This window comes from Novosphingobium sp. G106 (assembly GCF_019075875.1).
Lineage (GTDB): Bacteria > Pseudomonadota > Alphaproteobacteria > Sphingomonadales > Sphingomonadaceae > Novosphingobium.
Genome location: NZ_JAHOOZ010000004.1, coordinates 165,621 through 271,060, shown reverse-complemented (window position 1 = coordinate 271,060; position 105,440 = coordinate 165,621). Strand labels below are relative to the sequence as shown.

Annotated in this window: 109 protein-coding genes and 2 pseudogenes (1 of these 111 only partly in view); 52 read left to right on the top strand and 59 right to left on the bottom strand. The window is 62.7% G+C overall.

The window, feature by feature from the left end; all coding sequences use genetic code 11:
- The 4 genes and pseudogenes from KRR38_RS35150 to KRR38_RS35135 form a co-directional block, all read left to right on the top strand.
- Positions 1-193 (top strand): annotated as a pseudogene (locus tag KRR38_RS35150) (hypothetical protein); the annotation flags it as partial.
- Positions 190-390, top strand: a complete 201-nt coding sequence (locus KRR38_RS35145) for a hypothetical protein (RefSeq protein ID WP_217408160.1) — start codon at positions 190-192, stop codon at positions 388-390. The pseudogene KRR38_RS35150 and the gene KRR38_RS35145, both read left to right, overlap by 4 nt.
- Positions 391-445: 55 nt before the next feature.
- Positions 446-700, top strand: a complete 255-nt coding sequence (locus tag KRR38_RS35140; protein WP_217408359.1) for an antitoxin — start codon at positions 446-448, stop codon at positions 698-700.
- On the top strand, positions 697-1,008 hold the full coding sequence (locus tag KRR38_RS35135; protein ID WP_217408159.1) for a type II toxin-antitoxin system RelE/ParE family toxin: 312 nt from the start codon (positions 697-699) through the stop codon (positions 1,006-1,008). Before KRR38_RS35140 ends, KRR38_RS35135 begins: the two co-directional genes overlap by 4 nt.
- 96 nt (positions 1,009-1,104) lie before the next feature.
- On the opposite strand, the gene KRR38_RS35130 is transcribed toward KRR38_RS35135, so the two are convergent.
- From KRR38_RS35130 to KRR38_RS35110, 5 genes are all read right to left on the bottom strand, one after another.
- Positions 1,105-2,319 carry a DUF1173 domain-containing protein gene (locus KRR38_RS35130; RefSeq protein WP_217408158.1) on the bottom strand — a complete coding sequence of 405 codons (1,215 nt, stop codon included), beginning with the start codon at positions 2,317-2,319 and terminating at the stop codon, positions 1,105-1,107.
- Between the two features lie 15 nt (positions 2,320-2,334).
- Entirely contained in the window at positions 2,335-2,817 is a 483-nt protein-coding gene (locus KRR38_RS35125) for a hypothetical protein (RefSeq protein ID WP_217408157.1), read from the bottom strand.
- Between the two features lie 99 nt (positions 2,818-2,916).
- Complete coding sequence (locus KRR38_RS35120) at positions 2,917-3,432, bottom strand: RES family NAD+ phosphorylase (protein WP_254515898.1); 516 nt, start codon at positions 3,430-3,432, stop codon at positions 2,917-2,919.
- Positions 3,429-3,890, bottom strand: a complete 462-nt coding sequence (locus KRR38_RS35115; protein WP_254515897.1) for an MbcA/ParS/Xre antitoxin family protein — start codon at positions 3,888-3,890, stop codon at positions 3,429-3,431. Before KRR38_RS35115 ends, KRR38_RS35120 begins: the two co-directional genes overlap by 4 nt.
- A 91-nt stretch (positions 3,891-3,981) precedes the next feature.
- Positions 3,982-4,131: a hypothetical protein gene (locus KRR38_RS35110; protein ID WP_217408156.1), complete on the bottom strand. Its 150-nt coding sequence runs from the start codon at positions 4,129-4,131 to the stop codon at positions 3,982-3,984.
- An 810-nt stretch (positions 4,132-4,941) separates the two neighbouring features.
- Here KRR38_RS35110 and KRR38_RS35105 point away from each other — a divergent pair.
- Both KRR38_RS35105 and KRR38_RS35100 read left to right on the top strand, forming a co-directional pair.
- Complete coding sequence (locus KRR38_RS35105) at positions 4,942-5,391, top strand: DUF736 family protein (protein WP_217408358.1); 450 nt, start codon at positions 4,942-4,944, stop codon at positions 5,389-5,391.
- Positions 5,392-5,636: 245 nt separating this feature from the next.
- Positions 5,637-6,467, top strand: coding sequence for a DUF2493 domain-containing protein (locus tag KRR38_RS35100; RefSeq protein WP_254515929.1), 831 nt, complete (start codon positions 5,637-5,639; stop codon positions 6,465-6,467).
- Positions 6,468-6,625: 158 nt separating this feature from the next.
- Here KRR38_RS35100 and KRR38_RS35095 read toward each other — a convergent pair whose 3' ends face one another.
- On the bottom strand, positions 6,626-6,958 hold the full coding sequence (locus KRR38_RS35095; protein ID WP_309141262.1) for a hypothetical protein: 333 nt from the start codon (positions 6,956-6,958) through the stop codon (positions 6,626-6,628).
- A 423-nt stretch (positions 6,959-7,381) separates the two neighbouring features.
- Between KRR38_RS35095 and KRR38_RS35090 the strand changes: the two genes are divergently transcribed.
- From KRR38_RS35090 to mobF, 4 genes are all read left to right on the top strand, one after another.
- A complete protein-coding gene (locus KRR38_RS35090; RefSeq protein ID WP_217408153.1) occupies positions 7,382-7,663 on the top strand; it encodes a CopG family transcriptional regulator in 282 nt (93 codons plus the stop codon).
- Entirely contained in the window at positions 7,653-9,803 is a 2,151-nt protein-coding gene (locus tag KRR38_RS35085; RefSeq protein ID WP_217408357.1) for a type IV secretion system DNA-binding domain-containing protein, read from the top strand. The genes KRR38_RS35090 and KRR38_RS35085 overlap by 11 nt, the downstream gene beginning before the upstream one ends.
- 142 nt (positions 9,804-9,945) lie before the next feature.
- Positions 9,946-10,110, top strand: coding sequence for a hypothetical protein (locus tag KRR38_RS35080; protein ID WP_217408356.1), 165 nt, complete (start codon positions 9,946-9,948; stop codon positions 10,108-10,110).
- On the top strand, positions 10,107-13,337 hold the full coding sequence (gene mobF, locus KRR38_RS35075; RefSeq protein ID WP_217408355.1) for a MobF family relaxase: 3,231 nt from the start codon (positions 10,107-10,109) through the stop codon (positions 13,335-13,337). The genes KRR38_RS35080 and mobF overlap by 4 nt, the downstream gene beginning before the upstream one ends.
- 16 nt (positions 13,338-13,353) lie before the next feature.
- Here the strand turns inward: mobF and KRR38_RS35070 are convergent, their stop codons facing one another.
- Positions 13,354-13,761, bottom strand: coding sequence for an HIRAN domain-containing protein (locus KRR38_RS35070; protein ID WP_217408354.1), 408 nt, complete (start codon positions 13,759-13,761; stop codon positions 13,354-13,356).
- A gap of 603 nt (positions 13,762-14,364) precedes the next feature.
- Here KRR38_RS35070 and KRR38_RS35065 point away from each other — a divergent pair.
- A complete protein-coding gene (locus KRR38_RS35065) occupies positions 14,365-14,931 on the top strand; it encodes a hypothetical protein (RefSeq protein WP_217408353.1) in 567 nt (188 codons plus the stop codon).
- Here KRR38_RS35065 and KRR38_RS35060 read toward each other — a convergent pair.
- The 4 genes from KRR38_RS35060 to KRR38_RS35045 all read right to left on the bottom strand — a co-directional run bounded on the left by KRR38_RS35060 (position 14,928) and on the right by KRR38_RS35045 (position 17,316).
- A complete protein-coding gene (locus KRR38_RS35060; RefSeq protein ID WP_254515928.1) occupies positions 14,928-15,482 on the bottom strand; it encodes a DUF2726 domain-containing protein in 555 nt (184 codons plus the stop codon). The two genes, KRR38_RS35065 and KRR38_RS35060, sit on opposite strands and share 4 nt — an antisense overlap.
- Positions 15,479-16,051 (bottom strand): lytic transglycosylase domain-containing protein, encoded by a 573-nt coding sequence (locus KRR38_RS36870; RefSeq protein WP_256449668.1) that lies wholly within the window; start codon positions 16,049-16,051, stop codon positions 15,479-15,481. Before KRR38_RS36870 ends, KRR38_RS35060 begins: the two co-directional genes overlap by 4 nt.
- Before the next feature lie 296 nt (positions 16,052-16,347).
- Positions 16,348-16,791 (bottom strand): helix-turn-helix transcriptional regulator, encoded by a 444-nt coding sequence (locus tag KRR38_RS35050; RefSeq protein WP_217408351.1) that lies wholly within the window; start codon positions 16,789-16,791, stop codon positions 16,348-16,350.
- Between the two features lie 147 nt (positions 16,792-16,938).
- Positions 16,939-17,316 (bottom strand): hypothetical protein, encoded by a 378-nt coding sequence (locus tag KRR38_RS35045; RefSeq protein ID WP_217408391.1) that lies wholly within the window; start codon positions 17,314-17,316, stop codon positions 16,939-16,941.
- Positions 17,317-17,594: 278 nt separating this feature from the next.
- Between KRR38_RS35045 and KRR38_RS35040 the strand changes: the two genes are divergently transcribed.
- The 20 genes from KRR38_RS35040 (at position 17,595) to KRR38_RS34945 (ending at position 37,138) form a co-directional block, all read left to right on the top strand.
- Entirely contained in the window at positions 17,595-17,915 is a 321-nt protein-coding gene (locus KRR38_RS35040; RefSeq protein ID WP_217407945.1) for a TrbC/VirB2 family protein, read from the top strand.
- An 81-nt stretch (positions 17,916-17,996) separates the two neighbouring features.
- Positions 17,997-18,281: a type IV conjugative transfer system protein TraL gene (gene traL / locus KRR38_RS35035; protein WP_217408121.1), complete on the top strand. Its 285-nt coding sequence runs from the start codon at positions 17,997-17,999 to the stop codon at positions 18,279-18,281.
- A 4-nt stretch (positions 18,282-18,285) separates the two neighbouring features.
- Positions 18,286-18,894, top strand: coding sequence for a type IV conjugative transfer system protein TraE (locus KRR38_RS35030; RefSeq protein WP_217408350.1), 609 nt, complete (start codon positions 18,286-18,288; stop codon positions 18,892-18,894).
- Entirely contained in the window at positions 18,891-19,715 is an 825-nt protein-coding gene (locus tag KRR38_RS35025) for a type-F conjugative transfer system secretin TraK (protein ID WP_254515926.1), read from the top strand. Before KRR38_RS35030 ends, KRR38_RS35025 begins: the two co-directional genes overlap by 4 nt.
- Complete coding sequence (locus KRR38_RS35020) at positions 19,715-21,052, top strand: TraB/VirB10 family protein (protein ID WP_217408349.1); 1,338 nt, start codon at positions 19,715-19,717, stop codon at positions 21,050-21,052. The genes KRR38_RS35025 and KRR38_RS35020 overlap by 1 nt, the downstream gene beginning before the upstream one ends.
- Before the next feature lie 20 nt (positions 21,053-21,072).
- Positions 21,073-21,900 (top strand): DsbC family protein, encoded by an 828-nt coding sequence (locus KRR38_RS35015; RefSeq protein WP_217408348.1) that lies wholly within the window; start codon positions 21,073-21,075, stop codon positions 21,898-21,900.
- Positions 21,900-22,187: a hypothetical protein gene (locus tag KRR38_RS35010; protein ID WP_217408347.1), complete on the top strand. Its 288-nt coding sequence runs from the start codon at positions 21,900-21,902 to the stop codon at positions 22,185-22,187. The genes KRR38_RS35015 and KRR38_RS35010 overlap by 1 nt, the downstream gene beginning before the upstream one ends.
- Positions 22,174-22,845: a hypothetical protein gene (locus KRR38_RS35005; RefSeq protein WP_217408346.1), complete on the top strand. Its 672-nt coding sequence runs from the start codon at positions 22,174-22,176 to the stop codon at positions 22,843-22,845. The genes KRR38_RS35010 and KRR38_RS35005 overlap by 14 nt, the downstream gene beginning before the upstream one ends.
- 3 nt (positions 22,846-22,848) lie before the next feature.
- Positions 22,849-25,434 carry a type IV secretion system protein TraC gene (gene traC, locus KRR38_RS35000; protein ID WP_217408345.1) on the top strand — a complete coding sequence of 862 codons (2,586 nt, stop codon included), beginning with the start codon at positions 22,849-22,851 and terminating at the stop codon, positions 25,432-25,434.
- Positions 25,434-25,796 (top strand): hypothetical protein, encoded by a 363-nt coding sequence (locus tag KRR38_RS34995; protein WP_217408344.1) that lies wholly within the window; start codon positions 25,434-25,436, stop codon positions 25,794-25,796. The genes traC and KRR38_RS34995 overlap by 1 nt, the downstream gene beginning before the upstream one ends.
- Positions 25,797-25,806: 10 nt before the next feature.
- Positions 25,807-26,355, top strand: coding sequence for a TrbI F-type domain-containing protein (locus tag KRR38_RS34990; RefSeq protein ID WP_217408343.1), 549 nt, complete (start codon positions 25,807-25,809; stop codon positions 26,353-26,355).
- A complete protein-coding gene (locus KRR38_RS34985; RefSeq protein WP_217408342.1) occupies positions 26,339-26,917 on the top strand; it encodes a S26 family signal peptidase in 579 nt (192 codons plus the stop codon). Before KRR38_RS34990 ends, KRR38_RS34985 begins: the two co-directional genes overlap by 17 nt.
- Positions 26,914-27,549 (top strand): type-F conjugative transfer system protein TraW, encoded by a 636-nt coding sequence (traW, locus tag KRR38_RS34980; protein WP_309141261.1) that lies wholly within the window; start codon positions 26,914-26,916, stop codon positions 27,547-27,549. Before KRR38_RS34985 ends, traW begins: the two co-directional genes overlap by 4 nt.
- Positions 27,549-28,625 (top strand): conjugal transfer pilus assembly protein TraU, encoded by a 1,077-nt coding sequence (gene traU, locus KRR38_RS34975; protein WP_375293507.1) that lies wholly within the window; start codon positions 27,549-27,551, stop codon positions 28,623-28,625. Before traW ends, traU begins: the two co-directional genes overlap by 1 nt.
- On the top strand, positions 28,625-29,365 hold the full coding sequence (trbC, locus tag KRR38_RS34970; protein WP_217408341.1) for a type-F conjugative transfer system pilin assembly protein TrbC: 741 nt from the start codon (positions 28,625-28,627) through the stop codon (positions 29,363-29,365). The genes traU and trbC overlap by 1 nt, the downstream gene beginning before the upstream one ends.
- Entirely contained in the window at positions 29,362-31,233 is a 1,872-nt protein-coding gene (locus KRR38_RS34965) for a conjugal transfer protein TraN (RefSeq protein WP_309141260.1), read from the top strand. The genes trbC and KRR38_RS34965 overlap by 4 nt, the downstream gene beginning before the upstream one ends.
- A 5-nt stretch (positions 31,234-31,238) precedes the next feature.
- Complete coding sequence (locus KRR38_RS34960; protein ID WP_217408340.1) at positions 31,239-31,667, top strand: hypothetical protein; 429 nt, start codon at positions 31,239-31,241, stop codon at positions 31,665-31,667.
- Between the two features lie 74 nt (positions 31,668-31,741).
- Positions 31,742-32,500, top strand: a complete 759-nt coding sequence (locus tag KRR38_RS34955) for a conjugal transfer protein TraF (protein ID WP_254515949.1) — start codon at positions 31,742-31,744, stop codon at positions 32,498-32,500.
- Entirely contained in the window at positions 32,500-33,948 is a 1,449-nt protein-coding gene (locus KRR38_RS34950; protein WP_254515925.1) for a conjugal transfer protein TraH, read from the top strand. The genes KRR38_RS34955 and KRR38_RS34950 overlap by 1 nt, the downstream gene beginning before the upstream one ends.
- A gap of 19 nt (positions 33,949-33,967) precedes the next feature.
- A complete protein-coding gene (locus KRR38_RS34945) occupies positions 33,968-37,138 on the top strand; it encodes a conjugal transfer protein TraG N-terminal domain-containing protein (protein ID WP_217408339.1) in 3,171 nt (1,056 codons plus the stop codon).
- Between the two features lie 59 nt (positions 37,139-37,197).
- On the opposite strand, the gene KRR38_RS34940 is transcribed toward KRR38_RS34945, so the two are convergent.
- From KRR38_RS34940 to KRR38_RS34930, 3 genes are read right to left on the bottom strand one after another with little or no spacing between them, the layout of a single operon-like run.
- Positions 37,198-37,500 carry a hypothetical protein gene (locus KRR38_RS34940; RefSeq protein WP_217408338.1) on the bottom strand — a complete coding sequence of 101 codons (303 nt, stop codon included), beginning with the start codon at positions 37,498-37,500 and terminating at the stop codon, positions 37,198-37,200.
- Positions 37,501-37,552: 52 nt separating this feature from the next.
- Positions 37,553-37,942: a type II toxin-antitoxin system VapC family toxin gene (locus KRR38_RS34935; protein WP_217408337.1), complete on the bottom strand. Its 390-nt coding sequence runs from the start codon at positions 37,940-37,942 to the stop codon at positions 37,553-37,555.
- A complete protein-coding gene (locus tag KRR38_RS34930) occupies positions 37,939-38,184 on the bottom strand; it encodes an AbrB/MazE/SpoVT family DNA-binding domain-containing protein (RefSeq protein WP_217408336.1) in 246 nt (81 codons plus the stop codon). The genes KRR38_RS34935 and KRR38_RS34930 overlap by 4 nt, the downstream gene beginning before the upstream one ends.
- 344 nt (positions 38,185-38,528) lie before the next feature.
- On the opposite strand from KRR38_RS34930, the gene KRR38_RS34925 reads away from it, so the two are divergent.
- A complete protein-coding gene (locus tag KRR38_RS34925) occupies positions 38,529-39,407 on the top strand; it encodes a hypothetical protein (RefSeq protein WP_217408335.1) in 879 nt (292 codons plus the stop codon).
- Between the two features lie 414 nt (positions 39,408-39,821).
- Here KRR38_RS34925 and KRR38_RS34920 read toward each other — a convergent pair whose 3' ends face one another.
- Together KRR38_RS34920 and KRR38_RS34915 are read right to left on the bottom strand one after the other, a co-directional pair.
- A complete protein-coding gene (locus KRR38_RS34920) occupies positions 39,822-40,298 on the bottom strand; it encodes a MucR family transcriptional regulator (RefSeq protein ID WP_217408334.1) in 477 nt (158 codons plus the stop codon).
- A gap of 533 nt (positions 40,299-40,831) precedes the next feature.
- Positions 40,832-41,068 (bottom strand): Lar family restriction alleviation protein, encoded by a 237-nt coding sequence (locus tag KRR38_RS34915; RefSeq protein ID WP_217408333.1) that lies wholly within the window; start codon positions 41,066-41,068, stop codon positions 40,832-40,834.
- Between the two features lie 193 nt (positions 41,069-41,261).
- Between KRR38_RS34915 and KRR38_RS34910 the strand changes: the two genes are divergently transcribed.
- Complete coding sequence (locus KRR38_RS34910) at positions 41,262-41,561, top strand: DUF1153 domain-containing protein (RefSeq protein WP_217408332.1); 300 nt, start codon at positions 41,262-41,264, stop codon at positions 41,559-41,561.
- 19 nt (positions 41,562-41,580) lie between these two features.
- Here KRR38_RS34910 and KRR38_RS34905 read toward each other — a convergent pair whose 3' ends face one another.
- Positions 41,581-42,012, bottom strand: coding sequence for a universal stress protein (locus KRR38_RS34905; protein WP_217408331.1), 432 nt, complete (start codon positions 42,010-42,012; stop codon positions 41,581-41,583).
- 274 nt (positions 42,013-42,286) lie between these two features.
- Here KRR38_RS34905 and KRR38_RS34900 point away from each other — a divergent pair, with 274 nt between their 5' ends.
- The 4 genes from KRR38_RS34900 to KRR38_RS34885 all read left to right on the top strand — a co-directional run bounded on the left by KRR38_RS34900 (position 42,287) and on the right by KRR38_RS34885 (position 44,088).
- Positions 42,287-42,721 (top strand): antitoxin Xre/MbcA/ParS toxin-binding domain-containing protein, encoded by a 435-nt coding sequence (locus KRR38_RS34900; RefSeq protein WP_254515924.1) that lies wholly within the window; start codon positions 42,287-42,289, stop codon positions 42,719-42,721.
- Entirely contained in the window at positions 42,718-43,155 is a 438-nt protein-coding gene (locus tag KRR38_RS34895) for an RES family NAD+ phosphorylase (RefSeq protein ID WP_217408330.1), read from the top strand. The genes KRR38_RS34900 and KRR38_RS34895 overlap by 4 nt, the downstream gene beginning before the upstream one ends.
- A gap of 60 nt (positions 43,156-43,215) precedes the next feature.
- Positions 43,216-43,380: a hypothetical protein gene (locus KRR38_RS34890; protein ID WP_217408329.1), complete on the top strand. Its 165-nt coding sequence runs from the start codon at positions 43,216-43,218 to the stop codon at positions 43,378-43,380.
- Positions 43,381-43,590: 210 nt separating this feature from the next.
- Positions 43,591-44,088 carry a helix-turn-helix domain-containing protein gene (locus KRR38_RS34885; RefSeq protein WP_217408328.1) on the top strand — a complete coding sequence of 166 codons (498 nt, stop codon included), beginning with the start codon at positions 43,591-43,593 and terminating at the stop codon, positions 44,086-44,088.
- Positions 44,089-44,176: 88 nt separating this feature from the next.
- Here KRR38_RS34885 and KRR38_RS34880 read toward each other — a convergent pair whose 3' ends face one another.
- Positions 44,177-45,154 (bottom strand): cation diffusion facilitator family transporter, encoded by a 978-nt coding sequence (locus KRR38_RS34880; RefSeq protein WP_217408327.1) that lies wholly within the window; start codon positions 45,152-45,154, stop codon positions 44,177-44,179.
- A gap of 56 nt (positions 45,155-45,210) precedes the next feature.
- Positions 45,211-45,441 (bottom strand): recombinase family protein, encoded by a 231-nt coding sequence (locus KRR38_RS34875; protein WP_217408380.1) that lies wholly within the window; start codon positions 45,439-45,441, stop codon positions 45,211-45,213.
- Between the two features lie 308 nt (positions 45,442-45,749).
- Between KRR38_RS34875 and KRR38_RS34870 the strand changes: the two genes are divergently transcribed.
- Positions 45,750-46,226, top strand: a complete 477-nt coding sequence (locus KRR38_RS34870; protein ID WP_217408326.1) for a hypothetical protein — start codon at positions 45,750-45,752, stop codon at positions 46,224-46,226.
- A 343-nt stretch (positions 46,227-46,569) separates the two neighbouring features.
- On the opposite strand, the gene KRR38_RS34865 is transcribed toward KRR38_RS34870, so the two are convergent.
- From KRR38_RS34865 to KRR38_RS34815, 11 genes and pseudogenes are all read right to left on the bottom strand, one after another.
- On the bottom strand, positions 46,570-47,253 hold the full coding sequence (locus KRR38_RS34865; protein ID WP_217408325.1) for a ZIP family metal transporter: 684 nt from the start codon (positions 47,251-47,253) through the stop codon (positions 46,570-46,572).
- A pseudogene (locus KRR38_RS34860) lies at positions 47,250-49,752 on the bottom strand (heavy metal translocating P-type ATPase). The gene KRR38_RS34865 and the pseudogene KRR38_RS34860 overlap by 4 nt, the downstream one beginning before the upstream one ends.
- A gap of 347 nt (positions 49,753-50,099) precedes the next feature.
- Positions 50,100-50,345 (bottom strand): zf-TFIIB domain-containing protein, encoded by a 246-nt coding sequence (locus KRR38_RS34855; RefSeq protein WP_375293509.1) that lies wholly within the window; start codon positions 50,343-50,345, stop codon positions 50,100-50,102.
- 763 nt (positions 50,346-51,108) lie between these two features.
- Positions 51,109-51,570 (bottom strand): SRPBCC family protein, encoded by a 462-nt coding sequence (locus KRR38_RS34850; RefSeq protein ID WP_217408323.1) that lies wholly within the window; start codon positions 51,568-51,570, stop codon positions 51,109-51,111.
- Between the two features lie 134 nt (positions 51,571-51,704).
- Positions 51,705-52,049 carry a DUF190 domain-containing protein gene (locus KRR38_RS34845; protein WP_217408322.1) on the bottom strand — a complete coding sequence of 115 codons (345 nt, stop codon included), beginning with the start codon at positions 52,047-52,049 and terminating at the stop codon, positions 51,705-51,707.
- Positions 52,050-52,063: 14 nt separating this feature from the next.
- Positions 52,064-55,321 (bottom strand): efflux RND transporter permease subunit, encoded by a 3,258-nt coding sequence (locus tag KRR38_RS34840; protein ID WP_217408321.1) that lies wholly within the window; start codon positions 55,319-55,321, stop codon positions 52,064-52,066.
- Between the two features lie 3 nt (positions 55,322-55,324).
- Positions 55,325-56,494, bottom strand: coding sequence for an efflux RND transporter periplasmic adaptor subunit (locus tag KRR38_RS34835; protein WP_217408320.1), 1,170 nt, complete (start codon positions 56,492-56,494; stop codon positions 55,325-55,327).
- Positions 56,495-56,616: 122 nt separating this feature from the next.
- Positions 56,617-57,885, bottom strand: a complete 1,269-nt coding sequence (locus tag KRR38_RS34830) for a TolC family protein (RefSeq protein WP_217408319.1) — start codon at positions 57,883-57,885, stop codon at positions 56,617-56,619.
- A gap of 63 nt (positions 57,886-57,948) precedes the next feature.
- Positions 57,949-58,287 carry a hypothetical protein gene (locus tag KRR38_RS34825; RefSeq protein ID WP_217408318.1) on the bottom strand — a complete coding sequence of 113 codons (339 nt, stop codon included), beginning with the start codon at positions 58,285-58,287 and terminating at the stop codon, positions 57,949-57,951.
- A gap of 179 nt (positions 58,288-58,466) precedes the next feature.
- On the bottom strand, positions 58,467-60,374 hold the full coding sequence (locus tag KRR38_RS34820; protein WP_217408317.1) for a cytochrome c/FTR1 family iron permease: 1,908 nt from the start codon (positions 60,372-60,374) through the stop codon (positions 58,467-58,469).
- A 185-nt stretch (positions 60,375-60,559) separates the two neighbouring features.
- The gene (locus KRR38_RS34815; protein ID WP_013833391.1) at positions 60,560-60,979 is read right to left on the bottom strand and encodes a helix-turn-helix domain-containing protein; all 420 of its coding nucleotides are present in this window, start codon (positions 60,977-60,979) and stop codon (positions 60,560-60,562) included.
- Between the two features lie 67 nt (positions 60,980-61,046).
- On the opposite strand from KRR38_RS34815, the gene KRR38_RS34810 reads away from it, so the two are divergent.
- Both KRR38_RS34810 and KRR38_RS34805 read left to right on the top strand, forming a co-directional pair.
- Positions 61,047-63,569 carry a cation-translocating P-type ATPase gene (locus KRR38_RS34810; protein WP_254515922.1) on the top strand — a complete coding sequence of 841 codons (2,523 nt, stop codon included), beginning with the start codon at positions 61,047-61,049 and terminating at the stop codon, positions 63,567-63,569.
- A 65-nt stretch (positions 63,570-63,634) separates the two neighbouring features.
- Positions 63,635-64,507: an undecaprenyl-diphosphate phosphatase gene (locus KRR38_RS34805; protein WP_217408316.1), complete on the top strand. Its 873-nt coding sequence runs from the start codon at positions 63,635-63,637 to the stop codon at positions 64,505-64,507.
- 73 nt (positions 64,508-64,580) lie between these two features.
- Here KRR38_RS34805 and KRR38_RS34800 read toward each other — a convergent pair whose 3' ends face one another.
- From KRR38_RS34800 to KRR38_RS34775, 6 genes are all read right to left on the bottom strand, one after another.
- The gene (locus tag KRR38_RS34800) at positions 64,581-64,784 is read right to left on the bottom strand and encodes a hypothetical protein (RefSeq protein WP_217408315.1); all 204 of its coding nucleotides are present in this window, start codon (positions 64,782-64,784) and stop codon (positions 64,581-64,583) included.
- Positions 64,785-64,879: 95 nt separating this feature from the next.
- Positions 64,880-68,116, bottom strand: coding sequence for an efflux RND transporter permease subunit (locus tag KRR38_RS34795; RefSeq protein WP_217408314.1), 3,237 nt, complete (start codon positions 68,114-68,116; stop codon positions 64,880-64,882).
- Positions 68,113-69,267, bottom strand: coding sequence for an efflux RND transporter periplasmic adaptor subunit (locus KRR38_RS34790; protein WP_217408313.1), 1,155 nt, complete (start codon positions 69,265-69,267; stop codon positions 68,113-68,115). The genes KRR38_RS34795 and KRR38_RS34790 overlap by 4 nt, the downstream gene beginning before the upstream one ends.
- The gene (locus KRR38_RS34785; RefSeq protein WP_217408312.1) at positions 69,264-70,532 is read right to left on the bottom strand and encodes a TolC family protein; all 1,269 of its coding nucleotides are present in this window, start codon (positions 70,530-70,532) and stop codon (positions 69,264-69,266) included. The genes KRR38_RS34790 and KRR38_RS34785 overlap by 4 nt, the downstream gene beginning before the upstream one ends.
- 51 nt (positions 70,533-70,583) lie before the next feature.
- Positions 70,584-71,084 (bottom strand): hypothetical protein, encoded by a 501-nt coding sequence (locus tag KRR38_RS34780; protein ID WP_217408311.1) that lies wholly within the window; start codon positions 71,082-71,084, stop codon positions 70,584-70,586.
- Positions 71,038-72,375, bottom strand: a complete 1,338-nt coding sequence (locus tag KRR38_RS34775) for an MFS transporter (protein WP_217408310.1) — start codon at positions 72,373-72,375, stop codon at positions 71,038-71,040. The genes KRR38_RS34780 and KRR38_RS34775 overlap by 47 nt, the downstream gene beginning before the upstream one ends.
- Before the next feature lie 117 nt (positions 72,376-72,492).
- Between KRR38_RS34775 and KRR38_RS34770 the strand changes: the two genes are divergently transcribed.
- Genes KRR38_RS34770 through KRR38_RS34760 form a run of 3 tightly spaced genes read left to right on the top strand, consistent with a single transcriptional unit; the run spans position 72,493 to position 73,851 of the window.
- Positions 72,493-72,762 carry a metal-sensing transcriptional repressor gene (locus KRR38_RS34770; protein WP_217408309.1) on the top strand — a complete coding sequence of 90 codons (270 nt, stop codon included), beginning with the start codon at positions 72,493-72,495 and terminating at the stop codon, positions 72,760-72,762.
- Positions 72,763-72,810: 48 nt separating this feature from the next.
- Complete coding sequence (locus tag KRR38_RS38170) at positions 72,811-72,912, top strand: hypothetical protein (RefSeq protein ID WP_217408378.1); 102 nt, start codon at positions 72,811-72,813, stop codon at positions 72,910-72,912.
- A 36-nt stretch (positions 72,913-72,948) separates the two neighbouring features.
- On the top strand, positions 72,949-73,851 hold the full coding sequence (locus tag KRR38_RS34760) for a YncE family protein (protein ID WP_217408308.1): 903 nt from the start codon (positions 72,949-72,951) through the stop codon (positions 73,849-73,851).
- A 188-nt stretch (positions 73,852-74,039) separates the two neighbouring features.
- On the opposite strand, the gene KRR38_RS34755 is transcribed toward KRR38_RS34760, so the two are convergent.
- From KRR38_RS34755 to KRR38_RS34685, 15 genes are all read right to left on the bottom strand, one after another.
- The gene (locus KRR38_RS34755; RefSeq protein WP_217408307.1) at positions 74,040-74,429 is read right to left on the bottom strand and encodes a copper-binding protein; all 390 of its coding nucleotides are present in this window, start codon (positions 74,427-74,429) and stop codon (positions 74,040-74,042) included.
- 68 nt (positions 74,430-74,497) lie between these two features.
- Entirely contained in the window at positions 74,498-74,854 is a 357-nt protein-coding gene (locus KRR38_RS34750; protein ID WP_254515920.1) for a copper-binding protein, read from the bottom strand.
- A gap of 2 nt (positions 74,855-74,856) precedes the next feature.
- On the bottom strand, positions 74,857-78,012 hold the full coding sequence (locus KRR38_RS34745; protein ID WP_217408306.1) for an efflux RND transporter permease subunit: 3,156 nt from the start codon (positions 78,010-78,012) through the stop codon (positions 74,857-74,859).
- Complete coding sequence (locus KRR38_RS34740) at positions 78,009-79,499, bottom strand: efflux RND transporter periplasmic adaptor subunit (protein WP_217408305.1); 1,491 nt, start codon at positions 79,497-79,499, stop codon at positions 78,009-78,011. Before KRR38_RS34740 ends, KRR38_RS34745 begins: the two co-directional genes overlap by 4 nt.
- Entirely contained in the window at positions 79,496-80,725 is a 1,230-nt protein-coding gene (locus KRR38_RS34735) for a TolC family protein (RefSeq protein ID WP_217408304.1), read from the bottom strand. The genes KRR38_RS34740 and KRR38_RS34735 overlap by 4 nt, the downstream gene beginning before the upstream one ends.
- A gap of 136 nt (positions 80,726-80,861) precedes the next feature.
- The gene (locus KRR38_RS34730; RefSeq protein ID WP_217408303.1) at positions 80,862-81,131 is read right to left on the bottom strand and encodes a hypothetical protein; all 270 of its coding nucleotides are present in this window, start codon (positions 81,129-81,131) and stop codon (positions 80,862-80,864) included.
- A 71-nt stretch (positions 81,132-81,202) separates the two neighbouring features.
- Entirely contained in the window at positions 81,203-81,577 is a 375-nt protein-coding gene (locus tag KRR38_RS34725; RefSeq protein ID WP_217408302.1) for a hypothetical protein, read from the bottom strand.
- Between the two features lie 46 nt (positions 81,578-81,623).
- Positions 81,624-82,070, bottom strand: coding sequence for a DUF411 domain-containing protein (locus KRR38_RS34720; protein ID WP_217408301.1), 447 nt, complete (start codon positions 82,068-82,070; stop codon positions 81,624-81,626).
- A gap of 137 nt (positions 82,071-82,207) precedes the next feature.
- Positions 82,208-82,654: a DUF305 domain-containing protein gene (locus tag KRR38_RS34715; protein ID WP_217408300.1), complete on the bottom strand. Its 447-nt coding sequence runs from the start codon at positions 82,652-82,654 to the stop codon at positions 82,208-82,210.
- Positions 82,655-82,871: 217 nt separating this feature from the next.
- The gene (locus tag KRR38_RS34710; protein WP_217408299.1) at positions 82,872-84,113 is read right to left on the bottom strand and encodes a copper resistance protein B; all 1,242 of its coding nucleotides are present in this window, start codon (positions 84,111-84,113) and stop codon (positions 82,872-82,874) included.
- Positions 84,110-86,005: a copper resistance system multicopper oxidase gene (locus tag KRR38_RS34705; protein ID WP_217408298.1), complete on the bottom strand. Its 1,896-nt coding sequence runs from the start codon at positions 86,003-86,005 to the stop codon at positions 84,110-84,112. The genes KRR38_RS34710 and KRR38_RS34705 overlap by 4 nt, the downstream gene beginning before the upstream one ends.
- Positions 86,006-86,098: 93 nt before the next feature.
- The gene (locus KRR38_RS34700; protein ID WP_217408297.1) at positions 86,099-86,671 is read right to left on the bottom strand and encodes an RNA polymerase sigma factor; all 573 of its coding nucleotides are present in this window, start codon (positions 86,669-86,671) and stop codon (positions 86,099-86,101) included.
- On the bottom strand, positions 86,668-87,105 hold the full coding sequence (locus KRR38_RS34695; protein WP_217408296.1) for a periplasmic heavy metal sensor: 438 nt from the start codon (positions 87,103-87,105) through the stop codon (positions 86,668-86,670). Before KRR38_RS34695 ends, KRR38_RS34700 begins: the two co-directional genes overlap by 4 nt.
- Complete coding sequence (locus KRR38_RS34690) at positions 87,102-87,383, bottom strand: hypothetical protein (RefSeq protein ID WP_217408295.1); 282 nt, start codon at positions 87,381-87,383, stop codon at positions 87,102-87,104. Before KRR38_RS34690 ends, KRR38_RS34695 begins: the two co-directional genes overlap by 4 nt.
- Positions 87,384-87,524: 141 nt before the next feature.
- Positions 87,525-88,121 carry a cytochrome c gene (locus KRR38_RS34685; protein ID WP_217408294.1) on the bottom strand — a complete coding sequence of 199 codons (597 nt, stop codon included), beginning with the start codon at positions 88,119-88,121 and terminating at the stop codon, positions 87,525-87,527.
- Positions 88,122-88,331: 210 nt separating this feature from the next.
- Between KRR38_RS34685 and copC the strand changes: the two genes are divergently transcribed.
- Both copC and copD read left to right on the top strand, forming a co-directional pair.
- Complete coding sequence (gene copC / locus KRR38_RS34680; protein WP_217408293.1) at positions 88,332-88,724, top strand: copper homeostasis periplasmic binding protein CopC; 393 nt, start codon at positions 88,332-88,334, stop codon at positions 88,722-88,724.
- Between the two features lie 4 nt (positions 88,725-88,728).
- Positions 88,729-89,664, top strand: coding sequence for a copper homeostasis membrane protein CopD (copD, locus tag KRR38_RS34675; protein WP_217408292.1), 936 nt, complete (start codon positions 88,729-88,731; stop codon positions 89,662-89,664).
- 7 nt (positions 89,665-89,671) lie between these two features.
- On the opposite strand, the gene KRR38_RS34670 is transcribed toward copD, so the two are convergent.
- The gene (locus KRR38_RS34670; RefSeq protein WP_217408291.1) at positions 89,672-89,893 is read right to left on the bottom strand and encodes a flagellar biosynthetic protein FliQ; all 222 of its coding nucleotides are present in this window, start codon (positions 89,891-89,893) and stop codon (positions 89,672-89,674) included.
- A 242-nt stretch (positions 89,894-90,135) separates the two neighbouring features.
- On the opposite strand from KRR38_RS34670, the gene KRR38_RS34665 reads away from it, so the two are divergent.
- The 3 genes from KRR38_RS34665 (at position 90,136) to cueR (ending at position 93,879) form a co-directional block, all read left to right on the top strand.
- Positions 90,136-91,023: an NAD(P)/FAD-dependent oxidoreductase gene (locus KRR38_RS34665; protein WP_217408290.1), complete on the top strand. Its 888-nt coding sequence runs from the start codon at positions 90,136-90,138 to the stop codon at positions 91,021-91,023.
- 208 nt (positions 91,024-91,231) lie between these two features.
- Positions 91,232-93,496 carry a heavy metal translocating P-type ATPase gene (locus KRR38_RS34660; RefSeq protein WP_254515941.1) on the top strand — a complete coding sequence of 755 codons (2,265 nt, stop codon included), beginning with the start codon at positions 91,232-91,234 and terminating at the stop codon, positions 93,494-93,496.
- Positions 93,493-93,879: a Cu(I)-responsive transcriptional regulator gene (gene cueR / locus KRR38_RS34655; protein WP_217408288.1), complete on the top strand. Its 387-nt coding sequence runs from the start codon at positions 93,493-93,495 to the stop codon at positions 93,877-93,879. The genes KRR38_RS34660 and cueR overlap by 4 nt, the downstream gene beginning before the upstream one ends.
- A 25-nt stretch (positions 93,880-93,904) precedes the next feature.
- On the opposite strand, the gene KRR38_RS36865 is transcribed toward cueR, so the two are convergent.
- Genes KRR38_RS36865 through KRR38_RS34640 form a run of 3 tightly spaced genes read right to left on the bottom strand, consistent with a single transcriptional unit; the run spans position 93,905 to position 95,310 of the window.
- Positions 93,905-94,087: a DUF1289 domain-containing protein gene (locus KRR38_RS36865; RefSeq protein ID WP_217408287.1), complete on the bottom strand. Its 183-nt coding sequence runs from the start codon at positions 94,085-94,087 to the stop codon at positions 93,905-93,907.
- 10 nt (positions 94,088-94,097) lie between these two features.
- Positions 94,098-95,024: a CDF family Co(II)/Ni(II) efflux transporter DmeF gene (gene dmeF, locus KRR38_RS34645; RefSeq protein WP_217408286.1), complete on the bottom strand. Its 927-nt coding sequence runs from the start codon at positions 95,022-95,024 to the stop codon at positions 94,098-94,100.
- 10 nt (positions 95,025-95,034) lie between these two features.
- Positions 95,035-95,310 carry a metal/formaldehyde-sensitive transcriptional repressor gene (locus tag KRR38_RS34640; protein ID WP_217408285.1) on the bottom strand — a complete coding sequence of 92 codons (276 nt, stop codon included), beginning with the start codon at positions 95,308-95,310 and terminating at the stop codon, positions 95,035-95,037.
- 197 nt (positions 95,311-95,507) lie between these two features.
- On the opposite strand from KRR38_RS34640, the gene KRR38_RS34635 reads away from it, so the two are divergent.
- The gene (locus KRR38_RS34635) at positions 95,508-96,119 is read left to right on the top strand and encodes a trans-aconitate 2-methyltransferase (RefSeq protein ID WP_217408284.1); all 612 of its coding nucleotides are present in this window, start codon (positions 95,508-95,510) and stop codon (positions 96,117-96,119) included.
- Positions 96,120-96,533: 414 nt separating this feature from the next.
- Here KRR38_RS34635 and KRR38_RS34630 read toward each other — a convergent pair whose 3' ends face one another.
- The 4 genes from KRR38_RS34630 to KRR38_RS34615 form a co-directional block, all read right to left on the bottom strand.
- A complete protein-coding gene (locus KRR38_RS34630; protein ID WP_217408283.1) occupies positions 96,534-96,800 on the bottom strand; it encodes a hypothetical protein in 267 nt (88 codons plus the stop codon).
- 789 nt (positions 96,801-97,589) lie between these two features.
- Entirely contained in the window at positions 97,590-100,334 is a 2,745-nt protein-coding gene (bamA, locus tag KRR38_RS34625; protein ID WP_254515919.1) for an outer membrane protein assembly factor BamA, read from the bottom strand.
- Positions 100,335-100,908: 574 nt separating this feature from the next.
- Positions 100,909-102,267 (bottom strand): HAMP domain-containing sensor histidine kinase, encoded by a 1,359-nt coding sequence (locus KRR38_RS34620; protein WP_254515918.1) that lies wholly within the window; start codon positions 102,265-102,267, stop codon positions 100,909-100,911.
- Positions 102,268-102,271: 4 nt separating this feature from the next.
- Complete coding sequence (locus tag KRR38_RS34615) at positions 102,272-102,946, bottom strand: response regulator transcription factor (RefSeq protein ID WP_217408280.1); 675 nt, start codon at positions 102,944-102,946, stop codon at positions 102,272-102,274.
- Between the two features lie 163 nt (positions 102,947-103,109).
- On the opposite strand from KRR38_RS34615, the gene KRR38_RS34610 reads away from it, so the two are divergent.
- The 3 genes from KRR38_RS34610 to KRR38_RS34600 all read left to right on the top strand — a co-directional run.
- Complete coding sequence (locus tag KRR38_RS34610) at positions 103,110-103,430, top strand: PepSY domain-containing protein (RefSeq protein WP_217408279.1); 321 nt, start codon at positions 103,110-103,112, stop codon at positions 103,428-103,430.
- Between the two features lie 69 nt (positions 103,431-103,499).
- Positions 103,500-104,828, top strand: a complete 1,329-nt coding sequence (locus KRR38_RS34605) for a TolC family protein (RefSeq protein ID WP_217408278.1) — start codon at positions 103,500-103,502, stop codon at positions 104,826-104,828.
- A protein-coding gene (locus KRR38_RS34600) for an efflux RND transporter periplasmic adaptor subunit (RefSeq protein WP_217408277.1) crosses the window boundary here: on the top strand, positions 104,825-105,440 show its 5' portion. 407 nt of this gene lie beyond the right edge of the window; 616 of the gene's 1,023 nt are visible here — the first part of the coding sequence; its start codon is at positions 104,825-104,827; its stop codon lies beyond the right edge, outside the window. The genes KRR38_RS34605 and KRR38_RS34600 overlap by 4 nt, the downstream gene beginning before the upstream one ends.

The following is a 105,440-nucleotide window of genomic DNA, read 5'->3' as shown; positions in this document are numbered from 1 at the left end:
CGGGGACACGCTGGTGCTCGCCGAGCCGATGCGGTTTTCGGATGGCTATGAGGGCCAGTCTTTCGCGGTGATCGAATACCGCAAAGGCATCGCGCTGAAGGGCCGCAACGGCGGCTATTACCGCATCTCGCGGCTGATGGAGCGGGCCTGGACACTGGTTCCGGCGAGCGCGGCAGTGGGAGGCGTCCCATGACAGACACGCGTGTTCATGCCACTTTCGAAAACGCATGGCGGCTCGCCGCGACGATGGCGGAGGTGCTGGGCCGAGATTTCGCCGTCGTGCGCACCGAGGATCCACAGAGGCCGTTCGTGCTTGAGGACGATATCGCGCATCTGGGCGTAGTTGCCGTGATTACTGCCCCGTGTGACGCTATCGGGAGCGTGACCTAGGAACAAACCTACATTTGTGGTAATGTGGGTTTGTAGTAGATTTATGAGGTTGCCAATGAGTCGCCTGACCATCGACATAACAGATCAGCAGCATCAGAGCCTGAAAGCGCTGGCCGCCCTGCAGGGCAAGACGATCAAGCAATATACTCTGGAACGCCTGTTCCCCGCAGATGCGTCCGGTGATGAGGCCTGGCAGCAGCTGAAAACGCTGCTGGGGGAACGGATTGCGCAAGGCCTTGCAGGAAGCGTTTCGACCAAGAGCATCGACGACATCGTTGACGAGGAACTGGGCCGGGATCGTCTGTCTTGACCGCTGCCTACGTGCTGACGGATGCGGCGGAAACCGACCTGCGGGAAATCGTCCGCTACACGCGCAAGCAATGGGGTGACGAACAGGTCCGCAGTTACATTGCCAAGCTGAAGCACGGTATCGAACGATTGGCGAAAGGTTCGGGAGCGTCCAAGGAGATGAGCGATCTCTATCCAGGTTTACGGATGGTACACTGCGAACATCACTACATCTTTTGCCTACAGCGGGAGGACGCGCCCGCGCTTGTTGTGGCGATCTTGCACGAGCGCATGGACCTCGTGGCCAGACTGGCATCGCGGCTCCAATAAGCGGAAAAGCAATTGGCTTGAGATCCAGGCAGCCCTTGGCGCTGTCTGATCAGTTCAAACCCCACGACGGCGGGTAGTTTGGCGGAAAATCGATGTTCAGCGCTTCGGCGGCGGCAGATAAACGCGGCTCTGTGCATCGGGCAGGCGGTCGCCGGGCCGCCAGGTCACATGGGTCACGCCCGGCGTGCGCATCAGCGCGGCTAGCGCCTCGTCATAGGCGGGGTCCGGCATGTTGCGCGCGAGGTGTATCGCGGCGGCCTCGGCGCCTGTGTCCTTGAGCGCGATGCTGGCGATCGGCGCCTCGAGGCCAAGGTTGACGCGCAGGCCTTTGACGAAGCGGCGCTTCTCCTGGACGGCCTTGGCAACCAGCGCGCGTTCTTCATGGCTTTCATAGGGAAGCCAGTGCCGGTTCACTGGCATGACCGCGATTTCGAAAAGCTGCGGCAGGCCCGAAGCGCCGACCGCGAAGCTTGCCGCCATGACCAGATGGCCTTCGGCCTCTTCGGAACGCCAGAGCTCTTCTTCTACGGCGAAGCGCTTGTGGAAGCGCCGAGCCATGTCAGCATCCATCAGGAATGGCCAATCCGGCAGGTGCCGCACCAGGATCTTCTCGCCGTAGCGCGCGGGCTCGATCGCTTTGACCTCGCCGATCACCACCATGATCGCATCGGGCGAAGCATAGGCCAGTTCCAGCTCCGACAGACGCCGGCCGGCGATTTCGTCCTTGTGGTCGAGATTGAAGGTCTCGGGGATGAACACCGCGCGCGCCAGGCTGTCGCCGCGCACCTTGCAGCCGAGGCGCGCCTGGATCAGCGCGCGGCGCACGATGAACCAGTTTCGCTTGCCCGCCATCTTGGGATGCCAGTGGGTGAGTTCCGCCTTGTCCCAGAGAAAGTGCAGTAACCCCCGCATCGTCAGCTTCTGCCCGTTGGTCTTTACCGACGGCTTGTCATTCGTGAACGACGACGGCGCGGCGCGGGCCGGGCCTCGCGACAGCGGGAAGGCGAACTTGAGCGAGGTTTCGCCGCTCTCCTCATCCTCGACGATCGCCGAGCCCCGGACCTGGCCAAGCCCTGTCAGGAAGTCCGGCGCTTCGTAGTGATCGCAGGTCGGTGCATGGCGCGGGCCGGTGCCGGGCCAGCGCGCCAGGTGGTGGCTGTTCTGGCGCCGCGCGATGTAAAGCGGCAGCGGGATGTCCCGGCGGCACAGGCACTGCGGCTTTTGCTTAAGCGAATAGGCCCGCGCGAGGACGGTTTCGAAGCCGTCTTCGTCCGGCCCGATCTCGACATCGAGCATCTGGTATCGCTGCATTGGAAGAGCCCGGTTCTAGCGGCGGTCGGCGATGCCGTCCCAGTGCGCGCCGAGCCGGAAGGATGCCTGAAACTGGCCGACAGGTCCTTCGGGACCGTCGGTCACGTAAGGATCGGGCCGCTTGACGACATTTTGGTCCTGGCCCCGGCGGCGGAGCCACAGTTCTGCGCGCGTCGCGAGGATCCCCGTGAGCCAGTGCAGGTCAGCGGCGACGCAAAGCGCGCCGCGGCCTGCGACCGCATACCAGAGGCTGCGCTGATAGTCGTTGCCATCCCGCCCGAGGATACGGGCAAGGCCGGCTTTGCCTTCAAGGTTCCCGCCCACCATCAGGCGGACCGCTTCGACCAGCTCTTGCGCGCCTTCATAGGCGTCCATCGGATCTACGCCGACGCTGGTCCCAGCGAGCGCGCGCCGGGTCCATGGCTCGTCGGGATCGTCACGTGTTTCGAGCAAGGTTAGATCGACGTCGATGCCGTCGAGCCAGCGTTCCATCGTCATCGAAATCCCCCTGGTAGTAATCGCGGCGTCATACATAAATTGATTGGCTGGCGGCCCGCAAGGCGCTGAGTTGATATCAAAGTCCAAAATGACTTTTTACTACCAGGATAACTGGTCTTTTGGCAGGCGTCCGCCCGGATCGAACACGATAACGCGGGTCGGAAGGTCCGGTCCCCAGCTCCAAAGGATGAGGTTTTGGTTATCTGCGGTTGCGCCGGGCGCGAAACTGGGCGCTATCAGCCCAGCAAAGCCTTCGGCTTTGAGTCGATCGGCAACGAGCCACGAGGGCGCGTCGCGTCCGCTGCGCTGATAGCGCAGCCATGGGCAGGCGAGATCTTCGAGCGATACGCCGTGCGCTGATCGGCCATCATCGGTGCGCAGGTCCGCAACGGGCTCGCAGTCGACGTCGTATTCGCACATGGTCAGCGGGTGCAGGCGCTGGGTCAGCCCCTGCGTGCATTCGGCAAACGACGTCATGATGTCGAGCGAGAGGTAGAGTGTGGGCTCACCCCTGCGGTTGAAGCGGCCGCCGGTCTTGGCCGCGCCATCTCCCGACAGCGGCGAGAACGACCACATCGGATCGTGGCCGCGGTAGCACCTGTGAGCAAATCTCAAGCAAAGCCGCCCAGCGCCAGATGATCGAGATAGTCGCGGACCGCGCCCGCTTCCCCGGCCTTGACCAGCGCCTCCGGGGTTCGACCATCGAGCGCCGGGATCGGCTGCGCGCGGTACCAGGCCATCGCCTGGGTCTCGCCGCCAGCCCATTCGCGAATGCGCGAGAGGATCTCGAGCATCTCGCGAACGCGGGACTGCGTCCGGGGTGCGGTCCGCCGCTCGGCCTTGCTCATGGTGGCGACGCCGAGGCCAACTGTCTCGGCCAACTGGTTCTTCGTCATGCGGAACGTATCGGCGACCTGGTCGACATCGACGATGCCGCTCTTGTCGATGAAGTGGGTTACGAAAGCCGCACCGGCCGCCATTGCTTGAGGCGGCGCTTTCGCGGCGCGAGTGCGGGCCTTGGTCATGATGCCGGTCGCCTTACGCTTGGCAGTGGTTCCGGGGGCAGTTGGCATGTCCCATTGCTCGGACGATTTGTGGACATAATATGGGACAGTGTGCCCGGCTTGGCAAGGAGCCGCTTGACCGATGTCCACGTGCCTCCGGTTATTTGCGGGTCTGTGTCCAGAACGATGTGCGCGCTTGAGCCACTTCCTCATCGATGAGGCTTTGGAGCTCATCCAGATCGACATCCGCGTTGCGGGTTTGCACATGACGGATGGTCGCCCGCAGGGAAGCGCGGCCCTTCGTCGTCATGCCAGTGGCCTCACGCCTGGCAGGCGGTTCGTTTTGCGTTGGCATGGCCCGGTCTCCAACCATTCGAATACAACATGGTTCGCGGCATCTGGTCTGGCAAGCGCGGGTAAGGGAGAGGGATGGCCTCTCCCGCCCGGCTGCGCCGGCCGGGACCGCGCTCTATTCGCTAAGGCCGGCGCCGGCCATGCGGCCGACCCCGACCTAAGCTCACGAAGCCAGCCCTGCGGTCTGTCTTCGCCCATTCGGGTCACGAACGCATGAGGGAAGGGGGAAGGGGCTCCGCCGGACGAGGACGTCCGGCTCCGCGTGTGGGCGCGCGCAGGCTTATCCATCCCCTCCTACGCCGCCATCGCAGTCTCCCGGCGTCGCACGTGCGGGCGCAAAGTCAAAAGCTGCCTCAGCCCAAGGTCCGCTAGCCCATCCCCCGCCGGCCGGCTTTCGTCCGCTTTGGCGGACGGCCGGCGGGGGATGGGCTAGCTCCCCTAGGGCTCAGCGCGACGTCTTTTGACTTCGCTCATCCCGCACGTGCTCCTTGGGGACTGCGACGGCGGCTCCGGAGGTGATGGACAAGCGGGCAGGCGTTTCGCTTGTCCGCACCAGGGCGGAATGGCCTTGCGGCCATGCGTGGCTTGTTTGCGCGCTACCGCACGCATTTTGATGCTCCGGCTCACCAGAGATGATGGGCAAATCTGTCAAGAAATCAATGAGATAGACCCAATTTGAGGGCGGCGCTATTAAGTAATGGTCAAGACGGAAACGCCGCTTGGCAAGTCAAACGGGCACCGCCCTAGTATCTGGAAAGTGAATATCATGGCTAACATTGGTTATGTTCGTCCGAATGCAAATGGCGCTCTGATCGGCAAGATCGAATGCCTCGCCTTCAACAATGTGATTGGTCTCTCGCCCGTCGAGAGCAACAACCCCCGCGCGCCCAAGTACGAGATCATGGCGCGCAGCGGAAATAGCTGGGTTCGGGTCGGGGCTCTGTTCGAGCAGACGGCGCGCACCACGGGGGAGGTTTTCTATCAGGGCCGCATTGACGATCCCAAGATGGATAAGCCGCTCGATGTTGCCCTGTTCGGCAACTCCGGCCCCGAAGGCGGCTACAATGTATCGTGGACCCGTCGCCGTGCGCGGCAGGACTTCGGACAGGCCGCGCCGGTACATGGGGACGAGGGCGAAAGCGAGGGCGATGGCCTCGGGGAAAGCACTACCGGCCGCGAGATCGAAACCGATCCTTTCGCCGGTTTCCCGAACTGAATGGAGACGAGGCGGGGAGGGTCAATCTCCCCGCCTCTACCAAACTCGGCTAACGTTGGTCCGCCTCTTATAATCGGTGCGGACCTTGCCAGACAAGGGCAACCCCATGCGCAGCTTTTCGAATTTCCCCCGACTTCGCCGAACACTATGCGAGCCTTACCAGCGCCGACACTTTCGGCCAGGCATTCACCGCAGAAATCGAGGCGAGCCAGCTTTCCCACCACGAGGAACCGACCGCCGCCGATATGCCGGATAGCGAGGCCGCGCGCGGCTGCGTCGAGCAGATGGTCGGCGATCTGTTCGCCCTGTTTTGCGATACCCGCCTCGCCCCCATGGCGGCGCGCGTTGCTTGGGGAATGGTCAACTCCTTCCACAAGGTGGCGCAGCAAATCGCGCGCGAAGAGGACAGCGCCGCGCGCGAACTTGGCGAGCTGGCCCGGATCAATGACCCTTCAGAAATCCACGCGCTCGAAGTCGAGGAAAAGCAGCGTCATTGCCAATCGCTGCACGAAGCGCTCGCCGCCTTGGAATGCATGCGCGATCATGCCGCCGAGGTTTACCGCGTCGAAACCGGCCAGCCTTGGTCAGCCGTCTATGGCAGCCGCACCTCCAAATCGCTGATCGCCTCGCAGATCGAAGCGCGGGACTTTCTCGCCGCGCGCGCAGCATCGCGCCGCGAAGCCCATGCGCCCACCGGGCCCGTCGTCGTCGTATCGGGCGGGGCAGGCTGGCAGCATCATGAACCGATCTGGACCCGGCTCGATTGCATCCGGGCGCGCGTCCCATCGATGACGCTTGTCACCACCGCGCAGCGCAGCGGCACCGACGCAATCGCCGCCGCATGGGCCGCCGCGCGGGGCGTGCCCACCGTGAACTTTCGGCTCAATCGCAGCCTCGGCAACCGCGCCGGTTTCGATCGCAACAAGATGCTTGTTCGCCTCGCCCCCGTCGAGGCGATCATCTGTGAAGGCAGCGGCCTGCAGGTCAATTTGGCCGAGCGTTGCCGCGACGCCGGCGTGCCTGTCACCATCATGAGGGACAGGGATTTTGCGAGCTTAGCCCAAGCGGCCGGCTGAGAGCTAGCGCGGCGCCGGCCGGACACGTCCGGCCGGCGATTGCCCCCGCGATAAACGATCGTGATGCAGCGCAAAAATCGCGCGGCCCGGCACGCTAAAGCGCGCCGGGCCGCAGGTGTTTTCGCGTTCGGTGTCCGCGATCAATCGCGTTCGACCGGCTAGGCTTTGGCCGCCAGTAATTTCGCCGCCTGCGCGCCGCCCAGCTTGCCGATTGCGGCGGCAATCGCTTTCGCGTCCTGCCGGTTCATCTCGCCGATCTTGACCTTGCACAGCGCACCGAGCAGCACCGGGCGGCCCGCATCGCGCGCCGCCTCAAGCGCTTCCTTTTCCCGCGCCGCCAATTCCGCAAGCTGCGCTTCGAGCTTCTCGCGCTGCGCGCAAATCGAGGGCAGATCGTTTCCAACTTTTTTGGGCCTTGCCACGTCTTCACTCCAGTTTTCGTCTGACCGGCGCAGTGGTAGCCAAATAGAAACAGAGTTCCAGAGCCGCACTCTCCAGCCCGAAGCGGGCAAGGAGCCCTACCGGAGCCCGAGGAAGGGCCACGCCCGGTGATCTCGGCGCCAGATCGGTCAAGGGTCATCCATGGGGGAGTGACCCTATAAGGTCAGCACACCGTATGCACCGGTGGCGCGGAGCCAGGATAGCCCTTTGCCAAGCAATATCGGGGATTTGGTCGGTCCTAATATCGCAAACATGGGGTTTGCGATCCAATGAGCGTCCTAGATATATTATCGCAAACCAGTTTATGGCCTGTATTACGGCGCTATGCGGCGACAAAAGCCGTCGTAAGATCGCAAACGCCAGTCTTTGGGCGATCGCTCCGGCTTGACAATTGGAGCCCTTTGGCTAGGTAGTTCGAACTCGCTTTTGCCTTGCGAAGTACCCGCCTCGACCCGCCCCCAGCGGTGAGGCAAATGGCTGTACTTTATTCACTGAAATTTCCCGAGGACGTTCTCGAACGCCTGACGGAATTCTCCGCCGGGACCGGCGTCACCAAGGCCGAGCACATTCGTGCGGCCGTCGTGCAATACCTCGATTTCCATGCGGGCAAGGCGGCGAACCTGCAGCGGCTCGCCGAACTCAGCGAGTTCAACCAGCTCGTGCTCGACCAGCTGGTGCGCCTGCAGTTTCCCGATCTGCGCGACAAGATCCTCGATGCCGTCGACGAGCGCATGGAGAAGTTCCATGGCAAATGAACGGACCAGTAATCCGAGGCCGCGCAATCCCAGGCCCTGGTCGGGGCACGGCGATGCCAAACGCAATGCAGGCCACTTCACCCGCGGCTCGCAGCTCATCGGTCATCAGTGGTCGATGTGGCTGCGCGGTGCGCGCGTACCGTTCTTCGTCTGGGCCGGTCTATTCGCGCTGATCCTGTGGGCGCGCCTCACTGTCGTGCTCGACAATTACGAGTTCCAGATGATCAGCATGAAGGCGCTCGCCGGCGCCTGGGACTATATCGGGCTCTCGGATATGAAGCCCGTAAACGTGACGCTGAAAAGCGGCGCCGTGCTCCACACCTATATGGGATACGTGCCCTATATTGCCGACGTCGAGATTGCCTGGGCCAAGCTCATCCGCTCGCTGATCGGCAGCTTCCTGTTCGCCTCTGCGCTGACCGGACCCTTCACATTGTGGTTCGTCAAATGGGCACGCCACCGCGGCGAGGCGATCCTCGCCGATCATCACGAACGCGGCGTCGAGCTCGTCGAGAGCGATGATCTCAGGCGCATGATCGAGCGCCACAATGCGGCGCGGCTGCGCGAGCGCGCGCATGACAATTGCCCTGATCTGAGCGTCGCTGAAGCCATGGCGCTGCCGTGGATCGACCGGAAGAAATATGGCCTCGTGCCGTCCTATTCGTTCGGCACGCTGCCCTTTCCTCTCGGGCACGAACAGAGCCATGCGATGGTCATCGGCACGACGGGTTCGGGCAAGACCACGGCGCTTCGCGGGCTCGTTAAACAGGCGATCGAGCGCGGCGACAGCTGCGTCATTTTCGATCTAACCGGCCACTACATGGAGGCGTTCTACGAGCCCGAGCGCGACCACGTTCTCAACCTAAATGACGCCCGCTGCGAAACCTGGTCGGTGTTCAACGACTGCGACACCCAGAGCGAATTCGTATCGGCCGCCTCCGCCCTGATCCCGCCCGAGCATGGCAGCGATGGCGGCTTCTGGGAGAAGGCGGGGCGCATGCTTTTCGTCGAGATGTGCGTCAAATTGAAGGCGCAGGGCCTCGGGACCAACAAGGCGCTGTCGGACGAATTATTGAAAGCCAGCCTCAAGCGGATCTACGCACGGCTCAAGGGTACCGTCGCCGATCCGCTGACTTCTCCCGACGCGGCGCGCATGGCGCAGTCGATCCGCGCCGTGCTCAATGCCCACGGCGAAGCGCTGCGCTTCCTGCCCGAGAACGGCTCGCCGTTTTCGATCCGCGACTGGATCCGGCGTGAGGAAAAGGCGGGCTCAATCCTCTTCATCACGGCGCAGTACGTGCATCTCGACATGACCCGTCCGCTGCTCACGCTGTGGATGAACATCGCCATCAATACGATGATGACGCTGAAGCACACGCGGACCTTGCGGACTTGGTTCGTGTTCGACGAACTCGGCGCGCTCCATCAGCTCCCAGCGCTCACTCGGGGCTTGCAAACCGCGCGCAGCTACGGCGGCGCTTTCGTGCTCGGCGTGCACAGTTTCGCGGGGCTTCGCGAAGTCTACGGCGAGAACGGCGCGCGCAACATCATCAGCCTGACGGGTTCGAAATTGATCCTCAGGACCAGCGACCGCGACACTGCCGAGGAGTGCTCGAAGCTCATCGGATTCCAGAAGGTGCGCACGATGGATGAGGCCTATTCCTACGGCGCGCACCAGACCCGCGATGCTTCGACGATCTCGCCGACGACCAAGGAGGAGGCACTGGTCATCGCCGACGACTTCACCAGCCTGATGAACCTTCACGGGTATGTCCGCTTCCCTGAGCGCTTCCCGTCGGCGCACATCAAGATGGATTACGTCCATTACCCGTCGATCGCCGAGGGGTTCGAACCGGCTCCACTGCCGTCGGTCATCGCGCCTTCACCCGATGACGGCGATGAGGATGACGATGAGCCGGCCGAAGAGGGCGGAGGCCGTGACGGCGCCGAGGCCAAACTGCGCGATGGCGAAATGCGCCTGGTCGACCTGGAGCAGGAGGGCATCCTCTGGCGGCCGCGGGAGGAGGGAGCATCCGAAGCCGAGCCCCGTATTGAGGAAGCGCTAGCCCGGCTCCCTTCCGTGAACGAGCGAACCGCTTCGCGATCTCCCCCGGCAGGATCAGCCAGGGAACTCCGATGATGCCCGGTCAGCCGATCGGCCGGGACGCGCCCGCACGTCGCTGCGCGATAGCGGCGGCCTCGAAAACCAGCGCTGGCCCGGTTCCGACGCGGACCGGGAGCTGGCGAGGCAGAGCGAGCGTCCCGCAGAAACCCGGTCCAAGGTGACCGGCAAGGACGACCGGTCGGGCGAGCCGAGTTCGGCGGCCAGGCAGGTTCGGCGCGAGTTGCAGATGGATTTTGGTGAAGATGAGCATCGCCGTGCGGGCGGAGCTGAACTCGAGGCCGAGGCCCCAGACATCGATGACGGCCTGGGACTTGAGCCATGACCGTGTCGATGGGCGCCGTCCGGTCGGCAGGCGGTGCTGCAAAATACTTTGCCTCCGACAATTACTACACGGCTGAGCAGGCTGAGGCGGCGTCTGAATGGTCGGGCGGCGGTGCGGCCGATCTGGGGCTTGCCGGGACTGTCGATCGCACCGATTTCGAAGGTGTGCTTGGCGGCAAGCTTCCGGGCGGCAAGCAGGTCGGCGAGGAGGAAAACCGGGCGCACGGCACCGACTTTACCTTCTCGATGTCGAAATCCGCCTCGCTGCTTGCCTATGTTTCTGGCGACAAGCGCCTGCTCGCGGCCAACATGGCCGCGGTCAAGGAGACCATGGCTTGGGCCGAGGCGAACCTCGCGGAGGCCCGGATCAAGAAAGATGGCAAAGCCGTCCCGATCCGCACGGGCAACCTCGTCTATGCGCTCTTCCCGCACGACACGAGCCGTTCGCTCGATCCCCAGGCGCATATTCACGCTGTCGTCGCCAACCTGACGCGCCTGCCCAAGCAGTTCCGCAATCCTGACCGATTGGGGGCAAATGGAGAGGTCATTCGCGATGATGGCTGGCGGGCCTGGCACAACGGTGAGATGTGGAAGGCCAACGCTGTGCTGGCCGCGATCTATCATTCCGCCCTGCGTGATAAGATCGAGCAGCTGGGCTACACCACGCGGCTCGCAGGCAAGCACGGCGCCTTCGAGATAGTCGGCGTGAACCGCGAGGCGATCGACGGTTTTTCCAAACGCCGCGAGGACATCAAGGCCAAGGCCGAAGCGCTCGGCATCAAATCGCGCGAGGGCCTGCTCGAGGTAACGCTGCGCACGCGAGATCCCAAGCTCGATGCCGGCGACCGCGCGGCGCTTGGTGCGCGCTGGCGCGAAGAGGCCAAGTCCTACGACTACAATGGTGACAAGGTCTTTGCAGCGGCGCTCGACCGTTCGCGCGAGCGGAGCGGCATGATGGAACGCGGCGCGATCGCTGTCGGCGCCGCGGTCGTCGATGCACGCTCGCGGCTTGCCGACTTCCTGCGCCGGCCGCACGATCCGCTCGTCGACCAGGGGCTCGCGCGCATCACCCTGCTGCCTTCGACCGCGCGCACCCAGTTTGCTGTCGCCAGCGCCATTCGCATCCTCGCCGAGCGCGAAGCGGCATTCCGCAGCAATGACGTATTGAAGACCGCGCTCAATCTTGGCCTGAAGGGTGTGACCCACGAAAAGGTCGAGCGGCGCATGGCGCAGCTTGCCGAGAAGGGCGAACTGATCCCCGAGAAATCCGAACGCTACGACGGCGCCATCGATCTCGTGACGACGCGCGAAGCATTGCGGCAGGAACGGCGGATCCTGCTCGCGATGGATGCCGGCGTGGGGCAGGCGCGGCCGCTGATGCAGGCCGATGCCGCCGCCGCCAAACTCCAGGAGCTAGCCGGCGAGCGGAAGCTCAATCCCGAGCAGTTATCCGCTGCGATCCAGATGGTCTCGTCTGAAAATCGGATCGTGCTGGTCCAGGGGCGTGCCGGAGCGGGCAAATCGACGATGCTCCAGCCGGTAGCGAAAGCCGAGGCGCTCGATGCCGCGGCGCGGCTGCTCGCGGCGCGTGGCAAGAAAGCCATGCTGCTCACCGCAGATACCAAAGGCGATGCGAAAGCGCTCGCCTTCCAGAACAAGATGGTCGCGGATCTGAAGGCTGACACGGGCCTTGAGGCGCTGACGGTGCACAGCTTCCTATTCCGCAACGAGAAGTTCCTGAGCGGCCAGGCTTCCGCCGGCGCGTTTGCCGCGCGTAAGACCGAACTCCAGGGCACCTATCTCATCTTGGACGAGGCCTCGATGATCTCGAACGAGCAGATGGACAAGCTCACTGCCCTTGCCAATCTCATGGAGGTCGGCCGCCTCGCCATCGTCGGCGACCGCAAGCAGCTTTCGGCGATCGAGGCCGGCAAATCCTTCGCGGTCATGCAGGCGCGGACTGTGCGTGACGAATTGCCGCTCACCACCGTCAACACCAACATGCGCCAGCAGACCCCGCTGATGCGCGCCGTCGCCGATCTCGCCGATCTGGGGCAGGTGCGCGCGGCGATCGAGTTGCTCGGCGAACGCGTGGTTCAGTCCGATGATCGGGTGCTCGATGCTGCCCAAGCCTGGCTGGCGCTTGTCCCAGAAGATCGGGCGACGACGACGCTATTGCCGTCGAGCCGGGAAGGGCGGGGCCGCGCCAACGAGATCATCCAGGATGGGCTAAGATCAGAAGGAACGCTCACCGGTGAGGGCCGCGTGCTTACGGTGCGTGAGCGCGTCAACGTTGCCCACGAGGAGCTGCGCTATGCGCATTTCTGGAAGGACGCGCGCATTCTTGAGGTAGGGGATTCCCGGAATAGCCTGGGCCTGGATCGTGGCGATTACCGGATCGAGCGGATCTACGCGAATGGCAGGATTGGCCTGCGTGATGAACGCGGCCGCCGGAACCGCATCGATCCTGCAAAAATCGATCCCATGAACCGGCGCGACGGCCTGCAGCTCAGCAATGACAAGACGATCCGCGTCCATGAGGGTGAGACAATCCGCTGGACCGCTAACGACAAAAGCCGCGAGATGTGGAACGCGACCATCGCGCGGGTAGAGAAGGTCGACCGGGACCAGATCGTGGTGCGACTGGCGAGCGGCGATCAGCAGACCCTTCGCGCAGGCGATCCCATGCTCAAACGGATCGATCTTGCCTATGCTATCAACACGCATATGGCGCAGGGCATCACCAACGAGACCGTATTCGCCGTCATGGGTTCGGCCGAGCGTAACCTGTCGAATGCGCGGTCCTTTTTGGTGAACCTTACGCGGCAGCGGTCCGACGTGCGGCTCTTCACCGACGACGCGCACAAGCTCGCGCGGCAGCTGGAGAGCAACCGCGGAAACAAGTCGTCCGCGCTCGAGACCGTCGGCGAACTGCGGGTTGAAGCTCTGTTGTCGGGGCGCGGCAAGGCCTTCGATCCCGGGCCGCTGCCTGACGATCTCGGCATGCCAGGTGAGAGGCGCGATGGCGATCCGTTGCGGGGCAGCGCGGCAGGCGAGTTTGCGGAGCTGGTCGCGGGCAAGAGCGCTGTAAGAGCCGGAACAGCCAAGCGTGATCATGGCCGTAACGATCTTGGTCTGGGTCCCGAAGGCGGCGGCCTGGCGCCCGGTACGAAGGCCCCGGTGCGGGATCAACCTGAACTTGATCGGTCGAAGGGTCTAGAACTCTAGCGCTGGCTCTGTCGGCCTAGAAATCGTCCGGCGGGATTTCGTCGGGATAGAAGGTGTCGTCTGGCTCGTCCTCGCAAATCGGCGCTTTTTCGGCCGGCTCGGGCAGGATCGGATCCTCGCCGGAAAAGCTCACCCGAATGAGTGCGCCACCTTTGACTTTCGACTGGAACACGGCGCGCAGGTCCTCGCCGTAACGAAGTTTGGCGCCGATCCATCCGCAGCGTTCCGCGCTCAGATAACCGATCTGGATGCCGCGTGCGCTCACCACCGCAACCGCAGAGGCGTCGTGCTTATTCTTCGGCTCGGGGAGCAGCTCAATCGCCTCGCCTGGAACGCAGAGGGCTATCTCGAACAGGCGGTTGCTGCCGTCACCGTTCGGATGCATCGCGCCTACCACGGACAAGGTCATGTCCGGCCGGCTCATTGGCTCCCGGACATGCAGCGGGGCTGGGCAGATCGCGGCGACATTTGCGGGTCAGGGGATGGGGACACGCAGCGCGATCTATGCCGAAATCGATCGACGATGAAGTCTAAACCCGCCGGACGGGTGCAACATCGACGTTCCACTTTGGCCCCATGTGGGCGTCGATGGACCGGGTGCCGGCGGTGCTGCAAAGGCTCTTCAAGTGGCTGCCAGTCCGAGTCTTTGCCGCGATATGATGCTGACACAAAAACGTTTCTTTCGCTACCGCGAGCTCTCGCGAACATTCGCCCGTTATGGCCCAGACAGAGACGATTTCGGGAAGGGTCGCCTGCCGGGGCCAGGGCAGAAGCTGTCTCAGTGACACTTTACCCGGAGCCCAACCGAGCCTTTTTCCCGTCGAGGGCCATAGATGCCTCCGTTTTGCGCAGGGCGGCAATGATAGAGCGGAGAGGATCCTCTGGCCTCAGCAGACCTGCTTCAATGACACTTTACCCCCGGGCAAAGTGTCACCCCCGACAAAGCGGAGAAAGGCGCAGAAATGCGGGAAAACATGACGATTTGGGATTCACATGATTCACTTTTCGTGCTCAATTTATCCCTGTTATGTTTGCCAGCAGGATCCAGCCCGCCCCCAGGCAAAACAGCGACCTTTCGCTGCTGCTCGATGAGCTCGCCAAAGTCAGCACGCGGCCGCGCTACGCCTTCATGTTGCTCAATCTGATCGCAGATGTCGCGCACGCTAATGGCAGTGCGGGCCCCTTCGTCCGTAGCGATAATGCCTTGGTTCCCTTGCGGGATTGGCTGAGCGACTCCCTGACGCCGATCGGAGCACGGGACGGCAAGCGCCAGGCGCTGGCTGTGAGGGTTCAGGCTGAGCTTGAATGCGAGGGCCGACTACCGGCCGATCCTGCAGAAGCGCTCGCAATGGTCGAAGATGAAGTGCGTGACCGGATCCGCGCCTCAGGAAAGACCAATCTCAGCCGCGCCGTGACCGAGCTGGTCAAAGCTGGCCTGCTGCGTCGGCACTATCAGGGCTTCGCCGTCGATCATCTTAACCGCGGTGCACAGCGCCATGCGGTTTATACGCTCATGGGGCGAGCCAAATGCCTGCTCGGCCGGCAGACGCCCAAATCTGCACGCGCGGCGCGGCAGGGTGAGCTGACTTTCTAGCCGGGGGCGTTGCGACTACCGGTAGATCCTGGCGAAGTCTCGTCATCGCGTAGTGTTCCGACCACCTTGAGCACTTCATCGAAAGTCGCCCGCGCGCTGGCGGGGATGCGCAGCGTCCGATAGCCCGCAGTGCCGGTCATGGCATCGCGCGCCCTGTCTTTGCTGGGATCATGGCTTCGGTCATCGACCTCTATCAGGGCTACAACCCGGCCCGTGGCAGGATCTTCAACCACAAAGTCGATGATCTTTTGAGCAAAGGCGTTGCGATCGGAATGGTGCGACCGTCGGCCCGGTCGTGCTGGCGCCTTCAGAAGTGCGCCCATCGCCACCTGGGCATGAATTCGATACGCCGGGAGAATGCGCTCGAGTTGAACGAGCACTGCTCGCTCGCGCTGTGTCATGAGCGGCCTGGCTACTGGCGCGAGAGGACCCGACCCCCCTGTGCTCCCCTTTAGCCAGGCCACAAGGATCGCTGTCACGCCGCCCAAAACAATCAAAGGAATTGCGCTGCCCAGGAAAGAGCTGAGCAGGTGCATCGCGTTCGAATTCATGGGAACCTCGCAACAAGCGACGATCGTTTTGCCGCAATTGGGCGTGGTCTGAGCGCCGGCGCAGCTTCGAGTTCAAGAGTTCGCCAGTTCACGAGGATCTGCCGCACGTAATTTTGCGTTTCAGTGATCCTCGGGATGCGCCAGGCCTTGCGAACCCGGGCTGGGCCCGCGTTGTAGGCTGCCAGCGCGAGGGGTACTTGACCAAATTCACCGATATGTTGGCGCAGGTAGCGCGCCGCGCCCGCGATATTGTCGCGCAGATCGTACCGATCGACGCCGAGCTGGGCCGCCGTCCCGGGCATCAACTGGCCGAGGCCGAACGCTCCCTTGGGACTCGTCGCCAGCGGGTTGTAGCGGCTTTCCTGGATCAGCAAGGCGTCCATCAGGCCAATCGGTAGGCCCGCCTCGCAGGCCACAGAGCGAACGACGGGATAGAGAATGCGGCGGCGCTCCTCCGCGCTCCGTCTCAGCAGGCTCGACGGGATGTAGGGACGAGGCGCACAGTCACCGTCTATTGCCAGCGCGCTTCCTGAAGCGCCCGAAACGCCCGCAGTTCGCGCGCCGCGCATCCAGGCGGGGATGCGAAGGCCGGGAACGCGAAGAAACGATCCGAGAGTGGGGTCGGTGCCATTAGAGCTGGCGTTCTTGTTGTCGCCCAAATCGGCGAATTGTTCTTCCAACTGCGACCCCAGTCCCGTCTCGCGCGCTGGTCGTGGATCAGGCACTGGCTCCGTACCAAACCGCGCCAGTAATATCCGCGGACGGGCAGGGAGATCTCCGGCACAGGCTGGCGACCCCGCCGCGATGCAGGCGGCGCCCACAGCAAGAACGATAGGACTGGTCGAACGAAGCATCGGGCTGCCCCTCACAGCCGCGGCAGATCAGTAAGCCGATCACGCCTGTCGTAAATCTGCTCCTGATTGCGAATGACGATGTCGGCTATCCAGCTTGCGAGTTGCTTCTGCGCCGCATTCGTCAGTGGTTCGATCGCCGCAGTGGCGCTTTCGTTGATCCGGTTCACCACGGGTTTGATCAGGCTCAGCGTAACCTGCAAGGTGATGTCATAGTAGAACTGCCAGTTGCCCATGCATTCGATGGCAAAGGTGGCGACCATTCGGTCGACACCGATCGCGGCGCAGATCGCAATGATGTCGCGCGCGCGCAGTTCCTGGGCACCCGTGATCATGCGCTTGAGGCTCCGGCGATTGTAGCCGGTCTCCTTGGCCAGCGCCGTGATAGTGAGTTTCCGGCGGTCGATCTCGTGAGCGATGAGCTGTCGATACGAACCAAGCAGGTGCCCTTCCATCATGCATACTTTTGTATGGAGTGAGCCAACAAGTTGACCAGCGTCGAGCATCTGTTTCCCCTCTGCAAAGATCCGGCGCGGCCTTTCAGGAGAGGGTGCATGTCCTTGTCAAGAAGGCGAAAAGCCCGGACTTGCACCGTTTTGGAGGCGTTACTCGCCAGTGACTATAAAGATGCATACTCGCATGGCTTCGGCCACGCTGACCGGACGGCCGAGCTGCGCTTCGGCATGCTCGCGAAATTCGCGGAGCAGGTCATTGTGACGAGATTCAATCCGAACGGTAAGATGGATACCACCGTTCACGTCATCGGGATTGCACAGGCGATCGAGAATCGCCGCGTCCGCGCGGTAAACCGGGGGTCCCGGGCTTGCTAATACATGGGTCAGCAGACGCCTGAAAGAATACAAATCGGACGTTCGTATCGACAGTTCAGAAATGGCACCGCACAAGGCGCGAAAGAACGCCTTGCTCACTCTTATATGGTGCGTCGCCGAGCGACTCTGGTCGCGTTCCTCTTCTGCACTCATCCCAAACAAGCCAACATCGCGAGGGCGTTTTGTTGCCGCACTTGGGCGGCGAGCAACCGCTTTGGGGCCGGGCACGCGCCGTCGTGGGCGGAATTCGCCCAAGCTTGGGCGCGATTGGCCCGCCTGTCATCATAATTGACAGTAATGTTCACATTTTCGGGCGCTGACCGCCCATTTTGCGCTTGGTTCGGAACCTTCAGCTTGAGCGCCGGAGCCCGATCCGCCGAATTCCCTCTCGGTGCTCGCCAGGAGCGCCGCCAAACGAAAGGGAACCACTCATGGCCACGACGATGGAAAGGGACGCGCGCCTCGCTGTGCTACTTCCCTACCTCCTGCTTGCTGCAGTCGCGCTGCTCGTCCTTGCTGGACCTGCCTTCGCCGGCACCGATACAACGTTCGATACCGCATTCCAGAAATTCAGCGGCTTCCTTGAAGGCTCGGGCGGCAAGATCATCACCCTGATCTCGCTCGCTGGCGGTCTCGTCGGCCTGGCATCGGGTCGCTTCAGCCTCGCGCAGATAGCGATCCCGGTTGGCGTGGGTGTCGGTGTCGGCACCGGCATTCCGATCGTCACCTCCGTGATCACTGCGGTGATCTGACCAAATTGATCTGAGCATCAGGCCGCCGCGCGCACCGTTCGTTGGGACCTTGCCGCGGCGATCAGAGGGGTTGGGGCGGTGATGGATCGCTACGTCATACCGGGCAAGTTGGATGAGCCCGAGAGGATCGGCCTTTGGACCATGGACGAGTTCATCGCCATGGCCGGGCCCTTCGTCATCGGCATTCTGACGCAGCATATCCTGTTTGGAATCGTGTTCGGAACCTTGGGTTGGTGGGTCCTTCGTAAGGCAAAAGCGGGGCGCGCCGGATCTTGGCTTCTTCACATGGCCTACTGGCATCTGCCGCCCGGCGTGACCGGCGTCCGCACCGTCCCGCCTTCGCATCTTCGACTGATGGCGGGGTAGGGCCATGGAAGTCGGTTATAGCCAGGCGCAGGCGCAGCGTGTCCTCAAGCAGCGCAACATGCTCGTGCTAGCCTGCGCGAGCCTCGGCGTCATCTCGCTTTTCGCGCTCGTCGGCGCTGCGTCGAAGGACCGCGAAGTCGTCCTGCAGCCGGTCCTGACGAACCCGCTCACAATCTCGAGCCAGGGCGTCAGCCGCCAGTATCTCGAGCTCGTCACGCGCGACGCGTCGGTGCTGATGTTCAACCGCACGCCGCAGAACCTCGAATACTGGATCGAGTCGGTTCTCAAGATCACGCACCCCTCTGCCTATGGCAAGCTCAAGGGCGAGTTGCTCAAGATCGCCAATGACCAGCGCGGGTCGAGCGTCGCCCAGTATTTTACGATCGAGGCGATGAAGGTCGATCCGGCAGGGCTGACCTCCGAGGTAACCGGCGTGCTCCACACACTGGTCGGCCGCCAGGAAGTTTCTGCGATCAAACGCACCTTCCGTTTCGACTGGACCTATTCGGGCGTCGAGCTGCGCCTCGTTGGCTTCGGCGCGGTCGTGCCGCCCGGCGAGGTGACCAAGTCAGCCGCTCCCACCCCCACAGAATCCACGGACGCAGTGCAATGATCATGGGCTTCACCACGCCGATGCCAGCAGCCGCGTGTCTTGCTGCGGCCTCAGCGCTCAACGCATCGGGCCTCCTCAATCTTCGCGGGAGAATGCTGACCGGTACTTTGTTCGCAGCTGTCGCCGCAGCGGCAGCAACTCCCGCCTATGCCGATCAGACCCTCATGGTCGAGGACAACGCGCGCGTCGATTGCACGGCCTCGGCCAAGGACCTGACCCGGATCAGCCTGGTCGGCGACGAATTCGCCAGCGTGTCCAAAGTCCAGGCGGCGAACGAGCTCGACGATTTCAACGTCGTCAACGAGCCGACGCGCGGCGACATCTATATCGCGGTGCCCGAGACCTTCCGGGCCAAGACACTCTCGTTCTTCGGCACGACCAAAAAGGGCTTCGTCTACAAGTTCGCCTGCCGGATCGAGGCCGTAGAAGCGCAGCAAGTGTTCCTGTCGAACCAGGCAGCGATCGCGAAGGCCGAGAGCGGGGCCGACGAGGAAGCGCCCGACGGCGACGAGACCGCGGTGCGGCTCGTCCAGGCCATGGCCTCGCAGAAGGTCGTGCCCGGCTATCACATGGCGCGCAGCGCGCTCGTGCCCGTGCGCGCAGGCGATCTCTCGGTCCAGCTCGTCTCCGAATACCAGGGCCTCGATTACGTTGGCCGGGTCATTCGCATCGAGAACCTTGGGTCCAAGCCGGCCCTGCTGTCCGAAAGTCAGATCGCGCCGACCGCTTCGGTCGCCGTCAGCATCGCCAACCCTGAGTTGCAGCCGCGACAGGTCACCGCGGCCTACATCGTGCTGCGCAAGCAAGGAGTGAGGCCCTGATGGCCGGCCTGAGCCAAATCTTCCGCCGCAAGCGGTCCGTCGATGCCGGTGAGGGAAGCACTGCGACGCCCAGCCTCGACCTCGGCGACAACGATGAGGTCCTGCGCAAACAGCGCCTGGCGCTCTACGCGGGCGGCTCGGTGCTGCTCGCCGGCGCAGTCTGGTGGATCTTCAGCGAGAGCCCGAAACCCGACAAGCTGGACGGCGCGGCGCCGACTTCTCAGGAGATCAAGGTTTCGACCGATGACCTGGGGTCCCGCAACCTCTCCGAAAAGGAGTGGATCGCGATGTCGGAGAACCGGCTCCAGTCGCAGGACAATCAGATCCGCCGCATGTCGGGGCAGGGCGATCAGATCCAGCAGCTCCAGTCGCAGATCGACGCGCTGCGCGCCGAGAACCAGTCGATGGCTTCGGACGGCTCGCGGGTGCTGTCGGCCTATGAGGACGAGAACCGCACGCTCAAGAACCAGCTCGCCGCCGCGCAATCCGCGCCAGCGACAGCCGCCGGTCCGCGCGCCCTTTACGGTGCTGGTGGGCCGGCAGCCTACCAAGGCGCGGGCGGCATCGCCGGCAAGCCGGTCGGACCACGCTCAGATCTCAAGGTCATCAATTTCACGACCGGCTCCGGCGCAGCTGGGCCCGGCGCTGGCGGCGGCCCCAAGCCTGCCGACCGCGGCAACACCGTCTTCACCGACAGCCCCAACTACCTGCCGGCGAACAGTTTTGCCACCGCGCGCGTGATCGTCGGCGTCGACGCATCATCGAACGTCCAGTCGCAGGCCGATCCGCTGCCCGTCGTACTGCGTATTACCGGCCCCGCCCGATCGGCCGCGGAGGGCGGCCGCGTGCTCACGACCAGGCTGCAAGGGTGCCTGGTCAACGGCGCGGCGCGCGGCGATCTCTCGTCCGAGAAGGTCTATGTCCGGCTCGCCAAGATGACCTGTCCGCAGCCGGGCGGTCGCTATGCCGAAAGCGAGGTCAAAGGCTTCATCGCATTCGGCGGCAAGACCGGGGTGCGCGGGCGCGTCGTCAGCCGCGAAGGCAGCCTTGCGACCCAGGCCTTCATGGCAGGGCTGGTCGGCGGCATCGGCCGCGGCTTCTCGGCCAATGCCAACAGCTACTTCACCGCGCCCACCACGGTGGTGAACGGCCAGCGCGAGAAGATTTCGACGAGCGACATCATGAAGGGCGGGCTTGGCGAAGGCGTGTCCGCGGCGGGCGACAAGGTCTCGCAATACCTCATCGAACGCGCCGAGCAGTATCAACCCGTCATCGAGATGCCGACCGGGATCGATGTCGAGATCGTGTTCCTCGAGGGCGCCTTCATCCGCAACTGACAGCCAAAAGGGTTCATTCGATGAATTGGAGAATTGCGGGACTTGCCGCGCTCATCGCCGCTACGGCCTCTGTCGCTGTCCTGGCCGCAAGTCCGGTCGATGGCGCGCGCGTCGGCCAGCTCCTCAAGGCCCGCCTGCCCAAGACCAAGGTCAGCGCGGTCGACTGCAGCAAGATCGAGGGGCTTTGCGAAGTGGTCGCCGGCAAGACGCTGTTCTACACCGACGCCGGCGCGCGCTACCTCTTCGTCGGCCGGCTCTACGACATGGAGACGCGCCAGGACCTGACCGCGGCCAAGCTCCTCGAGATCAATCCCGATATGCTGCTCGGCGGGGCGGCGGCGAGCGTCCAGGTTGGCGCTCAATCAGCCGGGCGCGAAGAAAGCGAGGCGCCGCAGCTGACCCGCGAAGCAAAGGCTCGGCCGACTGTGCCGGCGAAGGTCGATCTGGCCGGGCTGGGCAATTCGGGCGCGATCGTCTGGGGCAAGCCCGCCGGCCGTACCGTTACGATCTTCACCGACTTCCGCTGCGGATATTGCCGCGCGCTCGCGAGCACGCTCGAACAGATGGACGTGCGCGTGATCGAGCGGCCGATCTCGGTGCTCGGCAGCCGCGATCTCGCCAACCGGGTCTATTGCGCGCGCGACAAGGCCCGGGCCGTGCGCGCCGCCTATGCCGGCGAGACCCTGCCCGGCGCGAGCTGCGACACCTCGGGCCTCGATGCCAATGAGCGCTTCGCCCGCGAGAAGGGCTTTACCGGCACGCCGGTCATCGTTCGCGATGACGGCGCGGTGCTCGAAGGGTTCCGCCCGCGCGACTTTCTCGAGCAGTGGATCAAGGGAGGCAGCTGATGGCCACTTGGTCTCCGGCCACCGCGCGCAAATCATTCGCCGTCTTCGCCGCGCTCGACCTTGGCGCCCTTTTCGCGCTGTCGAGCAAGGCGCTGCACGAAGCGCGCCAGGCCGATCCTGCGGGACTACTCTCTCTATTCATCGCAATGCAGGCCGCGGCCGTCTGCGGCCTGTTGCTGCTCACGCTCTGGTTCCTCGCTGCCGCGGTCCGCGCGCCCATCCAATCTGGGATGCGCTGGTGTCGGCGCCACACGTCCATGCGGGAGAATTCCCATGTCCAAGGCTAGATGGGCGGTCGGGATCGGCGCGCTCGCTGCGCTCGCAGGATGCGCGACTTTCGGCGGTAACGTGAAAGGCAACTTTCGCTGCGAGGCGCCGGGCGGCATGTGCGCGCCGACGACCAAGATCGACGACCAGGCGCTGGCGCTGATTTCCGGCGACGCCGGACAGGGCGGTGAAGTTTCAAAGCCCGCTGCGGGGACCAAAGGCTTGTCGGCGTCGACGTCGGCGTTGGCCCAGCATTCGCCGCGCGCGCTGAAGATCGTCCTGCCCGCGCGCCAGGATCGCTTCGGTCGCTGGCGCGAGCCGACCATCGTTTATGCCGAGCTCGAAGACGAAGGCCCCGTCATGCTGACCGGCGGCGACCAGCCATCCGCTACGCAGACCAGGCTCAGCCTCGCCGATCTGGCGGCCGGCGCACCTGAATTGCCGACACTCGCCCCAGTCGGGGCAGCGCCTCCACCCGCGCAGGCTACAAAGCCGGCAAGCCGCGAGCAGATCGCCGATGCCGTGAAGCAGCGGCTGCAGCCGGGGAAAGCGGCTTCGCCAGCTACCGCGCCGCGTCCAGTGGACAAGCCGTCCGCTGAGAAGCCGGTGGCTGGGGCGAGCCCGTCCGTGTCGGCGCCGAGCTTTCCGGCGAGCGCCGATGCCGGGCGAGGAAAATAGCCGATGTCGCTGATCGATCGGATCGTTGCAGACATTTTCGGCGGACCGCGCCGGCTAGAAAAGGCGCCGCCCGAGGCCGCCGTGCCGATGCTATCGCACTGGCTGCCCTATCGCAGCTACGATCCCAAGAAGGGGCTCTACCACAACAGCGCCTCGCGCGGCTTCGTGATCGAGGTCGCGCCGCTGGTCGGCGCCGACGAGCGCACCAGCGAGATCATCGCGCAGTTTCTTTCGGAAGGTATCCCGCAGGGCACCTGCATCCAGATCATGCACTGGATGAGCCCGCGGCTCGCCGACAGGTTCGGCCAGTGGTTCATGCCGCGCTACGAGGTCGGCGGGGTTTACGAGTGCATGGCGCGCCATCGCGCCGATCATCTCGCCGGCGGAGTGTGGCAGAGCCTCTCGAAAGACGCGCCGTTTCATTTGCGTTCGCACCGCGTGATCATCTCGGTGGGCGTTCCCGAATATACGAAGGTCAGCGAGGACGAGCTCGTCACGCTGCGCGACAGCATGATCTCGATGCTGCGCTCGATCGAGGTCCACGCGCACGCGATCGACCCCATCGGACTGCTCGCGCTGATCGACGATCTGACCTCGCCGACCACGTCGTCGGACGAGGATCCCAAGGAGTACAACCCCTTCGATCCGATCGCCGACCAGGCGGTGCGCCGCGACATGGAAATGCAGGTCGAGGCCGATCGCATCCACTTCCGCACCGAGCGCTTCCGCGCGACCGGGGTATTCGTCGACGGTGCACCCGAGATCGGTGAGATCCGCCCCGATCAGTTCGACGTGCGCTCCTACGCCGTGCGCAACCTGCCGCCGCGGTGGGCGCCCTGGGATACCGCGCGGCTGATCGGAGATCCCTTTACCGACAAGCTGCGCATGCCGTGCCCCGTCGCGACCGTGCTTTGCATCGAATATCCCGACGAGCAGGCGGCCAACACCCGCGCCGGCTTCAAGTTCATGCGCACGACCAGCCTCGCCGATTCCCGCTCGGCCCGGTACATGCCGCAGCTGCGCGACCAGTCGCGCGAGTGGGAATATGTTCAGGAACAGCTGCGCCAGGGCCAGAAGCTGGTCCGCGTATTCTACGGCGTCACCAGCTTCTCGCCCCATGGGCAGGGTGACACCCACGAGCGCAGCCTCAAGGCGATCTACAAGGCCTCGGGCTGGGAGCTCCAGGACGAGCGCCACATGCAGATGTTCGGCTTCCTCTCGGTGATGCCGATGACGATGGCGAACGGGCTTGCCCGCGATTTCGAGCGCATGAAGCGGATGCGCACGATGCTCACCACCACGGTCGCCAACATCGCGCCGCTCCAGGGCGAATATCTCGGCAATAGTATCCCGCACCTGCTGCTCGTCGGCCGGCGCGGGCAGCCCTTCTTTTGGTCGCCGTTCGAAAACGCGGCGGGCAACCACAACGTCGCGGTCTTCGGCAAGTCCGGCTCGGGCAAGTCGGTGACCTTGCAGGAGATCACTGCGGCGCTGGTCGGGGCCGGCGCCAAGGTCATCGTTATCGATGACGGCCGCTCGTTCGAGCACAGCTGCAAGCTGCAGAACGGCGATTTTGTCGAGTTCACCATGAGCTCGGGCTTCTGCCTCAACCCGTTCTCGATGATCGACCCGGCCCAGGCCGCGGCCGACGACGATTACCGGCTCGACTGCATGGGCATGCTGAAATCCATCATCGGGCAGATGGGCCGGCATATGGACCGGCTCGATGATACCGAGCGCGGTCTGATCGACGGTGCGGTCAATGCGGAGTGGGAGCGCAACGGCAGCGAGGGCTCCATCGATGGCGTGATCGAGGAGCTCAAGGCCGCCGGGCACCCGCAAGGCATCGCGCTCTCGATCGCGATGCGGCCGTTCTCAAGCGCCGGTACTTACGGCCGCTTCTTCCAGGGGAAGGCCAGCCTTAGCATCCACGCCCGGCTGACGGTTTTTGAGCTCTCCGATCTTTCAGCGCGCGAGGAGCTTCGATCGGTGGTGCTCACCGCGATCATGTTCCTCTCGAGCCAGGCGATGCGCGCCGACCGCGCCACGCGAAAGGCGCTGCTGCTCGACGAGGCCTGGCAGCTTCTCAAGGGCGGCTCGATGGCCGACTTCGTCGAGACCTACGCGCGGACCTGCCGCAAGTATGGCGCCTCGCTCATCACCGCGACCCAGTCCTTGAACGACTACTACAAGTCGGAAGGCTCGATTGCCGCGCTCGAGAACAGCGACTGGTTCGTCATCCTCCAGCAGAAGCCCGAGACGATCTCGGACTTTTCGAAGCTCGGCCGCTTCGAGATGTCGCCGGGCACTGATGCCCTGATGCGCAGCCTCAAGCGCAACGGCACCGAATATTCCGACATCATGATCAAAGGCCCCGAGACGCTTGCGGTAGGCCGGCTCGTGCTCGATCCCTATTCGGGCACTGTCTTCTCCTCGAGCCCGCAGGTCTTTGCCGACGTCGACCGCCTGGTCGAGCGCGGCCTGCCGATGGACGCCGCCATCGAGCGCGTCGCCTTTCCGGGCGACCGGACCAAATGGACCAGCGTCGCCAACCGGCCGAGCGATGACGCGCCGGAGGCGGCCGAATAATGCGGCGCAGTACTCCATCGATACAGCCTACGCACGGGCGCGGCGCCGCGGCGGCCTATTGGATCGTCACGGTTTGGGCCTGGTGCGCGCTGAACGGCCTCGCTGCGCTGGGCCTACTCGCACTGTTCTTCATCCTCTTCGCCAACGCCAGTTACGAAGGGTTCTTCCGCGAGGGTGGCAACCTGGCGGCGCACTATCTCGCTGCGGCGCCCGCCGCGCGCGCCTCGTTCCAGCACATCATCGCATGGCTCTTTGCAGGCGCATTCGTGCTGATTGCGGCGATGCGCGCCCGCGCGCTGGCCGCGGATCTGCGCGCGAGTGCCGCGACCAGGCCGTCCAATCCCACCGTTACCGCCATCTGAGGGCTGACCAATGCAGGACCTGTTTGGACACGTTGAGGAACCGCCGGCATCAACCCTGCCGTCAAGGCGGCGATCCGGTTTCGCAGGCTATTCCTGGACCGGGATTGCGATCGGCGCAGTGCTCATCGGCACCTCGGTCTGGGGCGCCTGGATCACGCGCGAGGTGATCAAGCTCAAATCGCGGCGTATCGTTGCGGTCAGCCTCTCGGCGATGATCAACGATTTCGTCATGGCCGAGGCGCGCTCGGGCAACAGCCCCGAACAGGTCGAGCGTGATACCCGCCATTTCATGGCGCTGCTCCAGGATGTGCTGAAGAAGCGGGCGCAGGACGGCACGACGATCCTGGTGGGCGAGGCGGTCGTATCGGGCTCGGTGCCCGACGTGACCGCCGACGTGCGCGGGGAAGTCGGCCGGCTCATCACCGCGAACGCGCCGGCCGCGGCGCCAACGCTCGGTGCGGTGCCGCCGCGGATCGCGCCGATGCCAAGTTCCGAGGCCGCGCCCGCGCGGCGCGGTGTGGCGGCGCTGCTCGGACCGGCAAATGGCCAAGAACGATGAGCGCAGCGGTGAGAGCCCCGATGAGCCTGGCCCTCAGCGCGGCGGCGTCCTGCGGCATTGGGCCATCGCCGGCTTTGCCTTGCTGGGGCTCCTGGGCTGGAAAGCTCTGGACGATGCAGCCTCGCAGCGCCTGTTCTTCGTCAACCGTTCGCCGTCGCTGCCCAACTGGGCCTTTCTGGTGAAGCGCGGCACCTCTCCGGTCCGCGGCGACACGGTGTTCTTCGCGCCGCCCACAACGCCGCTGGTTACGCGGCACTTTGGCGTGCGTCCCGCGCCCTTCGGCAAGATTGTCTACGGCATGCCTGGCGACGTCGTTGAGCACGAGGGCGCCGACGTCTTTGTCCGGGCGGCGAACGGGCAGGGCGCCCGTCGCCGCGTTGCGACGATGAAGTCGCGCTCACAGCTCGGCGAGGCGCTCGAGGCTGGCCCGGTCGGGACCATTCCGGCCGGCTGCTACTATGTTGGCAGTCCACATAAGGACGGCTTCGACAGCCGCTACGCCGCGATAGGCTTCATCTGCCGCTCTCGCATCATCGGTACGGCCGAAGTGAGCGTGCTGTGAGGACGGCTCCTATCATCCTGGCCGCAGGGCTTGCCGCCTTGCCCGCGCCCGGCATGGCACGCGACTACGGCCAGCAGGGCACGGTCTTCGCGCTGCTCGAGCCCGACCTGCTGCGCACGATCGAGACCAAGCTCAAAACGCTGCAGGCAAACGGCGGGATCGACCGCATGAACCGCGAGCTTGCGGAGCGTACCGAGCGCAAGGTCCGCCGGCCCGATCCCGTCTTCGGCATGGCGCCGGCCTTGAAGCCGCGGAGCTGGACCTATGATCCCGCCGTCGCGATCGACCATGACGTGTCCGATACCAAGGGGAACGTGATCGCGCGCGCCGGCCAGCGCATCAATCCGCTCGATTTCGTGACGGTGCGCCAGGCGCTAGTCTTCATCGATGGCGACGACGCGGCCCAGCTGACCTGGGCGCTCGCGCGCTATACCGACCTCACCGCCAAGATCATCATGGTGAAGGGCGCGCCGCTCGAGGCGATGACGCGATATCAACGCCGGTTCTATTTCGACCAGGGCGGCTATCTTACCGATCGGTTCGGCATCCGCGCCGTGCCCGCGGTCGTCGAGCAGGCCGGCAAGACCATGCGCGTCAGCGAAATTCCCGTGTCGCTGCAGAGGGGCGGGTGATGGCGCCGCGAGCACGGCGATTGACACTTGGCGTCATGGCGTCAGCCGCGCTCGGCCTGTCGCTGTTCGCTTCGGTTCCGGCCGCCGCGCAAACGCCGGTGCAGGGCGCGACCTCTCAGGCGTCCGCCGGTGGCAGCATCCCGGGTAGCTGCACGGGTAAGTTCGTCAATCCGATCACTGATGTGTGCTGGTCGTGTCTGTTCCCGCTGTCAGTCGGCGGCCTCCACATCTTCCCTTCCCTCGCCGGGCGGCCCGACACGGGTAACCCGACCCTGCCGATATGCCTGTGCGGCTCGCCGATCCCGCGCATCGGCATCGCCATGGGCTTCTGGGAGCCGGTCCGCCTCGCCGACGTCTCGGTAAAGCCCTGGTGCTTCGTCAATCTCGGCGGCAAGCGCATCGCGCCGGGTTTCGACATCGGTTACGGCAAGGCGCGGCGCACACCCGACGGCCCGAACACCGGGTCGAAGTGGCACGTCCACTGGTACATGTACCCGCTTCTCTACTGGATGGAGGTGCTGACGGACATGGCCTGCCTCGAGCAGTCCTCGTTTGATATCGCCTATGTCACCGAGATCGACCCGCTTTGGCAGGACGATACGCTGACCGCGCTGATCAACCCCGAAGTCGCGATTTTCGCCAATCCTATTGCCCAGGCGGCCTGCGCCGCGGACTGCGCGAGCGCGACAGTCCATCTGCCGCTCGATCCGCTGTTCTGGTGCGCCGGCTGCCAGGGGCCGATGTACCCGATGAACGGCAATGTCTCGGCGCACATCGGCCACGTCCAGGCGAGCCGGCTCGCCCTCTCGCGCTTCTCCTACAAGATGCACCGGATGGGCATCGCCTGGGGGACTATGGGCGGCGAGGGCCTCTGCAAGAAGTACCTCATGCCGATCATGAAAAAGCAGCAGTACCGCTTCCAGGCGGTGAACCCGAGCCCCATGGTCAAGGGCCGCTGGGCCTGTCCGCCGATCGGATCTTCAGACCTCAAGCCAGGTTCAGGTAACACTTATCCCGCCGTCGGCGAGGACATGGGCTACCTCGTCTGGCGCAAACGCAACTGCTGCGTGCTGTGATGCGCCGGCGCCTTCTTATCCCGATCACAGCGCTCGCGCTGGCCGGCACGACCTACGCGATCGCCCAGACCGTCGACGGCCTCGACCTCCAGGCCGTCATGGGTCGCAAGGCCGAGAATGCCGAGGAGGCCGCCGCGCTTGCCAGCGAGGTCGCGCGCCGCGGCGATGCTTTGCGCGACGATGCGCTCGAGGCCGCGCGCGGCGGCGAAGCGAATTTGAACCACGCCGCGCGGACCTTGAAGGTAGGGTCGGATGGCCAGATTGACTTCGACGAGATCGTAAGTGCCGCCGGCGATAATCAGGGCGAGCGCGGTAAGGCGCCGCAGCTCATGGTCTTCGCCTCGCTGTCGATGCCGCCCGAAAGCCTGAAGCCGCTGATTCGCGATACCGCCAAGGCGGGCGGGGTCGTCGTGTTTAACGGCTTTCCCGGCAACTCGATGAAGGCGTTCCAGGAAGGCATCGTCCGGGTCGTCGACAACCAGGCGAGCTACAACAACATCGGCATCGATCCGCGGCTGTTCCGTGCGTTCCATGTGACCTCGGTGCCTGTGTTCGTCGTTGCGACGTCGGATTTCGATCCCTGCGACGGGTTCGACTGTACCACCGCCGTGCCGCCGCATGACCGCATGAGCGGCAACGTGACGCTGGGTCATGCGCTCGAGACTTTCGTCGACGGCAAGGGGCCGGGTGCAGCAATCGCCGCGGGCGCGCTGCGGCGGCTCCAGGGTTCCACGCCGTGAAGCCGCGCCGCGATCCCTTATCCGCGCTCCTGCTGCCGATCGCGGCTTTGCTGTTTGCGCCCGCCGCGTTCGGTCAGGCGGCCGGCGAAATGGACGCCGCGCACAAAGACGGGATCGATACGGGCAAGACGATGCGCAGCGAAGCGAGCTCGCTCCCCGATCAGCAGCCGACCAGCGATACGATTCCAGGCTTCCAAGGGACGCCAGACAATCTCGGCAATCTATTCGGCAGCGACGACAAGGCCCTGAGCGCGGCGGCGGGCGGCGCATCCTCGGTCGCGGAATATGGCGTCGTTCGGCAGGGCGACGCCAACAAGAGCCGGGTCCCAAGCGACCAACTAACAAGCATCCGAACCCGCGGCGACGAGATCAACGCCGAGCCCGGGGCCTTCGCGCTCGGTATCGATGCCAATGGCCAGACCGGGACCTGCCGCGAGATCACCACCGAGACCTCGCCGACCGAATTCTACGAGGCTACCTGCAACATCGGGGCCAAGGTCGAGGATGTCACCAGGACGTGCTCGATCACGATGGCGCCCGAGGTCAGCAGCACAGCGGCCTACAAGTACTATGTCGTTCCCGACAGCGCCTACGGCACACCCTTTGCGCGTTACGCCTCGATTCAACCCTACGTATCGTCGGGCGTCTGCAAGCCGACGGGCGTCAGCAAAATGGCCTGCGCGGCCCATGTCGACTACGGTTGGACGCCGGCGAACAACAAGTACTGCGACGACTACAGCGCCACCGAATACGAGTGCACCGCCGATCTCGACATCGCCGCCGCCCCGAGCCCGAAGACGGGCAAGTCATGGCATGTCCAAAGCAGCACGACCACGGTCACCACGAAACGGGTCGATGGCTGCGGCGCTCTCGCCGGCGACACGATGTGCACGCAGCAGTCCGCCGAGGATGTCTGCACCCAGGGCCCCGAAACCCGGATCATAAATGGCGTACCGGTGACGGAAGCCTGCTGGGCCTGGCAGCGCTCTTATACCTGCCACCAGATCACCCAGGCCACCGATTGCGGCGATTTCGAAGCCGATCCCAAATGCACCTTCTTGCGCGACGAATGCCTCGATGAGGATCCGTCAGGCGGCGCCTGCAAGACCACCGAGCAGATCTATAGCTGCCCGGTTCCCGTCAGCACCGCCCCGCAAAAGGAATATGTCTGCGGCGGCGACATCTACTGCGTGAACGGTGTTTGCCAGGAAATCGAGCGCGACGCCTCGGACGAGCTGAAAGATGCGCTCGTTGCCATGGGTGCGATGGATCAGGCGCAGAAGGAGTTTGACCCCGATAACCTGAGCCTGTTCAAGGGCGCGCGCGAGACCTGCCACCAGCCCATCTTCGGTCTCGTCAACTGCTGCGCGGGCAAGGTGTCGGGGCTCCTGACGACCGCCGCCGGCCTCAGCGCGCTCGCCGGCGGCCCCGCGGTGCTCGCGGGCGTTGCGACCCAGTTCCTCACGCTGTTCCTGTGCTCGACCCAGGAGAAGATGCTCGACGTCAAGGACCGGATGGGTTTGTGCCATTTCGTCGGCAGCTATTGTTCGTCGAGCTTCCTCGGCATCTGCAGCACGAAGCGGAAGACCTATTGCTGCTTCCAGTCGAAGCTGACGCGGATCCTGCAGGAGCAGGGCCGGCCGCAGATCGGCAAGCCCTGGGACAAGCCCAAGACCGAGCAGTGCCTCGGCTTCACCATCGACGAGTTCTCGCGGCTCGATCTCTCCAAGATGGATTTCACCGAGATCTACGCGGAATTCCTCGAGGCGGCGAAGCTCCCCGATGAAGCCCAGATGGCCGCCGACATCCAGACGAAAATCCGGGCCTATTACCAGGAGAACGCGGCCGCGAGCACGGGAGGACAATGATAAAGATGGCGCGCCAACCCTCTCATAACGGGGCAGCGATCAGGCGTCTGTTCCAGACGGACTGCTGCTCCGACCGCGATGAACTGACGCCTCAGCAGCTCGACGCGATCGCGGGCGCTCATTCGGGGCTCGCCGAGGTCGTCATCCAGGAATGGGCGATCCTGCTGCGCTGCAGGGGAGGGTGCCCGGTCGCGACGGTCGAGCTGGTGCATAGTCTGCTCCACTGGTTTTCCTATCCGCTCTCAGCGCCAGAGCTCACGGATTTTCTCGAGCGTCTCATCGCCCGCGATTGGCTGGTTTGCATCGACGACGGGCGCGCATTTCACACCACTGGGCTCGGCGAGGAGGTCCTCGCGCAAACCGAGCCGGCGCTCGTGCGCGGCACGCTCTGGAACTTGCTCAGTGGCCCTCATTCCAGCGGAGAATCCCGGTGAAGTTCATATTGGCCACCATGCTGCTCGCCGCTGGGCTGCCTACGACCACGTTCGGCCAGGACGGCGCGGAGCCCATGGAAGCAGGCCAATCGCAGGCTGCGCCATCGGCCGCCATATCTCCGGCCGGCGACGAGTTCTATTGCCGGCAGCGCAAGCTCGGCACCTGGTTCTACTGCGACCGCCCTAAGCCGTCCTCGCCGGACCGATCACCGTCATCACCAACCGCGCCCGCGGCCCAGCAACTCGCGGCGATCGGCCGAGAGCTCGATGAGCTCAAGGCGAGGGCGATCCTCGAGCCCAGCGAAGAGAACGTCACGGCCTACATCCGCTTCCAGCGCGAGCAGCTCGACCGCGCCTCGACCTTCTCAGACCAGTGGCAGCGCACGATCTGGCAGAACCCCGATCTCGACTACACGCTGCAGCGTCCGGTTTCGACGCTCGGCAAGCGCGCCTGGCTCGATAACCGCTCGGCTGAAGAGGATCAGGCGCTGGCCCGCCTGTCCGGGCGCTACGGTATCTTCTACTTCTACGCGCAGTCCTGCGGTGCCTGCGATATCTTCGCGCCGATCCTCAAAGCGCTGGCCGATAAGAGCGGGTTCAGCGTGGTCGCGGTATCGATGGACGGCGGCCCCAACAGGACCTTTCCGAACTACGTCGTCGACGTCGGCCAGCACGAGCGCATGGGCCTGAAAAACCGAGCCACGCCTGCGCTCGTCCTCTTCGACACCGCCACGAAACGCCCGATCCCGATCGGCACCGGCATCCTCACGGCCGACGAGATCCGCGAGCGGATATTCACCCTCACCAACACCAAGGTCGGGAGCGACTTCTGATGGCGCTGGAACCGTTCCGCTCGAAATCGGCGCGCGCAATCTTCGGAGGCGGGGCCGCGCTCGCCGTGCTCGCCGCCAGCCTGACGCCGGCATCGGCGAACGTTGGCAGCGATATGAATTCGTTCTTCTCCGACATGGGCGGCGCGGCCAACGCGAGCGGACCGACGGCCTATCAGGGCCAGTCGGCGGGCTATTACACTCTCGGCTCGGTTTGGACCCGCTTTCCGCAAAAGACAGTCTATCCCGCGAACCTGCAACTTCCCAAGGTCCGGGCCGGTTGCGGCGGCATCGACATCTTCGCCGGCTCGTTCTCGTTTATCAATGCGAGCGAATTCGTCGCTATGCTGAAAGCCGTCGCCAACAACGCGATCGGCTTCGCCTTCAAGCTCGCGATCGACTCCATCTCGCCGCAGATCGGCGGGGTCATCGATGAGATGCAGGACATCGCCAACAAGATAAATCAGTTCAACATGAACAGCTGCGAGCAGGCCGCCGCGCTCGTCGGCAATGTCTGGCCGCAGGAGGACCTGGCGTCGCAAAGCATTTGCGAGGCTATCGGTACTTCGCAGGGCATATTTTCCGATACCGCGCGCGCCCGGCATGGGTGCGGGCAGGGCGGACAGCGTACCTCGACGATCAACGGTGCGAGCGACCCGGCGCTCAAGGCGCTCGCGCCGGGCCCGAAAAACTATGCCTGGGACATGATCGAGCAGTCGCCGCTCGCATCGCAAAGCGAACCGACCCGCGAGCTGCTGATGACGCTGATTGGTACGATCATCGTACCCCAGCGCGCGAGCGACGACGATCAGCCCAACATCCAGTACATCGGCGGGCAGGTCGGGCCGATCCTCGATGCGCTGCTCGACGGCACCCAGTCTGTGACGATCCTCAATTGCAGCGACACCGACAAATGCCTCTCGACCGGAACGCAGACACTCAGTCCCCTGGGCAACGACGCGTTGACCCCGCATGTCCGCCGGCTGATCATCTCGATTTCGGACAAGATCCAGGCCGACCAGGCGCTGACCAACGAGGAGCAGCAGCTCCTCGGGCTCGCCAGCATCCCGCTCTACAAGGTGCTGGCAGTCCAGGCCGCCTCGGGCTTCCGCCTCAGCGCCGGCGAAATCGACTCCCTCGCCGAGATCACCTCGATCGATCTCCTGAACGCGATCATGAGCGAGCTGCTCGACCAGGTTGCGGCCGCCCGCGGCGGCCTCGTCAACCAGGGCGATGCGGCCAGGATCGAGCAGTTCATGGTCCAGCTGCGCGATGTTCGCCAGCGCGTCGGCGAGCGCGATGCCAAGGTCTCCGACCGGGTGGGCCGGACGCTCGAGATCGTGAACCGCGCGATGATGATCGAGTCCACCCTGCAGAACAAGATGGCGCCGGGCATGGCCGCATCGCTCAGCTTTTCGCGCGCGCTCTCCGCGCAGGGCATGCGCCCCTAGTTCCCAAGGAATTCTGCGCATGCTCGAGGTGTTCACGACCGGCGGCGGCGAGTTCGTCGTCAACACTTTCAATGCCGTCGCGGCCTGGTCGGGCGGGGGCGGCTACCGCTCGCTCCTGCGCGTCGTCATGGTCATCGGCTTCGCCTATGCCCTGCTTGCCATGGCCTGGAACATGGACCCCAAGGTCCTCTTCCGCTGGTTCATGCAATCGACGCTCATGTATCTAGTCATGATGGTGCCGACGGTGAGCGTGAAGGTCACCGACCGCGCCAACCCCGGGCTCGCGCCCGCGACCGTTGCGAACGTGCCGATGGGCCTGGGGCTCATGGCGAGCTTCACCAGCCAGGTCGGCGACTATCTGACCCGCTCGGCCGAGACGGTCTTCGTCATGCCAAATGCGCTGGGCTACTCGACAAACGGCATCATCTACGGCGCCAAGCTTATGGAGGCGACGCAGGGGCTGCGAATCTCCGACCCGCGGCTCGCGACCAATTTGAACGAGCATTTCAAGCAATGTGTGTTTTACGACGTGCTGCTGGGGCGAAAGACCTTCGACGACATTGCCCGCGCGAGCGACATCATGGCGTCAATCGGCCCGGGCTCGGTTTCGCTGTCGCAGACCTGGATCGCGGCCGACGGCAGTTCGAGCATTGTCACTTGCCGCGAGGCCTACACCAATCTCCAGAACGAGTGGCAGACCTACTACAATGCCGATGCCGTTCGCATTGCTCAGCAGTTCTTCCCGGGCCTCGATAGCGGCGCTGCCCAGGCCAAGTTCAATACCGACGTCGCTGGGGTCGGCAGCGCGGGGCTTGGGGGAGGGGGCACCGGTTCGGCCCAGCTCGTGCGCCAAGCCATGTTCATCAATGCCCTCATGCAGGCGCGCGACAGCTTCGGCAGCTCGAGCGCTCAGACCTCGATCGACGCCTTCGCGACGACCCGCGCGGACATCCAGACGCGCAACACCTATTCGACGATCGCCGCCGGCGCCATGAAATGGGTGCCCCTGCTCAACATCGTCCTCACCGTCGTCTTCTACGCGATGTTCCCGGTGCTGTTCCTGCTGATGCTGATGCCCAACACCGGCCCGGGCATCGCCAAAGGCTATCTGACCGGCTTCTTCTATCTCGCGAGCTGGGGCCCGCTGTTCGTGGTCCTCAATATGATCTTCATGAGCCGCTGGCAGGCGGCATTGGTACCCTGGCAGAGCGGCGGGCTCACAGCCTGGAATTTCTCAGGCGTGAGCGCGATCAACCAGGATGCCGGCGCTCTCGCCGGTTACATGATCATGTCGGTGCCGTTCATCGCCGCGGGCATGGCGCGGGGCGCCATGTCGATCGCGTCGCACTCGGCGAGCTTCTTGGCTCCCAGCCAGAACGCGGCCGAGCAGGCGGCGGCCGAGATGACGACGGGCAACTATTCCTACGGCAACGTCAGCCTGGCCAACCGCACGATCAACACGGCATCGAGCGACCAGTTCAATACAGCGGCGAACTACAACACCGGCTCGGGCTTCGTGTCGGTGCGCAATCCGGATGGCGGCTTGTCGCAGTACGCGGCTAACGGATCGACGATCTACAAATCGCCGCCGGGCATGTCCGAGCTTCCGTTCGGGCTCACCTATTCCGAAGGCTATCAGTCCGAGGTTCGCAAGGCGCTGTCCGAAGGCTTCGGCCATGTCGAGCAGACGCGCGAGGCTGCCAGCCAATCCTGGACAGCGGCGCGGTCGAACGCCACACAGCTTTTCGAGACCGCCCAGCGGTCGGCGAGTTCCGGGACCGAGGAGGGCAGGGCGCTCACCTCGTCGATTTCTCGGATGCAGGATCTCTCACAGTCGATGTCCGAGAACCTGCAGAACCGCTTTGGAATGGACAAACAGACGTCTGACACATTGGCCCGATCGGCGATCATGAGCGGCGATGTGTCTGCAGGCGTCGGCGAGAACATTGCCGTTGCTGCGCTCAGCGGAAACACAAAAGTTGGAAGTTCAGCTGACCGGCGGTCGAGCATGGAGACGAGATCATCCGATGGCTTCTCAGAAGTGTATGATTACGTTCGTAGAGAAGCTTCATCTGATGCCGCCCGCAGCGCTCGCGAGAGTTTTATGCGAGCGACAAGCTCGTCGTCGAACAGTGAGCTCCGCGGGGTTTCCGAGCGTTTCGATGCCAGTCTCAGCGAAGCTCGCGGTCTGTCCGTCGAGGCTTCGACCGCCGAAGAGACGTTCAATCGCTATAGTCGGGATTTTGCCCAAGCAGAATCGCATGGATTTCAGTTCTCGCAGAACGAGACCCAGGCGCTGGCCGACTTCATGCGCCACGAACTCGACCGGTCTGAGAATTGGCCGCTTCAAGCGACCGGCTATTACCCGGGTCTCGTCAGCCCGAACGCCCAGCAGGGCGCTGTCCGCGATACCCTGATCCGAAAGTTCGTCGACCAGAAGGTTGGCGACATGCGCGAGGAGCTTGGTGTCGTGCCCGACGCGCCCGGACGTTCAATAGCGGGCCCCGCATCCCGCAGCGTCGGCGAAGTTCAGACGTGGGGGCAGGGGAACCAAGTCGATCTGCAGAGCCGGGCTCCCGCGGTCCACGTCGCCGGCGCGGCTCGTGACCGCGAGGTAGAGGGCCTGGTATCCGCCCGAGTGGACGACAGCCGCGGTCGTCTCGAGCAGGAAGGGCGCGGAATGCACAATACGGGCGTGATGGCGCATGACGAGGCTGATCGCGTTCGCGGCGAGGTGGACCGCCGGCAGCACTCGAGCCTCGGTGGGACGCTACCCATTGTTGGGAACATCATCGACAAAGCCGGCATGAGGGGAACTCCTGGCAATCCATTCGAAGGTGGCTTCAACGCAAGGGTGGTCGCGCGTGAGGCTGGTGCGGAGCTCAAGCAAGGTGTGAATCTGTCCGGTACCGATCGATCCATGGCGCCGGTGTTCGGGGCAGTTACGCTGAGCGGCCGTGAATTAGGACTGCCGCGAGCGGTCGTCACGTCAGGGCAGGATGGGCACCACAAGCACGACAGTTTGCATCCCGAGGGGAAGGCTCTCGATTTTAGAGGCAACAACATCTCGGTTGCGCAAGGGCGCGCGTGGGCCGGCAGCGTGAAATCACGCCTGGGTGGCGATTATGACGTGATCTTCGAAACCTTCCCCCCGCGATCCGGACCGGAACCACCTTCATGTCGAGCATGATCCGAAAGGTCGGCGAGGACGTTGAGCGCGACCAGCGCGCCCGATCGCTGCCACCCAGGTCAGTTGAGGATGTAGGGCGAAACCAAAGCCGAGATCACGAAGATCGCGATAAACCATCCGGCAATGAGGAGACGTCGCTTAGTTGAAACGTGACGATAGATCGAGTTTGGCGCATTGCTATGGCGGAGCGCCGAAGGCACCGCATCGAAATTATCGCGCACAATATCTCCGTAGATACCGGCAGCGATTAAATCTCCCGTGGTCGCGTCAAAAGAAGTCCTGGAAGGGTGCTCGTGCGGATCCGCCATAGTGCGATCTTCATACTTGAAATCGGTCAAAATCTCAACCTGCGCGCGCGGCATTATGGTTGTGCCGCACGGGCCCGTTTCGTTCAGCCGCGAGCCGGGTGGTGGGTCAGCGAATGGTGACGACGTCGACCCCGACGTCCTTTTCCACGGTCTTCCATGCTTTGTTGGCGGTCCAGGCTGGCAGGCCATCGCGCAGAGCGAGCGCCAAACAAAATCGATCGCCAAGTGACAGGCCCGCCTGCGCCGTCACTCCCCGCAGACGGCCCGCCATCTTGCCGAGACCTTTGTCCGCTGGAACAACCTCCATAGGAAGCGGATCGAGCATAGCGTCGATGTCGCGCTCGGGCATGCCAAGCCGTACGAAATGACTGACGACTTCCCCGTAGTTGATCACGCCAATCCGTGCGGATGCGATATTGTCGGCAACCTTGGCCCCGCCCGGTTCGTCATTCAACATTGCAAGCAAGGCCGAGGCATCGAGAACGAATTCGGTCACTCGCCGCTGTCCTTGCGGCGCTGTGCGAGAAAGGCATCGACCGTTGCGTCATCGCGTTTGTCGGCAAACTTCTTGGCTAGCGTCCGCGCGTGCGCAACCGCCTGCGCAGCTGTGCGGAGCATTACGCCGTCGGTCGTTTCTTCGAGAAACACGGCTCCGCCATCGGCAAGGCCCAGCCTCTTACGGATATCGGCAGGAAGGCTCATGCGGCCATTAGGCGTGATGTTGACCTGAACTGTCATGGAGGACTCCTGGACGATGCCGGAAGTGTAACACCATTTGTCCCATCATGCAATGAAATCAAATTTGTGCCACATTCATCGTTTTATGCCACGTTTATGGCGAAATGGTACACATTACGATGTGGCCCGCGATGCGGCATAATCATAGGTGCTCGGGTTCCACCGCTGCGACACCAACGCTATGCAGGCTCGAGCATGGCGATTTGGTATTATGGGCCCGCGCTTCCTTCAAGCTACAGGTGTTGCCCGCGCAGGCGACAACATTCGCCGAAGGAGGCCGTGGGCGAGCGGTACCTTGATCATGCAACGGGCAGGTATCGTAATTAGATTTGAGAGCGCGGGTCATGGTTGGTTTTAAGAAATCGCCCAAATCAGGTGCTGATCTGGGATCGTTTCCCGACACTGCCGCCCTGCGGCACCTGGCTTCCCAGAAAGAGCAGGGGTTCGACCCCGGTCTATTGTCGCGAGCCCAGCAGCTGATCTACGACGCCTGGGAGCATCCGGATCGCCGTCAGCGCATCGCTCTCGCGCGCCAGGCACTTTCACTGTCGCCTTTTTGTGCGGATGCTTGGCTTCTTCTCGCGACGTTGCGCTCGCTTGCGGATGATGTGCGCCGCGAAATGCTCGAACGTGCAGTTCTCGCTGCTGAGCTTGCGATCGGCGAACGAGCCTTCAACGCCAATCGCGGCAGTTTCTGGGCGGTTCTCGAAACGCGCTCATACATGCGGGCAAGGTATGCGCTCGCAGAACACCTCTGGTATGCCGGCGACCAGCCTCATGCCATCGCGCATTTGCGCGACATGCTCATTCTCAATCCGAACGACAATCAAGGCCTGCGCTATCAGTTACTGGCGTGGCTGTTGTGGGTCGAAGATGACCGCGGAGCGGAGCAGCTACTTCGCGACCTTCGCGATGAATCCAGCACCTTCCTCGATTACACTCGGGCTTTGATGGTATTTCGTAAAGAGGGTGACAGCAACGCAGGGCGGATTGTTGTGAGGCGGGCGTTGGAGAGCAACGCGCACGTACCGAAGCTACTGGCATCCGGTAGAACCTCCCACGCAATGCCCGAGTTCTACCGGCCAGGCGGTGAAGACGAGGCGCGATACTACGCCAGCCAGTACGGCTTCGCCTGGGAACGGACCGTCGGCGCTACGCGCTGGCTTGTCGATGTAGCGACCAATCTTGAGTTGGGGCGCGAGGCCGGCTCGACGGTGCACTGAGGGAGCAGTATCCTCGGGAACCGCGCGAAAACTTGCGGCGTTAACCGGTCATCCGGAGCCAGTCCGGTTAGCGGGCAGCAGGAAGGAGCTAACGCAGCTGCCCTAGTTGGGAGTTGCGACAATGCCGACTTTCAGGCTCGTATCGACCGCTGCAAGAAATGCCCTCGCCGTCGAATTCCAGGACGCCAATTGCGCCTCAGCCCTCAATGTTGCCAGGGATGCCTGCCTTGAAGAGGCGGACCTTTGGCAGGAATCGACCTATCTCTTCACTTTGCGGAGGTCCGGCGATGCGGCGACTGACTTTTGGACCATATTCCGAAAAGCTGAATTGAGCGACCGCCCTTGCGCTGCTGCGTAAAAAAAGGGAGCGGAGCGGCCGTGCCAGGCATCACTCCTCTCATAACCGCGCCGCTCTCAGATCGCCGGCGTCGTTTCGCTCTCTTTCGGCGCTTGGGCCTTCATCGCGGATTTAGGCAGTACCTTGCTGCCAGGCTTCCGGCCCAGGCCGATCGACTTGGCGAGCGTTCGGCGCTTTTCGGCATAATCGGGCGCGACCATCGGATAATCCGCCGGCAGGCCCCATTTCGCGCGATAGTCCGCCGGCGTCATCTGATAGCGGGTCATAAGGTGCCGCTTGAGCATCTTGAGCTTCTTGCCGTCTTCCAGGCAAACGATGTGGTCGGGCTTGACCGAAGCGCGGATCGAGACGGCCGGGACGAGCGGTTCCGCGGCCGGTGTCGGCGCGGTGCCCAGACCGGCCAGGGCGCCATGTACGTTTTCGATCAGGCGAGGGAGATCGGCCACGGCGACGCTGTTGTTCTGGACATGCGCCGCGACGATGTCGGCGGTGAGCGTGATGAGTGTGTTTTCGGCTTCGATGGCGTCCGACATGCGACTTATCCTTGTTATACCTGCGCCCCAGGCTTGGCGCACTAGTTGCCACAAGGCCGCATGGGAATACCGGTTTTCTACGTGGCGGTAGCTGGACGCGACGAGACCACGATGGCACGCAGCGAAATGCGGTGAAAGTGACCTTCGCCCTTTAGCGGCGCAACCCGAACATCGGCCATGACATCGGCCAGTTTAGGCCAGGCAGAAGCAGCAATATGAGGAATTCAGCCATTTTCTGGCGAGCCGTGATCGGCCAAAGTGAATACCGGGCTAGCGCCCTAATACCCGTAGCGCCTTGGATTTGCGATGATCGTGTCGACGAACCAACTCGCCTCCGCCCATTCGACTTCGCCGAGCAGCCGAACCATCTCGCTGCGACTACGTGAATGGGCCGCGGCGTCAAAATCCGCTCGGAGGCCCGCTGCTTCCAGCCGCTCGAAGGCACTGACGCCAGCGTATCGACTCTCCGCGGTCATCCTCGGAATTCTAGCAGGTGGAGCTGCGCCCGCATAGCGCGGGCCGCTAGCCGACGTTCAGATCCTTGTCCGCCGGTTCCACAGTTTAACGGCCTCTTCGTGCGAGGCGCGGCGTGGCCCTTCGGCGCCGCATAGCTTGCACATCACGGCAAAGAGCTGGGCGTAGACGTGCTCGTAAAAGCCCACGTTGGTTGAGGCACAGAAGGGGCATGCTTCCAGCTCGGTGGCTGGGTCCACGTCCATCGGGCGGCGGGAGCCGTCTCCCGTAATGGTGATGTTCGGCTCGTCGGACATCCACTTTTCCCAAATAGCACCGCTTTAGCTGTCCGAAATATGTAGGCGGATTCCGGACACAATAGGAACCAGCATCACGACTGCGCTCCAGTCCTCTTTGGCCTGAACGGCGAGGGAGCGATGCCGACGCACCTCTCTAACCTCGCCTTAATACAGCATGGTCTAGCTGTCCGCTCCTGCCGGGGAGGACGCCATGCGCGAAAATCAGAAAATTCGTCCATCGGTCGTTATCGGTCCGCTCGGTGAACCGCTATCGCTAGCAACTCTTCCGCCGCCCAATACAGCTCGATGGGTGGTGCGTCGCAAAGCAGAAGTCGTCGCTGCGGTGGACGGCGGGCTTCTGACAATCGACGAAGCCTGCCAGTGGTATGACCTGACACTCGAGGAGTTCGCTTCGTGGCAACGCGGTGTAGAGCGCTCGGGCCTGGACGGCCTCAGAATCACCCGCTCGCAGCACTACCGCGATAAATACGAACGCCTGCAGCGATTCTAACGAGCGGTTCTGCCTTCCGCTATTCTGATCGGGGAATGAGCAGGCTGCATGGCAGGTGGGCTAGTAGGCGAATACCGGCTGCAGACTGGATCCATCTTGCCAGCGATCGTTTGTCCGCATGGGCCAATACGCACAGATCCGCCTCTATCTGGTAGGCGTAGGAAACGATCTCGGTGGCAGGGTCACCCTCGCGGTAAGCTGCCGTTACATTCAAGCCGCGGTCCGTCAGCACCTCGGCTGCCGCATCGACCGTTTGCGTGATCGTCTTGCGTTTCTCCTCGAGCAGATGGGTCGTGCCGCCGGCCTCAGCAAGTTGGATGGCTGTTTCCGTCGCGGTCAAGCCGAGGATATGGAGCTGGGCGTCGGTAAATCTAGCGAGCTCGGCCGCGTGACGAGCGGCGAAAGTGCTGTCGGCGAAGCCATTGTAGGCCAGCAGGATGCGATGATACACCTTGGCTACTCTCCCTTTGTTATCCCGCATTGGTTGCACAATCTTTGAAGCAGCCAAAGTGAATAATCTTCTCGAAAATTGCTTCTACCTGCCCATCTGAATAATGTTCATGCGTGAGATGGCGGTGCGACGCGGAATTCGAGGACGCAATTCTCTGCGGGATGGACCGACTGAGGGTGGAACCGAGGCCGATGCTGCCTCGGCCTTGCTGTGAGGGGCAGGCTACCCTATATGACATTATGCCGATCTTAATTCGGCATAATGTAGGAATTGAATGATGACGGCGGTAGCACGGATTCAAGAACTGCTCGGCGGTGAAATGTTCACAGGCCCGCTGCACAACGATCGCGATATCGTGAGGCTTATCCGCCGCGGTGTTCCCACACAGGCAGTCGATCATTTCCTCGCCTCGGCCAAGCTAACCTTCAACGCGCTGGATCCTAAGGTGCTAAATCTTCGCACTTTCAAGCGCCGCCAGAGGAATGAGCAGCGCTTGGAACAGGATGAATCCGACCGACTGCTCCGGCTCGTGGCTGTCGTGGCAGCCGCTGAAGACACGTTCGGTGATGCTGAGAAGGCCCATATCTGGCTGACTCGCGAAAGCCGAGCGCTCGATGGTGAAACACCCCTTGCCATGGCCGATACCGATCGCGGTGCACGCGCCGTTGAAGCTCTGCTGGGACGGATCGCGCACGGCATCGCTGCGTGATCGTATACCGATTATGCAAGAGTGCCCACGTCGCATTGGACGGCGAAGGCGCTAGGCTGTGGGGCGGGAGATGGAACTCCGTAGGGCTCCCCATGGTCTATACCGCTGCCACGCCCAGTCTCGCTGTGCTGGAGATCCTGGTCCACCTCGATCTGCCTCGCGAACTTTTGCCCGACGACCTCCGGCTGCTCACCATAGACATTCCCGAAGACGCGCCTATTCACCGGCTCGAGCCGAGCCCGACGGACCAGGCCGAGTGTCTGGTTGCTGGTGACACTTTTCTCAAGGCGAGTGACGCGCTAGTGATGCTGGTGCGCAGCGTGGTCGTGCCGCAGGAATGGAACGCGCTTATAAATGTCCGGCATCCGGACATGACGCGTGTTGTCGTTCGAAGCGACGAAGCATTCCAGCTCGATCCTCGATTGAGTTTCTAGCTCTGCGCCTGCCAAGGCTGGCTCGCAGACTATGCGCAAGCACCGCAAGGGAGATATGCCATGGATCAGTCTCAGATCAACACGCCGGAGGATGCGCGCAAATTCCTCGTATCGTTCTTTGAGTCGTTGGACGCACCGACCTTGATCAAACTAGCGACTTATCTCCAGGCCGATCCGGTGGGCTCAGCAGACCGACTGTTGGCGATTGGTGAGCAAAGCACGTGATCGCGCGGTCGCAGACGTCATTGCGATGAGCATGAAATGCCATTAGAATGCAACGATAACATATTGATTTAACATAATCTTTGTTATCATCCTAAGTCGATGTAAGCGCAATTTAGATATGTCACTCCCCGCAACTTAGAGATGTCACACCGCTGGGACGTCTCGCGGTCTCGGTGGCATGGTCCTCCTCCTGGCTGGGAGGAGGCGCATATGTCGGTGGTGGCGATGAGCCACGGCGAGCTTTCACGATACGATAGGCTGCGTCGTTTCGAGCGTGGCGAACTGAGGATCGAAGACGCAGCGATGTTGCTCGGCGTGTGTCGTCGCCAGGCTTACCGGCTACTTGATCGGCTGCGCGCCGACGGTCCCGAGGCGCTGATTTCCTGGAAGCGCGGACGGCGGAGCAACCGGGATTTCGGCGATGCGTTTTGGCTCCAGGTGCTCAACCTGGTGCGCGAGCACTATCACGATCTCGGCCCGACCCTGATCAGTGAGCATCTTGCCGAACGGCAAGGCATCAAACTTTCGCACGAGATCTTGCGCAAGTTGCCTTGTCTGTCCTTACCATCCGATACGGACATTGCGGTCATGGATGGCAGCGTGATCCAAGCAATCTGCGTCCAGCTCAACAGCACTCCGCACAGATGCCTCGGCTTTAGGACACTACTTGAAGTCTTTGCGGAGAAGGCATCGCGGCATAGAGCGTGATTTACAGCCCCGTGGGTGGAGCTCGCCCCATTCACAGGCAATGCTGAAACATCGGAACGGAAGTCGCGCTTCGAATTGAACTCGACGATTAAACCACATGGGCCGGCGCAAGGCCGCAGGCATGTGACATTTCCTCAATTTGGAATGTCGCATGCCCAATGGCGAACCTTTCTTGGAGCGCTTCGCAGACGCCCTGGGTAAAGTGATCGTCAGTGCCTGCGCCGGGCCGGACAAGGTGAGCCGTCAACGCCGTTTCCGTCGTGCTCAATGGCCAGATATGCAGATCATGAACTTCCGTTACACCTGTCAATCCCTTCAGATAGCCCAGCACCTCTTCGACATCGACGCGTTCGGGTACCTTATCGAGGGCCAGGTCAAGGCTACTCTGCAGCAAGCTCCAAGTAGAATAAAGGATCAGCGCCGCGATCAATAAGCTGACTACCGGATCGACCCAGGCCCACCCTGTAAGCAGGATCACAAAGCCCGAAGCGACGACCCCGACCGAGACCATGGCATCGGCAGCCATGTGCAGGAATGCGCCACGAACGTTCAAATCGCCCTTGCGCCCGCGGGCGAACAGCCAAGCGGTGACGCCATTCACGAGAATACCGACGGCAGCGACGATCATCACGGTCTTACCCGCAACATCCCCCGGAGGAACGCCTTCCCACAAACGACGAATAGCCTCAAAGGTTATCCCGCCGACGCCGACGAGCAACACGACTGCATTGGTTAAGGAGGCGAGGATGGAGCTGCGGCCAAAGCCATAAGTGCGGCTCTTCGTTGGCCGAAGTCGGCCCAGCCAAGTAGCCCACCATGCGAGCAACAGTCCCAGCACGTCGCCCATATTATGCGCCGCATCGGCCAGCAGGGCGACTGAATGCGCTATCAAACCAAAAACTATCTCGCCGGCAACGAAGACGGCGTTGAGCGCCGAGCCTATCGCGAAGGCGGCATCGAAGCCTTCAGGTGCGGCATGATGATGGTGCCCGCCCTTCCCGTGGTTATGGCCTGCGTGCTCATGGTCACTGTCTTTCTCGTGCGCGTGGTCGTGATTGGAAGGCATGGATTTTCCTCGTAATATTTCCGCATTCCTCCGGTCAGGGGCCGAAATTTAATTCCTCACTTGTGCATGTCGATCACGGTGTTCATGCCCGAAAGCATAGGGCGGCCGAAGCGATCGAGTTTCCACACCGCTAGCTCGGCGCCAGGCTCAACCAATTTGAGAGCCTGATCGATTTCGACGCGGCTAGTTTTTACTCCCGTGATCTTATCGGTGATGATGGGATCGCCCTCCGCCGCTTCTAAGGGGGAAAGCTGTAGGTCGAGATTTTGATCCCGATCCGCGCGCAGGCGTCTGACCCCGCGATCCTGAAACCGTCAAGGGATATGGCAGCTTGCTCGATGCGTCGAAGGGAGTGCACCTGACGATCTGGTGCGACTGCTCAGCAAGTTTTATTGGGGAGCAAGGGAGCTGAAGGCTGTGCAAAGGATAAGCAAACGCCAGCGGTCATGTCGCTTGTCCGGCATTAACGTCAAAGAATTGTAATACTACCTTGGGCGCGCCAATTTGCGTCGGCTGCATTTCTTCTAAAACATGTGAATGACGTTCTCCCTGATTACTCACAGATTCCAAAGATCGCGGATTGGTAATTTAAGACATGGAATGGTTCAAACAGAATATCATCGAGTATTCGCAAAATATATTGCTTCACCGAAAGCTGTTTGCATTTGGGAAGTCTGCTTTCCGCAAGATGGCTGAATCCGTTTGCGGCCTGCTGCGGAGTTACCTTTCAACCGCTGCCGCGAGTAAGGTCAATGCCGAACTCAACCCAACGTTAAGTTTCTGCGTTGCCATGGAGAATGGGACCCAGATTAGCTTCTCGAGACTGTCTCTCCGCGGCATTCTTGGTAAGACGGCTTATGCGGTGGACTCGGATTTTACGACGCAATCGGCCTCGCAGGCGAATCGTCGACAGGCGGGAAGTCAAAAGAGGTTCGAAGGGTTTAAACCCGCCGCTGTCGTTCATTTAGACAAGTTAATCAGCGTGAGAAGCGGAGCGCAGGTGGAAACATGTACGAGATGTCGTCGTTTCTATTCCGGCGAAATATATCGCGCATTCGAGGTATTAGCTTGATTGATGACGATTGGAACGATGGGTCACTGCCGCTAAATGGACTGCTCGATGCCAAAGGTGCGACATTGATTCGGTGCTGGGCGACGCTTCGGTGCTTGCAGCCGCACCGATCGCATTTGCGCTGATACACAGGTTAAGCATTCTCGTAACTCCAGGAACGCCGATGGCACGCCAATCGCCTCCGGGTGGACGAAAGACGTCCCAGCCCACCATGCGGCGCCCTGCCACGACACATAGGTGATCGCATTGCGCCAGGTATGGACACGGCAACCTTCGCCCAGTGCCGTCAAACACCGATCTTGGCGACGGAAGTCGCAAAAGGCGCGCGTCAACCGTCGACCGGTCAGATCAATTCTTCGAGCAACAGCAGCGCGAGGAAGCCGACGAAGAACATCGCGCTGATGAGTGGACTGTCCGGCTTCTCATGCGCTTCGACAAGCAACTCTTCGGTGACGAGATAGAGAAGCGCGATAAGTCCGAAGCTCAGAAAACCGGCAATGACTGCCGGTGGAAACCCGGCGACCGGTAGCGCGACCAGCGCTCCAAGTGGCATAAGCAGCGCGAGCGCGGTTGTGATCGCGACAATGCGCAGCTTCGACGTGACGGTCTCCCCGAGCTCTTCGGTAACGGTGACTCCGAGGAACAGGACTTCCAGCGTCAGGGCGATGGTCAGCAGCAGCCCGGCTTTCGCGCCGGCGATGAAGGCAAGCCCCAGCACCAGGCCGTCGATCAGCAAATCCGTGCCGATGGCGCCGATCATCGCGAGCGGGCCGCGGACGCGCTCTTCCAGCGATTTGAGGCCGAGCATGACTACAACGCCGGCCGCCCCGCCCACGAGCGTCGCCAGCGGCGCACGGCCGTGCATCACATCGGGGAGAATCTCGGTGGCGGCCGCTGCGAAGACGACGCCGGCTGCAAGGTGCTGGATCGCGCTGGTGAGCTTCGGCCCAGGCCGTCGCCATACGGCGATTATCGCGCCAAACAGCACTGCAAGGACAGGAATGATCGTATAGGCGAGCGCCGTCATGCGCGGGCCTCCCCGTTGTCCCGGTAGCCAAGCAATCGCAGCGCGTTGAATACGACGAGCAGGGTGGAGCCTTCATGCACTGCGACGGCCGGTCCGATGCCGAGCCCCAGAATTGTCGCCGGGACGAGAAGGGCAACCACGCCGAGGCTCACGAAAACATTCTGCCGAATGATCGATCGCGTGTGGCGGCTGAGATCGACTGCGAACGGCAGATGGGAGAGGTCGTCGGCCATCAGCGCCACATCCGCGGTCTCCAGCGCGACGTCGGAGCCGGCCGCCCCCATCGCGATGCCGACTGTCGCGCTGGCCATGGCTGGCGCGTCATTCACACCATCCCCGACCATCGCCACCCTGGTATCGGCGCGCAGTTTCTTGATCGCATCGACTTTGTCCTCAGGCATGAGATCGCCCCAGGCTTCATCGATACCGACCTGAGCTGCGATTGCCTCGGCCACCCGCTGATGATCGCCTGAAAGCATAATCATCCGCTCGATGCCGATCCGGCGCAACCGGGCAAGCGTCTCTTTGGCGCCTTGGCGAGGCCTGTCCATGAGACCGATGGCGCCGAGATCCTGCTGAGCCCGCCTGACGACCATGCTGGTCTGGCCCGCAGCTCTTAGCGTTTCGATCGCATCCTTCATTTCCCGCGACAGCGGTGCGATACCATCGGTGCCGAACATCTCGGCCTTGCCGATGAGAATTTCGTCCTCACCGACAAGGGCCGAGACGCCGCGACCCGTCAGGCTCTTCAAGCTCTCGGCCTGCGGGATGAGATGGACTCCGACATGATCGCGACCGTCGCGCGCGATCGCCTGCGCCAGAGGATGGTCGCTAAGACTCTCGACCGCGACAGCGATCGCCATCAGCTCTTCCTTCGCCACGCCGGCGGCGGGGATGACCTGCTGAATGCGCGGCTCGCCGATGGTGAGCGTGCCAGTCTTGTCGAAAGCGATTGCGTTGATCGACCCAAGCAATTCGAGCGGCGCGCCACCTTTGACCAGGACACCGCCCCGCGCAGCGCGCGCCACGCCCGAGAGGACGGCGCTAGGGGTAGCAATGGCGAGCGCGCAGGGGCTGGCTGCGACCAGCACCGCCATCGCGCGATAGAAGCTGTCGCGGAACGGCTCGTCGATCACGACCCAAGCGAAAAGGAGCACGAAGGCGAGCGCCAAGACCGCCGGCACAAAGAAACGTTCGAACCGATCGGTGAAGCGCTGCGTCGGCGACTTTTGCGTCTCGGCCTCGCTGACCAGCTTGACCACCTTGGCGAGCGTGCTTTCGGTCGAGAGCCGGGTCACTTCGATCTCGATAAGACCGCTGCCGTTGATGGTGCCGGCGAACACGCGATAGGCAGCTTCGAGTCTGTCGGGATTTGCCCGTGCCGCCTCGTCATCCTGGACTGCGCGCTTGTCGACCGGCATGCTTTCTCCGGTCACCGGGGCCTGGTTGATCGCCGTCGTGCCCTTGACGATGAAAGCGTCAGCGGGGACGCGCGCGTCCGGCTTGATAATGACGATCTCGCCGAGCTTGAGATCTTCGACCGGCACTTCGCTTGAGCCACCGTCCGGCCGACGGACGGTCGCGGTCTTGGGGGCCAGCTCGGCCAGCGCCTCGATCGCCCGTTTAGCGCGCCCCATCGCATAGTGTTCGAGCGCATGGCCCAGACTGAACAGGAACAGGAGCAGCGCGCCTTCGGCAAAGACACCGAGTGCGGCGGCGCCACCGGCCGCGACGAGCATCAGAGAGTCGATCTCGAACTTGCGGAGCTTCAGATTGTCGATTGCTTCGCGCAGCGTGGAAGAAGCCGCCGAAGAAATAGGCGGCCACGTAGAGTGCCGTCGGCAGCCATGCCGGGACTCCGGCGACCAACTTTGCGACCGCGAACCCGATTCCCAGCAACGCGCCGCAGGCGAGCGCAAAGATCAGCTCGGTATTGGGGCCGAGCATGCCGCCATGGCTGTGATCGTGATCGTGCTTCTCGCCGGCGGGATGGTCATGATCCTTCTCATGGTCATGCTCGGGTGCGGCCGAGGCGAGCTTGTCGGCCTTATCATCAACCACGCGCGCACCGGCATCGCGCAGCGCCTGCAAGATCGTCGTTTGCGACGTCGCCGATCGATCGAACTCGACCCGAACCAAGCCCGATACATTGGCCTCCGCCTCGATGACACCGGGCAGCGCGCGCAGGCGGTCGCCGAGCGTGCGGGCGCGGCGTTGATGGGTGATGCCGTCTAGCTGCCAGATCACATGTCCGAAGCGATCGGCGAGTTCCGCACCCGACGCATGGGCCAGCTCGCGGATTCGCGAAAGCGTCACCACTTGCGGATCGAAATGAACGCAGAGCATCGCAGGCGCGTCGGCCTCGGCGGCCACCACATGAGCCTCCTCGATTCCGGGCCGGCCTTTGAGCGACCCTACCAGCCTTGCGACACAGGTGTCGGCCGCATCGGTGACCTCGGGGAGAAGGACAGGAATATCGAGACGAAGCTTTTCGATCATGATGTTTTCCTTAGTGGGCGCGATGTGACGAGTGAGGTTGTGCGGCCGCGCTCAAGGCCGCGCGGCGATGGGCCCTTCCCGCGTGCAGGCGAGTGGTCGCGCCAGGGCGCATGAGTGTTATCCGGTCGCCGCCCGAGATCGGCACGTTGAAGGCCGAGCCCGAGAGCAAGCACGGCCAGCGGAAGATCCAATTGTCGAAGGCCGACCTCGATGCGCACGCGCCTGCGCTCTCCACCCTGTTCACAACCGTTCGCCATGGGCGTCAAAAGGGGCAGACGCCCATGGCGCGGGCCGTTCTCACACTTGCACCCGAAGGACTCATTGTGCGGCGGCCGATCCACAGCATTTCAGTCGAACAAGTCGCTCAGAAAGCTCTTGCGACGACCATGATGGCCGCGCTCGTAGCCTTGCCTCGTGTCATGATCGGCACGGCCGCGTTGATCATCGAACATGCCGCGCCGTCCACTGCTCGTCTGGCGAGCCGTCTCATCGATGGCACTCCGCTCTATGATCTTGTCGAGTTCGCCACGGTCGAGCCAAACGCCGCGACATTGTGGACAATAGTCGATCTCCATGCCCTGCCTCTCACTCATGATGAGATCAGTTCTGCAGGTGGGGCAAAGAAGCCCTTGTTTCTGGATATTATCCGTCATTGTGGATACCTCATTGTGGCGTGTCGGTTGTTTCGGTTGGAGGGGCCGGTAGGCGCCCGGGCTTTCGTTTCGATTGGTCGCTCCCTTCTCGATAGGAGACGCTAATCGCTTCAACACGATCGGGCATCGAAGTTCGGATAAGGGTCGAGAAGCTCGCGGAACGATAGCTACGTCCCGAGATGTTTCCGGACCACCGCGTGTCGACGGTGATCGGCGGACCATCCCGGACGCTGGCGACGATGTGTAGGTGGCCCCATAACGGGCCGAGACTCAGCCCGGGCCGTCGTACCCTCCCGCTCACCAGGATCCCGTGATCAGCGCTGTGAGCGCGAAGCAAAGAGATGGTGAGCTTTTCATTCGGGGCGTGGGTGACCGGAACCGCGAGCTCCGGACCATATGCGCAACCGGAGACCGCTCCGGTTGCGAGGAGTACGCCAGTCACAACGACTATCCTGATGCGGCCGCCCTTAGTCATTTGCAGCGTCGCGTTGCAGCAGGATCCTCACAGGCCGCTGGCGATGGCGTGGCGAGGGCCGCGGCAATCGGGATTGTGCACGAAGATGGGCTAGGGACGCAGCGTCCTGGTCCGCATGGAACAGTGCCAAGGCCCATTGGAGCATCATAGCGTTCGCACCGCCAGTGTGGTCGTGGGCGTTGCCGCCCTCTTGATAGGCATGCATTCCGGGCTCCAGTCCTATTGGGTTCACTTGTTCTGCAACGAGTATCGCGCGATCGTCGTGCCGCGTTTGAGGAAGCGGGCGAGCGATTGATTGGTTAAGATAACCGAATTTTCGAGGCCTCTTTTGAGGCGCTTGTTGGCCAAGGACGACAGGAGACCGTTGCAGGAGATGCTGAAGGTGACGGTCGTGCCTTTGTCGGATTTTTCGAGCCGAAAACCTTCATCGATCTCGAGCAGTCCACGAATGCCTAGCTTCCAGTTGATGGCTGCGTGTCGGTCGAGCCGCACCAATTGCGCCGTAGTAGAAATTTCTGGAATCGCTCGCATTCGCGTGCGGTATTTATAACCAATCTCGGTTCCGACGGCAGCCGGCCCCGTCAGTGATACAAAGGGGTGCCAGTCAGAATAATGCTCGAGATCGACGAGCAAACGCCAGACCCGAGCAAGCGGGGCTGCCAAGTGAACCTTGCTTTCGACGATGAACATAGGGAAGTGTCCAGCCAGCGTCTGTCCCCTCCCCCGCCGGCGAGGCGAGGGAGAGGTTTCAGAGCGCGTTGTCACTGACGCCGATCGCCAACCCTCACACCGGAGGCTTGAACCGGCTGGCATGAGGGCCGCTATCATGCGTCGACCTGCGCGATCGCTTCGCTCGCTTTGCCGCCGAGCACTTCCACCGCCTCCAGGGTCATCAGTCCGATGCCCGGAATTTCGGAAAGGCCATCGACAAAGGCGCGCAGATTTGAGTCGAGATCGACAATCTCGATTACGACCGCCCGATCACTTTCAAGAACGTGGCGTCGATGGACATGGGCCGATCGGCCAAAGCCCACCATCGCTTCCAGGATGGTGGCACCGGCCATCTTCATGTCCCGGGCGCGAGACGCAACAACTTCGAACACCTTGCGGTCACCGAAATAAGCGGCCTCGTCAGTGTAGATCCGCAGCAATTTTGCTTGTTCGCTCATGTTTATATCCTCTCTCAGACCGCGGCCGGTGCCGCTTCAGGTGCTTCGCTGTCCCGCTGCTTTGAGCCGCGCCGACCCATCCGTTCGCCCCAACCAAGCACCACTTTTGCAATTGCGGGGAGCACGAGCAGGGTCAGGATCGTTGCTGCGATCAGGCCGCCAATCACGACGGTGGCGAGGGGCTTTTGCACCTCCGCGCCCGTGCCGTGCGCGAGGGCCATGGGCACGAAACCGATTGCAGGCACGAAGCCGGTCATCACGACTGCACGCATCTTCTCACGGCAGCCATCGATAATCGCCGCACTCAGTTCCACTCCGGCTTCCAGCCGTTCGCGAATTGCCGTCATGACAACGAGGCCATTGAGCACGGCAACGCCCGCCAGGCAGATGAACCCGACCGCCGCCGAAACGGAGAAGGATATGCCTGTCAGCCACAGCGTATACACGCCGCCTGCGAGACCCAGAGGGACCGCCAGGAACACCGCAGTCGCACGGGCGAGCCCGCCCAGCGCCATGTACAGCAACCCGAAGATTGCCAGGAAGCACAGGGGAACGACGATCGACAATCTGTCCGAGGCGGCTTGCAGATTCTGGAATTGACCGCCCCACTCGAGATAAGATCCAGTTGGCAACGCCACCTTGTCGACCTTGGCTTGCGCCTCGGCGACGAAGGATCCGACGTCACGACCGCGAACGTTGGTCTGGATAACCACGCGCCGCTTGCCATTCTCGCGGCTGATCTGGTTCAGCCCTTCGCTGAACCGGAACTGTGCGACCTGCGATAGCGGGACTGAACCCCGAACCTTATCGCCATCCTGTGGCATGAGGATCGGCAGCGCTGCCAGTGCGTCGAGACTCACACGGGTTGTTTCAGGCACGCGCACGGTTACCTCAAACCGCCGATCACCCTCGAACAACAATCCAGCATCACGACCACCCATAGCGGCGGCCACCGTGTCAGCGACTTCCTCCAGCGTAAGGCCGTAGCGTGCGATCGCCGCACGATCGAACTTCACATCGAGCGTGGGTGAGCCGCTGGTCTGTTCGGCCTTGACGTCGGCGGCCCCAGGAACGGTCTGGAGCGCCCGGACGATTTCCTTTGCCGTAGCACCCATCTTATCGAGATCATCACCGTAGAGCTTGATCGCGACATCACCACGAACACCGGCGATCAGTTCGTTGAACCGGAGTTGGATGGGCTGGCTCACCTCATAGGTCTGCCCGATCTTCGCGCCGGACTTTTCTTCGATTCGCTTGAGCACATCAGCTTTGGTCGTCACGCCTGCAGGCCACTCCTCCTGCGGCTTCAAGATCACGAAGCCGTCCGAGACGTTCGGCGGCATCGGGTCCGTCGCGACTTCAGCGGTACCGGTCTTCGAGAACATCAGTTCAACCTCGGGAAGGCTGGTAACGGCCCTCTCGACGTCGCGCTGCATCTTGAGTGATTGTTCGAGCGATACCGACGGCACACGCGTCGACGCGAGGGCCACGTTCTTCTCATCAAGCTGCGGGATGAACTCCTGCCCGAGAAAACCGAATACGAGCGCCGAAGCCGCGAAGAACGCGAAACCGGCACCGATGAATGGCCATGGCCGCGCGACTGCCTTGTCGAGCAGAGGCAAATAGCGGGCCTTGGCCTTGGCGATGATCCAGACCTCTTTCTCCGAAACCTTGCCCCGGATCAGGAGGGCAACCATCGCCGGCACGAAGGTCAGTGCAAGGATGAACGCCGCGACCAATGCGAGCATGATCGTGATCGCCATCGGTGAGAACGTCTTGCCTTCGACCCCGGTGAACATGAGCAACGGCGCGAAGGCGAGCAGGATGATACCTTGTCCGAACACCGTCGGCTTGATCATCTCCTGGGACGCCCGCATCGTCTCCTCGAGCCGCTCGCGCAGGTTGAGCAGCCGGCCTTCATGCTCCTGTCGATGCGCAAGACGTGACAGACAGTTTTCGATGATGATGACAGCGCCATCGACAATCAGGCCGAAGTCGAGCGCGCCGAGGCTCATCAGATTGCCGGGCACGCGAAAGGCGTTCATGCCAATCGCCATCATCAGGAATGAGAACGGGATGATGAGGACGGCGATGAGTGCTGCGCGGACATTGCCGAGCAGCAGGAACAGAGCCGCCGCAACCAGAACAGCGCCTTCAATAAGGTTCTTCTGCACCGTGCCCACGGTTGCGTTGACCAGCTTCGAGCGGTCGAGCACCGTCGTCACCTTGATTCCCGCCGGCAGCGATTTTCCGATCCCGTCTAGCTTTTCGCCGACATTGCGGGCGACGACACGGCTGTTCTCGCCGATCAGCATCAACGCCGTGCCGATGACGGCTTCATGGCCATTCTGGCTCGCCGCGCCGGTCCGGAGCTCTCCGCCGATTTTCACATTGGCGATATCCTTGACCGTGATCGGCAAGCCACCGCGGGTCGCAACGATGGCGTCGGCGATCTCATCAATGTCGCGGATACGGGCATCCGCGCGGACGAGATATGCCTCGCCGCCCTTGTTGAAGTAATTAGCGCCGACAGCGAGGTTGGCCGCCTCGAGCGCCTTTGCGAGTTCGGAGTAGGAGATGCCGTAGGAAGACAGCTTCACTGGATCAGGCTCGACGACATATTGTTTGGCGTAGCCGCCGATCGAGTCGATGCCAGCAACGCCCTGCACCGTGCGGAGCTGCGGACGGATAATCCAATCCTGTACCGTCCGAAGATAGGCGGCGCGGCCAACTTCGTCGGTCAACCGGGCACCCTCGGGCGTTAGGAAACTGCCGTCCGACTGCCAGCCTGGTTGACCGTTGCGGATGGTCGCACCCTTGCCGCCGGGATTGGCGAAGTCGACCGAGTACATGAGCACTTCACCAAGACCGGTGGTCACCGGGCCGATTTGCGGCTGTACGCCCGCCGGCAATGTGTCGCGCGCCTGGGTAAGGCGCTCACTCACCTGCTGACGAGCAAAATAGAGGTCGGTGCCCTCGGTGAAGATCGCCGAGACCTGACTGAATCCATTTCGGGAAAGGGAACGAGTAGTCTCGAGGCCTGGGATACCGGCAAGGGCGGTTTCGATCGGAAAGGTAACCCGTTTCTCGATCTCAATCGGCGAGAGGCCGCGTTCGACCGTATTGATCTGGACTTGTTTATTGGTGATGTCGGGAACCGCGTCGATAGGCAGCTTGGAGAGCTGCCAACCGCCGAAACCGGCAACGACAAGGAAGAGAAGGACGACCGCCCAGCGCATGCGGACGGATAGCGCCATCAAATTTGCGATCATGGCTTATTCTTCCTCGCCTGCGCCCTTGCCGAGTTCGGCTTTGAGCAAGAAAGCATTGCGAATGGCGATGGCCTGTCCGGCCTGCAGGCCGGACGCGACCTCGATCCGACCTGCGCTGCGCTGGCCCGTCGTTATCGGCATCGCCTTGAAGCCATTGGCAGTCCGCACGAAGACGACATCACGGCCGTTGACCGATTGCACTGCTTCTTCAGGAACGACGATGGCATTCGACGTGGCGCCACGGCTCGGTATCATACGCACACGCACGGCGAGACCGGGCTGCAGTACACCGCCTGTTACATCGAGCACGGCCGTTGCAGCGCGCGTTTCCCCGCTCAGTGTCGGCGTCACTGCCCGCACGCGCGCTTCTACCGTGCGACCATCGGGAAGCTCGACGATTGCCTTGTCGCCCGCCACGAGGCGGGACGCGTCTGCGGAGCCGACAGCAGCGTCGATCTGAATCTGTCGGGGATCTGCAACGCGGAAAAGCTCAGTTTCCGGCTGGACGAAGGCGCCAAGGCTGACCTTCATCGACGTCACCCGGCCCGAAATCGGACTGGCGAGCACCACACCACGCCCATCCGACGTGACATTGGCAGCGCCGGCAGCGATGCGCGCGCGATGCGCCTCCGCAGCCGCGGCCGCCGCTTCCGCTTGCGCTTGCTCAAGATCAACCCTGGCAGATACCTTCTGGTCATAGAGATAGCGCTCTCGGGCTAGCGACTTTTGCGCTAGCACCGCCTTTGCGCCCGCCGCAGTACGGTCTGCGGCGATCTGCGCGGCATCACGGCTCTCGACCACCGCCAAGGCCTCCCCGGCGCGAACGGGATCGCCCAGCCGCTTGAGAATTCGCGTGACAGCGCCACCGGCCCGCGCGGTCACTATCGCCTCGCCTGTCGGTGAGGGAGTGACAATTGCCTGGCTCACGATCTCCGCGCCCAGTCCTCCGGCGGTGATCGTCTCTGTCACAACGCCTGCGTCCTTGATCGCCGCGGGTGTCATGGCGAGCGTGTCAGCGGCGCCAGCCTCCTTTGCTCCTTCGGACTTGGCAGGAGCCTCCGCTGTGGCGGGCGAGCTGTCACTGGTGCATCGCGCAACGCTAAAGCCGCCTAGGGCGGCAACGAGCACCGCAGCGGCAACACCGCCCATAAGGCGCTTGTCTTGCTGGATCATAGAAATTCTCCGGAATGGGGTGGAGCAGGGCATCGAAGCCCTACGGTCCAGCGCGTCGTCGCGACCGTCGCAATGGGAAGTGCCGTGCTGTCGCGCGGTGAAACTGCGATAATTGTCATGGTTCAGCGTTCCCCCAGTTCGGGGGCAGGTGCGGTCAGGCGTTCAAGCCGCGCTTCCGCGTCATGATAGGCTGCCAGTGCATCGGTATAAGCCGCCCGGGTCTCTGCCAGCGTCCGTTCTGCCTCGAGAAGATCGAGCTGGCTGAACTTTCCCTGAGAATAGCCAATGCGAGCAATGCGGGCTGCCTCGGAGGCTGCAGCAAGACCCGGCCCTCCTGCCGCCCGAGCTGTGGCGGCAGCATTGGCCAACTCCGCCTGGGCGCTTGCGATGGCCTGCTCGGCCTCGATGATGGCGACCCGGCGGTTCGCGTCGGCCCGGGTTTGCTCGGCCCGCGCCTGACTTACGGCGGCTGCTCCGTTGTTGAAAAGTGGGAACGGAATGGCGATTCCCACCACTGCAGCTTTGTCGTTCGTCTGCGACAGCCGCCGCGCGCCGACGCTAAGCGTAATATCCGGGATACGCTGGGATCTCGCCAGGCGGACCTGAGCATCGGCAGTGTTGAGATCGGCCTGTGCGGCGGCCAACGCCAATGTGCCGCTCGGGTCGACCGGCATCGTCGGACCATAGCCACCGATGCGATCGAACCAGCCAAGATCAAGCGAGCCCTCGATAGGCTGACCCACAAGCCGTTCGAGATTGCCTCGGGCGACCGCCGCCTCGCGAATCGCGCGCTCGAGACCGACCTCGGCATTCACGCGCAAAACGTCGGCGCGCTGCTGATCGATAGGCGCACCAGCGCCTGCCGTCACGCGCGTCCGCGCTGCCTTGAAAGCATTTCCTGCAATTTCAGCCTGCTGGCGTGCGACATCCACGCGCCGTTCAGCTGCAGCCGCTGCGATATAGGTTTGCGTGATCCGCAGGTTCAGATCCGCGAGCGCGATCGACGCATCGATCTGCGCTCGCGCACTCCGGGAGTCTGCGACGGCGATACGAGCGGAACGCTTGCCGCCAAGCTCAATCGGCAACGCAAGGGTCGCCGTCGTTTCCGCGCTTTGCGTGCCACGATAGATGCCAGACCCAGCGACATTCTCGGTCTGGACCTGAATTTCAGGATTGGGCCTGAGGCCCGCGATCGTACGTCCCGCAGCCGCAGAACGAACCCCCGCCGCCGCCGACTCGATACTAGGGGAACTTCCCCCAGCAATGGTTCGGGCGCGATCGAGTGTGAAGATGGGTTGACTGGCAGATGATGGTGGTGACGTCGCCGTCTGCGCCTGCGCGATCGACGCGCAAGACGTGACGGCCATTAAGGCCGCAATGATACGGTACATGAATGATGGACTCCTGACGAACCTGGAAAGCCCGTCGGCATCGCCGACAGGTGCTAGGGATCGTCAGGCTATCGGAGGGCGAAGAGCTGGATCGGCCGGAGCGCGCGCCACCCGGCTGTGATCAAACGGACGCGGCAGCGCCGGTGCGCTAAACGTCTGCGGGACCGAGGTCAGTTTGACGGGAACACCGACGTGATGACCATGACACCCGCCGTGGTGATGCGGATAGCCCTTTTCGGCATCGGCCGGGACTTGATCGCCATCCCCATCGACATGGGACAGGGCCTCATCCGTCGCCGAGACCTCGACGCACGCAATACCCTCGGCCGCATGCGCAACCGAGCCAAACCCCAGGGAAAGGGCTAGCGCAAGATGCAGCAGGAAGGCGGCCAGACGGGACATGCGATAAACCTGTAACAGCTACGTGCCGGTTTGTAACTTTGAATGCGCTGACATAATCAAATTATGAAGCAACTTGCTCCCCCCGCTCAATTTCCGACTTGCGTAAACATTGTGCGGCCTAATGCACCCTCTAGTTGCTATAGGGTCAAGAAGAATTTTTCCGGCTTGCTCGAAACCCATCAGGCGGCTGCAGCCCGGCGACGATTCAGGACAAATCCCCCGCCCACGGCCACAAGCATCAGCAACTGCGCGCCCATCGACTGGAGTGTTGGAAAGATGCCGAGCATCGAAACGCGAATGCCGCCGGCAAACGGTGCGATGTCGATGATGCCTGCTTCCTGTAGCGCCGCCACGCCCTTGCCAGCGAGCACGACTGTGAGGATAGCCATCAGCCACGCGCTGTAGGCGAAGAATTTCGCGATCGGCAGGTCGCGGCTGTACCGCAGCATAGCCCAGGCGATGAGGCCGAGCAGCAGGATCGCCGTGCCCGCGCCCGCCAGCATCATGCCTCCATTGCCTTGGGTCCAGAGCGCCGCGTAGAACAGGATCGTCTCGAACACCTCGCGATAGACGACGACAAAGGCGAGACCGAACAGGAACCAAGCCGACTGCCGCGACAGCGCGCGCGACATCTTCTCGCGGATGTAGCGTTGCCATTGATCCGCCTGCGCCTTGCCATGCATCCAGATCCCCACCGACAGAAGAACGACGGCTGCAAACAGCGACCCGAACCCTTCGGTCAATTCACGGCTCGCGCCGCTGATCCCGATTGCGTAGGTAGCGACCGCCCAGGTCAGGGCGCCCGCCGCCAGCGCGCCGATCCAGCCGGCATGGACATAAGGCAGCACTTCGGGCCGCTCGGCTTTGCGCAGGAAGGCGATCATCGCAACGACGATCAGCAGCGCTTCAAGGCCCTCGCGCAGCAGGATGGTGAGAGCGCCGACGAAGGTCGATGCACTGCTCGCCGCGTCCGGAGACATCGCAGCTTCCGCGTCATCGAACAGACCACCGAGCACCTGGACGCGGGTCGCCACCTCGTCGGCCGGGCGGCCTTGCTGGAGCGATGCGCGGAATTCGCCCATGGCGCTCTCGATATGCCCCATAAGCGTTGCGTCACGCGCGGTCAGCATGGGTTCGAGCGGCTCGAACCCGTCGAGATAGGCCGACAGCGCTAATTCCTGCGCCGCATGGCGATTGCCCGCGCGATAGGCCGCGAGGCTCTGCGCCAGTTTGCCCCGCGCCACGTCGAGCGAGCCCGGTGCCTGCTGAACCACGGCTTCAGGGTGGCGGCGCAGATAGGCTATGATCGCATCGGCCTGCTCGGGCCCCATGCTCTTGGCGAGCGTTTCCGGGGTCAGCCCGGCCAGTGCCGTCAGATCGGGAATCCGTTGGCGAAGGCTGGGATCGGCTTTCCATAGCCGTTCGCCTTCCTTAGCGGCCGCATCGGAAAAGGCGAAATGCCCCGCATAGAAGGCAAGCGCCCAGCGATCGTCTGACGGCAGCGACGAGAAGCTCTGCATCGCGGTGCCGTCGATACCCTGGTCGATCACCTGATAGAGCGCGAAGGGGCTGCGCTGGCGAGCGCGGGTGAGATCGGTGAACGCGATCGGCGGGGTGGCGAGCTTGGCGGCGTTCGGGCCATGACCATCGCCGGCCGCACCGTGGCAGCTCGCGCAATTCTGGGCGAAGAGCGTCGCACCACGGGCGAAATCGGGTGCCTTGGCCGGAGCAAGCGGGACCGGATAGGCTTTGAGCAAATCGGCGGCGAGACCATGGGCAAGATCGGCAACCTGGCTCGGCGAGCCCTTGGCGGCAACGACCGCCTGAAGCCGTGTCGCGCCCTCGAGAAGCCGGGCGCGTTCAGGCGTTGGCGGCAGCGTTGCGAGGCGCGCGGAGACCGACGCCGCGAACTCGGTCATTTCAGCATATTCGGAGGCATTCTTGATCCTGCCTCCGGAGACCGCACCACCATAGTCGACCGCCATATAGTCGAGAAGCCGCCATGCGGTCTGGACATCCGCCGTTTCGGCCTGGGCGATGGCGCTTGCACCCAGTGTACAGAACACGGCACCAAGTATCGCCAACATGCGGAGCGCCCATCGGTGGCGTGAGGGCACTTGCACGCGAATCGGCAAAAGGCGGAGGCGGGACGGGGACGTAAACATCCGCCTCCTTTAGACCCTCTAGCAGCTAGAGGGTCAAGCTGTTTTGCGACTTGTTTGCATTAGCGCGACTGACCGCAAAAAATGATCCCGAGTCTACCCCGCCCCTCCTAACCGCCCGCCACGGAATCCGGCGCCAGGGTCTCGATGATCCGGCACTCGGAAATGGTGCCCTGCCCGCACTGGACGATAACGCTGCTCAGTTCGGATCTGAGGGTATTCAGATCCCGAAGCTTCCGGTCGATCTCGGCGAGATGTTCGCGGGCGATCGTGTCGACGGCCTTGCACGAAATGTCTTTCTGGTCCGCGAGCTTGAGAAGCTCCTGGACCTGGTCGATCGAGAAACCCAGCGCGCGTGCCCGGCGGATGAAGCTGAGCCGTGCGAGATGCTGCGCGGAATAGGCCCGATAATTGCCCTTCGTTCGCCCCGGCGGGGCAAGCAAGCCTACACTCTCATAGTAGCGAATTGTCTCGACCTTCGTCCCTGTCGCTTTCGCGAGCTTTCCAATGCTGAGTAGCTCGACGGACATATCGGTTGACCCTCTAGTAACTTCAGACTTTATAGAGGGTGTCATGTCGAAGAGTCGAGGTGACGATATGGTCGAGCAAACCGACGCGCACGCTATCGCGATGGGCCGCTGGTGGCGTTTCAAGGTCCACGGGCTCGACTGCCAGAATGAGGTCCGGCTTCTCAAGGCAGTCCTCGTCCCGCTTGTCGGGGACGAGCAGCTGTTGTCGTTCCAGCCGAAGCGCGGTCTCCTCGATGTCGATGTCGAGTCCGGCATCGTGGTGGAGGCGCTGATCGCGGCCGTATCGACCACCGGAATGACAGCCGAATTGCAAACCGCGGATGCATTCGCGGAGGATAAAGTAGAGGCCGGCGGTTGCAGCAGCTGCTCGGGCGAACCGACGCCTGTCGAACAGATGCTTCCTGACCGTCCGAATAGCGTCATCTTCAAAATCCACGGCATGGACTGCGGTGACGAAGTCGCGGTGCTCAAGCGCGAAGTCGGGCCGGTCGTCGGGTTGGAGAAGCTATCGTTCGATCTCATCAATGGCCGCATGTCGGTCGCGGGTGCTACCGACGCCCTACATCACATCGAAATATTGAAGGCGGTCGAGCGCACCGGCATGCGCGCCGAGCTCTGGAAAGAAGGCGTGAACAGTGCCGGCGCGCAAGCCGATCAGCGTCGGCGCCGCATCCAGGCGGCGCTGACGATCGCGAGCGGCGTGTTGGTCGTGGCGGGCTTTGCGATCCATGTCCGCGCGAGCGGCCTCGCCGCGGTGTTGCACGAGAGTCTGGCGCGGGAGGCTCATCCTCCCTTCCTCGCCATGATCGCCTATTCCCTGGCGATCCTCTCGGCGGTTCGGTACGTCGCCCCCAAGGCGGTCCTCGCGGCACGGCGGCTCCGGCCGGACATGAACCTGCTCATGATCGTCGCGGTGGCGGGCGCCCTCGGCATCGGGCAATGGTTCGAAGCGGCGACCGTGGCGTTCTTCTTCGCGCTTGCTCTCGCCCTCGAGGCATGGAGCCTTGGACGTGCCCGCCGCGCCGTCGCGGCGCTCATGGACATCGCGCCTGACTCTGCCCGAATACGGGATGCCGCAGGCGTCGAGAAGGATGTGCCGGTCGCCGACGTCGCGGTCGGAACGCAAGTGATCGTTCCGCCCGGCGGAAAAATTCCGCTCGATGGGCGTGTGGTTGCGGGGACGAGCGCGGTCGATCAGGCGCCGATTACAGGCGAGAGCGTACCCGTTACAGTCGCGCAAGGCGCAATGGTCTTTGCAGGAACCATCAACGGCATGGGCGCGATCGAGATCGCAACGACCCGGCCCGCTTCGGACACGACGCTCGCCCGTATCGTGCGCATGGTTGGTGAAGCGCAGAGCAAGCGTGCGCCGACCGAACAATGGGTGGAACGCTTCGCACGGATCTACACACCGGTGGTGATGGCGCTTGCGCTGGCGGTGTTCCTCGTGCCGCCGTTTCTGCTCGGGGGCAGTTGGGCCGCTTGGTTTTATCAGGCGCTGGTACTGCTTGTCATCGCCTGCCCCTGCGCCCTCGTCATCTCGACCCCCGTCAGCATCGTTGCGGGACTGACCGGTGCAGCCAGGCAGGGTATCCTGGTCAAAGGTGGCGTCCATCTCGAAACGCCTGCCCGCATCACCGCGATCGCCATGGACAAGACAGGGACGCTCACGCTTGGACGTCCCAAGGTGATCGAACTGATACCGCTCGGCGACCGGGACGAACTTGAGCTGCTGGCGGTTGCTGCCGCCATCGAAGCTCGAAGCGAACATCCTATTGCGCGTGCGATTCTCGATGCCGCAGCGGAACGCGGTGTTGACGTGGTCCCCGCAAAGGCCGTGACGGCGGTGCCCGGCAAAGGCGTCGTTGGCACGATCGATGGTCGGGAGGCCTGGGTCGGATCCCCGGGTTATCTTGAAGAGCGACTTGGGGCAGCCGGCAATGCTGCGCTTGCCGCCCAATTGCATCGTATCGCCGCCGCGGGATTGACCGGGATTATTGTCGGTGAGGCAAAGTCGGTCATCGGATTAATCGCGGTCGGTGACGCGATGCGTCCCGAGGCCCGACAGATCGTCGCGCAACTGCATGAACTTGGCATCGCGCAGATCGTCATGCTGACCGGTGACAGTCGCGCGCCTGCCCAGGCCATCGCGCGCGCGACCGGCGTGGATGAGGTTCACGCCGAGCTCCTTCCCGAACAAAAGGTCGCGGCGATAGAAAGGCTGGTAGCGCAGCACGGCCTCGTCGCCATGGTCGGTGACGGCGTCAATGATGCGCCGGCGATGGCGCGCTCGGGCCTAGGCATCGCCATGGGCGCGATTGGCAGCGATGCGGCGATCGAGACAGCGGATATCGCGCTGATGCAGGACGATCTCTCTCGCCTGCCGTGGCTCATCCGGCATTCGAGGGCGACGCTCGCCGTCATCCGGCAGAACATCGGCTTCTCGCTGGCCATAAAACTCGTTTTCGCAGGTTTGACGCTGCTTGGCATGGCGTCGCTCTGGGGCGCGATCGCTGCGGATGTCGGCGCATCCCTCCTGGTCGTGCTCAATGGTATGCGTCTTGTGGGTCGCGACCAGCGAGTTCGATAATCCGGTCACCCAGGCAGCGAAGCAACGATCTACGCTCATCCACCACCCAATAGGACCGCACTGCTATGACCGGACAATGTGCCGCAGGCGTCGACACTGGCTTCGTGACACTGGGTTATGCCAAGGTTGCCATATTGGGCGTGGTGCAAGGTATCACCGAACTCCTGCCGATTTCATCGACCGCCCATATGCGCGTCGTGCCGGCCCTCTTGGGCTGGCGAGATCCCGGCTCGGCTTTTTCGGCCGCGATGCAACTCGCCGCGCTCGCCGCCGTGGTCAGTTATTTCTGGCAGGATGTCCGCCGCCTGGCGGTCGGTTCCGTGTCGGCGATCGGCCGTCGGCAGTTCGCCAATCCCGATCTCCGTCTGGCGATCTGGATCGCGCTCGCCACGGTTCCGATCGTACTGGCGGGTGCTCTGCTGTCCAACAGCCTCAATACATGCAACTCTCCCTTTCGCGCCCTCCCCGTGATTGGCTGGGCTTGCATGGCGATGGCGGGGCTGATGGGGCTCAGCGAGCTTCTGGCGCGCCACAGCCGCAGTGTTGAGAAGGCATCGCTGATTGATGCGCTGCTCGTCGGGCTCGCGCAGGTTGGTGCCCTTATTCCAGGCGTATCGCGCTCAGGATCGACGCTCACTGCCGCGCTCGCGCTCGGATTCAAGCGCGAGGAAGCGGCCCGCTTCTCGTTTCTGCTGGGCATTCCGGCTATCGCTCTGGCGGGATCGAAGGAACTATGGGAGTTGCACAAAACCCATCTCGACATGCATGGCTGGTCCGTTCTGGCGGTCGGCCTGGTTGTCGCGTCCGTTTCGGCATTCGCCGCGATCTGGGCGCTGATGCGCGTCCTTGAGCGGTTCTCCGCCTGGCCGTTCGTGATCTATCGGGGAATGCTGGGCGTTCTTCTGCTCGTTGCGACCGCCAAGACCTGGCTCGTTTGAATCGGGCGCTCAGGTAATCGAATCCACAGGTGCAGCTAACGATCATGCAGCGAAATCACTCTCCTGTCCCGTATCAACGGCCGGATGGCGGCACCGTGGTCAAGTCGACCTCCTGTCCGGTTCGGAGCGTTTCGAGCAGCATCAGGCTTTGATGGCCGAGCTGTGGCGTGGTGCGCAGCAGCTCCATCAACTCGGCCTCCGTCTCCACGATGATCGGATAGTGACGGCCGAGCGGAAGAGTCGGACCGGCGAAGCGATATGGAATGTCCAGCACCATGATATCCGGAAATGTCGCGATCGGAGGGTGACTTCTCAAACGACATGCTTCCCGCGACAAGCCGCCCTGACGATATTCGCAAGGGCGGCCTACCTTCACACCTTCACCAGTTGCGCAGGCGGCTCTGTGGTAGTTCTCCGTTTTGCCAATATTCGGAACATCAGCGCGGAGATCGCCGGAAGAACGAGCAGCGTCAGAGCCGTCGAGGTGATGAGGCCGCCGATCACGACGGTCGCAAGTGGTCGTTGCACCTCGGCTCCCGTACCGGTGGCGAGCGCCATCGGGATGAAGCCGAGGCTCGCGACCAGAGCAGTCATCAGCACCGGCCGTACACGTTCCATCGCGCCACCAATGATGGCGCCGTCAATCCCTTCGCCATCGTCAAGCCGCTTACGGATAGCGCTCATCATGACAAGGCCGTTGAGGACTGCCACACCTGAGAGCGCGATGAATCCAACAGATGCCGTGATGGAGAAGGGTATCCCCCGCATGGCCAGAGCGAACACACCGCCGGCCAGGGCCATGGGAACGGCTGTGAATACGACGAGGGCCGGCCAGGCACCGCCCAACGCCATATAGAGCAATGCGAAGATCAGGACGAAGCAAAGTGGCACGACGATTGCCAACCGCTCGGAGGCCGACTGAAGGCTCTCGAACTGGCCGCCCCACTCGGTGAAGGTGCCAGCGGGCAGTTTCACATCGGCGATCTTCGCCTGGGCTTCGGTAACGAACCCGCCGAGATCGCGGCCGCGCACATTGGCCTGGATGACGACCATCCGCTTACCGTTCTCCCGGCTGATCTGGTTGAGCCCCTCGGTGTAGGTGAAGCGCGCCACTTCGCTGAGCGGGATGGAACGCGCGTTCCCGGCACCGTTGGATGGTAGCATGACCGGGATCGAGCCCAGCGTCTCGATATCGTCGCGCTGTGCGTCGGGCAGACGCACCACGACATCGAACCGCCGGTCGCCTTCGAACAACAAACCTGCCTCGCGGCCGCCAAGTGCGGCCGCGACCGTACTGGCGACCTCTTCGACCGACAGGCCGTAACGGCCCGCCGCCTGGCGATCGACCTTGATGTCGAAAGTCGGTGCGCCCGATGTCTGTTCCGCCTGCACGTCCGCCGCGCCTGGAATGGTTCGCAGCGCGGTCGCGATTCGGCCTCCCGCCTCGCTCATCGCGTCCAGGTCGTCGCCATAGAGCTTGACCGCGACGTCCGAGCGGACGCCCGCGATCAGCTCGTTGAACCGCATCTGGATCGGCTGCTGGATCTCCGTACGGTTGCCGATCAGCGGCTTCATCCGCTCCTCGATCCGCCGAAGGATATCCTCCTTGGACTTGACCTCGGCCGGCCACTCCTTTTCAGGCTTGGGAATGACATAGGTGTCCGAAGCGTTCGGGGGCATGGGATCGGTGCCGAGATCGGCATTGCCGTTCTTGGAAAAGACCAGCGCTACCTCCGGCAACGTCTTCAATGCATTTTCGATCTGAAGCTGCATCGCTGTCGACTGGTCGATCGAGGCGGACGGAATACGGAAGTTGGTGACCGTGATGTCCTTCTCATCGAGCTGCGGCATGAACTCCTGTCCGAGCGTGCCGAACAGCAGCACCGCGGCGGCAAAAACGCCCACGCCGCCGAGGATGAACGGCATTGGCCGCGCTACGGCGCGGGTGAGCGCCGGCTGATATTTCTCCTTGAACCAGCGGATCGGTTTGACCTCGGTCTCGCTGACCTTGCCGGTCACCAGCAACGCGACCATCGCCGGTACGAAGGTGATCGAGAGGATGAACGCGCTGGCCAGTGCCAACATCAGAGTGATCGCCATCGGGGCGAACGTCTTGCCCTCGACGCCCTGAAAGGTGAGCAGCGGTATGAACACGAGGAAGATGATGGCCTGGCCATAGACGGTCGGCCGAACCATCTCCTGCGCGGCATGGGTGGTTTCGGTCAAGCGTTCGAGCCGGGTTAAGAGCCTTCCTTCCTTGTGCTGCCTCTCGGCGAGGCGCCGGAGCGCGTTTTCGACGATGATGACGGCGCCATCGACGATCAGGCCGAAGTCGAGCGCGCCCAGACTCATAAGATTGCCCGAGACACCAAGCTCATTCATACCCGCAGCGGTCATCAGCATGGTGATCGGGATCACCGCCGCCGTGATGAGCGCCGCGCGGATATTGCCGAGCAGCAAGAACAGCACCACGATGACAAGGAGCGCGCCTTCCACAAGGTTCTTTTCGACCGTAGCGATGGTCGCATTGACCAGTTTCGAACGGTTATAGGCCTGGCTTGCGACAACATCCGGCGGCAGGGTCTTGTTGATCTCGACCAGCTTGTCGGCGACGCGGTTGGCAACGATGCGGCTGTTCTCGCCAGTGAGCATCAAAATCGTCGAGATGACCGCCTCCGATCCACCGACGCTGCCCGATCCGGTACGCACCGCGCCGCCGATGACGACCTGGCCGACATCCTTCACGCGCACCGGAACGCCAGCGCGTGTGGCGATGACCGCCTCTTCTATGTCGGAGACCGAACGCAACCGCGCGTCGGCCCGGACGAGGAAGGATTCACCGGCACGGCGGATATAGTTGGAGCCCGCCGACAGATTCGATCGTTCAAGTGCGTCGGCCAACTCGGTGACCGAGATGCCAAAGGATGCCAGCGCGGTCAGATTGGGTTCGACGACATATTGCTTCACATAGCCGCCGTTGGAATCGACCCCGGCGACACCCTGGACAGTCCGCATCTGCGGGCGGATGATCCAATCCTGGACCGTGCGCAGATAAGCCGCCTTGGCGACCACTGTCGTCAGTTTCTCGCCCTCGGGCGTCAGATAGGAACCGTCGGACTGCCAGCCAGGCTGACCGTCGATGACCTTCACGCCCTTGCCGTCCGGATGTACGAACGCAACGCTGAACATGAATATCTCGCCGAGGCCCGTGGTCAGCGGCGCGAGTTGGGGCTGCACCCCGGCAGGAAGGCTGTCCTTGGCCTGCGCGAGCCGTTCAGTCACCTGTTGCCGAGCGAAATAGATGTTGGTGCTATCCTTGAAGACGGCGGTGACCTGGCTGAACCCATTACGCGTGAGCGAGCGGGTCATCTGGAGGCCGGGAATACCGGCAAGCGCGGTTTCGACCGGGAAGGTGACCTGCTTCTCCATATCGACCGGACCAAGGGTGGGCACGAAGCTGTTGATCTGGACCTGCCGATTGGTGACGTCGGGCACCGCATCGATTGGTAGCAATGTGATCTGCCAGGCGCCGAACAGGACGACGAGGAAGGTAACGAACGCAACAGCCCATCGCGCTCTGACCGAAAGCCCTAATATCCGCGCGATCATTCCGCCGACTCCTTGCCAAGCTCGGCCTTGAGCAGGAAGGCGTTGGTGGTGGCGATCATCGTGTTTGCAGGGACGCCTGAGACGATCTCGACCATACCGCTGCTGCGCGTGCCAATGCGCACAGTCTGCGCCTTGAACCCCTGGCGGGTTCGCACGAACACCACCGTGCGATCGCCGATCGTCTGGACCGCGTCCTGCGGCACGCTCACGCCCAACGCCGCACCGCCGCCGCTGGCGAAGATACGTGCCTGGACGAGCTGGCCTGGCGCGATCAGACCACCACCGCCGCTTGGCGTTACGACCACCGTTGCTTGCCGCGTCTGCGGGTCGATCACGCCCGTCGCTGAGCGAACCCGGCCTTCGACCTTCTGGCCGTCGTTGGTCGTCAGCTCGACCCTGTCGCCAGCCTTCGCAAGCGATGCATCCGCTGCTGGCACGCTCGCCTCGATCTGGAGGCGACGCGGATCGGCGACACGGAACAACTCGGTCTCGGCCTGGACAGACGCGCCGAGATTGACGGGTGCGGATATTATGCGGCCGGAGATCGAGCTGATCACGGCAACCGACCGGCCATCGCCTGATACCTTTGCCGCACTGGCAGCAGCGCTCGCCTGCCGGGCTTCGGCCTGCGCGACCGCAAGGTTCGCCTCGGCCGTCTCATAGTCGGCCCGCGGCGACACGCCCTGGGCCAGCAAAGTGCGTTCGCGCGCCAATTGCCGGCTTGCGAGCGTAACCCGCGCGGCGGCCGCACTGCGATCCGCGGCGATAGCCGACGCCTCGCGGCTCTCAACAAGGGCAATCGTTTCGCCCGCCGAGACTGGATCGCCGATCCGCTTGAAAATCCGGGTGACGGTTCCTGCTGCCCGGGCAGTGAGCACCGCTTCGGCATCGGGTGTTGCCTCGACGGTGGCGCTCGCGAGGATTATGCCGGCAACGCCACCGGCTGCCGCTGGTGCGACGCCTATGCCTGAGGTCTTGATGCCGTCTTCGCTGATCGCGACGGTGTCGGTTGGAACGGTCGAGACCGCGGCCGCCGTCTCGGCTTTCGGTGCGGACGGACCCGTCACACGGGCGATTCCGAAACCGGCAAGAGCGGCGAGGACGAGACCGATCGCGGCCCCTGCGTAGAGCTTGTTGCGTTCGGGGTTCATTGGATCTCATCTCCGGAAAAGGTGCGGCCCTGAAGGCGGGCGAGCTGCGCGCGCGCCTCGAAACTGGCGCCTTTGGCGTCGAGGACGATGCCCCGCGCCTCTCCGAGGCCGTGACGGGCGTTCAGCAGCTCGACGAGCGGGGACTTGCCGGCTTCATAGGCAATGCGAGCAAGGCGATAGGTTTCTTCCGCAGTTCTTTGCGATGCCTCCGCAGCGGCAACCCGCGACTGTGCGGCCGTAATCTGCGCGCCGGCCGCGCGGGCTTCGGCAATCGCATCGTTGCGGGCCATGGCCAGCCTTGCGGCGGCTGCCTGCGCCTCCGCTTGCGAGGCGGCGATATTGCCGCGGTTGCGATCGAAGATGTTGAGCGGGATTGAGACGCCCGCCGTCAGAGCGGTCGCATCCTCGTAGTCGAGACGTCGAACCCCGACGATCGCCGTCACATCGGGGATCGCCCGCTTCTGTTCGACGGTCAGCCGACGTTCGGCGGCCTCTCGCTCTGCCTGAGCAGCGAGATAGGACGAACTCGTCATCGGATCGACGGGGCCGTAAGTTGGTGCTGCGACGGGCGTGGCCAAGAGCGATTCCGATAAGCCGGTAAAGGTCTCCTCGACGCCGGCGAGTGCGGAGAGGCGGGCATAGGCCGCAATGCGATCCGCTTTCGCCCCCTCGAGATCGGCGCTGACCGCGTACAGCGCGGCCTCTGCTTGCAGGGCGCGCAGCCGCGCTTCCTTGCCGGCATCGACCAGAGCGCGAGCGGCACGCAGGACCTCCTGCGCTTGCTCGACCTCGCCTTCGACCAGCAGGATCCTCTGGTCCGCGACGTCCGCTGCTGCATAAGTGCGTGCAAGATCATAAGCGTAGCGGATCTTCGCATCGCGATCGCGGGCGCGGGACGCGGCGACGCCCGCCTCTCCGGCTGCGATCCTCGCCGAACGCTTGCCGCCGATTTCCAACGGCTGGCTATATTGCAGCGTCGTCTCGGCGCGATCGACCCCACGATAAGGAGACGATCCCGCGACATTCTCGGTGAGAATGCTTACGCTCGGATTGGGCCGGGCGCGGGCCTGGCGCGCAAGACCTTCGGACCGACGGACATCGGCTTCGCTTTCGGCGCGCCGGGGTGCGTCGGCGGTCTGGCGCAGAAGTGTAGCGAACGGCGGCGCCACTTGCGCCTGTGCGGGTCCGCACAGCGCCGCGACACACGTCGCGACCATCATGCCGGACACCACGCGACGTGGCAGCCGGCCCATAAAGGCTCTCATATTCTTATCCCCAAAAAGGCTGAAACGACGGCACGCGCTATGCGCGTGAATTCAGCCTCGCGGCGGGCGCAGGATCGCCAGGGGAGCGAGGGAACGTGCCGCTTTTGCTGACGCAAGCGTCCAGATTTCGGCGACAGGCTTCATCAGCACCGCAACCACGGGCGGCGCAGGCACGACGATCGTCTGCAGCACCGCATGGGCCGCCAGATGCATCAGGTCGGCCGTGTCCGGCTGCTCGGCCGGGGCGTGATCATGATGATCCCGATCTACACTGACGACATGGCCGGCATCGTGGACATGCGGCTTCGCGTCGTGCCAGGTGGCGAGCGCAAGCATCCCGAACAGCGCCAGAATCGCCGATAGCGCAAAAAGGCGTATGCGAACGCAGGCCCCAACCGGAGTGCGCAATCTGATCGACGATGCCGTCATCTCGCTGGAGGTATCGCGAACACGGTCGGTCCACAAGCGCGCCGCATGGCAGCAATCGTAACAGCCCAGACGAAAATCATTGGCGTGGCCAACGCTGATGAAGATCGTCGATGACGAACGCATGCTCCCTCGCCTCCCCGTGATCGCCGCGCAGATGGGGATGATTTGGGGCGAGGTCCGCATGATCATGGGCCACCGTATCGGGATCGGCGCTGGGCCAGAGCCACATGGCGGCCAGGGTTCCGGCAGCCGCGATCGCCGCCATTGCGGAAAAAGCCGCCGTCTGCCCAATGCTGGCGCCCAATTGACCCACCAGGGGATAGCAGATCAGCCAGCAGCAATGGCTGAGCGCGAATTGCGCGGCAAACAAGGCAGGCCGATCGTCGGCATTGGCCGACCGTCGAAGCAACCGGCCCGATGGCGTCACGCTCATCGAATAGGCGATACCGAGTATGAACCAGCCGATCAGGATCATGCGCCAATAGTCAGGCGCTGCCCCAAAGCTTGCGGTCAGCACTGCCAATATGGCCAGACCGATCGTCATTGCTGCCGCAGCACCAATCATGATCGTACGATCGGCAACCCGATCGAGGATTCGCGGCAAAGTCAGCGCGGCCAGGATCGAACCTCCGCCGAAAGCAGCAAGCGTGAAGGCAACATCGCGCTGTGTGAGGCCGAGATTGCCACGCACGATAACCACCGTGTTGACGATGACCATCGAGCTGGCCGCGGCTGACGCGAGTGTCAGCGCCAGCAGCCCGCGCAGGCGCGGCGTCTTCAGATAGATGCGCGTACCGCGCGTGGTCTTTGCGTAGATGCCGCCACTTCTTGGTTCGGATTTCGCAGCACGCGGCAGGACTGTCGTCACGACGAGCAGCGCGGAGCACAAAAATCCAATCGCCGTACCTGAGAAGAGCCAGTGGAAGTTGATGACAGTCAACAGCCCAGCAGCGAGGATCGGGCTGGTCAGGCTTTCCATGTCATAGGCGAGACGCGACAGCGACAGCGCGCGGGTATAGTCGCGCTCTTCCGGCAGGATATCCGGGATGGTTGCCTGGAAGGTCGGCGTGAACGCCGCGGAGGCCGATTGCAGCACGAAGATGAGAATATAGACCTGCCAGACCTGACTCACGAACGGCAGGCAGATCGCCACCGCCATCCGTACGAGATCCATGCTGACAAGAAAGGCGCGGCGCGGCAGGCGGTCGGCAAAAGCACCAACGACCGGTGCGACGCCGATATAGGCGACCATCTTGATCGCGAGCGCCGTGCCGAGCACCGCGCCCGCGCTGCCACCGGCGATGTCGTAGGCAAGCAGGCCCAGCGCCACCGTTGCGAGCCCCGTACCGATGAGCGCGATGACCTGGGCTAGGAACAGGTGGCGGTATGTACGGTTCGCTAGGACGGAGAGCACGTTGCATTGTCCAGTCTGAGTCGGGCCCATCCCCCATGGGGGATATAGGCAGCGCTTGAGCTATCCCCCCAGGGAGGATATGTAAAGCCATGCAGCGTGTTGCACGGAGTTTTGCGGATGACGGAACACAGGCACGAAAGTCACCCCGCGATCGTCAAGCGCCTCAACCGAGCGGGCGGTCATCTGCGGAGCATCGTCGAAATGATCGAGGCGGGGCGGTCGTGTGTCGATGTTGCCCAGCAGCTCCATGCCGTCGAAAAGGCTGTCTCCAGCGCGAAAAGAGCGCTGATTAACGACCATATCGATCATTGCCTCGCCCATGCCGAAGTAAGCGATGGTGTCGGATCGGCGGTCGAGGAGTTCCGGACGATCTCCAAGTATCTCTAGGATCTTTCGCGCGAATTTGATCGGACTGTTGACGAGCACGCTTATGCGATCGACTATGGCGCCAAGGTAGCCGCCTATGTTGATGGGTTTAGGGGCAAGATGAACTGGACATCCGCCGATACCCGGTTCGCGAAAACGACGGCAGGCTAAGGAGCAAGCAGAAGGCAAGAGGGATCTGGTAAGCTGATGTGGCGAAAGGCTCTTCGGTTCGTCGGCATAGTGTCGGCGCTGTCGGTCGCTACCAGTTGTAGCGCCGCGCCGCGGGTGGTCGCGGCCACCGACCCGTCGTCACCGTTGAAGCTTGAGCGGATCATTCCGCTGCCCGGCGTCTCCGGGCGGATCGATCATCTTACGCTCGATACGGCACATGGGCGGCTTTTCGTGGCGGAATACGGTAACGGCACGGTCGACGAGATCGATCTGGCCGGCGGTCGCCCGATCGGCCGGATCGTCGGGCTGCACGAACCGCAAGGCGTTGCCTATCTCGATCGTCTGAATGAGATCGTCGTCGCCTGCGGCGATGGTTCGGTCCATTTCTATGCCGCTTCCGATCGCCGTGAAGTAGCGCAACTCGACCTTGGCGACGATGCCGACAATGTCCAGATCGACAGCCGCAACGGGCATGTGATCATCGGGTTCGGTGGAGGCGGACTGGCGATCATCGATCCTGCGGATGCCCAGATCCTGAGCCGGGTATCGCTCGCAGGTCACCCCGAGGGCTTCCGGCTGAAGGGTTCCCGAGCCTGGATCAACATCCCCGATCGTGGAGCGATCGTGGCCTATCGGGTGCCGGCCGCGCTTCAGCGCCGGGAGGCCGACACGGGGAATGTCATCGAGACGCTGCCCGCGTGCGGTGACGCCGACGATCTCTTCCTCGATGGCGATCGCCAGTATCTTATCTGCGGCGCGGGCCACATCGATGTCTCAACGCCCTCGCCCGCGCATGACGCCAGCGTTCGGGTCAGCACTGCGCCGGGCGCTCGCACCGGCCTGTTTTCACCCGAACTCGAAAAGCTTTTTATAGCGGTTCCGGCCCGAGGTCAGCCCGCCGCAATTTGGATTCTGGCCGCTGCCGTGGGCCATCGCTGAACCAATACGCCAGTGGCGGTAGTTTGTTCGATCAACCTTCCGGCCCCGGGCGAAGGCGATCAATCTTGGTAAGGTTGCCAATCTTGGTAGGGTTGCGCTGATGCCTGCCCGGAGATCAGGCATCAGCGCAAATGTTCACTGACTTGGCCGGCTGCGGCGCCATGCAAGTGGACGGCGCAGCGCATCCCCTATTGCTTGTGGATGGCGGTCACCTCACCCGCGCTGCCAGTCAGCGTGACATCGAAATCAACCTTCTCGCCGACCTTTGTCGCATCGGTGATCGCGGGCGCTGCCTTGAATGCCATCGTCATCGCCGGCCATTTGGCTTCGGGGATCGGACCATGATCAAGCGTGATGGTGCCCGCGGTCTTGTCAATCGCTGTGACCGTGCCATGACCCTTGGCCTTGATGGCCGAGGTCGCGGTGGGCGCCATCGCCATGTTGCCCATGTCGCCGCTCATGGTCGCGGCGGGCGCCGCCTGGTTGGTCTCGGCCGCAACGGGCGTTTCCGCCTTCTTGCCGCAGGCGGCGGTCAGGGCGGCAAGGCCGAGGGCAATAGTCAGTCGTACATAGTGCATGGTCATCTCCATCTTAAATCCGGTTACGGGGTGGCGGTTGGATTAAATTCGAGTGCTTTGGTGAACTTCTATTTCGTCCGAACCGCTGTCACTTCGGCTGCCATGCCATGGGTTCGGACGTCGAATCCAATCGTCTGCCCCACGCTAAGGCCACGAAGCAGTGTCGGGGGACTGGCCTTGAAGGTCATCGTCATGGCCGGCCAACTTACTGATGGGATCGCGCCGTGGCGGATCGTCAGCGTATTGGCCTTCGTGTCGATCGCGGTGATGACACCCGTGCCTTGTCCGGTCTTCGCAGCAGGCGCCGGGCGATCCATGCCGGCCATACCAGGCATGGCTTTCATATCGCCGCCCATCATTTGGGCAACTACGGGGGTAGCGCTGAAGCTACTAAGGGCGAGCATGACCGTCAGATACGTTCTCATGACTAACTCCTGTGCTGAGAGGTTGGTACAGCGTCGGAATGACGTTGTTTTGGGCGGCGCAGCAGCAAGTAGGCTGCGGGCAGAACGAACATGGAGAGCAGCGGCGCAGTGAGCATGCCGCCTATCATCGGCGCGGCGATCCGGCTCATGACCTCGGAGCCGGCGCCCGACCCGAGCAGGATCGGCAGCAGGCCGGCGAGGATGACCGCGACCGTCATCGCCTTGGGCCGGACGCGCAGCAGCGCGCCTTCGCGCACCGCCGCCTCGACCTGCGCGGCATCCGGATCGGCTTCGCGCTCCTCCAGGGCGTTCTTGAGGTAGATCAGCATCACGACGCCGAACTCGGCGGAAACACCGGCAAGCGCGATGAACCCAACCCCGGTGGCCACCGACTGGTTGAAGCCGAGCAGGTAGAGCGTCCAGATGCCGCCGGTGAGCGCGAACGGCAACGTGCCCATGATCAGCGCTGCCTCGTCGAACCGGCCGAAGATAATGTAGAGCAGCACGAAGATAATCAGCAGAGTCGCCGGCACGACCAGCTTCAGCTTGTCGACCGCGCGCTGGAGATATTCGAACTGACCGGAGTAGGCGATGCTCACACCCGGCGAGAGCTTCACCTGTTTCGCGACCGCGCGTTGCAGGTCGCCGACCACCGACGCGAGATCGCGCCCGCGCACGTCAACATAGACCCAGGTTGAAGGCCGGGCATTCTCGGTCTTGAGCATCGGTGGTCCTTCGGCGATCGAAACCTTCGCAACCGTACCGAGCGTGATCTGCTGGCCCGATGGGGTCAGGATCGGGAGCGTCCGCAGACCCTCCAGGCTGTCGCGCAGCTCGCGCGGATAGCGCACACTGATCGGGTAGCGGGCAAGCCCCTCGACCGTTTCGCCGATCGTCTCACCACCGACCGCGCCTGAGACGATCGCCTGCACGTCGGTGATGTTGAGCCCGAATCGGGCCGCCGCGGCACGGTCGATATCGACATCGACATAGCGCCCACCGGTGAGCCGCTCCGCGAGCGCGGAAGAGACGCCCGGCACGGTCTTGGCGACCGTCTCGACATCATGGGCGACGCGATCGAGCTGGGCGAGATCGGCGCCCGACACCTTGACCCCGATCGGGCTCTTGATGCCGGTCGCCAGCATGTCGATCCGATTGCGGATCGGTGGCACCCAGACATTGGCGAGGCCGGGCAGCTTCACCGTGCGGTCAAGCTCATCGACCAGCTTGTCCGGCGTCATGCCCGGCCGCCATTGGTCACGCGGCTTGAACTGGATGGTGGTCTCGAACATCTCGAGCGGCGCCGGATCGGTCGCGGTCTCGGCGCGTCCGGCCTTGCCGAACACGCTCTCGACCTCGGGCACGGTCTTGATCAGCCGGTCGGTCTGCTGGAGCAGTTGCGAGGCTTTCGCCGCCGACAGTCCCGGCAGTGCCGAGGGCATGTAGAGCAGATCGCCTTCGTCCATATTGGGCATGAACTCGCCGCCGAGGCGTGTGAGCGGCCAGGCCGTGGTCGCGAAGGCGAGCGCGGCGATCAGCAGCACCGTTTTCGGCTTTCGCATCGTCCAGTCGATCGCGGGCCGGTAAAGGTTGGTCAGCCAGCGATTGACCGGATTGGCCTGCTCTGCGGGGATGCGGCCCCGGATCAGCCAGCCCATCAGGATCGGCACCAAAGTCACCGACAGGATCGCCGCCGACGCCATCGCATAGGTCTTGGTGAAGGCGAGTGGCGCGAACAGCCGCCCTTCCTGTCCTTCGAGTGTAAACACCGGAATGAAGGACAGCGTGATGATCAGCAGGCTGAAGAACAACGCCGGTCCGACCTCGGCCGCGGCCTCGGTGACGACGATCCAGCGCATTTCACCCTCGAGATGTTTGCCTTCATGCTTCTCTTCCCAACGCTCGATCTGCTTGTGGGCATTCTCGATCATCACCACGGCCGCATCAACCATCGCGCCGATCGCGATGGCGATGCCGCCCAAGGACATGATGTTGGCATTGACCCCCTGGAAGCGCATCACGACAAAGGCGGCAAGCACGCCCAGTGGCAGGGTCAGAATTGCAACCAGCGCCGAACGGACGTGCCATAGGAACAGGCCACAGACCAATGCTACGACGATGAACTCCTCGATGAGCTTGTGGGTTAGATTGTCGACGGCGCGGTCGATGAGCTGCGAGCGGTCATAGACCGTCACCACCTCGACGCCCGGCGGCAGGCTCTTCTTCAGGTCCGCCAGCTTGTCCTTAACTGCCGCAATCGTCTCGCGGGCATTCTTGCCCGAGCGCAATATCACCACACCGCCCGCGACTTCGCCTTCGCCGTTCAGCTCGGCGATGCCGCGCCGCATCTCCGGGCCAATCTGGATGGTGGCGACATCGCCAAGACGGACAGGCACGCCGCTCGCCGCTGTCCGCAGCGGAATCGCCCGGAAGTCGTCGAGCGTCTTAAGATAGCCCGAGGCGCGGACCATATATTCGGCCTCGGCCATCTCCAGCACCGAGCCGCCCGCTTCCTGGTTGGCCTTTTGGATGGCATCGACTGCTTGGGCGTGGGTGACGCCGTAGGCAGCGAGTTTCACCGGATCGAGCAGCACCTGATATTGCTTGACCATGCCGCCGATGCTGGCGACTTCGGCGACGCCGGGAACGGTCTTCAACTCGTAGCGCAGGAACCAGTCCTGAAACCCGCGAAGCTGGGCAAGATCGTGGCGACCGGTGCGGTCGACCAAGGCATATTCATAGACCCAGCCGACCCCGGTCGCGTCCGGCCCAAGCGCGCTGCGGGCGCTCGCCGGCAACCGGCCCTGCACCTGATTGAGATATTCGAGCACGCGGCTGCGCGCCCAATAGAGGTCGGTGCCGTCCTCGAAGATCACATAGACGAAGCTGTCGCCGAAGAAGCTATAGCCGCGCACCGTCTTGGCCCCCGGCACCGACAACATCGTGGTGGTGAGCGGATAGGTAACCTGATTCTCGACGATCTGCGGTGCTTGGCCCGGATAGGACGTGCGGATGATGACCTGCGTATCGGAGAGGTCAGGCAGCGCGTCGATCGCGGTCGATCGCACCGCCCAGACGCCCATGCCGATGAGGGCCAGTACGCCGATCAGAACGAAGAAGCGGTTCCTGACCGACCAGCGGATGAGATGAGCGATCACTGGCTCGCCACCTTCACCATACGTCGTACCGTTGGCCCCGCGGGAGGTTGATCGAAGCCGAAGCGGACACGATCGCCCGCCTTCAGGCCACGCGCGATCTTTGGATCGGGAAGCTGGAAGGTCATTGTCATCGCCGGCCAGCCGATCGCCGGCACCGGCTCATGGCTGAGCGTCACCGAAGTGGCGGTGATCTGTTCGATCTTGCCGACGGTCTCGTAGAGCACGGCGGTAGCTGCGGGTTTGGCGGCTGCCGGCGGCGTGCCGCTGCCGATCGGCCGCGCCTGAACTCCTGACAGGCTCGCCTCGGAATCGATGAGGAACTGGCCCGACGCGACGATTTTCTCACCCTCGCTCAGACCCGCCAATATCTCGGTATCGTCACCGGATTCGCGCCCGGCTTGCACCTCGGCGGGCCGGTAGCGCCCCTTGTCGAGCGCGAGCATCACCAAGGTCCGCTTGCCGGTACGGATCAGCGCTTCGGACGGTACGAGCAATACCGGTTGCGTGGCTCCGCCGAATGACACTGTCGCGAACATGCCGGGGCGTAGACGCCCGCCACGATTAGGCAGCTCGATCCGGACGGTCAGCGTTCGGCTGTCGACCTGGGTCTCGGGCAGGATCGCCGACACACGCCCGGAGATGGTCTCGCCAGGGAAAGCGGCAAGTGTGGCCTGCACGGTTTGTCCGGGTTTGAGTGGACCGGCGATGGCTTCGGGTACGGCGGCATTGAGCCAGACCGTACCGAGGCCGTTGACCTCCGCGAGCGTCTGTCCTGCCGTCATGGTCATGCCGGCCCGCACCTCCAACGTCTTGATGACCCCGCCTGTCGGCGTGGAGATCGTCACGACATTGTGCGGCCGTCCCGTTCGCTCGACCGAAGCGATCGTGCCCGGCGCCATGCCGAGCAACATGAGCCGTTGGCGCGCCGCCTGGGTCAGCGCCGCGTTGCCGGTGCGGCGAACCGCAAGAAACTCGGCCTGTGCGCCGCCCCACTCTGGCACCAGGATATCGGCAAGGGGTGCGCCCGCGCCGACCACGTCACCCGGCGCGCGACCATAGACGCGCTGGACGAATCCCCCTGCACGCGCCTGCACGATCGCGACATCGCGCTGGTTGAAGCCGATCGTGCCGGTGGCGGTGAGGCTGCTGGCGAGCTCGCCGCGCCGAACCGCGACCGTGCGGAGGCCCAGCGTTTGCGAGGTCGCCGGGTCGATGCGGATACCCGGTGCGTCGCCGCCGCCTTCGTCGACATATTTGGGGATAGTCTTCATCCCCATCGACGAAAGCGTATCAGGATTGTTGTAATGCTCTTGCGGCACCATCGGATCGTACCAGTAGAGCACCTTCCGACCCGCATCTCCCGACTGCACTGGCGGTTCCCGCTGCCCGCCCAGATGGGCGATGCCATAGCCTACCCCACCGGCCACCAATGCGATCAGGGCGGCGGCAAGCCCCAGCCGGGCGCGCGGTGATATCTCGAGGCTCATCGGTCTTCGCTCCGGTATGTGAGGGTCAATCGGGCGCCGTCGGCGGCGACCAGGGCTTCGCGGTCGAGGACAGTGAGGGTCGCGTCGGCCAGCGCGACATAGGCGTCGGCGATCTCGACCAAACTGGCGCGTCCGGCTCCGTAGCTGGCTGTTTCCAATGTGACGCGCTGATCGGCGAGCGGGAGCAGCGTATCCCGCGCGCGCATCCACTGCTCATGGTGCATGACATGGTCGGCGAGATCGGATTCGAGGTCGGAGGCGAGCGCGCGCCGCGCAGCCTCGCGCTGGGCCATTACCCGCCCGGCATTGGCCTGAGCCTCAGCGATCTGGGCGTTCTGGCGATTGCGGGTGAAGAAGGGCAGACTGATTGTCACGCCGGCCGAAACGTAATCGCCGAAGCGGGGATCGCGACGCTGGTAGGCAAGGTTGACGCCGAAGTCGGACCGCCGGCCGGCATCGGCCATTTGGACATCGGCATCCGCCTGCCCGGATTGGGCATCGATCATCCGGATGGTTGGTTGACGATCGAGGCCGGCACGCAGTTCGGCCCCATCGACCGGGAACTCGGGGATTGGTCCAGCGATCTCAGGCGTGGGGTCGCCGGTCCAGCGGGTCAGGATCGCCCGTGCCCGCGCCACATTGGACACCAGCTCGCTCCGGCGATCCTGCATCGTCGCGACCGCCTGCTGCCCGGCAAGCGTCTGCGCCGGCCGTGCGTTGCCCGAAGCAACCGCACTGGTCGTGGTCCCTACCACGCGCTCCAGCCGGGACAGCACATCGTCGAGCGCGGCAAGTCTGCGCTCGGCATAAGCGAGATTGATCCAAGCCAAGGCCGTTCCGACCTCAACGGTGCGCGCCTCGACCGCGGTATCCGCCTCGGCCGCCTTGATGTCGCTATCGGCGCGCGCCTGCTGCGCATGGCGCTTGGCGAGATTGGGAATGTCCTGACTGACCCCAACCCGCGCCATCGTGAAGTCGTCACGATTGGGCTGGAACGCGAGCGGTCCCGAGATCGGAAAGCTCTCGATACCCACAGCCAGCGTCGGATCGGGCAGCGCGCCCGCCGCACCGCGCGCGGAACGGGCGGCATCGGTCCCAAGTGTCTTCGCTCGAATGGATGGAGCATCATGCTTCGCCTGGCGAAGCGCCGCATCGAAAGTGAGCGGACCGGCAAAGGCAATGCCGGGGATCGCCGCGAGCAGCGGCGCCAGAACAATCATTCGCATAGAGGTCTCCTGATCGGCAGGCCAGGACCGATGCGCGAGAAAGGCTACGGACAAACGGACGCCGGCGAAGGGGGCATTCTTCGCCGGCGCCACGCGCCCGGCCTTGGTCGTTATCGCTATCGGCCAGGCAATCGCCTTAGCCGGCCGATGGAGCTTTGGGCTTGCCGGGCATGTCCATCATGCAATCGGCCGCGCTCATCTTCATCATGTCGCAGTTGCAATCCGCCACTTCGGAAGTGCGGTCCTTGACCCAGACGCGAACCTGAGGAGGCAGGTTGGACTTGTTCGGTCCGAATATGCCACGAGACTGCCATTCCCAATGGCCCGGTCCACGATCATGCGCGGAGGCAACGGAAACGGTTGTGACTGCCGCAAGCGCCGCGGCAAGAGTGAGAATCGTCTTCATGTGAAATTCCTTGGTTGAACTGTGTGGAGGCATGCGGCGGACCATGAGGGTCCGCCACGCGCCGCTAGGGTTCAGCCAAGGAGAGTCGGTGGTTCCGGTTCAGGCGAAAGGTCACTGCCGTGTAAGACAGTAGTGGTCGTCCAGAAGGCCAAGGTGGAACCAACCGCAGGCACCATAAGCGCCGGTGCGTCATTGCGAACGGCCATGGGAATGACACAGCCCATTGCTGCGATACAGGCGAGCGTCATGCCCTTGCAGGGTTTCTGCGCAGGCTGCTGTTGCTGCGCCATCATCTTCATGCAGTCTTCGGACATCCCTGCCGTGGCCATCCCGGTCATCGCCATCGGCGCGGACAATACAGGCGAAGCCGATGCAAACGCGCCTTCCTGGCCGAGCAGACCGATCAGGGCTCCGAGAAGGAGAAAGAGATGAAGCGCACGTTTCACTGCTGTTTCAGTCTAATCGCTTCTCATGGTCAGGACAATCTTTATTTCACCCGCCGTGATGCGCAAAGACACGCTGACCAGCGGATCCGAAGGCGATGACGTCGAAAGCCTGTGCCGGTTGCCCAGGAACTTCCATGCCAGGCGAACCGATCGGCATGCCCACAACCGCAAGCCCCGTCACACCACGCGGACGCTGCGCGAGCAGTCGCTTCATATCGGTGATGGGAACATGACCTTCGAACACCATGCCGTCGATGATCGCCGTGTGGCAGGAGGCAAGACGCGGGGGAACGCCCTGCGAACGCTGCAACATCGAGCGCTGCCGGTCGTCGACTATCGTCACCTGGCGCCCGAACAGCCGACGGACCTGCGCCGTCCACTGCTCGCAGCATCCGCAACCTGGACCGCGATGCACGACGATGTCCGTTGCCGCCATGGCCAATGAAGGAAAACCGAGCGCAAGTAATATGGCGAGCCGACGGGTCCGCTTCATAGTTCGTTCCTTCCTGCCGGGCGCGATTGAGGCGACCCGGCCGTTCCCGCACTTGCTTTTTCATTCAATACGCGCGGTCGTCAAACATCCCTCGAAGAATTGCGAGGCGGGGGGAGCCGCTGACAATCCGGCATCGGTCATTGGCGCGCAAGCATGGCCTTCATATCGTCGATCTCGCGCCGCTGGGATTCCTTGATCTCGCCGCACAGCCTGACGATCTGTGGGTCGGTGAGCGACGCCTTCTTGCACATCAGGATTGCGCCTGAATGATGCGGGATCATCGAGCGCAGGAACGCGCGATCCCCGATTGTGGTCTGGGTCCGGATCAGGGCGAAACAGCCGATGAAAACCGCGATCGAGCCGATCAGGAGCGCCGCATTCATTGCCCTTGATGGAAACATGTGACCCATCGCGAGGATCATCAGCACCACCATCGGCGCCACCATCATCAGCGTCATGTAGAGCATATTGAGGTTGTTGTAGAAACTCCCCAGACTGTCGATCATGACGAACATCACCAGATACATGATGATGCCGCCGACAAGGGTCTGCAGGGCGAGGCTTGCATACGCGTTTTTCATCATCGGTCGTCTCCTTTGGTCCCCGCCCCAACTCTCTCCTCGACTATTCAGCCCTTGCAGTGCCGCTTTCGCAGGCAACGGAAATACAAAAGCGTCACCACGAACTCGGTCGATCGGCAACACGCCCATGACCAGACCACTAGCAAACCAAAGCAGCGCTCGACGCCGATGATCCGATGAACGCGGCTAGCCCCGACGTCGGAGCGAAGCCGGACGCTTCTCAGAACCAGGTCCGCACGCCAATGACAAAGCTCGTCGCCTTGACGTCCTTTCCATCGGCCCGCGCATAGTCCGCCGTCTGCCCAAACTTACGGTCGTAGGAAACGCCGATGTAGGGAGCGAACTCGCGGCGGACCTCGTAGCGCAGGCGCAACCCCAACTCGGCGTTGGACAGCCCCGATCCGATCCGGGTCTCGGGCACGTTTTGAGCCGAGAGGTTCAATTCGACGCGGGGCTGCAGGATCAGGCGTTGGGTAATGCGCTGATCATAATAGCCCTCGATCCGCCCCAGCACCTCGCCCTTGTTCGACAGGAACAAAGCGGCTTCCGTCTCGAACCAATAAGGTGCAACCCCCTCGATTCCGATCGTCGCATACGTTCGGGACGGGTTGGGTTTGAAATCGTATCGGACGCCGGCCTGCACGTTCCAATAGGGATCGAGCGCACGGCTGTAGAGCGCCTGGACCTCGGCACTGTCGACCCCTTCGCGAAAGGCGCCCTCCCCTTCGGTCTTGATCACGAACCGATCGAGATCCTTGCCGAACCACGCCTCGCCATCCCAGCGATAGCCGTCGCGGCCGTTCCGGACCTGATATTCCGCCAGATTGAACAGGATCATCGAGGTAGAGCTGCCGCCATGTTCATTGTGAAGCATGGTGCGTGAAGCGGCCATCTCGCCATTTCCGTATATCCGGTCGGCATAGTGATCACTCGGAGGCGGTGGCGCGGGAGCGTTGCCCGGCGCAAGGCTCGTACCCCCTGCGCCATGGCCTGCCATCGACATGCCAGGCATTGACGACATATCGTGCTGCATCGGCTGACCGCCAGTGTCTGACGGCATGTTCATGCCCGGCATATCGTGCTTCATTGCGCCGCCCGCCGCCTCGGGCGTTGCCATGCCAGGCATGCTGGACATGTCGTGTCCGGCATGGGCATCGGGCGCTGCAGGCAACCTGCTGGCTGGCATGTCCATTCCGGGCATAGCGCCCATCCCTGACATGCCGTGCGCCGCGGGCTTGGGCTTTGCAGCGGGTGCACGACGCGTGGTGGGCGCGGGTCTACGAGGCGGCTTCGCGGCGGTTGCGCGTTTAGCCTGACGTGCCGGCCTTGCCGCTGGCTTCTTCTTTGCTGGCGGTTGAGCCATCGGCATGTTCATGCCGGGCATATTTTGCATCGATTGTGCGTTGGCCGGTACCGCGAGGGCGAGCGGCGCCGCGGCGATCAGGAGAAGAAGCGACTTCATGCGCCATCTCCCCGGGGACGGACAGAGACGACGCGCATCATCCCGGCATGCATGTGGTAGAGCATATGGCAGTGGAACGCCCAATCGCCGATAGCGTTAGCGGTGAGATCAAAACTTACCTTACCCCCCGGCGCGACATTGACCGTGTGCTTGCGCGGTGAATACTCGCCATGCCCCGTCACCAGCTCGAAAAAATGACCATGAAGATGGATCGGGTGCGACATCATCGTGTCGTTCACGAGCGTGACGCGGACCCTTTCGTTTTCGATAAACGGAATTGGCTCGCTCTTGTCACTGAGCTTCACCCCGTCGAATGACCACATATAGCGTTCCATATTCCCGGTCAGATGGATTTCCATCGCCCGGTCGGGTGCCCGCACGTCGGGATTGCGGTCGACCGCCATGAGATCGCGATAGACCAGAACACGGTGCCCGACATCTTCGAGGCCCTGTCCGGGCTCTCCCGTGCGATCCATCGGCATAGGTGAAATCGTCTGCACACCAGGCCCCATCTTGACCTGCGGGGCTTTGCTGGCGTCGCGCATATTCATGCCGCCCATTCCGCCCATCGCCATGCCGCCCATCGCGTCACCGATAGGCGCACCCATTCCAGGCATGTTCGCCATCGAACCACCGGCCGGCTTGTCCATTGCGGGCATCGAGGCCCCGGATTCCATGTTCATTCCAGCCATACCGCCCGCGGCGGCCCCGCTTGCCGACATGTCATGTCCCATCGCTGAGTGGTCCATGCCTTCCATGCCGCTCATGTCCATATCCCCCATGCCCATGTCTTTCATATTGGCGAGGGGGCGTTTGCGGAGCGCCGGCACTTCGGCCGACATGCCTTCGCGCGGGGCCAGGGTGGCGCGGGCCATGCCCGACCGATCGACGGATTCGCCGACCAGCGTATAGGCGCGATCGTCGGTCGGGGTGACGATGACGTCATAGGTCTCGGCCACCGCGATCTGGAACTCATCGACCTCGACGGGCCTGACATTGAGACCGTCGGCCTGAACGACCGTAAATTTGAGGCCGGGAATCCTGACATTGAATGTCGTCATCGCAGAGGCGTTGACGAAACGCAGCCGGACGCGCTCGCCGGGCCGGAAAAGCGCAGTCCAATTGTCCTGCGGGCCATGCCCATTGACGAGATAGGTGTAGGTCGAACCCGTGACATCGGAAACGTCGGTCGGGTCCATACGCATATTGCCCCAGTCGAGACGTTCCTTGAGTGGTTGGTCTTCCTTGGCCAGGAGACTGGCCAGCGTTTGGCGCTGATAGTTGAAATAGCCCCCGCCGACCTGCTTGAGCTTCCGGAAAATCGCGTGCGGGTGCATCTGGCTATGGTCGGAGAGCACGATGACATGCTCGCGGTCCGAGCGGATTGTGTCCTCGCCTTCAGGATCGATTACGATCGGCCCATAATGGCCCATCTGCTCCTGCAGCCCCGAATGGCTATGATACCAATATGTGCCCGCCTGAACGATGGGGAACTCGTAGACGAAGGTCGACCTTGGTTTGATGCCGGGGAAGCTGATCCCGGGCACGCCATCGAACTGGAAGGGCACCAACAGGCCATGCCAGTGGATCGAGCTATCTTCCTCGAGATCATTGATCACCGACAGGCGCACGGTCTGGCCCTGACGCAAACGGATCAGGGGAGCAGGAACAGTGCCATTGATTCCGATGGCATGGCTTGCCCGGCCGTCGATCATCATCATCTGATGCGCGATCTTGAGCGTGATATCGTTGCCGGTCACGGTCGGGAGCGGCTTCACGATCCCGGCCGAAACGGGCTTAGCCCATGCCGGCATCCAGGCCGACAGAGCCAGACCACCGCCGGTCAGCGCGGCGCCGCGGAAAAGGTCGCGGCGGTTCAATACCGGGGGCATAATATCTCCTTGTTCGACGTGCAGCACTCCGGGTCCGCAAAGACGCTCGAGCGCGGTATCTCTCTCTCCTTACGCGCGAGCGGGGCGCACCCCTCATTCCTCGGCCAAGATTTCCGTAAGGCGCGACCGCGCACGGTAGAGGCGGGTCTCGACCGCCTTGCCGCTGATCGAGAGCGCAGTTGCCGCTTCCGACTGGCTCAGCCCTTCGACGGTGCGGAGCAGCAGAACTTCTCGCAACGAGGCCGGCAACGCGCTGATTGCGGCGGCCATTCGCTTGAGCTCCATTTTTGAGCCAGCACTGGCATGCGCGGAGGGAGCCTCATCCGGCACTTGCTCAATCTCGTCGTCGGAAGTGGCAAAACTGAACGTGAAGAGCTGACGTACCTTCTGGCGACGGCGCCAGTCACGGCATTTGTTGATCGCTATCCGGGACAACCAAGCCCGGAGCGGTCGCGCGCCATCATATTTTCGCAGATGGCTGAACGCGGAGACGAAGCAGTCCTGGGTGAGGTCAAGCGCGTCCTCGGCATTCCCCACGAGGCCGCGCACCAGTCGAAATATCGCTGACTGGTGCCGATGCATGATCTCAGCGAAGGCCGGCTGCCGACCCGCGAGCGTCAGCGCCGCAAGTTCACCGTCCGAGCACGCGCGAAGATCCAGACTCACCGTGCATCGTCGGTGAGCGCATGTACCACCGCCTGATCGAACGTCTTGGCCTGATCAGGACGCAAGATCTGACGCATCGCGAAGATATGGCCGAGCGTTTCCTTTTGCAGCTCGCCCATCGCCTGATGCGACTGATCGACGGCCGCCGCAACACGCGGTCCGTTACCATGTTCGATTTCGATCGCGGATGCGAGACGCGCATTGTCTGCTCTCATTTCGAGCTCCAGTGCGCGTCGGCGCACGGCGAAGCGCTGCTCGAGCAGCTCGATCTGGGCCTTCTGACGGTCGTCCAGATCGAGCTGGCTGTGCAATACGTCGTGGAGTTCGACGCCGGCTGCCTTGGGCTGCGGGAAGAAGTACCGACCAAGGAACACCCCTGCAACGGCCGCAACAAAGGCGACGATTGCGACCAGAAAGAGCAGCTTCGGCTTCACCGAGGGCCTGCCAGCAGCGTCGAGGGGGCAAGCGGATTGGATGGTCCGAATGGCGAAAGTGTAACCGAGGCCTCGGCAGGCGGCGTGAATCCGTTGCTTGCAATACCGAGCAGCACTGCTCCAAAGGCGGCCACTGCACCGAACCGGAGTTGAGAAGCAGCCGAAACCTGGGGCAATGCCGCAATGCGTCGAAACACCTCCTCCTCCAGACCGATCAGGCCCGGATGCCCCGGTTCATTGCGTAAGCGGCTCAAAAGCTCGTCCAAGTCTGTATTCATCGTAAGATCCCAATCATCATTCAATCCGGCGCACCGCGCTGGACTCGGATTCCCCACCTGCCCCTCTATCCGTCTTTTCGTCAAAGCACTGAGCTATGGCGGGCAGAGCTCGACGGCGACTGCCGGGCAGACGCCACATCGCTAGGGCATCATATTCTTCATGCCAGGCATATCCTTCATCATCGCGTCATGGTCTTCGGGCGCACTGGCAATTGCCGCCTGATATTGGGCGGGCGTCATACGTGGCAGTTGCCGCACGAAAGCCACCATGTCCCAGATCAGTTCGTCGCTGTGCGTCTTACCCCAAGCCGGCATCGCGGTCAGCTTGACCCCATGCTTGATGATCCAGAATTGCGCTTTTGGCGATCTCTGCTGCTCCCGAAAAAGCTCCGGAGCCCTGGGGTAGAGACCCTGGCTGATCTCCGACTTTTCCAGTCCCGGCCCGAGATGGCAGCCACTGCACATCTCGGTGTAAAGCCCCGCGCCGCTCTGCAGCCGTTTTAGATCCATCAGGTTGGCGGGGACACTCACATTGCGAGACCGGACGGCGATCGAACGATCACGAAGCTGCTCTATGAGCCAATAAACCGGTTTGGTGTGCGGCGCATCGGCCCCTATGTCATAGGCTCCGACATATACAACGATCCCGACCAGCGCTCCGCCGACCAGCGCCGTCGCGGCAATGAAGCCCACGCTCGGGAAGTGCTTGCGCAGCCATGTCTTCCTCGAATTTGCCATCGCGTCCTCCCGAGCAGAAGCGTCCCTGGATCCCGGTGATTTTCACACCCATCCAATTGACCATACGCATGACAGGCTTTGATCCCTCATCAGCCACGCAGATCTCCGGCGCAAACCCCGCTGGCGTCCGGATTTGAAGAAATCTTGCTTGCTTGATGAGGGATGGCGCCGCGCGATGCGTAATTCGATCTGTCGGCAGTATCGCCGCCCATGGAGAAATCGATGTTTCGTAAAACAGTTTTTGCCGTCGCCATGGCGGCGTCTGTCCTCGCCGCTACCGCTGTTCAGGCCCACCCCAAGCTCGATAGCACAACGCCCGCGGCCAATGCCGTCGTCGCAGCCCCGACAAGGATCCAGCTCGTCTTTTCCGAAGCACTTGTCGCGCAATTTTCCGGGATCGACCTGACGATGACGGAAATGCCCGGCATGAAAATGGGGCCCATGAAGATGAACGGCGTCAAGGCGACCGTGGGTGCGGACGGCAAGACGCTCGTCGCGTCGCTTGCCAAGCCGTTGCCGGTTGGAACCTACAGGGTCGATTATCACGTCGTCTCTGCCGACACCCATCGCATTCAGGGCAGCTACACCTTCAAGGTCCAGTAAGTCCGTGCCGGACATCATAGCGATCGCGGTCAGGCTAGGGCTTTACCTCGATCTCATGCTCCTCTTCGGGTTGCCGATGTTCGGCCTCTATACGTTGCGCGGGACCGAGCGGGCTTCCGGCTCGGTCCTGCGCTTCCGCTCGGTGTTGGCGACGATCGCGCTTGCCGGCATCGGACTATCGATCCTGGGCATGATGGTCCTGGCGGCCTCGATGGGCGGCGTGCCGATCGATCAAATCGACCGGGCTACAACCAATCTTTTGATATCGGGCACGGCGATCGGCACTGCCTGGCAAATACGGATCGCGGCACTCTTGCTTGTGCTGTATTTTTCCATTGTCGGATGGCGCCGCCCCACTTTCGCCCTGTGGTCGCTGTCAGCCACCGCCGCTGTCGCTCTGGCAACTTTAGCCTGGACGGGTCACGGCGCCGCCGATGAAGGCTTATTGGGATGGATCCATGTTGGCGCCGACATCACCCATCTTTGGGCCGCGGGCATATGGGTAGGAGCACTATTCGCCCTTTGCCTTCTTATTTTCCGCCCTGCCGCCCGCATGGCGATACATCATATCCACCTCTCTCACCGGGCGTTGGATGGCTTTGCGAAGGTCGGATCGGCTGTCGTGGGGCTGCTTATCCTGTCGGGCTTCATTAACAGTTGGATCCTGATCGGACCGTCCAGGCTCGGTTCCCTTTTTGCCAGTCTCTACGGCCTTCTGCTGGTGGCAAAGCTGATACTGTTCGGCGTCATGCTAATGCTGGCCGCCGCCAACCGCTTCTTCCTGACCCCCTCCCTCGCTGCAGCCATTGAAACGGGCAAGACATCCTCGGCGATAGGAACACTTCGTCGCAGCCTCGTCATTGAAACTGCATGCGCTCTTGTCATTCTAGCCCTCGTTGCATGGTTAGGACTGTTGGCCCCGCCTGCATCGGGGATGTAATCCGTTTTCATGGAAGCGCGCTCGATGTCGCGGCCTGGGTCATGGAGGTGATGAGCCCGACCACCAACATGAGTATCAGCGTGGGTCCCGCAACAACCATTATCACCCAAAGCGCCTGGCCCATCAAAAACCAAAAAGGGGTGTAGGTATCCATCTCTCCCCCGATGATGATGATGGTGTCGTCGCCCCCTGACGTTCCGACCTTTGGTTGTTGCGGGGCGAGCGACATGGAGCGCGATCGGCTTATTCCAATCTGTCTTCCCCACATCCGCTCGCCCCCGCGCCACGCTGCGACCCGTGGGCACCTGAGCTGTCCATCCTGCTTGGCGATGGGCTTCATCTGAATTTACGCAGCGACGGGGTTTACCCCTCACGACCCACCGCTTTTTTTCGAAGAACGCACACGCTTTCGAGGGAAGAAGCGGCGTGCCGCGTAATATCAGTGACGACCGAGGTCAGCGAAAGGCAGGCATGTACGACTGCGTAATCATCGGAGGCGGCCCCGCGGGGCTGACAGCAGCCACCTATCTGGCCCGGTTTCTGCGTTCTACGCTGGTCATTGATGCTGGCGATGGCCGCGCCACCCGCATCCCGACGACACATAACCTCCTCGGTTTTCCAGACGGTATCTCTGGTGAAAATCTGCTTGTCCGTATGCATCGACATGCCGCCCAGTACGGTGCCGAATTGGCCACTGGGGTCGTCGATCGCATCGACCGGGTCGGGACAGGTTTCGTCGTCGATACGAATGCCAAGACTTTCAGCGCACGGACAATATTGCTTGCTCAAGGCGTGATAAATCATCGACCGCGAATGGCGCAGGAAACGCATGATCGAGGCGTCGCCCAAGGACTGGTACGCTATTGCCCGATCTGCGACGGCTATGAGGTCCGCGGCAAGCGAGTGGCCGTGTTGGGCTGCTCCGACCATGGTGCGGCAGAGGCTCTGTTCGTTCGCCACTATAGCGACACTGTGACATTGCTCGCGCAAGACAGTTCGCAATTGTCGGTAGCCGAGACGGCAGATCTGGCCCGAGGCGATATTGCCGTCGAACGCGCCCCGGTTCAAGATTTGTCGATCGATGGGGAAATCCTCCTCGCCCATTTGGCCGATGGCCAATTGCTCCATTTCGACACCCTTTATGTTGCCCTCGGAACCGCCCCTCGCTCGGAATTGGCGCGAATGGTTGGCGCGGAGCTGAGCCCAGCAGGTTGCATCGTCGTCGATGAGCACCAGCAAACGACGGTCGGTGGCCTGTTCGCTGCCGGCGACATGGTTGAAGGGCTGGATCAAATTGCTGTTGCGGCAGGTCAGGCGGCTAAGGCCGCGACGGCCATCCACAATCTGTTGTCCGGCTGACGCGGCAGCGCAGGGTCTGCCACGCAAAAAATATGTGAGGCGGGCTTGACCCTGACACGATGTCAGACCCCAGATCGCTTTTCGTCGATAAGGAGACGAGCCTGTGACTGACCCTGTTTCTGCAAGCAATTCGGATGCACACGGCTGCTGCGCGGGCAAGCACGGCGGCGGCACGGACGCGAAGACGGCCAAGGATCCGGTTTGCGGCATGATGGTCGATCCGACGGCAACGCCTCATCATGCCTCGCATGATGGCGAGGGCTATCATTTCTGTAGCGCAGGCTGTCGCACCAAGTTTGCCGCCGACCCCAAGCGGTATCTGTCGGACGAGGGCAACACGGCCGCGGTCGCAGAACCGGGTGCGATCTGGACCTGCCCCATGCACCCGGAAATTCGTCAGAATCATCCAGGGCCATGCCCAATCTGCGGCATGGCTCTGGAGCCTGCCATGGTCACGGCCGACAGCGAGCCGAGCCCCGAGCTCAAGGACATGAGCCGCCGCTTCTGGGTTGCGCTCGCGCTTAGCCTGCCCGTGCTATTCCTCGAGATGGGTGGACATCTGTTCTCCACTCTCCACCACATCGTACCACCGACGACATCGACTTGGATCCAGTTCGTCCTTGCGACACCCGTCGTTTTGTGGGCGGGCTGGCCTTTCTTCGAGCGCGGCTGGGCTTCGCTTCGCACGCGTAACCTCAACATGTTCACGCTGATCGCGATGGGGACCGGCGTCGCCTGGGGCTACAGCGTGGTCGCGACCCTTGTCCCTTCGACCTTTCCACGGGCCTTCCGCGCGGCCGATGGGTCGGTCGCGGTCTATTTCGAAGCGGCTGCGGTCATCACCGTCCTCGTGCTGCTGGGTCAGGTACTCGAACTGCGCGCCCGCGAACGGACCTCGGGCGCCATCAAGGCGCTGCTCAACCTCGCGCCCAAGACCGCGCGCCGCATTGGCGCGAACGGGGATGACGAGGAAGTGTCGCTCGACCAGGTCGCCGTCGGCGATCGTCTCCGTGTTCGACCGGGCGAAAAGGTGCCGGTCGATGGCAAGGTCGAGGAGGGCCGATCCTCGCTCGACGAGTCGATGGTGACGGGAGAATCGATGCCGGTCACGAAGGCGCTCGGCGACGCTGTCATCGGTGGAACGATCAACCAGAGCGGCGCGCTCGTCATCCGCGCCGAGAAGGTGGGCCGCGACACGATGCTGGCGCGCATTGTCCAGATGGTCGCGGATGCACAGCGTTCACGCGCGCCTATCCAGCGCCTGGCCGACCAGGTCGCGGGATGGTTCGTGCCCGCTGTCCTGCTGATCGCGCTCATTGCCTTTGGTGCGTGGGGTATCTGGGGGCCGGAGCCACGCCTCGCCCATGGCCTGATCGCCGCCGTCGCCGTCCTCATCATTGCCTGCCCCTGCGCCTTGGGGCTTGCGACGCCGATGTCGATCATGGTCGGAATCGGCCGGGGCGCAGGGTTCGGCGTCCTCATCAAGAATGCCGAGGCCCTGGAGCGGATGGAGAAGATCGACACATTGGTTGTCGACAAGACCGGGACGTTGACCGAAGGGCGCCCCTCGGTCACCCGCATCGTCTCTGCCCCTGGTCATGAGGAGAGCGAACTGCTGAGGCTCGCCGCAGGCGTAGAACGGGCGTCCGAGCATCCGCTGGCGCTCGCAGTTGTTGCGGCTGCCAAGGACAGGGGAATCGTGCTTCCCGAAGTCACGGATTTTGATTCACCGACCGGCAAAGGCGCAATCGGCACGGTGGACGGCAAGCGCATCAAACTCGGCAACGCCCGTTTCCTGTTAGAAAGCGGGATCGACGTCAGCGCACTCGATCCGCAGGCGGACGAACTGCGCCAGGATGGCGCGACCGCCATCTTCATCGGGATCGACGGACAGGCAGCCGGAATCCTCGCCATTGCCGATGCGATCAAGGCGACGACGGCCGAGGCCATCGCGGCGCTTCGCAAGGAGGGCATAAGGGTCGTGATGCTGACGGGCGACAATCGCACCACGGCGCAAGCGGTCGGGCGCAAGCTCGGGATCGACGAAGTCGAAGCCGAAGTGCTGCCGGACCAGAAAAGCGCGGTTGTCGCGCGATTGAAGGGCGAAGGGCGCATCGTCGCGATGGCCGGCGACGGGGTCAACGACGCGCCGGCCCTCGCTGCCGCCGATGTCGGTATCGCGATGGGCTCCGGCACCGATGTCGCGATTGAAAGCGCTGGCGTGACCCTGCTGAAAGGCGACCTTAACGGCATTGTCCGCGCGCGCCGGCTGAGTGAGGCGACAATGTCCAACATCCGGCAGAACCTGTTCTTCGCATTCATCTACAACGCTGCCGGGGTTCCGATAGCGGCGGGTCTGCTCTACCCGATCTTCGGCATCCTGCTCTCCCCGATCATCGCGGCGGCGGCGATGGCATTGTCCTCGGTCAGCGTGGTCACCAACGCGCTCCGCCTCAATCGGGTGGCACTATGAATATTGGCGCTGTGTCGGCCGCGAGCGGGGTCTCGCAGCGGATGATCCGCCACTATGAGAAGATCGGCCTTATCCCGTCGGCTGCGCGACGGGAAAGCGGCTATCGCGACTACTCGGACGCCGACGTCCATCGGCTTCGCTTCATTGCCAACGCTCGCGACCTCGGCTTTCCGATCGAAGAAATCCGAAAGCTGCTTGATTTATGGTCCGATCGCGCACGCGCCAGTTCAGAGGTCAAGGCGCTGGCGGAGGCCCGCGCGGCCGACCTTGGCCGCAAGGCGGATGCGCTGAATGCGATGCGAGAAGCGCTGATGGACTTGGCGAAGAGGTGCCACGGCAACGACTGGCCGGAATGTCCGATTCTGACGCACCTGGCGTCTTGAGCATGTTCAACGACAGCCAGCTCGCTCATTTTTGCAATTCGCGTCCCGTCAGCTTCGCGAGCCGGCGCGGAAGGTCGGCGGCGATCTTGCGTTGCTGTCGGGGCTGCGCCTTCTTCCAAGCCCGGCATTCCGGCTTGGACCGGCCACAGCCCCGACACCAGCCAGTCGAGCAGTCGAAACGGCACACGTCTATGCACGGCGACTTCACAGGCACCTCATCAATGGCATTCGATTGTCAGGTGCTTCAACTCATGGACGGGCACCAGCCGATCGCGGATCACGCCTGCATTGACCCCCGCACTGCCGACCACTCCCACTATGGCAGCATGGGCCTCGGGACCGACACGCCAGACATGAAGATCGGCAATACGCACATCGCCCGGTCCCTCAACGAGATCCTGTATTTCCTCGGCAACATGATTATCGGTCGAATCAAGGAGGACTGAGGCGGTATCTCGCATCAGGCTCCAGGACCAGCGAGCGATCACCCCCGCTCCCACGATCCCCATGACAGGGTCCATCCACACCCAGCCAAGATAGCGGCCTGCCAGAAGAGCCGCGATTGCCAATACTGACGTAAGAGCGTCGGCTAGGACATGCACATAGGCCGAGCGAAGGTTGTTGTCGCCACCATGAGCATCATGGTCGTCGACGTGGTCATGATGGTCATGACCATGATGGTGATGGCTGCCCGACAGCAAGAATGCGCTGACAATGTTCACACCGAGCCCAATGACGGCAATTAAGGTTGCCTCACCAAACGCAACCTTGATGGGCTCGAACAACCGCAGGATCGATTCAACGCCGATTCCCAGGGCGATCAGGCCAAGCACCAGCGCCGAGGCGAAGCCCGCAAGGTCGCCCACCTTGCCGGTTCCAAAGCTGAACCGCCGGTTCGACGCATGCTGCTTGGCATAGGCATAAGCAACCGCAGCCACACTTAGCGCGCCTGCATGGGTCGCCATATGGAAGCCATCGGCCAGGAGCGCCATTGATCCCGTGACATACCCGGCGAATATTTCGCCGATCATCATCACAGCCGTCAGCACCACAACCCACAATGTGCGGCGTGCATTCTCGTCGTGAGAGGCACCCAAGTAGACATGATCGTGCACAAAGGCGTCAATATCGCGGGACGTCGTCATTATTTCAGCCTTATTTTGCGTAGCGGCGTATGACCGCGATCAATTCTTCCGCCCCAGCGGCACGATCCTCGGCCGCGAGGTCGGGATGCGCCACATGGGTGCGGACATGCTCTTCGATGATCTCGTCCATGAGGCCGTTCATGGCGCCGCGCGTCGCTGCGACGAGATGCAGAGTCGTCGTACAGTCTGTTCCTGCGGCCAGCGCTTTCTCAATCGCCGCGACCTGTCCCGCGATGCGGCGCACCCGCTTCAAGAGCTCGTCATTGCCTTCGGTCAAATGTCCCATAGGATACCCCCCTACCCTATCATCAACATCTATGATAGTGGGACGTTAAATCGGCCTCTCACGCGCGATTTTTCGATTGTCGCGTTTCGACTTCCAGGGACTACACCAAGCACCCGGCAAGGCCGCCGGACCGCGCGCTATCAATTTTCACCAAGGGCCGAGTTCGGTCGTGCTATTCGCGGAAAGGGAATGGGATGATGACCGAGCCCGATCACTGGGAAACCGTTTACACAACGAAAGCGTCAGATTCGGTGAGCTGGTTTCAGGCGACGCCAGAAACATCGCTGGCCGCGCTTTCGCGCATTGCGGTGCCGCCAACATCGGCGATCATCGACGTCGGCGGCGGCGCGTCCGCCCTGGCGGACAGCTTGCTGGACAGAGGTTGGGCGGACGTCACGATCCTCGACGTCGCAGCGGCGGCGCTCGAGGTCAGCCAGTCGAGGCTAGGCACTCGCGCTTCGCAGGTTCAGTGGATCGCAGCCAATATCACTCAGTGGAGTCCAGCACGCCAATATGATATCTGGCACGATCGGGCCGTGTTCCATTTTCTGGCAACGAAGGAGGCCCGCGATGCTTACAAGAACGCCCTGCATACGGGACTGAGGACAGGCGGGTGGTTGATCATGGCCACGTTTGCACTTGACGGGCCGGACAAATGCAGTGGCCTCCCTGTGATAAGGTATAATGCGGAACTGCTCACCCAGGAACTCGGTCACGAGTTTACGCTCGTGGAGGCATGGTCAGAAGAGCACAAGACACCGTGGAACAGCGAACAATGCTTCAATTGGTGTGTATATCAAAGGCGTTGAACGTCTTCATCCGCCATATAGGCGAACCTAGCAGGCTGTTGAAAAAGGGTTTCGAGCAGTGGTGGCGAGCAACATGGAATCTCGGATCAGCACATTAAAGCACGATCGATTCAAGATGGCGCCGAGTTGGCTTCGATTGTTGCTCGACAATGCGGTCGCTCCGACTTTTTCAACAGCCTGCTAGGCCCCCAGCCATGCTACTTGCCATGTGTAGATGGCGCACTGGCCGCTGGCGACCGGCGCTACCACTTAGCTGACCGGACAGCCTACCGTCTTATATCCTGACGCAATGGCTCTGCGCACTCGGCGGTACGATTCTGTCGTTGGGGCTCGAAGCCGGGGCACTTGCCGTCGCAAATGCCGATCCGATCTCCTTCATCAGGTCCACTGCCTTGTGTCGCGCCGGCTGGGCCCTTATTTCAGCACTAATTGAGGATGTGAAATGGTCTGATTAAAGCCGATGTCGAGGCTCATGGGAAGATAAGCGAATTCTTCAATAAGAGGAATAACAAATTCCTCGCGCGGAATCTGCGCCATCGCTGCCAAGCCTACTTCAAGTGTTTCCTTCCCGACCAAATCCACAAGCCATCCCATGCGCTCGCGAAGCGCCTCAATCATCGCTTCACGTTGTACCGTGAAACAGGGCGGTAGCGCTAAGAGCCACTCGGCCGCCGACTCCATTTCCCAAATCCTGCTTCCAAATATTTGCACTCAATGCAGCGCAGTTCATGGCCGATGGACTTTTGACACTTCGGCATTCAAACGATGATTGGTTACTGTCAATCGCTCTCTTATCGCGGCGATGCAGGCGTTCGCTATAGGCAGCCAAGATGGGGACTCGCCCTCGAGCGCTACCCCTAGCGTTCGACTGAAATAATACCGTTGGTAGCCAGCATTTTTTCCGTATAAATCAGCTGTTCCCATTCTCCCGCCACAAACAAGCCCTTTCTCTGGAAATATCTGAGTAAAGGCATCGTCGAATTTCTTCGGGCTGGCCGTCTGGGCCACCGCGAGAACTGCTTGATGAGCCTCGGAAATTATGTCGGGTGGAGATTTTGCGCAGGCGCCAATGACAAATATCGATAGGAAGGAAATCGTGAATATTTTTCGTGTCATCGCGCGCCTCGGCAGGTCCACGAGCCGTGCCAAAAGAGCACGGTCTCTCGAAACGTAAGACTTCGTCAATTTCCAAAACCGCAGTTGGAGAAATTGACATTACCAAATTATCAACCGAGATCGGCACAGGCGATGGCGTTTAGTTTCTAAACGTCCTCTCGGCTCCCGAGCTGACCAGATCTCGGTCGTCCGTACCGTGGATCTGCCGGCCGCGCGCGGCGAGCCGCTTGGGCGAGGCGTGGCCGAGACTGGCATCCTGAAGGTCGGCGTTGGACTCGACGACCGGTGCCGCTGCGGGACAGAGCCTCGTTGAGCGGGGGAGCCGGCTTGCCCAAGTGAGATTAAGCATGGTGTTCAAAATTGGGTGCCTACGTTGAATGTGAAAGTCTTGGTGTTGTCCCCGTCCTGCTTCAGCAGGACTTTGGAGAAATCGATTCGGAAGGGGCCGAACGGCGAGTTCCAGTTGACACCGACGCCGATCGCGACACGCGGCTTCCAGGTATTGCCGACGAAGAATTCCCTATAGGCCGGAATGGTGTTGCCCAGCGCTACGACGCCGTCGCCCGTGGCGGTGCAGTTACCCCCATTTACCGGCGTCGTGCCCGCAGCCACGACCGTCGTCATTCCGGCGCAGGTAACCTGATATTGCGGCAGACCGGTAGCGCTATCGCGAGTGGCGATGAACTGCGCGCTCGTGTTGTTGTCGGTTACGGGGGTGCGAACGCCCCAAACCGCCCCGACGCCCGCGAAGATGGAGGGACGCAGGCCCAATTCCTTCGCCCCTGATCCCAATGGTATCTCAAGCTCCGCACGGCCTTGGTAGTAGTATTTTCCGCCCAGTGCGTCATCGACCCACTGGTTGCGATCGGTCGAAAACCCATCGGTTTTGCCATCGATGACTCCATCACGGTTCGCGTCGACATAGTATTTGCGCAGGACTCGCGGACCGATCCCTCGAATGTCGAAGCCGCGCATTTGCGGCTCGCCGAGATAGAAGCGGTCGGTCAGCCGAACGTCGTCAATGCCGCGGGCCGGATCCCCGCTGTGGTCGAACGAATTGATGAGCCCCCCCTCGGCCGACAGTGAAAAGATGAAGCCCTTGCCGACCGGGAAATAACGCGAGGCGTTGGCGCGGATACGGCCATATTTCACCGATCCGCCGAGGCCGGCAAATTCACCGCCAAGCGAGGCGAGGAAGCCCCGCGTCGGGTGCACGCGGTTGTCGAGCGTGTCATAGATCAGCGAAGCGCCGATGATCGAACTCGTGCGCTTGCCAATCGCCTCACAGAGGTAGCGGCCGGCGAGTAGCGGGTCGCACTGCTGCACGCCCGGGGTCACGCGATCGGTATAGAACTGGGTCTTGTCGAGCGATACATTGTCATAGTTCAGCGTATAGCTGGCGACGGCCGTCAGATATTCGGTCAACGGCACGCCGGCGCGTAGCTGGAAGCCGGTAGTCGCCTGCTTGTAGGTCGTGTTGCGGTTCGAGTTGAGGTAGTTGAAGCTGTTGTAGTCGCGGCGATAGATGCTGACCGAGGCCGAGACGTTGCGATCGAAGAGGTAAGGCTCGGTGAAACTCGTCTCGACGCTCTTCGAATATTTCGAATAGGAGCCCGACACGCCCACCGTCTGGCCACGGCCGCGGAAGTTGCGCTGCTGGATCGAGGCCTGGAAGATGAAGCTTTCGATCGACGAGAAGCCCGCCGACAGCTGCAGCTCGCCCGTCGGCTTTTCCTCGACATTGGCTTCGAGCACGATGCGGTCGGGCGCGGAGCCCGGCTTCTGCTCGACCTCGAACTTCTCCTGGAAGTAACCGAGCGACTTGATGCGGTTGGTCGAGCGCTTGACCTGCAGCGAGTTGAACGCGTCGCCCTCGGCGATGCGGAACTCGCGGCGCACGACCTTGTCCTGCGTCAGCGTGTTGCCGTTGACGTCGATCCGCTCGACATAGACGCGCGGCGCTTCGGAGATGACGAAATTGACCCCCATGGTCAGATCGTCCTTGCTCCGATTGTAATCGGGCCGCACGTCGGCGAAGGCATAGCCGAAGGCGCCGGCGGTCTCGTTCAGCTTCTCGATGGTGTCTTCCACCATCTTGGCGTTGTACCAATCGCCCGCCTTCATCGGCAGCTGCTTGGCGAGCTGCTCACCATCGAAGTCGCGCAGCTGGCTGTCGACCTTGATGTCGCCGAACTTGTAGCGCTGGCCCTCCTCGACGACGTAGGTGATGATGAAGTCCTTCTTGTCCGGCGTCAGCTCGGCGACGGCCGACACGACGCGGAAATCGGCATAGCCCTTGGTCAGGTAGAACTGGCGCAACTTCTGCTGGTCGAAGGCCATGCGGTCGGGATCGTAGCTGGTGCCCGAGCTGAACAGGCGGGTGAAGCTGGTCTGCTTGGTCACCATCTCGCCGCGCAGGTCACCGTCCGAGAACTTCTCGTTGCCGATGATGTTGATCTGGCGGACCTTGGACTTGGGGCCCTCGGTAACCTCGAAGACGATGTCGACGCGGTTCTGCTCGAGCATCACCATCTTGGGCTCGACGGTGGCGGCGAAACGGCCCTGGCGCTTGTAGAGCTCGATGATGCGGGCGACGTCGGCGCGGACTTTCGAGCGCGTGAAGATCTGGCGCGGCGCGACCTTGATCTCCAGCAGGATCTTCTCGTCCTTGATGCGCTTGTTGCCCTCGAGGATGATCCGGTTGACGACCGGGTTTTCCTTGACCTGGATGACGACGTTGCCGCCATCGTTGCGCACCTGGGCGTCGGCGAACAATTCGGTGGCGAACAGGTCCTTGAGCGCCTGGTCGGCCGCGGTCTGGGTATAGTCCTGCCCGACGCGCAGCTTAATGTAGGACAGGATCGTATCGGGCTCGAGCCGCTGCGCGCCGACCACGGTCAGCGTCTTGATCGGCATCGCGGCAGGGGCTTCGACAGCCGGGGCAGCTGTCGCTGCCGGCGCCGCTGCAGCAGGCTTGGCCGGCGCAGTGGAACCCTGGGCCGCAGCCTGGGCGTAAACCGGCTGTCCCGCCAGGATCGTGGTTCCCAGAAGCGCCGCCGCCAAACCGGACGCGCGGCGATAGTCAAGGCTGCGAACCATCGTCATTCCTATCATCGGCACGGCGTTCCCGTTACAGCCTGGCAAAAGTCCAGAAACATTGCGGCAAAAGGCAATCCCTCTCCGCCAGGAATCGCGCTTGCAGCAAGGACCCCGCGAAATTCGCCATCCAACATACTAATCTCCGACATTGAGGCGCCGGCCCCCTACCAAGACGAGGCAAATGCTGTTGACCTCAGTTCGAACGACCGAGCACATGCAATTCAAAGAGACCGTCTCGAATCAGGATTGGGTAATGGCAGGCTGTCAGTTTACGAAGAAACCGTAACCTCGCCATTTCCAGTGCCTATGCAGCGGGACAAGCGATGTGCCGGCGTAGCCCGGGCAGCCGGCGCTTTGAGGACCGCTTCCAGTTCGACTCCCGCCTGTTCTACCTTCCGGCACGGAGCACGGCGCTGCTTGGCTTAAGGGATTGCCCACTGCCGCTCGTGGTCGACAATCCGTTCGACAGCGATCAGCGCGTCAGCGGCCTCGCCGACCCGAAACCGCTAGCTTATCGGCACGGGCTGCTCGATCAAATCGGTCGGATCCCTTGGCATTCCCGCGAACGCTACTTTTACGCCACGGTCCGGCGCGGGAACATGATCCTCACGCAAAGTCCATCCGTTTCCAGAATGGCGTGGCTCGCGTTGTGAAGCGAAGCGATTGCCGCGACCAATGCGAGACCCAAGCCGGCCCCTTCGGTGTGGCGACTGGCATCCAGCCTGTAGAAGCGGCCGAAGACCTTGGAGCGCTCTATCGGAGGTATTCCCGCCCCCGTGTCGCAAATCTCGGCGGCAGGCGCGCCATCGATCATTATCAGGCGCGACGTGATGACGGTTCCCGGTGGCGTGTGAACGATCGCATTCTCGATGAGATTGGTGAATAGCTGTGCAAGCAATTCGGCGTCGCCATCGACGGTTATACCGCGCGCATGATCGGCCAGCAGAAAGTGATCCGCATCCTCCGCCACGGGCTCGTAGGCCTGCTGAACGCGGTCCATGAGCTCGGTCAGATCTACGCACCTGAAATACCGTCGTCCAATCCCGCCTTCGACCGCGCCGATCCGCAGGAGCGCCTGGAAAGTCTCGAGCAAACTGGTGGTCTCGGCCAAGGCATCGTCGATGACAGATGGTTCGGCTACCCCGCTCTGCTGCATGACCTCCAACCTCTGGTGTAGGCGGGTCAGCGGCGTGCGCAAATCATGGGCAATATTCGTCGAAACCTGGCGCAGCGCCTCCATGGCGAGGGCGTTACGATCGATCATACGGTTCAGATTGCGAGCAAGTTCATCAAATTCCGGGCCGAAGCCGATCATAGGAAGCCGTTCGGTTAGTTCACCTTCGACGATCCGGTCCACGGACTGATTCACGCGGGTAAGCCTGCGCAGGAACAAACCTCCGATGATGTACCCGCCGATCAACGCAAACAGAGTGATAGCTATCCCACTGACCAAGGTGAAGTTACGCAGTCGCTGGCGCATGTTCTCGACATCAAAATTGTCGGTGGCCACAACCATTTTCAGCCCATCTGGCAATGACATCGTCAGGGAAGAAAACATCTCCTGCGTCAAAACCTGCCTTGGCTCGGTCTCTCTCACCTGAAACGTCGACCAACCGTTATGCACTGCGGAGAGAGGTAGATCGCCGAACAGTTGATGGCCCTGCCCGTCGAGCAGGAGATACCGGAACTGGGCATCGCTGCTTGCACTTTGATGTCGCCCCATGGCCTCGATCAGGCCCGACCGGCCCAGTGAGCGATATTCACCGGCGAGGACCGCTGACTCAGCCCGGATACTCCCCTTGGTCGCGTCCGCCGCATAATCTTTAATCTGCCGCTGTACAACAACCAACAAAGCAGCCGCACCTGCAGCAAAGATCAACGCCAGCAGGAAGGCGAAGCGAAAGGCGGCGCTGCGTATCGCTGCTGGCATCATGTGCTTAGCCGGCATCGATGCGGTAACCTGATCCTCGCACTGTCCGGATCAGTTCGATGCCGAAGCCGCGATCCACTTTTGCCCGCAGCCGGCTCATGTGGCTCTCGATTACGTTGGTCTTAGGATCGAAGTGAAACGACCAGACGTTTTCCAAAAGCATGCTGCGCGTTACAAGTTCGCCGGCGTGAAGCATCATGTATTCAAGCAACTTCAATTCCTGGGCCTGCAGGTCGATCCGTTCACCGCCACGCGTTGCGGTTCGCCTGATGCGATCGACGACGAGATCGCCGACCTGCAGAAGGGCGGCAGTCTCCGCGACCGGAGGACGGCGCGCCAGGGCATTGACGCGGGCCAGAAGCTCGCTGGCGGCAAAGGGTTTTGCAAGATAGTCGTCCGCGCCGGCCTCCAATCCTTCGACCCGATCTTCCACGCCGTTCATTGCTGTGAGGAATAGTGTTGGCGTCGTAACGCCGGCAGCGCGAAGCGCCTTGAGGACGGCAAGACCCTCCAGTTGTGGCACCATGCGGTCGAGGATCAGCACGGCATATTCGCCGCCGGAAGCCAGAAAGATCGCGTCCCGGCCGTTTGTGCAACTATCGACGACATGCCCGGTCGTTCGCAGGACTTGTTCTAGATGAGAACGGGTTGCCTGATCGTCCTCAAGCAGCAATATCTTCACGTTATCAATCCTTTGGCTTACAGAAGCGTTGGATTCGACTGCCGCGTTTTAAGGGTCGGGGACGACAATCCAAAAATTAGGAATAATCAATATTGGCCTCATCCAGGGCGAATGTCGAACCGTCTAGGACCGGTGCGAACACTTCGTTCACGAGGATGCAACCATGAAATCTCTACGTACCTTTTTGCTCGGGGCCGCACTCGTCAGCATGGCTGGCGCGGCGGTTGCAGGGCCCCACCAACCAAGACTGAAGGGTAGCGAACTTGCAAGTCGGGCGCGGATCAATCTTGCCTCCGCTCGCATGACCGCGCTGAGGGCCCGTCCCGGTACGATCACCGACCAGGAACTTGAGCGCGAAGCTGGAGGCAGTGGCCTGCGTTACAGCTTCGACATCACCAGTCACGGCAAACCCTATGAAGTCGGCGTCGATGCCGCGACCGGCGCCGTTCTGGAGAACATAGCCGAAGGCAAGAATCCCGACTAATGCTCTTCGCCGGGACCCAAGCGACGGGTCCCGGCGCCTTTTGCTGCCAACCCGGGGACGACAGCCAGCATGCCGCTTGATCGATTTCGCCTGAGCGGGCTTGCCCTGCCCTCGCTTTTGCTGGCGGGATGCGCCCACTACACGCCATTGCCACTGGTCACGGCGCCGCCGCTCGCGTCCAGCGTTACAGAACTGGCGCCGGCCGCGCCTTCCGCACAGCTCTCGGTCGAACAGGTCGTCTCGTTGGCACTGGCCAACAACCCGGATCTCAAGGCGGCGCGACTGAAGCGCGGCATCGCTGCGGGACAGACCAAACAGGCGGGTATTCTGCCCAACCCGTCGTTGAGCGGCGCATTCCTGCCACTGCTCTCCGGATCGGGGACGGTGCCGGCGTGGAATCTCGGCATCACGCAGGATATCAAGAGCCTTATCACCTATCGCTCTCGCCATCGTGCCGCCGCCAATAGCGAGCGTCAGGTCGCGGCCGACATCGTCTGGCAGGAATGGCAGGTCGCCGGCCAAGCGCGGCAGATCGCGACCGACCTCATCATGAACGAGCGCAGCCGGCCGACTTTCGTCGCCGCCTACCAGCTTCTTACCGATCGCAATGCCAAGCTCGAACGCGCGCTCGCCGCGCGAACCGTGACGCTGGTCACCGTGGCGCCAGACCGCGTCGCGTTGCAGTCGGCCCGCACCGCGCTCGATGCGCTTGATCAGCGTCAGCTTTCGCTGATGCATCAGCTTGACGCGCTACTCGGGTTGCGGCCCGGCGTGGTGATCCCACTCGCGCCTGCCGCCGACCTGCCGCCGTTCGATCCCGCGGCGATCCGTGCCGACCTCGCAACCCTGCCCGATCGGCGCCCGGACCTTGTCGCGCTGCGCATGGGATATGCGGCGGCGGACGAGCAGTTCCGTCAGGCCATCCTCTCTCAGTTCCCGGACCTCGTTCTGGGCGGCAGCGTGGCCAGCGACAACTCCAAGGTCATCAACGGCGGCCCCAACGCGACAATCGGACTGCCCATCTTCGATCGCAACCAGGGCAACGTCGCCATTACGCGAGCGACGCGCGAGCAACTTCATGCCGATTACAGCGCGCGCCTGGCTGCAGCGACCGGCACGGTCGAGGCGATGCTCGGCGAAATGGACCAACTGTCCGCCCAGCTCGCGGTCGCGCGCCAAGACCTACCCGCCGCCCGCCTTGCCGCGCAGCGCGCGAAGGCGGCTTTCGGCGCATCGAACCTCGACGAGCGCGGCTTCGTCGATCTCGTTTCCAACAGCTTCACCAAGGAACAGGAAATCATGACGCTCGAGCTCGGGCTCCTCGATCGCCAGATCGCTATCCAGACTCTCATCGGAGCGGGTCTGCCAGTCGCCACGCTGCCGGCAGGTGAACAATGAAAAGAGCATTGCTGGCATTGCCCATCGCGATCGTCTTGGCCGGATGCGGTAGCGCGCCGCCCCCCGCACCGACACCGAGCGTTCTGGTGGGCATCGCGAAAGCGCAGCGCGGGTCGCTGCCCGCGACCGTGATCGCTTATGGTTCGGTGGCACCGGCACTGGGCGGCACGCAGACCTTCAGCATGGCTCAGCCCGGACAGGTGACGACGCTGCTGGCGACGCCGGGCATGGCCGTGCGGGCCGGCCAGCAACTCGCGACCTTCGCTACCGCGCCTTCGGCGCAAGGCACTTATCAGCAGGCAGCCAGCGCGCTGACCGCAGCCCGCAAGCAGCAGGCGATCACCGCGCAGCTTCTGGGTCAGCAACTCGCGACGCAGGATCAGCTCGTGCAAGCCAACAAGGCAGTTGCCGATGCGCAGGCTACGCTCGCCGGCCTTCAGGCCGAGGGCGCTGGTCAGGCGATGAAGTCGATCATCGCGCCATTCGACGGCGTGGTAACGGCGGTCGCCGTCGCGCAGGGCGATCGCACGCAGCCCGGTGCGACGATCCTGACGGTTGCTCGCAGCGGCGGCATCGTCGTCACCGCCGGGATCGACCCGGCCGATCGCGCCG

Coding starts and splice junctions, on each gene's coding strand:
- KRR38_RS34945 (WP_217408339.1), top strand. CDS start 33,968: ATGCTCGAGGTGTTCACGACCGGCGGCGGCGAGTTCGTCGTCAACACT.
- KRR38_RS34795 (WP_217408314.1), bottom strand. CDS start 68,116: ATGATCGCGCGGATATTAGGGCTTTCGGTCAGAGCGCGATGGGCTGTT.
- dmeF (WP_217408286.1), bottom strand. CDS start 95,024: ATGACGACGTCCCGCGATATTGACGCCTTTGTGCACGATCATGTCTAC.
- traC (WP_217408345.1), top strand. CDS start 22,849: ATGTCGCTGATCGATCGGATCGTTGCAGACATTTTCGGCGGACCGCGC.
- KRR38_RS35065 (WP_217408353.1), top strand. CDS start 14,365: ATGTTTGCCAGCAGGATCCAGCCCGCCCCCAGGCAAAACAGCGACCTT.
- mobF (WP_217408355.1), top strand. CDS start 10,107: ATGACCGTGTCGATGGGCGCCGTCCGGTCGGCAGGCGGTGCTGCAAAA.
- KRR38_RS34790 (WP_217408313.1), bottom strand. CDS start 69,267: ATGAACCCCGAACGCAACAAGCTCTACGCAGGGGCCGCGATCGGTCTC.
- KRR38_RS35115 (WP_254515897.1), bottom strand. CDS start 3,890: ATGCCAACTGCCCCCGGAACCACTGCCAAGCGTAAGGCGACCGGCATC.
- KRR38_RS34830 (WP_217408319.1), bottom strand. CDS start 57,885: ATGTACCGTATCATTGCGGCCTTAATGGCCGTCACGTCTTGCGCGTCG.
- KRR38_RS34720 (WP_217408301.1), bottom strand. CDS start 82,070: ATGAAGCGGACCCGTCGGCTCGCCATATTACTTGCGCTCGGTTTTCCT.
- KRR38_RS34900 (WP_254515924.1), top strand. CDS start 42,287: ATGATGACGGCGGTAGCACGGATTCAAGAACTGCTCGGCGGTGAAATG.
- KRR38_RS34760 (WP_217408308.1), top strand. CDS start 72,949: ATGTGGCGAAAGGCTCTTCGGTTCGTCGGCATAGTGTCGGCGCTGTCG.
- KRR38_RS34620 (WP_254515918.1), bottom strand. CDS start 102,267: ATGATGCCAGCAGCGATACGCAGCGCCGCCTTTCGCTTCGCCTTCCTG.
- trbC (WP_217408341.1), top strand. CDS start 28,625: ATGCGCCGGCGCCTTCTTATCCCGATCACAGCGCTCGCGCTGGCCGGC.
- KRR38_RS34990 (WP_217408343.1), top strand. CDS start 25,807: ATGCAGGACCTGTTTGGACACGTTGAGGAACCGCCGGCATCAACCCTG.
- KRR38_RS34960 (WP_217408340.1), top strand. CDS start 31,239: ATGGCGCGCCAACCCTCTCATAACGGGGCAGCGATCAGGCGTCTGTTC.
- KRR38_RS35040 (WP_217407945.1), top strand. CDS start 17,595: ATGGCCACGACGATGGAAAGGGACGCGCGCCTCGCTGTGCTACTTCCC.
- KRR38_RS35020 (WP_217408349.1), top strand. CDS start 19,715: ATGGCCGGCCTGAGCCAAATCTTCCGCCGCAAGCGGTCCGTCGATGCC.
- bamA (WP_254515919.1), bottom strand. CDS start 100,334: ATGGTTCGCAGCCTTGACTATCGCCGCGCGTCCGGTTTGGCGGCGGCG.
- KRR38_RS34605 (WP_217408278.1), top strand. CDS start 103,500: ATGCCGCTTGATCGATTTCGCCTGAGCGGGCTTGCCCTGCCCTCGCTT.
- KRR38_RS34805 (WP_217408316.1), top strand. CDS start 63,635: ATGACCGGACAATGTGCCGCAGGCGTCGACACTGGCTTCGTGACACTG.
- KRR38_RS35125 (WP_217408157.1), bottom strand. CDS start 2,817: ATGACGATGGAACGCTGGCTCGACGGCATCGACGTCGATCTAACCTTG.
- KRR38_RS34640 (WP_217408285.1), bottom strand. CDS start 95,310: ATGGGACATTTGACCGAAGGCAATGACGAGCTCTTGAAGCGGGTGCGC.
- KRR38_RS34820 (WP_217408317.1), bottom strand. CDS start 60,374: ATGTTGGCGATACTTGGTGCCGTGTTCTGTACACTGGGTGCAAGCGCC.
- KRR38_RS35045 (WP_217408391.1), bottom strand. CDS start 17,316: ATGAGTGCAGAAGAGGAACGCGACCAGAGTCGCTCGGCGACGCACCAT.
- KRR38_RS34930 (WP_217408336.1), bottom strand. CDS start 38,184: ATGACAGTTCAGGTCAACATCACGCCTAATGGCCGCATGAGCCTTCCT.
- KRR38_RS34740 (WP_217408305.1), bottom strand. CDS start 79,499: ATGAGCCTCGAGATATCACCGCGCGCCCGGCTGGGGCTTGCCGCCGCC.
- KRR38_RS34770 (WP_217408309.1), top strand. CDS start 72,493: ATGACGGAACACAGGCACGAAAGTCACCCCGCGATCGTCAAGCGCCTC.
- KRR38_RS35060 (WP_254515928.1), bottom strand. CDS start 15,482: ATGAATTCGAACGCGATGCACCTGCTCAGCTCTTTCCTGGGCAGCGCA.
- KRR38_RS34835 (WP_217408320.1), bottom strand. CDS start 56,494: ATGATCCAGCAAGACAAGCGCCTTATGGGCGGTGTTGCCGCTGCGGTG.
- KRR38_RS34635 (WP_217408284.1), top strand. CDS start 95,508: ATGACCGAGCCCGATCACTGGGAAACCGTTTACACAACGAAAGCGTCA.
- KRR38_RS34630 (WP_217408283.1), bottom strand. CDS start 96,800: ATGGAGTCGGCGGCCGAGTGGCTCTTAGCGCTACCGCCCTGTTTCACG.
- KRR38_RS34925 (WP_217408335.1), top strand. CDS start 38,529: ATGGTTGGTTTTAAGAAATCGCCCAAATCAGGTGCTGATCTGGGATCG.
- KRR38_RS34735 (WP_217408304.1), bottom strand. CDS start 80,725: ATGCGAATGATTGTTCTGGCGCCGCTGCTCGCGGCGATCCCCGGCATT.
- KRR38_RS34865 (WP_217408325.1), bottom strand. CDS start 47,253: ATGACGGCGCTCGCCTATACGATCATTCCTGTCCTTGCAGTGCTGTTT.
- KRR38_RS34855 (WP_375293509.1), bottom strand. CDS start 50,345: ATGAGTGAGAGGCAGGGCATGGAGATCGACTATTGTCCACAATGTCGC.
- KRR38_RS34755 (WP_217408307.1), bottom strand. CDS start 74,429: ATGCACTATGTACGACTGACTATTGCCCTCGGCCTTGCCGCCCTGACC.
- KRR38_RS35050 (WP_217408351.1), bottom strand. CDS start 16,791: ATGATGGAAGGGCACCTGCTTGGTTCGTATCGACAGCTCATCGCTCAC.
- KRR38_RS35100 (WP_254515929.1), top strand. CDS start 5,637: ATGCCGGATAGCGAGGCCGCGCGCGGCTGCGTCGAGCAGATGGTCGGC.
- KRR38_RS34950 (WP_254515925.1), top strand. CDS start 32,500: ATGGCGCTGGAACCGTTCCGCTCGAAATCGGCGCGCGCAATCTTCGGA.
- KRR38_RS34880 (WP_217408327.1), bottom strand. CDS start 45,154: ATGCCTTCCAATCACGACCACGCGCACGAGAAAGACAGTGACCATGAG.
- KRR38_RS34995 (WP_217408344.1), top strand. CDS start 25,434: ATGCGGCGCAGTACTCCATCGATACAGCCTACGCACGGGCGCGGCGCC.
- KRR38_RS34850 (WP_217408323.1), bottom strand. CDS start 51,570: ATGTTCATCGTCGAAAGCAAGGTTCACTTGGCAGCCCCGCTTGCTCGG.
- KRR38_RS34660 (WP_254515941.1), top strand. CDS start 91,232: ATGATGGTCGATCCGACGGCAACGCCTCATCATGCCTCGCATGATGGC.
- KRR38_RS35025 (WP_254515926.1), top strand. CDS start 18,891: ATGATCATGGGCTTCACCACGCCGATGCCAGCAGCCGCGTGTCTTGCT.
- KRR38_RS35130 (WP_217408158.1), bottom strand. CDS start 2,319: ATGCAGCGATACCAGATGCTCGATGTCGAGATCGGGCCGGACGAAGAC.
- KRR38_RS35140 (WP_217408359.1), top strand. CDS start 446: ATGAGTCGCCTGACCATCGACATAACAGATCAGCAGCATCAGAGCCTG.
- KRR38_RS34665 (WP_217408290.1), top strand. CDS start 90,136: ATGTACGACTGCGTAATCATCGGAGGCGGCCCCGCGGGGCTGACAGCA.
- KRR38_RS35145 (WP_217408160.1), top strand. CDS start 190: ATGACAGACACGCGTGTTCATGCCACTTTCGAAAACGCATGGCGGCTC.
- KRR38_RS34845 (WP_217408322.1), bottom strand. CDS start 52,049: ATGAGCGAACAAGCAAAATTGCTGCGGATCTACACTGACGAGGCCGCT.
- KRR38_RS34685 (WP_217408294.1), bottom strand. CDS start 88,121: ATGGCAAATTCGAGGAAGACATGGCTGCGCAAGCACTTCCCGAGCGTG.
- KRR38_RS34705 (WP_217408298.1), bottom strand. CDS start 86,005: ATGCCCCCGGTATTGAACCGCCGCGACCTTTTCCGCGGCGCCGCGCTG.
- KRR38_RS34955 (WP_254515949.1), top strand. CDS start 31,742: ATGGAAGCAGGCCAATCGCAGGCTGCGCCATCGGCCGCCATATCTCCG.
- KRR38_RS34910 (WP_217408332.1), top strand. CDS start 41,262: ATGCGCGAAAATCAGAAAATTCGTCCATCGGTCGTTATCGGTCCGCTC.
- KRR38_RS34800 (WP_217408315.1), bottom strand. CDS start 64,784: ATGGTGCTGGACATTCCATATCGCTTCGCCGGTCCGACTCTTCCGCTC.
- KRR38_RS34690 (WP_217408295.1), bottom strand. CDS start 87,383: ATGAATACAGACTTGGACGAGCTTTTGAGCCGCTTACGCAATGAACCG.
- KRR38_RS35085 (WP_217408357.1), top strand. CDS start 7,653: ATGGCAAATGAACGGACCAGTAATCCGAGGCCGCGCAATCCCAGGCCC.
- KRR38_RS34750 (WP_254515920.1), bottom strand. CDS start 74,854: ATGAGAACGTATCTGACGGTCATGCTCGCCCTTAGTAGCTTCAGCGCT.
- KRR38_RS34840 (WP_217408321.1), bottom strand. CDS start 55,321: ATGATCGCAAATTTGATGGCGCTATCCGTCCGCATGCGCTGGGCGGTC.
- copC (WP_217408293.1), top strand. CDS start 88,332: ATGGAGAAATCGATGTTTCGTAAAACAGTTTTTGCCGTCGCCATGGCG.
- traU (WP_375293507.1), top strand. CDS start 27,549: ATGGCGCCGCGAGCACGGCGATTGACACTTGGCGTCATGGCGTCAGCC.
- KRR38_RS34730 (WP_217408303.1), bottom strand. CDS start 81,131: ATGAAGACGATTCTCACTCTTGCCGCGGCGCTTGCGGCAGTCACAACC.
- KRR38_RS35030 (WP_217408350.1), top strand. CDS start 18,286: ATGGAAGTCGGTTATAGCCAGGCGCAGGCGCAGCGTGTCCTCAAGCAG.
- KRR38_RS34890 (WP_217408329.1), top strand. CDS start 43,216: ATGGATCAGTCTCAGATCAACACGCCGGAGGATGCGCGCAAATTCCTC.
- KRR38_RS34985 (WP_217408342.1), top strand. CDS start 26,339: ATGGCCAAGAACGATGAGCGCAGCGGTGAGAGCCCCGATGAGCCTGGC.
- KRR38_RS34610 (WP_217408279.1), top strand. CDS start 103,110: ATGAAATCTCTACGTACCTTTTTGCTCGGGGCCGCACTCGTCAGCATG.
- KRR38_RS34885 (WP_217408328.1), top strand. CDS start 43,591: ATGTCGGTGGTGGCGATGAGCCACGGCGAGCTTTCACGATACGATAGG.
- KRR38_RS34915 (WP_217408333.1), bottom strand. CDS start 41,068: ATGTCCGACGAGCCGAACATCACCATTACGGGAGACGGCTCCCGCCGC.
- KRR38_RS36870 (WP_256449668.1), bottom strand. CDS start 16,051: ATGCGCGGCGCGCGAACTGCGGGCGTTTCGGGCGCTTCAGGAAGCGCG.
- KRR38_RS34920 (WP_217408334.1), bottom strand. CDS start 40,298: ATGTCGGACGCCATCGAAGCCGAAAACACACTCATCACGCTCACCGCC.
- cueR (WP_217408288.1), top strand. CDS start 93,493: ATGAATATTGGCGCTGTGTCGGCCGCGAGCGGGGTCTCGCAGCGGATG.
- KRR38_RS35015 (WP_217408348.1), top strand. CDS start 21,073: ATGAATTGGAGAATTGCGGGACTTGCCGCGCTCATCGCCGCTACGGCC.
- KRR38_RS35005 (WP_217408346.1), top strand. CDS start 22,174: ATGTCCAAGGCTAGATGGGCGGTCGGGATCGGCGCGCTCGCTGCGCTC.
- KRR38_RS34710 (WP_217408299.1), bottom strand. CDS start 84,113: ATGAAGTCGCTTCTTCTCCTGATCGCCGCGGCGCCGCTCGCCCTCGCG.
- KRR38_RS34870 (WP_217408326.1), top strand. CDS start 45,750: ATGGAATGGTTCAAACAGAATATCATCGAGTATTCGCAAAATATATTG.
- KRR38_RS34825 (WP_217408318.1), bottom strand. CDS start 58,287: ATGTCCCGTCTGGCCGCCTTCCTGCTGCATCTTGCGCTAGCCCTTTCC.
- traL (WP_217408121.1), top strand. CDS start 17,997: ATGGATCGCTACGTCATACCGGGCAAGTTGGATGAGCCCGAGAGGATC.
- KRR38_RS34670 (WP_217408291.1), bottom strand. CDS start 89,893: ATGTCGCTCGCCCCGCAACAACCAAAGGTCGGAACGTCAGGGGGCGAC.
- KRR38_RS35105 (WP_217408358.1), top strand. CDS start 4,942: ATGGCTAACATTGGTTATGTTCGTCCGAATGCAAATGGCGCTCTGATC.
- KRR38_RS34780 (WP_217408311.1), bottom strand. CDS start 71,084: ATGCGTTCGTCATCGACGATCTTCATCAGCGTTGGCCACGCCAATGAT.
- KRR38_RS34940 (WP_217408338.1), bottom strand. CDS start 37,500: ATGCCGCGCGCGCAGGTTGAGATTTTGACCGATTTCAAGTATGAAGAT.
- KRR38_RS35090 (WP_217408153.1), top strand. CDS start 7,382: ATGGCTGTACTTTATTCACTGAAATTTCCCGAGGACGTTCTCGAACGC.
- KRR38_RS35010 (WP_217408347.1), top strand. CDS start 21,900: ATGGCCACTTGGTCTCCGGCCACCGCGCGCAAATCATTCGCCGTCTTC.
- KRR38_RS34810 (WP_254515922.1), top strand. CDS start 61,047: ATGGTCGAGCAAACCGACGCGCACGCTATCGCGATGGGCCGCTGGTGG.
- KRR38_RS34815 (WP_013833391.1), bottom strand. CDS start 60,979: ATGTCCGTCGAGCTACTCAGCATTGGAAAGCTCGCGAAAGCGACAGGG.
- KRR38_RS34715 (WP_217408300.1), bottom strand. CDS start 82,654: ATGATGAAAAACGCGTATGCAAGCCTCGCCCTGCAGACCCTTGTCGGC.
- KRR38_RS34785 (WP_217408312.1), bottom strand. CDS start 70,532: ATGAGAGCCTTTATGGGCCGGCTGCCACGTCGCGTGGTGTCCGGCATG.
- KRR38_RS35110 (WP_217408156.1), bottom strand. CDS start 4,131: ATGACGACGAAGGGCCGCGCTTCCCTGCGGGCGACCATCCGTCATGTG.
- KRR38_RS35070 (WP_217408354.1), bottom strand. CDS start 13,761: ATGAGCCGGCCGGACATGACCTTGTCCGTGGTAGGCGCGATGCATCCG.